Origin of the sequence: Pseudomonas fluorescens (assembly GCF_000802965.1) — a bacterium.
Taxonomy (GTDB): Bacteria; Pseudomonadota; Gammaproteobacteria; order Pseudomonadales; family Pseudomonadaceae; genus Aquipseudomonas; species Aquipseudomonas fluorescens_A.
The window spans coordinates 1,631-101,153 of record NZ_JSAK01000036.1; the positions used below are offsets into that span (position 1 = coordinate 1,631).

Annotated in this window: 86 protein-coding genes and 1 pseudogene; 24 read left to right on the forward strand and 63 right to left on the reverse strand. The window is 57.3% G+C overall.

Features of this window, described 5'->3' with window-relative positions:
- The 4 genes from NL64_RS30735 to NL64_RS31020 form a co-directional block, all read right to left on the reverse strand.
- Positions 1-537 (reverse strand): IS66 family transposase zinc-finger binding domain-containing protein (locus NL64_RS30735; protein ID WP_034151002.1); only part of this gene is annotated, 537 nt, incomplete at its 3' end.
- Positions 538-618: 81 nt separating this feature from the next.
- The gene (tnpB, locus tag NL64_RS30740; RefSeq protein WP_034149241.1) at positions 619-954 is read right to left on the reverse strand and encodes an IS66 family insertion sequence element accessory protein TnpB; all 336 of its coding nucleotides are present in this window, start codon (positions 952-954) and stop codon (positions 619-621) included.
- On the reverse strand, positions 951-1,280 hold the full coding sequence (tnpA, locus tag NL64_RS29870; protein WP_080758141.1) for an IS66-like element accessory protein TnpA: 330 nt from the start codon (positions 1,278-1,280) through the stop codon (positions 951-953). The genes tnpB and tnpA overlap by 4 nt, the downstream gene beginning before the upstream one ends.
- A gap of 338 nt (positions 1,281-1,618) precedes the next feature.
- Positions 1,619-1,735: an adenylyl-sulfate kinase gene (locus tag NL64_RS31020; protein ID WP_155292793.1), complete on the reverse strand. Its 117-nt coding sequence runs from the start codon at positions 1,733-1,735 to the stop codon at positions 1,619-1,621.
- Positions 1,736-1,802: 67 nt separating this feature from the next.
- Between NL64_RS31020 and NL64_RS31025 the strand changes: the two genes are divergently transcribed.
- Both NL64_RS31025 and NL64_RS31030 read left to right on the forward strand, forming a co-directional pair.
- Entirely contained in the window at positions 1,803-2,207 is a 405-nt protein-coding gene (locus NL64_RS31025; RefSeq protein WP_367379626.1) for an SGNH hydrolase domain-containing protein, read from the forward strand.
- Entirely contained in the window at positions 2,207-2,440 is a 234-nt protein-coding gene (locus NL64_RS31030) for an SGNH hydrolase domain-containing protein (protein ID WP_367379627.1), read from the forward strand. The genes NL64_RS31025 and NL64_RS31030 overlap by 1 nt, the downstream gene beginning before the upstream one ends.
- Positions 2,441-3,356: 916 nt before the next feature.
- Here the strand turns inward: NL64_RS31030 and NL64_RS26380 are convergent.
- The gene (locus NL64_RS26380) at positions 3,357-5,663 is read right to left on the reverse strand and encodes a DUF7024 domain-containing protein (RefSeq protein WP_253277114.1); all 2,307 of its coding nucleotides are present in this window, start codon (positions 5,661-5,663) and stop codon (positions 3,357-3,359) included.
- 690 nt (positions 5,664-6,353) lie between these two features.
- Here NL64_RS26380 and gmd point away from each other — a divergent pair.
- The 4 genes from gmd to NL64_RS26400 are packed head-to-tail and all read left to right on the forward strand — an operon-like array spanning position 6,354 to position 10,537.
- Positions 6,354-7,385, forward strand: a complete 1,032-nt coding sequence (gmd, locus tag NL64_RS26385; protein WP_034151005.1) for a GDP-mannose 4,6-dehydratase — start codon at positions 6,354-6,356, stop codon at positions 7,383-7,385.
- Positions 7,385-8,281 (forward strand): GDP-mannose 4,6-dehydratase, encoded by an 897-nt coding sequence (locus NL64_RS26390; protein ID WP_034151006.1) that lies wholly within the window; start codon positions 7,385-7,387, stop codon positions 8,279-8,281. Before gmd ends, NL64_RS26390 begins: the two co-directional genes overlap by 1 nt.
- 1 nt (position 8,282) lies before the next feature.
- On the forward strand, positions 8,283-9,428 hold the full coding sequence (locus NL64_RS26395; protein WP_034151007.1) for a glycosyltransferase family 4 protein: 1,146 nt from the start codon (positions 8,283-8,285) through the stop codon (positions 9,426-9,428).
- Positions 9,425-10,537 carry a glycosyltransferase family 4 protein gene (locus NL64_RS26400; RefSeq protein WP_034151008.1) on the forward strand — a complete coding sequence of 371 codons (1,113 nt, stop codon included), beginning with the start codon at positions 9,425-9,427 and terminating at the stop codon, positions 10,535-10,537. Before NL64_RS26395 ends, NL64_RS26400 begins: the two co-directional genes overlap by 4 nt.
- A gap of 336 nt (positions 10,538-10,873) precedes the next feature.
- Here NL64_RS26400 and NL64_RS26405 read toward each other — a convergent pair whose 3' ends face one another.
- The 20 genes from NL64_RS26405 to mtnA form a co-directional block, all read right to left on the reverse strand.
- Complete coding sequence (locus NL64_RS26405; RefSeq protein ID WP_034151009.1) at positions 10,874-13,357, reverse strand: glycosyltransferase family 4 protein; 2,484 nt, start codon at positions 13,355-13,357, stop codon at positions 10,874-10,876.
- On the reverse strand, positions 13,357-14,820 hold the full coding sequence (locus tag NL64_RS26410) for a class I SAM-dependent methyltransferase (protein WP_034151010.1): 1,464 nt from the start codon (positions 14,818-14,820) through the stop codon (positions 13,357-13,359). Before NL64_RS26410 ends, NL64_RS26405 begins: the two co-directional genes overlap by 1 nt.
- Positions 14,817-16,034 carry an ABC transporter ATP-binding protein gene (locus tag NL64_RS26415; RefSeq protein ID WP_034151011.1) on the reverse strand — a complete coding sequence of 406 codons (1,218 nt, stop codon included), beginning with the start codon at positions 16,032-16,034 and terminating at the stop codon, positions 14,817-14,819. Before NL64_RS26415 ends, NL64_RS26410 begins: the two co-directional genes overlap by 4 nt.
- Entirely contained in the window at positions 16,031-16,825 is a 795-nt protein-coding gene (locus tag NL64_RS26420) for an ABC transporter permease (RefSeq protein WP_034151012.1), read from the reverse strand. Before NL64_RS26420 ends, NL64_RS26415 begins: the two co-directional genes overlap by 4 nt.
- 258 nt (positions 16,826-17,083) lie before the next feature.
- The gene (locus NL64_RS26425; RefSeq protein WP_034151013.1) at positions 17,084-18,445 is read right to left on the reverse strand and encodes a phosphomannomutase/phosphoglucomutase; all 1,362 of its coding nucleotides are present in this window, start codon (positions 18,443-18,445) and stop codon (positions 17,084-17,086) included.
- Positions 18,446-18,571: 126 nt separating this feature from the next.
- A complete protein-coding gene (locus NL64_RS26430; protein ID WP_034151014.1) occupies positions 18,572-20,014 on the reverse strand; it encodes a mannose-1-phosphate guanylyltransferase/mannose-6-phosphate isomerase in 1,443 nt (480 codons plus the stop codon).
- A 441-nt stretch (positions 20,015-20,455) separates the two neighbouring features.
- Positions 20,456-21,346 carry a glucose-1-phosphate thymidylyltransferase RfbA gene (gene rfbA, locus NL64_RS26435; RefSeq protein ID WP_034151015.1) on the reverse strand — a complete coding sequence of 297 codons (891 nt, stop codon included), beginning with the start codon at positions 21,344-21,346 and terminating at the stop codon, positions 20,456-20,458.
- Positions 21,343-22,236, reverse strand: coding sequence for a dTDP-4-dehydrorhamnose reductase (gene rfbD / locus NL64_RS26440; protein ID WP_034151016.1), 894 nt, complete (start codon positions 22,234-22,236; stop codon positions 21,343-21,345). Before rfbD ends, rfbA begins: the two co-directional genes overlap by 4 nt.
- Positions 22,233-23,309 (reverse strand): dTDP-glucose 4,6-dehydratase, encoded by a 1,077-nt coding sequence (gene rfbB / locus NL64_RS26445; RefSeq protein WP_034151017.1) that lies wholly within the window; start codon positions 23,307-23,309, stop codon positions 22,233-22,235. Before rfbB ends, rfbD begins: the two co-directional genes overlap by 4 nt.
- Positions 23,310-23,536: 227 nt before the next feature.
- A complete protein-coding gene (locus NL64_RS26450) occupies positions 23,537-23,776 on the reverse strand; it encodes a LapA family protein (protein ID WP_034151018.1) in 240 nt (79 codons plus the stop codon).
- Between the two features lie 27 nt (positions 23,777-23,803).
- Positions 23,804-24,100 (reverse strand): integration host factor subunit beta, encoded by a 297-nt coding sequence (ihfB, locus tag NL64_RS26455; RefSeq protein ID WP_003369729.1) that lies wholly within the window; start codon positions 24,098-24,100, stop codon positions 23,804-23,806.
- 152 nt (positions 24,101-24,252) lie between these two features.
- Positions 24,253-24,531, reverse strand: coding sequence for a hypothetical protein (locus NL64_RS26460; protein WP_034151019.1), 279 nt, complete (start codon positions 24,529-24,531; stop codon positions 24,253-24,255).
- A 219-nt stretch (positions 24,532-24,750) separates the two neighbouring features.
- Positions 24,751-26,442 (reverse strand): 30S ribosomal protein S1, encoded by a 1,692-nt coding sequence (gene rpsA / locus NL64_RS26465; protein ID WP_034151020.1) that lies wholly within the window; start codon positions 26,440-26,442, stop codon positions 24,751-24,753.
- Between the two features lie 119 nt (positions 26,443-26,561).
- Positions 26,562-27,251 (reverse strand): (d)CMP kinase, encoded by a 690-nt coding sequence (cmk, locus tag NL64_RS26470; RefSeq protein WP_034151021.1) that lies wholly within the window; start codon positions 27,249-27,251, stop codon positions 26,562-26,564.
- Positions 27,248-29,455, reverse strand: a complete 2,208-nt coding sequence (locus tag NL64_RS26475; protein WP_034151074.1) for a bifunctional prephenate dehydrogenase/3-phosphoshikimate 1-carboxyvinyltransferase — start codon at positions 29,453-29,455, stop codon at positions 27,248-27,250. The genes cmk and NL64_RS26475 overlap by 4 nt, the downstream gene beginning before the upstream one ends.
- 28 nt (positions 29,456-29,483) lie before the next feature.
- A complete protein-coding gene (gene hisC / locus NL64_RS26480; protein WP_034151022.1) occupies positions 29,484-30,596 on the reverse strand; it encodes a histidinol-phosphate transaminase in 1,113 nt (370 codons plus the stop codon).
- 13 nt (positions 30,597-30,609) lie between these two features.
- On the reverse strand, positions 30,610-31,704 hold the full coding sequence (pheA, locus tag NL64_RS26485; RefSeq protein WP_027620100.1) for a prephenate dehydratase: 1,095 nt from the start codon (positions 31,702-31,704) through the stop codon (positions 30,610-30,612).
- Positions 31,704-32,789 (reverse strand): 3-phosphoserine/phosphohydroxythreonine transaminase, encoded by a 1,086-nt coding sequence (gene serC / locus NL64_RS26490; protein WP_034151023.1) that lies wholly within the window; start codon positions 32,787-32,789, stop codon positions 31,704-31,706. Before serC ends, pheA begins: the two co-directional genes overlap by 1 nt.
- Before the next feature lie 235 nt (positions 32,790-33,024).
- Positions 33,025-35,679 carry a DNA gyrase subunit A gene (gene gyrA, locus NL64_RS26495; protein WP_034151024.1) on the reverse strand — a complete coding sequence of 885 codons (2,655 nt, stop codon included), beginning with the start codon at positions 35,677-35,679 and terminating at the stop codon, positions 33,025-33,027.
- A 423-nt stretch (positions 35,680-36,102) separates the two neighbouring features.
- Complete coding sequence (gene mtnA, locus NL64_RS26500) at positions 36,103-37,179, reverse strand: S-methyl-5-thioribose-1-phosphate isomerase (protein ID WP_034151025.1); 1,077 nt, start codon at positions 37,177-37,179, stop codon at positions 36,103-36,105.
- A 108-nt stretch (positions 37,180-37,287) separates the two neighbouring features.
- Here mtnA and NL64_RS26505 point away from each other — a divergent pair, with 108 nt between their 5' ends.
- The 5 genes from NL64_RS26505 (at position 37,288) to NL64_RS26525 (ending at position 42,251) form a co-directional block, all read left to right on the forward strand.
- Positions 37,288-38,619, forward strand: coding sequence for a TRZ/ATZ family hydrolase (locus tag NL64_RS26505; RefSeq protein WP_034151026.1), 1,332 nt, complete (start codon positions 37,288-37,290; stop codon positions 38,617-38,619).
- 59 nt (positions 38,620-38,678) lie between these two features.
- Positions 38,679-39,377, forward strand: a complete 699-nt coding sequence (ubiG, locus tag NL64_RS26510; RefSeq protein WP_034151027.1) for a bifunctional 2-polyprenyl-6-hydroxyphenol methylase/3-demethylubiquinol 3-O-methyltransferase UbiG — start codon at positions 38,679-38,681, stop codon at positions 39,375-39,377.
- Between the two features lie 4 nt (positions 39,378-39,381).
- Complete coding sequence (gene mupP, locus NL64_RS26515) at positions 39,382-40,053, forward strand: N-acetylmuramic acid 6-phosphate phosphatase MupP (RefSeq protein ID WP_034151028.1); 672 nt, start codon at positions 39,382-39,384, stop codon at positions 40,051-40,053.
- Between the two features lie 171 nt (positions 40,054-40,224).
- Positions 40,225-40,965 carry a YciK family oxidoreductase gene (locus tag NL64_RS26520; RefSeq protein WP_034151029.1) on the forward strand — a complete coding sequence of 247 codons (741 nt, stop codon included), beginning with the start codon at positions 40,225-40,227 and terminating at the stop codon, positions 40,963-40,965.
- Positions 40,966-41,324: 359 nt separating this feature from the next.
- Entirely contained in the window at positions 41,325-42,251 is a 927-nt protein-coding gene (locus NL64_RS26525) for a GGDEF domain-containing protein (RefSeq protein WP_034151030.1), read from the forward strand.
- 137 nt (positions 42,252-42,388) lie between these two features.
- Here the strand turns inward: NL64_RS26525 and NL64_RS26530 are convergent, their stop codons facing one another.
- The 7 genes from NL64_RS26530 to NL64_RS26560 all read right to left on the reverse strand — a co-directional run bounded on the left by NL64_RS26530 (position 42,389) and on the right by NL64_RS26560 (position 50,214).
- The gene (locus tag NL64_RS26530) at positions 42,389-43,150 is read right to left on the reverse strand and encodes a TenA family transcriptional regulator (RefSeq protein ID WP_263386221.1); all 762 of its coding nucleotides are present in this window, start codon (positions 43,148-43,150) and stop codon (positions 42,389-42,391) included.
- Between the two features lie 79 nt (positions 43,151-43,229).
- A complete protein-coding gene (locus NL64_RS26535) occupies positions 43,230-45,689 on the reverse strand; it encodes an EAL domain-containing protein (RefSeq protein WP_034151032.1) in 2,460 nt (819 codons plus the stop codon).
- Positions 45,690-45,839: 150 nt separating this feature from the next.
- Positions 45,840-47,657: an ABC transporter ATP-binding protein gene (locus NL64_RS26540; RefSeq protein ID WP_034151033.1), complete on the reverse strand. Its 1,818-nt coding sequence runs from the start codon at positions 47,655-47,657 to the stop codon at positions 45,840-45,842.
- Positions 47,650-48,252, reverse strand: coding sequence for a DsbA family protein (locus NL64_RS26545; RefSeq protein WP_172668711.1), 603 nt, complete (start codon positions 48,250-48,252; stop codon positions 47,650-47,652). The genes NL64_RS26540 and NL64_RS26545 overlap by 8 nt, the downstream gene beginning before the upstream one ends.
- A gap of 39 nt (positions 48,253-48,291) precedes the next feature.
- The gene (gene trhO, locus NL64_RS26550; protein WP_034151035.1) at positions 48,292-49,233 is read right to left on the reverse strand and encodes an oxygen-dependent tRNA uridine(34) hydroxylase TrhO; all 942 of its coding nucleotides are present in this window, start codon (positions 49,231-49,233) and stop codon (positions 48,292-48,294) included.
- A gap of 144 nt (positions 49,234-49,377) precedes the next feature.
- On the reverse strand, positions 49,378-49,677 hold the full coding sequence (locus NL64_RS26555; RefSeq protein WP_034151036.1) for a BolA family protein: 300 nt from the start codon (positions 49,675-49,677) through the stop codon (positions 49,378-49,380).
- Positions 49,678-49,689: 12 nt separating this feature from the next.
- Positions 49,690-50,214, reverse strand: coding sequence for a DUF2059 domain-containing protein (locus NL64_RS26560; RefSeq protein WP_034151037.1), 525 nt, complete (start codon positions 50,212-50,214; stop codon positions 49,690-49,692).
- 192 nt (positions 50,215-50,406) lie between these two features.
- On the opposite strand from NL64_RS26560, the gene NL64_RS26565 reads away from it, so the two are divergent.
- Positions 50,407-51,801, forward strand: coding sequence for a class II fumarate hydratase (locus NL64_RS26565; protein ID WP_034151038.1), 1,395 nt, complete (start codon positions 50,407-50,409; stop codon positions 51,799-51,801).
- A gap of 97 nt (positions 51,802-51,898) precedes the next feature.
- Here the strand turns inward: NL64_RS26565 and NL64_RS26570 are convergent, their stop codons facing one another.
- Complete coding sequence (locus NL64_RS26570; RefSeq protein WP_034151039.1) at positions 51,899-52,852, reverse strand: DMT family transporter; 954 nt, start codon at positions 52,850-52,852, stop codon at positions 51,899-51,901.
- A 210-nt stretch (positions 52,853-53,062) separates the two neighbouring features.
- Here NL64_RS26570 and NL64_RS26575 point away from each other — a divergent pair, with 210 nt between their 5' ends.
- On the forward strand, positions 53,063-53,257 hold the full coding sequence (locus NL64_RS26575) for a DUF6316 family protein (protein WP_034151075.1): 195 nt from the start codon (positions 53,063-53,065) through the stop codon (positions 53,255-53,257).
- Positions 53,258-53,396: 139 nt separating this feature from the next.
- Here NL64_RS26575 and NL64_RS26580 read toward each other — a convergent pair whose 3' ends face one another.
- Positions 53,397-54,581 (reverse strand): thiolase family protein, encoded by a 1,185-nt coding sequence (locus NL64_RS26580; RefSeq protein ID WP_034151040.1) that lies wholly within the window; start codon positions 54,579-54,581, stop codon positions 53,397-53,399.
- Positions 54,582-54,683: 102 nt separating this feature from the next.
- On the reverse strand, positions 54,684-56,198 hold the full coding sequence (gene pap, locus NL64_RS26585; RefSeq protein WP_034151041.1) for a polyphosphate:AMP phosphotransferase: 1,515 nt from the start codon (positions 56,196-56,198) through the stop codon (positions 54,684-54,686).
- 250 nt (positions 56,199-56,448) lie between these two features.
- Between pap and mnmC the strand changes: the two genes are divergently transcribed.
- The gene (gene mnmC, locus NL64_RS26590; RefSeq protein ID WP_034151042.1) at positions 56,449-58,428 is read left to right on the forward strand and encodes a bifunctional tRNA (5-methylaminomethyl-2-thiouridine)(34)-methyltransferase MnmD/FAD-dependent 5-carboxymethylaminomethyl-2-thiouridine(34) oxidoreductase MnmC; all 1,980 of its coding nucleotides are present in this window, start codon (positions 56,449-56,451) and stop codon (positions 58,426-58,428) included.
- Positions 58,429-58,438: 10 nt separating this feature from the next.
- Here mnmC and NL64_RS29875 read toward each other — a convergent pair whose 3' ends face one another.
- A complete protein-coding gene (locus tag NL64_RS29875; protein WP_253277115.1) occupies positions 58,439-60,946 on the reverse strand; it encodes an NEL-type E3 ubiquitin ligase domain-containing protein in 2,508 nt (835 codons plus the stop codon).
- A 200-nt stretch (positions 60,947-61,146) separates the two neighbouring features.
- Complete coding sequence (locus NL64_RS30750; protein WP_052321315.1) at positions 61,147-62,121, reverse strand: dermonecrotic toxin domain-containing protein; 975 nt, start codon at positions 62,119-62,121, stop codon at positions 61,147-61,149.
- A gap of 294 nt (positions 62,122-62,415) precedes the next feature.
- On the opposite strand from NL64_RS30750, the gene NL64_RS26600 reads away from it, so the two are divergent.
- The 4 genes from NL64_RS26600 (at position 62,416) to NL64_RS26615 (ending at position 67,725) form a co-directional block, all read left to right on the forward strand.
- Complete coding sequence (locus NL64_RS26600) at positions 62,416-64,188, forward strand: N-acetylglutaminylglutamine amidotransferase (protein ID WP_034151043.1); 1,773 nt, start codon at positions 62,416-62,418, stop codon at positions 64,186-64,188.
- Between the two features lie 3 nt (positions 64,189-64,191).
- Positions 64,192-65,940 carry an N-acetylglutaminylglutamine synthetase gene (ngg, locus tag NL64_RS26605; protein ID WP_034151044.1) on the forward strand — a complete coding sequence of 583 codons (1,749 nt, stop codon included), beginning with the start codon at positions 64,192-64,194 and terminating at the stop codon, positions 65,938-65,940.
- A gap of 159 nt (positions 65,941-66,099) precedes the next feature.
- Complete coding sequence (locus NL64_RS26610) at positions 66,100-67,290, forward strand: osmoprotectant NAGGN system M42 family peptidase (RefSeq protein WP_034151045.1); 1,191 nt, start codon at positions 66,100-66,102, stop codon at positions 67,288-67,290.
- Positions 67,291-67,497: 207 nt separating this feature from the next.
- Positions 67,498-67,725 (forward strand): YheU family protein, encoded by a 228-nt coding sequence (locus NL64_RS26615; RefSeq protein ID WP_003199186.1) that lies wholly within the window; start codon positions 67,498-67,500, stop codon positions 67,723-67,725.
- Here NL64_RS26615 and csrA read toward each other — a convergent pair.
- The 3 genes from csrA to NL64_RS26630 all read right to left on the reverse strand — a co-directional run bounded on the left by csrA (position 67,714) and on the right by NL64_RS26630 (position 69,271).
- On the reverse strand, positions 67,714-67,905 hold the full coding sequence (gene csrA / locus NL64_RS26620; RefSeq protein WP_034151046.1) for a carbon storage regulator CsrA: 192 nt from the start codon (positions 67,903-67,905) through the stop codon (positions 67,714-67,716). The two genes, NL64_RS26615 and csrA, sit on opposite strands and share 12 nt — an antisense overlap.
- 153 nt (positions 67,906-68,058) lie before the next feature.
- A complete protein-coding gene (locus NL64_RS26625) occupies positions 68,059-68,391 on the reverse strand; it encodes a YnfA family protein (protein WP_034151047.1) in 333 nt (110 codons plus the stop codon).
- A 64-nt stretch (positions 68,392-68,455) separates the two neighbouring features.
- Positions 68,456-69,271, reverse strand: coding sequence for an SDR family oxidoreductase (locus tag NL64_RS26630; protein WP_034151048.1), 816 nt, complete (start codon positions 69,269-69,271; stop codon positions 68,456-68,458).
- 280 nt (positions 69,272-69,551) lie between these two features.
- On the opposite strand from NL64_RS26630, the gene NL64_RS29880 reads away from it, so the two are divergent.
- Positions 69,552-69,710, forward strand: a complete 159-nt coding sequence (locus NL64_RS29880; RefSeq protein ID WP_170948722.1) for a DUF3309 family protein — start codon at positions 69,552-69,554, stop codon at positions 69,708-69,710.
- Positions 69,711-69,786: 76 nt separating this feature from the next.
- Here NL64_RS29880 and NL64_RS26640 read toward each other — a convergent pair whose 3' ends face one another.
- The 10 genes from NL64_RS26640 to NL64_RS26685 all read right to left on the reverse strand — a co-directional run bounded on the left by NL64_RS26640 (position 69,787) and on the right by NL64_RS26685 (position 79,299).
- Entirely contained in the window at positions 69,787-71,886 is a 2,100-nt protein-coding gene (locus NL64_RS26640; RefSeq protein ID WP_034151049.1) for an LTA synthase family protein, read from the reverse strand.
- Between the two features lie 275 nt (positions 71,887-72,161).
- Positions 72,162-72,767 carry an START domain-containing protein gene (locus tag NL64_RS26645; protein WP_034151050.1) on the reverse strand — a complete coding sequence of 202 codons (606 nt, stop codon included), beginning with the start codon at positions 72,765-72,767 and terminating at the stop codon, positions 72,162-72,164.
- Positions 72,768-72,808: 41 nt separating this feature from the next.
- Positions 72,809-73,063, reverse strand: a complete 255-nt coding sequence (locus tag NL64_RS26650; RefSeq protein WP_034151051.1) for a YkgJ family cysteine cluster protein — start codon at positions 73,061-73,063, stop codon at positions 72,809-72,811.
- 157 nt (positions 73,064-73,220) lie between these two features.
- Positions 73,221-73,688 carry a hypothetical protein gene (locus NL64_RS26655; protein WP_034151052.1) on the reverse strand — a complete coding sequence of 156 codons (468 nt, stop codon included), beginning with the start codon at positions 73,686-73,688 and terminating at the stop codon, positions 73,221-73,223.
- Positions 73,689-73,787: 99 nt separating this feature from the next.
- Entirely contained in the window at positions 73,788-75,227 is a 1,440-nt protein-coding gene (locus tag NL64_RS26660; protein WP_034151053.1) for a PLP-dependent aminotransferase family protein, read from the reverse strand.
- 294 nt (positions 75,228-75,521) lie between these two features.
- Positions 75,522-76,334, reverse strand: a complete 813-nt coding sequence (locus tag NL64_RS26665) for an OmpA family protein (protein ID WP_034151054.1) — start codon at positions 76,332-76,334, stop codon at positions 75,522-75,524.
- Positions 76,331-76,687, reverse strand: a complete 357-nt coding sequence (locus NL64_RS26670; RefSeq protein WP_034151055.1) for a DUF4398 domain-containing protein — start codon at positions 76,685-76,687, stop codon at positions 76,331-76,333. Before NL64_RS26670 ends, NL64_RS26665 begins: the two co-directional genes overlap by 4 nt.
- Positions 76,688-76,696: 9 nt before the next feature.
- Positions 76,697-77,521 carry a substrate-binding periplasmic protein gene (locus NL64_RS26675; protein WP_034151056.1) on the reverse strand — a complete coding sequence of 275 codons (825 nt, stop codon included), beginning with the start codon at positions 77,519-77,521 and terminating at the stop codon, positions 76,697-76,699.
- A 98-nt stretch (positions 77,522-77,619) separates the two neighbouring features.
- Entirely contained in the window at positions 77,620-78,549 is a 930-nt protein-coding gene (locus tag NL64_RS26680; RefSeq protein ID WP_034151057.1) for an electron transfer flavoprotein subunit alpha/FixB family protein, read from the reverse strand.
- Positions 78,550-79,299, reverse strand: coding sequence for an electron transfer flavoprotein subunit beta/FixA family protein (locus NL64_RS26685; protein ID WP_034151058.1), 750 nt, complete (start codon positions 79,297-79,299; stop codon positions 78,550-78,552).
- Between the two features lie 548 nt (positions 79,300-79,847).
- Here NL64_RS26685 and NL64_RS26690 point away from each other — a divergent pair.
- Positions 79,848-81,512 (forward strand): electron transfer flavoprotein-ubiquinone oxidoreductase, encoded by a 1,665-nt coding sequence (locus tag NL64_RS26690; protein ID WP_034151059.1) that lies wholly within the window; start codon positions 79,848-79,850, stop codon positions 81,510-81,512.
- A 192-nt stretch (positions 81,513-81,704) separates the two neighbouring features.
- Here NL64_RS26690 and NL64_RS26695 read toward each other — a convergent pair whose 3' ends face one another.
- Positions 81,705-82,595: an AraC family transcriptional regulator gene (locus tag NL64_RS26695; RefSeq protein WP_034151060.1), complete on the reverse strand. Its 891-nt coding sequence runs from the start codon at positions 82,593-82,595 to the stop codon at positions 81,705-81,707.
- A 191-nt stretch (positions 82,596-82,786) separates the two neighbouring features.
- Here NL64_RS26695 and NL64_RS26700 point away from each other — a divergent pair, with 191 nt between their 5' ends.
- A complete protein-coding gene (locus tag NL64_RS26700; protein WP_034151061.1) occupies positions 82,787-83,839 on the forward strand; it encodes an NAD(P)-dependent alcohol dehydrogenase in 1,053 nt (350 codons plus the stop codon).
- Here the strand turns inward: NL64_RS26700 and NL64_RS26705 are convergent.
- The 6 genes and pseudogenes from NL64_RS26705 to NL64_RS26730 all read right to left on the reverse strand — a co-directional run bounded on the left by NL64_RS26705 (position 83,836) and on the right by NL64_RS26730 (position 89,691).
- Positions 83,836-84,639: an IclR family transcriptional regulator gene (locus tag NL64_RS26705; RefSeq protein ID WP_034151062.1), complete on the reverse strand. Its 804-nt coding sequence runs from the start codon at positions 84,637-84,639 to the stop codon at positions 83,836-83,838. The genes NL64_RS26700 and NL64_RS26705 overlap by 4 nt on opposite strands.
- Positions 84,640-84,699: 60 nt before the next feature.
- Positions 84,700-86,008: pseudogene (locus NL64_RS26710) on the reverse strand (MFS transporter).
- Positions 86,009-86,179: 171 nt separating this feature from the next.
- Entirely contained in the window at positions 86,180-87,328 is a 1,149-nt protein-coding gene (gene dgoD, locus NL64_RS26715; RefSeq protein WP_034151063.1) for a galactonate dehydratase, read from the reverse strand.
- Between the two features lie 48 nt (positions 87,329-87,376).
- A complete protein-coding gene (locus NL64_RS26720; RefSeq protein WP_034151064.1) occupies positions 87,377-87,997 on the reverse strand; it encodes a 2-dehydro-3-deoxy-6-phosphogalactonate aldolase in 621 nt (206 codons plus the stop codon).
- Positions 87,998-88,016: 19 nt separating this feature from the next.
- Complete coding sequence (locus NL64_RS26725) at positions 88,017-89,009, reverse strand: 2-dehydro-3-deoxygalactonokinase (RefSeq protein ID WP_034151065.1); 993 nt, start codon at positions 89,007-89,009, stop codon at positions 88,017-88,019.
- Positions 89,010-89,208: 199 nt separating this feature from the next.
- Entirely contained in the window at positions 89,209-89,691 is a 483-nt protein-coding gene (locus NL64_RS26730) for a GNAT family N-acetyltransferase (protein WP_034151066.1), read from the reverse strand.
- 321 nt (positions 89,692-90,012) lie between these two features.
- Here NL64_RS26730 and NL64_RS26735 point away from each other — a divergent pair, with 321 nt between their 5' ends.
- The 3 genes from NL64_RS26735 to NL64_RS26745 all read left to right on the forward strand — a co-directional run bounded on the left by NL64_RS26735 (position 90,013) and on the right by NL64_RS26745 (position 91,935).
- Positions 90,013-91,218, forward strand: coding sequence for an MFS transporter (locus tag NL64_RS26735; RefSeq protein ID WP_034151067.1), 1,206 nt, complete (start codon positions 90,013-90,015; stop codon positions 91,216-91,218).
- Between the two features lie 84 nt (positions 91,219-91,302).
- Positions 91,303-91,641, forward strand: a complete 339-nt coding sequence (locus NL64_RS26740) for a hypothetical protein (protein ID WP_034151068.1) — start codon at positions 91,303-91,305, stop codon at positions 91,639-91,641.
- A 39-nt stretch (positions 91,642-91,680) separates the two neighbouring features.
- On the forward strand, positions 91,681-91,935 hold the full coding sequence (locus NL64_RS26745; protein WP_034151069.1) for a hypothetical protein: 255 nt from the start codon (positions 91,681-91,683) through the stop codon (positions 91,933-91,935).
- A 140-nt stretch (positions 91,936-92,075) separates the two neighbouring features.
- On the opposite strand, the gene NL64_RS26750 is transcribed toward NL64_RS26745, so the two are convergent.
- From NL64_RS26750 to NL64_RS26775, 6 genes are all read right to left on the reverse strand, one after another.
- Positions 92,076-93,005, reverse strand: a complete 930-nt coding sequence (locus tag NL64_RS26750; RefSeq protein ID WP_034151076.1) for a PfkB family carbohydrate kinase — start codon at positions 93,003-93,005, stop codon at positions 92,076-92,078.
- On the reverse strand, positions 92,998-94,464 hold the full coding sequence (locus NL64_RS26755) for a purine-cytosine permease family protein (RefSeq protein WP_034151070.1): 1,467 nt from the start codon (positions 94,462-94,464) through the stop codon (positions 92,998-93,000). Before NL64_RS26755 ends, NL64_RS26750 begins: the two co-directional genes overlap by 8 nt.
- Positions 94,465-94,679: 215 nt before the next feature.
- On the reverse strand, positions 94,680-95,678 hold the full coding sequence (locus tag NL64_RS26760) for an ADP-ribosylglycohydrolase family protein (protein ID WP_034151071.1): 999 nt from the start codon (positions 95,676-95,678) through the stop codon (positions 94,680-94,682).
- Positions 95,675-96,388: a GntR family transcriptional regulator gene (locus NL64_RS26765; protein WP_034151072.1), complete on the reverse strand. Its 714-nt coding sequence runs from the start codon at positions 96,386-96,388 to the stop codon at positions 95,675-95,677. The genes NL64_RS26760 and NL64_RS26765 overlap by 4 nt, the downstream gene beginning before the upstream one ends.
- A gap of 189 nt (positions 96,389-96,577) precedes the next feature.
- Positions 96,578-98,263 (reverse strand): type VI lipase adapter Tla3 domain-containing protein, encoded by a 1,686-nt coding sequence (locus NL64_RS26770; protein ID WP_301281650.1) that lies wholly within the window; start codon positions 98,261-98,263, stop codon positions 96,578-96,580.
- On the reverse strand, positions 98,260-99,523 hold a 1,264-nt coding region (locus tag NL64_RS26775), incomplete at its 5' end, for an effector protein Tle3 domain-containing protein (protein WP_034151073.1). The genes NL64_RS26775 and NL64_RS26770, both read right to left, overlap by 4 nt.

Sequence of the window (99,523 nt, forward strand, 5' to 3'; positions counted from 1 at the left end):
GCCTTTGTCGATGACATGCGCCGGTACCGGTGCCTGGATCAACGTCTCGCACTGCTCACAGGCCCATTTCCCACGGATATGACGTTCGACGGTAAACACGCCGGGGGTGTAGTCGAGCTTTTCGCTGGCATCTTCACCGATGCGCTTGAGGGCGCAGCCGCATTGGCAATGGCTGTTGTCCGGTTCGTGGTGGATCAGCGTACGAGGAAACTGCGCTGGCAGCGGCGCACGCTTGGGTTGCTGACGCACTTTGGCCGCAGTCGGCGTTGATTGCAGTGCCTCAAGTTCAGCTTCGATAGCCGCGATGTCGGTGTCGATCAGGTCATCGAGCAAGCTAGCTTGAGCAGGGCTTAGTTGTTCGCTGCGCTTGGCAAACTTGAAGCGCTTGAGCAGCGCGATCTCATGGGTCAGTTTCTCGTTGACTGTTTTGTGATGGTGGATTTGTTTGTCCATCGTCTCGACGCGCTGCATCAACTGCGCGGCCAGAGCACGCAGTTGTTCAGGGTTCAGTTGGTCGAGATTCGGGGCGGAAGTCATGCCGCTGATTTTGCCAGAGCAGGCATTAGGCGACGATAGGTTGATCGGACAATTGTGCTGGCGAGCTGGCCATGACAGAACTTAAAGCACAGTGATGACGCCGCCGGCACCGACTCTTTGCCACGGTAATCCGAGTATCAGGGCCTGAAGTTGCTCGGCGTCTAATTCAAGCTCTGAACCGTGTCGGACACCCGGCCAGAAAAAGCGCCCCTGGTGCAATCGACGTGCTGCCAGCCAGATGCCGACGCCGTCATGCACCAGCACTTTCATCCGATTGGCGCGGCGGTTGGCGAAGAGATAAGCACAATGCGGCTTCGCCGCACCGAACACCGCCACCACCCGCGCCAGCGCGGTGTCAGTGCCCGCACGCATGTCCATCGGTTCAGTGGCGAGCCAGATCGAATCGATGCGAATCATCGCAGTAAGTCGCGGAGAAAAGCAGTACACGCCGCAGCATTTTCCGCCGGCCAACTCACAACTACCGCCCCCCTCAAGTGAGGGACTTCGATGCGGATTGTGGCAGCAAGAGCTTGAGGCGATGTCGACGGCGATACCTTGACCGGAATAAAGGAAGTTTGCAGTGCCAGGTTTTTCTGCTCATGCACTCGAATCCACTTATGAACTAGATTGGCGTTGAGGTTGTGGGTCAGAGCAACACTGGCAATCGAAGTGTCAGGCTGCGCACATTCGGCGATGACCTGGGCCTTGAAGGATTTGGAATAGGAACGACGTTCTTGTGGCATGGGGCGTCCGCTTAAAAAGGCTGGAAATTGGTGTCCACTTAAAATGAGGTGGACACCTTCGCCCTAAGCGTTGCAATCAGGAAGGTGTGTTGGCCGGACGGTTACTGTGGATCGCCTTATCAGACAGGTGCGCCAGAACAAGGCCAGCCCCACCATTGCCTGGAGTGATCGGGCTAAGTTGGCGAAGAACAGGTCGGCTTGAAAAATATTGAGTAGGTCTTGCAAGCACCTTGCAATCTTTGCTCACCTGTCCGAAAGACCGGTCAGGTGAGCGATTCCATTAGACGTTTAAATATTCAATGATACTTGTTACATTGTCTTCCACAGCTTGTCTGGAGTTATCTATAGTTAAAGCGGATGCCGGCGGTATACCGAGATGAAATCCCGGTAAAATTCGTCAGCGAAACGCTACGCGCCTTTCGATAAAGTCCTTTCGCTTCAATACAACCATGCAAAAGATTATCTTAATGGTTCGTACTTTCTGCGCCCTGAACAAACTTTAACTGATGCACTTCGTAGCGGTTGCCTTCCAAAAGCCAGTCAAAAAGTGCCCTACTATGGGGGGATAACTATGCTATTCATATATACCCTGGATTAAAACCATTTTTTGAAGATCGAGGGTATTCCCCAGGCACACTAACCTCCTCAGGCTGCCCACCGATATTAGATTTCGACGAATATCTTCGACCAAACTGTCGAGCCTCTAACGATCACGATTTTGAAACAATCAAACAACTTCACCCATCGCTGGTCATTATGAGTACCATTTGGCCACTAACCCCTGACACTAAAGAAAACCTCAAAAAAACAATCGACGAACTTTCTAATTTAGATATCAAAACAGTTGCCCTCGGCACATCACCGATATACAAACAAAGTGTTCCTTTGCTGCTGATTAAAAAGTCGAAGCTGGAGAAACTGACATGATGCCATCCGATGAACTAGAGCTCTCGTCGATTATAAACAGTAAAGATGCCGTTTCTGCAGTAACAATACCCACAACCGCCAAATTCGTAGATGTATTCAAGATCATTTGTCCAAATGACAAATGCCCTATGGCCGACACTGACGAAACGCCCTATTACTACGACATCCACCATTTTAGTCCAGCGGGATCAATGTATTTCACAAAAGTGATTATGCCTCACATTATCAACTAGGATATCTGCTTACTTAGCCCTTGGCAGTGATTGCCAAGACGACTTTAGCTTTATTTTTTCGATATCGAAATCTTTTACATATGCTTGGCACGCCGCCAGTGCGATCAGTCCCTGAGTGTCGTCGTCAGTGATGGCAACAATTCTTTGAGCATGCACTCGGTCAAGTCGTATGCACACTCCTTGACGCTGCAGGCCACCAAATACGTGGAGGGCTTACCGCCTCATCGTTTTACTGGGCCGCCATGGTATCGATGTCCCGCGTCAGGCCTTGGCCCGCTAGGTTATCCTGTGTGACGAACACTTGCAGCCACCGTTGAATTTAAACTCGTCCAACGGAGCGACGGCCACCGCTCAACTTTACAGCGAGGTCGAAACTGCCTCAACTAACAGCTAATAGCTCCAGTGCGTGGCTGCGCCACGCACTGGAGCACCTGCCGACAAAATTTTCGGTTGATTATTACGAAACTGTACTGCCCTGGAGCTGCTCACCATTATCGCGTAGTTAAACGCGCTATCCATCTTGAGGCTGCCGGAGTTTACGGTGAGATTAAAGAATAGGAGCGGAGCAACGATCATGGGATACGACGAAAAACTGATTGAATGAGTTGTGCTCATTGATCGCATGCGACAGATCCAGCTCAAATTCTATCCGCTCAATGAAAATATTTTTGGGCGAGAGTGTTCAAGTCGCAGAATTTGAAAAAGTGGCCGAGGTCGAGCAGGTCCTATTGAACAGACATAAAAATCCGATGCCGGAGGTCTGGCATCGGATTTTCGTTGCCGACCTTAACTTAAATGCTTAGGTGAACAGCATTAAGCCATAATGGCGAGGCTTATTAGCTCAGTAAAGATCAGGCTTTGTACGCTGACAAAAGAAATCAGCTATGAAATACTCAACAAACAAAGCCTGTCCCTATCATTCAATTCGCAGGGAAACGAACCCTATTCCCAGCTTGCGCTCATCACCATTTACACCTACTTGCTTGGGAGAAACAGGAAAAGGCGGGAAGAATGAAATGCTATCAGCCGAGTCACCTCGGAGATCTACATCAAGCCGCACCTCTGAAACTCCAGCACCCAGCGTGATCTCATACTCATGATTACCGATTAGAACTTTAATGGGCTCATTTACATTAGAAGCAAACGCCTGCGCAACCAAAACCAATGTGAATTTCTGCTGAAGTGGTGAATTCAATTCGATGCGGGCACTATGAGCAAGATTCCTGTCAGACCAGCGCCCGAACGATTCCACGCCTGAAAAGCCCTTGGCATTTCGAACAAATATCGGCCATCCAGGTAGAGTAAAATCAATTCCATCGCGCAAGCTGGCTGAATAACGCACACCTAAGTGATCGGCAAAATACCCCGACCGTTCCATTATCTGCTCGGCATTCAACCCAGCTAGATTAGTACTTGCAGACGGACTCAGCCTAAAAAACACAAGTTCTCCATTCGCGCTAATGAGCGCTGGCCCCCCCCCGAGTATTGCTGACAAACTATCGACCAACGACTTTGCATTATCCTTGTAGCCGCGTCGGTCTATATAAATGCCAGAGAACCCCAGTCGCTTTATGACATCCAACTGTTTTCCAATAGTTTCTTGAGAAAGCGAACGATAAAACATATCGCCGTCTCGCCCCCTCATCCCCCCAAAACTCCAATGGAGAGACTTCGAATGTAATACACCCGTAGCCAACTGGTACGCAGACAACTGATACAGCGGTGGGCTCTCAGGAAATGCTACGTACGGGAGCTGGTAGATTGCAGCCCCTTCAGGCAACGACTTCTCGATTGAGGCGATAAAATCTCGATCGCTTTCATACACAGCCTTTGTGTTCAAGTTACATCCCACACAAGCAGGGACTGTTTGATCATACAAGCCCACGCACAGCACAAGCGATGCTACCACCAATGAAACAAGCCTGACCTTTGATGAGTATTTTTCCAAGAGAATCTGTATTGCCACAAAAAAAATTAAAATAGTCCCAAATCCGACAAAAACGCTAATTCTATTCCAAGCCCTAATAGAGGAAGAAACAAAGGAAGAAAAGACCGCACCCAGCCCCCCAACAGTACCAAACATAAATAGAACGAAAAGGACTGCAACCAAAAAGGTCAATTTACTGTTAATTTTCAACCCAGCGAGAGAAGACATCAACAGCACAAAACTCACTAGCAGCCCTAATGAGCCAACAACGCCAAGTACCGATGTTGCATTTTCATTAATTAATGGATAATTTGAATTATAGTAGTTAGTAAATTTTCCAACCCAGGAGATTCTATGATCAGCCCGAGGAAGAATAAGCTGCATCAACTTAAAACCATATACCTCCGACTCCATGGGCATGCGTTGAGCGACTTCTGGATTAGCTCCATTTTGATACTTCCCAATAATATTTGGAACGATGTTGAGCGCCACCCCTGCCACCAGTATAGAAACAACAAGTAGTGCACGCACTGGTGCGTTTAGTTGGCGTGTTTTAAACCATCCAAGCACCCCCCCCAAAGAAACAATGATCACGCCGAATAGCGTGTAATACACACCAAACGATGAAATTGCCAGCAATCCTAAAACCAAAGCCACCCGTTTCAACCAAGTGGATAAACCTTTCTTTCGCCAGTCGCCATCACCGGAAAATTGAAAGACAAAAAACGACAGGTAAAAGAAAAAAGGCGCCACGAAATACCATGCGTAGAATAAGTGTCCAAGCCTCATAAAATGAAATGGTAAAAACGCAAATAGCAACGCACCCACAAACGCAAAAGAACGAAACAGACCAAACGCCCTGCCTACAATATACGAAGAGACAAACACGGCAGGAAAGCTTGATAAAATATACAAATTCAACGCCGTAAAGGTACTACCCGACAGCAGCGCGAATAACTTAATTACAAAAAGACTGCCAGCGTCCGCGCCTGGGTAATCCAAAAAGCTTGATCCAAACGGATATCCACTTCTAGGGTTATCAAAAATCCACCCTTCTGAGACCCGTTGCGCCAACCAAGTGTATGAGAGTGAGTCACCGGCATAAACGTATGGAACATTGATATTTGGCCATAAACCCGCCGGCCAGCCCCCCATCAAAATGTTCGCCAAAAATAATGAAAAAAGAGAACCAAGAAGGATTAATTTCCAATCATCCCTGAAAACCGCTGATAAAGGCGCTACCCCCGCATATTCATTTAATTTTGGCGCCCGACAGAGCTCGCTGCTTGAAGTCACAGTTGTCAATCCCTATATAAAAATCACTATTAATACGCACTAACTGAATACCATCTGACTGAACTACCAGCAGCACGCTTCGCACTTGTGTATGCACAGCCCAATATAATCTCTCAGCATACCCAAAAATAATTAGATAGCCAAGCATGCCAGGTGTTCGCGAAAACGCCACCGCAAAGGGGTAAGAACGGCGTACACGCGGTGCGTAGCGCTCAACAACTCAGTTAATTTCGCAAGACGTTGGAGCTAGCGCTCATGGGAGTTTTTTTTTCGCGCAGAAGCACAATTGCAGGATTGCCAAAGCACTTGCGGATCTGATCGGGGCCAAGGGATCGGGGGGGAATTAACCAACTCGGTCCTGACTCACTAAGCCCGTCGCGGCGGCGTAGTTCTGGTCCTTGCCAGATTTTTCCGCGAATGGTGACGCATCCCTGCACCGGGCATTATGGCTGGAATATGAAAAAAAATAATAAACAACGTTGCGGAGAAAGCCGCCGGTGCCTATTTTGCAGCCTCTACACCCATAAGGAGGATAATGCGTGCAAAATCCTTCTTAGTACGGCGCCTTCATCTGTGGGAGCACATTCTGTATGATCTGCACGATTATGAGGCTCAGTTGGTCGGAGCCTTTGTCGCATAATGCACAAATAAGCCTTTATTAGGCACTCGAATGGAGTTTAGAGGATTCGCATGAAAGCTATCGTAACTGGCATCACTGGGCAAGACGGCGCCTACCTGACAGAACTGTTGCTGGGCAAAGGCTATACGGTATATGGCACCTACCGTCGGACCAGTTCGGTCAATTTCTGGCGTTTAGAAGAGCTCGGCGTGAGCCAGCACCCCAACCTGCATCTGGTCGAGTACGACCTAACCGACCTGTCAGCCAGCATTCGTCTGCTTCAGACCACTGAAGCCACTGAGGTATACAACCTTGCTGCTCAGAGCTTCGTGGGTGTATCGTTCGATCAGCCATTGACCACTGCGGAAATCACCGGTTTGGGTTGTGTCAATCTTCTGGAAGCGATCCGTATAGTCAACCCGAAAGTGCGCTTCTACCAAGCTTCGACTTCCGAAATGTTCGGCATGGTACAGGCCATTCCTCAAGTCGAAACTACGCCATTCTACCCGCGCAGCCCATATGGCGTTGCCAAGCTGTACGCTCACTGGATGACAATCAACTACCGTGAGTCCTACGGCATCTTCGCCACCAGCGGCATCCTTTTTAACCACGAATCGCCACTGCGCGGTCGTGAGTTCGTGACTCGCAAGATCACCGACTCGGTAGCCAAGATCAAACTCGGCCTGCTCGACAAGATCGAACTGGGCAATTTGGATGCCAAGCGCGACTGGGGTTTTGCCAAGGAATACGTGGAAGGTATGTGGCGCATGCTGCAGGCTGATGAGCCGGACACGTTTGTATTGGCGACTAACCGTACCGAAACTGTACGTGATTTTGTCTCGATGGCATTCAAGGCAGTCGGCATCACTATTTCCTGGAGCGGTGCTGCTGAAGACGAACTGGGCACAGATGCAGCTACCGGCAACGTGCTGGTGACCATCAATCCAAAGTTTTACCGTCCGACCGAAGTTGAATTGTTGATCGGTGATCCTGCCAAGGCCAAGACTGTGCTGGGTTGGGAACCAAAAACCACACTGGAAGAGCTGTGCCGGATGATGGTCGAAGCTGACGTTCGCCGTAATGAAAAAGGATTCTCGTTCTGATGAGTATTGCCAGTAAGCGCGCGTTGATTACGGGTATTCAAGGTTTCACGGGTCGCTACATGGCTGCCGAACTTAAGGCTAACGGCTATGAAGTGATCGGGTTAGGTTCCCAACCCTCCGACGAACCTGGTTATCACCAGATTGATCTGGCGGATGGCGCTGCTCTTCGTGATTTACTGGCAACCATTCAACCTAACGTTGTAGTGCATCTGGCGGCATTAGCATTCGTGGGCCACGGCGCTGCCGACGCGTTTTATCAGGTCAACCTGATTGGAACGCGTCACTTGCTGGAGGCAATTGATTCCTGTGGAAAGGAGCCAGATTGTGTGCTGCTCGCTAGTAGTGCGAACGTCTATGGCAATGCCTCTGCGGGCCTGCTGAGCGAGTCGACGATGCCGGCACCCGCCAACGATTATGCAGTCAGTAAGCTGGCCATGGAGTTCATGGCCAGTCTTTGGCATAACCGCTTGCCCCTTGTTATCACTCGCCCGTTCAATTACACCGGTGTCGGGCAGAGTGACAATTTTCTGCTGCCGAAGATCGTCTCGCATTTTCGTCAACGCGCAGCCAAAATTCAGCTTGGCAATCTGGATGTCTCCCGAGACTTCAGCGATGTTCGAACCGTGGTCAAGGCGTACCGAGGCCTGATTGAGGCCCGCCCCCTTGGGCAAACAATCAATGTCAGCTCGGGTAACAGCCATTCTCTTCGAGAAGTCATCGATATGTGCGCCACTATCACCGGACATCAAATCGAAGTTGAAGTGAATCCAGCATTTGTCCGTGCCAATGAAGTGAAAATCTTGTGCGGTGATAACACCCGTCTGATCGAGTTGGTCAATGGATGGCAAACACCCCAACTCGAAGAAACTTTGAGCTGGATGCTAACGGCGAAATGAAATGAAGGTAGTTTTATCTGTTGAGCCGATCCGTTTTCCGTTGACTGGTATTGGTCGCTACACCTATGAACTCGCGCTACGACTTCAACAAAGCCCTGAAGTTACAGATCTTCAGTTTTTTGCAGGGCGACGCTTTTTGCCTGAGTTGCCGACGGCTGCAAATGAATCCGGTAGCGGCTATCGTCTGAAACGTTTAGTTCAGAAAAACTTTCTAGCGGTAGAAGCTTACAGGCTAATCATGCCAGCGCTTCGCAAAGCTGCTTTGAAAGGGCATGAAGAATTTCTATACCACAGCCCCAATTATTATTTGCCTCCATTTGCCGGTCGTACCGTGTCGACTTTTCACGATCTGTCGCCATTCACTTGGGCGCATTGCCACTCGCCACAACTGGTTCGATACCTGCAAAAAGAGTTGAAGACAACGATGGTCAGGGCTGACGCCCTGATTACGGATTCGGAGTTTACTCGCCAGGAATTGGCGAATTATTTTTCGTGGCCTATTGAGCGGATACATACCGTCCCCCTCGCCAGCTCCCCCGAGTTTTATCCAAGGCCAGCCGAGGCAATTAACGGTACCTTGGGCAAGCACGGATTGCAGGCAAATGGTTACACCTTATTTGTCGGGACCATCGAGCCACGCAAGAATATAGAAACCTTGCTGACGGCTTATAGCCGACTCCCTTTAGCGCTAAGAATACGCTGGCCGTTGATCTTGACTGGTTATCACGGCTGGCGCAGTGATGCCATCCATCAGAAACTCGAAAGTGCGAGGCGCGAAGGTTGGGCCCACTACCTCGGTTTTGTCCCGAGCGAGGATTTGCCTTTGCTCTTCTCCGGCGCACGACTGTTCGCCTTTCCATCGCTGTATGAGGGATTTGGCTTGCCAGTCCTTGAGGCCATGAGCTCGGGTGTGCCGGTCGTCTGTTCGAACAGTTCTTCGCTGCCTGAAGTGGCCGGGGATGCCGCATTGATGTGCGCCCCGATGGATGACATCGAATTGAGCAGACTCCTCCAGATTGGGCTGACCGATGACGCGTGGCGCCAGTCTGCCATTACCAAAGGATTGAGACATGCCGAAAGTTTTTCGTGGGAGCGATGCGCCCGAGAAACTATGCAAGTCTATCGAAGAGTAATCGACGGAAAATGATCAAGGTTCTTCACTTTTTTAAAACCTACTACCCCGAAACGATGGGAGGGATAGAACAGGTCATTTTCCAGATTGCGCAGGGTGGTGAAAAACATGGATTTTCATCCGAGGTGCTTTACCTCAGTGAGCGGGGCGCCGCTCGAAATGAAACCGTGGGCAATCATTTAACGCACCGATCGAAACTGGACTTGCATGTTGCCTCCACCGGATTTTCACTATCGGCATTCAGGGATTTCTCTGAGTTGGCGAAAGAGGCTGATGTGGTTAACTACCACTTCCCTTGGCCATACATGGATATCGCGCACTTTGCTTCGTGCCACGGAAAACCCTCTGTTGTCAGCTATCACTCAGATATCGTCAAACAAAAAACACTGCTCAAGCTTTACAAGCCTCTAATGAATCGCTTTCTATCCAGCGTGGATTGCATCGTTGCGTCTTCGCCCAATTATGCGCATAGCAGCTCTGTCCTCACACAATTCAAGGATAAGGTCGAGATCATTCCGTATGGCCTGGACCGGGCAACCTATCCTGCCGTGGACGTACAGAAGCTCGCTTACTGGCGCAATAAAGTCGGTGAAAAATTTTTTCTATTCGTCGGCGCGCTGCGCTACTACAAGGGCTTGGATTACCTGCTGCAGGCAGCAAGCACTACACAGTTGCCTGTTGTAATTCTGGGAACGGGGCATCTTGAGAGGGAACTCAAGGAACAAGCATTACGGCTCAGACTGTCCAACGTATATTTTTTGGGCGGATTGGAAGACGCAGACAAAGCTGCGTTGATCACGCTATGCCACGCCTTTGTATTTCCGTCGCATCTTCGATCCGAATCGTTTGGGATCTCGTTGTTAGAAGCCTCGATGTATGGAAAACCAATGATCTCTTGCGAAATCGGATCAGGCACAACATATATCAACATTGCTAATGAGACCGGCCTTGTCATACCTCCACGAGACTCGGCTGCATTAGCCCACGCTATGACCGTCCTTTGGCAAAACGACGAGATGGCTGCAGCGATGGGGCAGAGCGCAATGCATCGTTATGAAAACGTATTCTCGGCCGAAACCATGGTCAAGGCCTACGCTGCAATTTACCAAAATCTGTGCAACTGATAACTACAAGTCCAAGCATCATGTTTGCTCCGATGTTTGATTTACTTGCAGTGGTTTTCAGCGTAACCGTCCAGGCAACTGTGTTTCTCTTTTCTGCGCTTTCGAAGGTCTACTAAAAAATGGCTGACTTAGAAACCTAAAAAATATTGATACTCTTCAGCCATCGAAGAAATGTGCTAATGCCAAAGCACCACAGTAAGCGCTGCCCCACGCCGCCTGCAATACATCAAGTGAATAGAGCACGCAGGGCAATATGCCACCCTAACACCAACCTCACTGGAATCTCCAAGGAGATTCCAGTGAATACGTCAGGTTTTTAGCAGGGGGGCAGCTGCTTTATATCAGCACAGCTTGTAATTGCTTGGCACTTTCTTCCCACGTCAGCCAAGGCATTGTCAGCGACTCCGGATGCTCACCGCGTTCGAATAACTGCAGCCAGGTCCTAATGAATCGCGCTAGATCTACCCCGGACATCCCTTCGAAATAAAACGCATGTTCGCCTGCAATTTCCCGGAAAACCGGAAGGTCGCGAACGATCATCGGCAGATGATGTTGAGCCGCTTCGATCAACGGAAGACCAAAGCCTTCACCTTCTGACGCTGCGATCAGGCAGGTCGCTGCTGAATAGATTTTTTCCAAATACTCGTCACTGATGCCCTCCAGCCAAAAAAGTGTCTTTCCTTTTGCTGGATGGGTGTTCAGACGCGCCACTAGGTCGTCAACCAGCCAGCCCCTCTTGCCGACGATGACCAGATTGATTTGATGACCTTCTTCCCACAGCGTTTCGAATGCAGCTAGTGTTTGAGCATGACCCTTACGAGGCTCAATGGTGCTGACCATCAAAAAACTTGGCCTGTCAGACAAATGACTCAACAGCGCCTGTGCATCCTCGGGCAGCCCCAGGGATGGCAGACTGTTATTGATATCAGCCCCCAAATGGAAACTTTTAACCGCTGGTTTGTTGCCCCCACACCTGTCCGCGTTGAACGACAGCCACGCCTCCATTTCCCCAGCCACTGCGCCTGAAATGCAGATCAGGTTACTTGCAACCATACTGATCTTATGCAGCCAGTCGTTAAAGAACTCGGCATTTGGCTCAGGCCACCAGTCAGGGCGATGGAAGAGTAACAGGTCATATACGATGTAATTAACCTGCACACCCATAAGCCGCATTTGGCAGTGCAGCGGATAAAGCTGACTGGTCAAATGCATATTCAAATCCAGGGATAAATAAATATCGTGCTGCGCGTAGTCAATCTCGGCATCTATCGTTTCAGGGAACTGAGCATGGATGCGTGAGGCGAAGTTATTGGCGTAATAATATTTACCATCAGCATAATAAACCGGACGCACGCTCAGACCCGCTGGCGGTGCGCTCAAAAACTCATGTAGGAGACTTCGCACAACTCGCTGAATGCCTGACTTTGCATCACTGTGAACAATGCACGAGACATCAAGCAGAAGTTGCTTTTCTTCATCAAGGTTTGCAAAGTTAAAGGCAATACTTTTCGCCACCTTGAATAACTCGTTATCGTCAGGCTGATTCTCTGAGAGCGAAACTAGGCGTTGTTGCAATGTAGCGCTTGAATAACCAGGTGCATCTACAGCGGAAGGACATGCCCCTCGTTCTAACGCCGCAATGGCCTTTTTGGCAGACTCGTCCCAGGAAAACTTCGTGAGTTGCTCGGCGGCATTTGCAATCAACTGAGCACGAAATACTTGATTTTCCAGCGCTTCGAATATCTTCTCTGTGATGGACTGAGCCGAAAGTGGATCAAATAAGGCGTCCGCAAATCCAATAACTTCCGGAATGCTGCTGCAGTTCGAACCAATTACCGCCGCACCACACGCCATCGCTTCGAGCACTGGAAGGCCGAAACCTTCGTGAGTAGACGGGAAGACAAATAGCTTGGTCAGCGAGTACAAAGTGACTAGATCACCGTCATTCACATAACCGGTCAGGACCAGCTCAGTGGGTTTCACCGAATATTTTTTCGCAAGAGCGAGTAGCTCCATTCTTTGCTGAGGCTGCAGCTTGCTTACGATGACCAGTTGATGCTTATCTTTTAGGGAGTCAGGGAGCTTGCTGTACGCCTCGAGAAGCCGACCGAAATTTTTCCGAGGATCAAAACCTCCCGGTGCGTACAAGATGAACCCGCTTTTTATCCCAAAGCGGTCCATTACTATCTGATTCTTGTCCAAGTCCAGCTTTTCGCAAACAAACTGGTCGCCAATGGCAGCCGATATGTTCGCTATTTTGGCCCGGTCTATATCTAGATAGGTGACGGCTTCCTGACGTGATGAATCAGAAATTGCCAACAGCGTATCCGCGTTTTTCAACCAGTCAATTTTGCGGTAGTAGTAATCCTGAAGCTCGAGTGTTGGGAGGTAAACCTCCTTGTTCATAAACGGAATCAGGTCGTACAGGACCACCGCAGTCTGGTATTTTACAGGGATTGCTCCAATCGAAGTAACGGCGTTAGCCCTATAGCCTTCGAACAAACTACTAACCACAACTGCGTCCGGCTCAAGACTACTTAGAAAAGTTTCGCGGACAACCTCAGAAGCGCGGGCCAACCATGGGCTCAGGCTTGCATCATCAGGTACATCATAGATACGGATTCGGCTCTCGGGTATCAGACCTGAAAAAGCGGCCATGATATCGGGAATACTTTCTGGCATGCGGCTGTTCAACGCCAACCATATTTCATGGCCGCCAGGGTTGCGCGCCATTGCCAGCGCCAGCGAAAGAGAATAACGACCGATGCCTCGATAGCGACTTTCAGACTGGGCGCCTTGCAGGTCAATAACAATACGCATCAGCGGTTTTCCTTTTGCTCAAATGCCAGCTTCAGTTCGCGATAAATACGGGCCACCCGGGGGCTTGCAGTCAGGATACTATCCTCGGACGTCTCTACCGGGGCGCTCTGTATGCATCCATGGCGCATGGCGAATTGCCTCATAAACCCAAACAGCCTCGGGTATGACTTGATCTTATTATTGATGCGCAGCTGCAGACCGGGCCGATTCAAGACAAAGCGTATCGAGCGGAACAACAACGAACGTATGACGCGTTTGGCCAAGCGCAAGGGAAGTCTTATGGCCCAACTGAACAGAGACTTTGAAGTACGTAAAGGCGAGGTGATCCGCCAGGATGTGCTGTTCATGAGAGCCGCTATCTGAGCTTCATTGGCTATGGCCTGACTCCGCCAATGGTGCTCATTTTTTAACGATTCACTCAGACCAGCGGTGAGTTCCTGTACCCCCCCCTGAAGATTATTCAGTTGCGCACGCAGCTCAGCGGTAGTTGCGCCACTCTGCTCTATCCAACTCGCAAACTGCGCGTAATAACGCCAGGACGTGCTGTCCACGAGAGCCGCTATCTGCACTTCATTGGCATTGGCCTGACTCTGCCAATGGAGCTCATTTTTTACCGATTTTTTCAGATAAGCCTTGAGCTCCTGTAGTTCACCCTGAATCTGATTCAGTTGTTCACGCAGTTCTACGGTAACGGCGTCACTCCGCTCCATTTGATGCGAAAGCTGAGCGTCATAACGACGAGCCAGCGTCTCAAGCGACAATCCGTAATCTTGAGCAAAGACAGCGTCGAACTTTTCCATCTGTTCAGGGGCTCCTTGTTTTTGCGCGATAATTGCGTAGTCCGGACTGACGCCATGCAAGACACTCATAAGGTCAACGGGCCCACCTTCAGCAAGCGCAGCTGACTCTTGTAGTCGCAGCAGCTTGGAGCGGTTAAATCCGGAATACTCAGTCAAGAAGCTCAAGAGTAGATGCGGGATTGGGCGCTCATGAGTGGGGTCTAGATAGAAAGTCTGAGTGCCTACCACCAGATTTTCCGCATTCGGGGTTTCCAGGATGAGCAATCCGGCAGGCTTGAGTACGCGCAGCGTTTCAGCAACCAGTACTTTCAAATCATCAAAGGGAATGTGTTCGGCGATATGGAAACCTGAGACTAGGGCCAGGCTTTCATCCGGCAAGCTTTTCAGCATTTCCAGCGCATCACCCTTCTCAGCCGGTAATCCCAACGCATGGCAAGCCTCAAGCATGCCGGTGTCTAGATCAACACCGAGTGGTTTGAAGCCAGTCTCAACCAATATCCCCAGCCATTCCCCGCGACCGCACCCCAAATCAAGTGCTCCGCACTTCGGATAAAGCTGCATGATAGGTTCAAGAAAAGGCACATAGATTTGCTGCCGCTCATGGATCAACTCACGCGAACCGCGATAACGGTCTTCAAAAGCTCGGTAGAACGGAATGCTCATCGGCTGCACTCCACACTCGGCGGCATCCAGGCCAGCCCGACAAACACACTTTGAGAAATATTGACTACGTTGAACACGAGCGTTAAATCCACCCATTCATAATTACGTGATAAATGACTGTCCGCTGTGTGCAATGCGACGGCGACGGAGTAGGACCCTACGCCGAGATTCGCTGCAAAAGTGAACGAATAACTCACCGTTTCACCCGCTTCCAGACTGTCGATTTTACATCCCAAATGATGACTATTGGTGCCAAAGACTGGCTGCCCCAGCCGGTCCTTGATGAGATAACCAACGACCAATTCTGGAATTGCACTGTTGATCCTTGTGCTGATACGCAAGGAAACGTTTTCTCCGACTGACACATACTCGATAGGGTCGCCTGCAGCGTTGTGCAAAGTGACAGATTCCACATTCGCTTCTCCAGTTCCGGATCGGGTCTGTATAGAGCCGTCTTCCAGTTCACGGAGTTGCACCGTTGAGTTCTCTTTTTCGGCGATCAAAGCGTTGTAGTAGTCCATGACTTCTTCGGGCTTACCGTCTTTTAAGACAGTGCCTTTTTCAAGCAGAATCGCGCGATTGCACAGCGCCTGGATCGAGCCACGGTCATGGGAAACGATAAGTAGCGTGGTGCCCTTCGCTTGAAATTCGCGAATACGATCAAAGCTTTTGTGCTGGAAGTAACTGTCACCTACCGAAAGCGCTTCATCCACGATCAGAATTTCAGGACGAATTGCAGTGGCGACGGAAAAGGCCACACGCATTTGCATGCCACTTGAATAGGTGCGCACGGGTTCGTCGAAATATGAGCCGATTTCGGCGAAAGCCTCGATATCATCAATGACATCACGGATTTTCTCAGCGCTGAAACCCATCAAGCCAGCAGCGTGGAAAACGTTCTGGCGACCGGTCAAATCAGGAGTAAAACCCATGCCCAACTCAAGAATGGCAGCGATACGACCGTTAACCTGAACGCTGCCCTCCGTGGGTTGCAAGGTTCCGGTAATCATCTTCAGCAGCGTAGATTTTCCCGCACCGTTTTGGCCAACGATACCGATGGCTTCTCCCGGGGTAATGGAAAAGTTTATGTGCTTGAGCACCCAATGCTCTTCACTAGGCTTGGTAGGCAGCCCAAACCAACGGCCAATGCGCTGAAGTTCAGAGGCGTAGACCCGATAAGCCTTGCCTAGGTTATTTACAGTCAGCAGGCTCATAACACGTCCACCATTTCCGGCGCGGCGCGGCGGAACATAAAAAGCCCTAACAGCATCAAGCCCAAGGCAATTACAGTGGTCACAACAATTTGCTGGATATCGGGGGTTTTAGCGTATACCAAAATGTTATGGTAAGCGCTGACGATCGGGAACATGGGGTTCATATCCATGTAGCTTCTGAAATTTTCAGGAATAATATTGATCGGGTAAACCACAGGGGTGAACCAGAACCAGACTTGCAGCAAGATGGGTACCACTTGGCCTACGTCCCGAATGAAGACGTTCAGTACGCCGAGAATTAAGCCAATGCCAACAGCCAGAGCAGTGACTGCAACCGTCAACGGAATGAGCCATAGCATTTGAAGGCTCGGCCATTGACCCAGCAGAGCAAAAACCGCCAACAGCGCGACAAACAGCAACACATAATTGAGCAGGCTCGATCCCACGACAATTACCGGCAAGGTAATACGCGGAAAGCGCATTTTTTTCATGAGGTTGCCTTGGTCGATGAACAAGGTCAAGCAGCGCCCGATGATCTCCGAAAACAGGCTCCATGCCAGCATGCCCGCCATCAAGTAGAGGGCGTACGCGTACTTGTTATCGATCCCGGGCAGCTTTGCTGCCAGCACATTGGAGAGCACCAGAGCATAAATAGCGACCTGGGCCAGAGGATTGATGATCATCCACAGGCCGCCTAAACGGCTACGAGCAAAACGGGCAGAAAATTCATTATGGACGGACGAAAAAACGAATCCCCGGTAATCCCAAAGGCTTTTGAACAGCTCCAACATTCCTGACTCCTGGTAAAAGTGAAGCCAGGTTGCTTCACTCTTGGCGATTCTGAATCGTGCGATTTACAGCTAAGTCTCAAGGTCTCCGGTAAACGATACGGTTGCGCTACCAGAGATGAGAATCCAGACCAAACCCTCGGTGGATTTCTTTGAGATGCACTATATAGTTTCCGCTTAGACGAGCGGACATTTCACCAGGGATAGAAGTCTTTTTCAGAGATTCCATCGCTCCATACCCCTTCATCATACTGAACGTACTTATCCCCGGATCAAACCGGCAATTTCCCCCACATAGCGCACAACAAGTTCTTCATTCGCGCGACTCTCTACATTCAGCCGTAGCAATGGTTCCGTATTGGATCCTCGCAGGCTGAAGCGCCAATCGCCAAACTCAAGGCTGATCCCGTCTGTTTCATCGATAAGCGGGTTGCTCGGCAGGAAGTGTCCCAGCACCTTTCTTAAGGTCTCGTTCACATCCGTCACACGATAGTTAATCTCCCCACTGCAAGGAAAGGCCTCTATTCGTTCGTCGACCAACTGTGCAAGGGTTTTACCGGTTTCGGACAACAACGCAGCCACCAACAACCACGGAATCATCCCACTGTCGCAATACGCGAAATCCCGGAAGTAGTGGTGAGCGCTCATTTCGCCGCCATACACCGCATCTTCCTCGCGCATGCGTTCCTTGATAAACGCATGCCCGGTTTTGCTTTGAACGGCGATACCGCCCGCCTGCTCTACCTGCTCGATGGTGTTCCAGGTCAACCGTGGGTCATGGATGATCTTGCTGCCAGGATGTTGCTTGAGCAGCACCTCGGCCAGTAGACCGACAAGGTAGTAACCCTCGATGAACCGACCGTCTGCATCGAAGAAGAAACAACGATCGAAGTCACCATCCCAGGCTAGGCCCATGTCGCACTGGTTCGCCAACAACGCCTGACGAGTCAGTTCACGGTTTTCCGGCAGCAGCGGGTTAGGTACACCGTTCGGGAAATGCCCATCAGGTAGTTCATTAATGAACACCCACTGCAACGGCAAGCACGCAGCCAATGCGTGCAGCACGGGGCCCGCAGCGCCATTACCCGGGTCGGCAAGGATTTTTAGGGGGTTCAAGGCGTTAACGTCGACGTACGTGAGCAAATGATCGATGTAGGCGGCCTTGTCGAAGGCTTGACGAATCTCACCTTTCACCACTGCGGCAGATCCCAGATCGCCTTGGTCGACGCGTAAACGGATGGCATCCAGACCGGTATCCCCGCTGATAGGGCGGGACTCGGCCTTGACCAGCTTCATGCCGTTGTAGCCTTTGGGGTTGTGGCTGGCGGTGATCATCACGCCGCCATCGACTTTGTAGTGACTGGTGGCGAAGTAGACTTCCTCAGTGCCGCAAAGTCCGATGTCGATCACATTGGCACCCGCCTCAGTGATGCCGCGCATCAGCGCTACCGCCAAGGGAGGGCTTTCGAGTCTCATGTCCTGGCCGACCACGAAGGTTTTCCCTTGCAACTCGGTAACGAGTGAACGGCCTATGCGGTAGGCGATGTCTTCGTTGAGTTGAGCGGGAACTTGGCCACGAATGTCATAGGCCTTGAAGCATTGCGTCACGATAGGAGGATACATTCTGCTCACTAACTGAAATGTCCGATGCTGCCCTGAGGCGGCAACGGCAAGAATGGATCGCCAGGGCCTGATGCCACTGGCGCGCTGCCCCCGCAAGGCGCGGGGCTCGCATCGGGTTCAGTGTCGTTACTTGTCGACGCGACCGTAGTTGTCTTCGAAACGCACGATGTCATCTTCACCTAGGTAATCACCGCTCTGCACTTCGATCAGCACCAGATCGATTACACCCGGGTTCATCAAACGGTGTTGATGGCCGGCCCGAATAAAGGTGGACTCGTTGGTGTTCAACATCAGTTCTTGCTGATCGTTGACCACCACTGCCATGCCGCTGACGACGATCCAGTGTTCGCTTCGGTGGTGGTGCATTTGCAGGGACAGGGACGCCTTAGGCTTGACCACAATCCGTTTGATCTTGAAACGCTCGCCGTTTTCCAGCGTGGTGTAAGTGCCCCACGGGCGATGCACTGTGCGGTGCAGCAAATGAACAGTGTGGCTGCAGGCCTTGAGCTGATTGACGATATGTTTTACGTCTTGGGCGTGGTCCTTGTGAGCGATCATCACCGCGTCCGGAGTGTCGATGACCAGAAGGTTCTCGACCCCCACCAGCGCAGTGAGTCGACCTTCGCTGTTGACGTAGTTATTACGCGAGCCATGGGATAGCACTTCGCCTTCAAAGCGGTTGCCGTTCTCATCAGGCTCCGTCAGCTCACTAACAGCGTTCCAGGAACCGATGTCACTCCAGCCGATGTCGCATGGGACGGTCGCTACTTTGGAGGATCGCTCCATCAACGCGTAGTCGATCGAGATGTCCGGCACCTCTGCGAAGGCATCGGCATCAAGCGCGAGGCAGCGGTATTTGGCGGATGAAGAAAGGCGCGATGCTTCAATTGTATTGCTGACCGCTTCTACTACGTCCGGAGCGTGCTGGCGAAGTTCTTCTAGAACAGTCCCCACGCGGAAGCAGAACATCCCGGAGTTCCAATAGTAGTTGCCTGCACTGACATAGTTTTGAGCGGTTTCAAGATTAGGTTTCTCGACAAAGCGCGCCACTTTCAAGCCGCCTTTCAACGGGGCATCTTTTTGCGCTTCGATGTAACCAAACCCTGTTTCAGGGTACGTCGGCTGGATACCGAAGGTGACCAGCCAGCCTTCTGAGGCTAGCGTCATGGCGCTAGCTACGGCTGCGGCAAACGCTTTTTCGTCTTTGATCAGATGGTCAGCCGCCAGCACCAGCATTTGGGCGTCGGGACCGTGCGTGGTTTCCAGCTGAAGCGCAGCGGCAGCAACGGCTGCAGCCGTATTGCGTCCGAAAGGTTCCAGGATGAAGCTTTGAGCGTGCTTGGTTGTATTGACTGCGCCGTACTCGTCTTCAGTCTTGAACAGGAGTTCCCGGTTGGTCACCGTTAGAACTTCCACAACACCTTCCAGACGCGAAGCACGAAGGAAGGTTTTCTGGATCAGATTCTGGCCATCTGGCAGTTCCATAAACGGCTTTGGATGGGCTTCACGAGAAACAGGCCACAACCGGCTGCCCACTCCGCCAGACAAAATTACGGGAATCAGTTCCATGCTCTAAATCCTTAATCCCCCTCTGGCAGATACGTCCAGAAAGTGGGGCTCAGTTATGTTTCCGGTCATTGTCGCATCGTTATCAATGCAAATACTTTGCTTGAAGCGATTGCAACGGTGACAGCTAGACTTCGATCCGAACCCATCGGCTATTGTGCCTGGAGCCTTCCCGAATTGACGCCTCTACCACTTATCGGATCTTCCTCCCTCCTAACGCTTTTTCTGGGCGGTAATCTCAACAATGGCGCCCTTCCTTTAAAAGGAAAAGCGGGTCAATTTAGATTGAGATGCAATGCGTAACGGGATCAGATAATTCTGTCGGTCATTCTACAAGGTAGTACCGCGAATTAATAACTCATGCGTCGACCGACGATAAAAAATCTTTTGATAACAAACAAGTGCGCGCCATCAAAATAACATCATTCTCCAGCATCGATCAAATCAATGGCCAAGGGCATCCAAAAGCTTTCCCAAGTATTGACCATAACCAGTTTTTCCTAGGCGTCGAGCCTGTGCGGACAGTTCAGCTGCGGAGATCCAACCGCTGTTGTACGCAATCTCTTCCAGGCAAGCTACCTTCAAGCCTTGGCGCTTCTCGATGGTATGCACGAAATGACTAGCCTCAAGCAGCGAGTCGTGAGTCCCTGTATCCAGCCAAGCAAATCCGCGTCGAAGCATTTCGACTTTAAGGGCCTTCTGCTCAAGATAAACACGGTTTACGTCGGTGATTTCCAGCTCACCGCGCTCGGAAGGCTTGATGCTCTTGGCGATCTCGACAACCTGGTTGTCATAAAAGTACAAACCGGTCACCGCATAATTGGACTTGGGCTTCAGCGGCTTTTCTTCGATGCTCAGAGCCCGACCGGTTTCGTCAAATTCAATAACACCAAAACGCTCTGGATCTGAAACGTGATAGCCAAATACGGTTGCACCTTGTGTTTGACTATTGGCGGAACGCAAGTGGTCCGTGAAGTATTGACCATAGAAGATGTTGTCGCCCAGAATCAGACAGCACGGATCGTCACCAATGAACTCCTCACCGATTATGAAAGCCTGTGCCAGGCCATCCGGGCTTGGCTGTTCAGCGTAGGACAGCTTGATGCCATACAGACTGCCATCCCCCAGCAGTTTACGAAAGTTTGGCAAGTCGTCAGGCGTGGAGATGATCAGAATCTCCCGCATTCCCGCCAGCATCAGCACTGACAACGGATAAAAGATCATCGGCTTGTCGTAAATCGGCAGCATCTGTTTAGACACGCCAAGAGTCAACGGATGCAAACGAGTGCCTGAGCCGCCAGCGAGGATGATGCCTTTGCGATTTATCGTCGTCATTTATTCAAAACTTCCCTAAGCATTCGGGTTACACCACTTTGCCAACCCGGCAAGTGTAGACAAAAATTGTCACGCAGTTTCTGAGTACACAGTCGCGAATTCAGAGGACGACGTGCCGCTGATGGATAAGCGCTGGTTTCTATAGGATTGATCGCCGTAACCGCGAGCTGCACGCCATTCGCTTGAGCGAAATCGACTACATAGCTGGCATAACCGTGCCACGACACTTCGCCGCTCGCCGTCAAATGATAAAGACCCGCCAGTTCCGGCCGCTGCAAAACCTGCTGGATCGCCAACGCAGTGACATCAGCAATGAGGTCAGCGCCGGTTGGAGCCCCTATCTGGTCGGCGACTACGTCCAAGGTTTGTCGCCCCTGGGCCAGGCGCAGCATGGTCTTGGCGAAGTTATGGCCACGAGTGCCATAAGCCCAACTTGTGCGAAAGATTAGGTGCTTGCAACCGGACGAGAGAATCGCGCGTTCGCCAGCCACTTTACTGATGCCATATTGGCTCAAGGGCGCAACCGCATCGGTCTCCTTCCAGGGTGCCGAACCATGGCCACTGAAGACGTAGTCGGTCGAGTAATGAATCAGCCAGGCATCTATAGACGCGGCCTCCTCAGCCATCACATGGCAGGCATGACCGTTCACACATTCAGCCAGCTCAGCTTCAGACTCAGCCTTGTCAACTGCGGTATAGGCAGCAGCGTTGACGATAATGTCGGGCATGACCCTTCGAATGGTCGCGCGCAACGAGTCGAGATTAGACAGGTCACCGCACAAGCAATCGACCGCATGGCGATCAAGGGCGATTAACTCGCCAAGCGGCGCGAGGGAACGCTGCAGCTCCCAGCCTACCTGGCCGTTCTTTCCGAGCAGAAGTATTTTCATTCCTTGCTCGAGCGATCTGTGTAGTTCTGATCGATCCACTGCTGGTAGCTACCGCTCTTCACGTGAGCGACCCATTCAGTGTTGTTGAGGTACCACTCGACCGTTTTGCGGATACCGGTTTCAAACGTTTCTTCCGGCGTCCAACCCAGTTCACGCTGGATTTTGCTTGCGTCAATCGCGTAACGCTGGTCGTGCCCTGGGCGATCCTGAACGTAGGTGATCAGGCTGGCATGTGGGCGGTGAGCAGAATCGGGACGAAGTTCGTCGAGCAGTGCACACAGGGTATGCACTACTTCGATGTTTTGCTTTTCGTTATGGCCACCGATGTTATACGTCTCGCCGATCACACCTTCGGTCACGACTTTGTACAGTGCGCGGGCGTGGTCTTCGACGTAGAGCCAGTCGCGGACCTGGTTGCCTTTGCCGTAGACCGGCAGTGGATTGCCTTCCAGTGCATTGAGAATGATCAGCGGGATCAACTTCTCAGGGAAGTGGCATGGGCCGTAGTTGTTCGAGCAGTTGGTAACCAACATCGGCAGGCCGTAAGTACGGCTCCATGCGCGAACCAGGTGATCGGAACTGGCCTTGCTGGCGGAGTATGGTGAACTTGGCTGATACGGCGTGGTTTCGGTGAAGAGGTCTTCCGGACCTTCAAGGTCTCCGTAAACTTCGTCAGTCGAAATATGGTGAAAGCGGAAGTTGGCTTTACGCGCATCGTCCAGCGCAGCCCAATAGTGTCGCGCAGCTTCGAGCAAGGTATAAGTGCCGATGATGTTGGTCTGGATGAATTCAGACGGACCAGAAATTGAGCGGTCGACATGGGACTCTGCGGCTAGGTGCATGATCGCATCCGGCTGGTGCTCACGCAGGACGCGGTCGACTTGACTGCGGTCGCAGATATCGACGCGTTCGAATATGTAACGCGAGTTCTGACTAACTTCGGCCAATGACTCAAGGTTACCGGCGTAAGTCAGCTTATCGACGTTAACGACAGCATCGGTAGTGTCGGAGATGATATGACGGATGACTGCCGAGCCGATAAACCCGGCGCCGCCGGTTACTAGAATTTTCACGCTAAACCATACCCTTTAGTTACTGACAGGACCGCCAACCGAGCACTGTCCAATCCGTGAATGCAAACGCCATAAAGTCAGCTGTGACTTCTGACAGTCATTCGGAACCGATGCAGGAATATGCCGTTATCGGATAAGCGCAGCATTTTACAGCTTAATGACAGTTTTACTAATGGATGCGGACGAGCCTAGGTGCAAATTCAATTTGCGCCCCGCTTTAATCACAATCAAACAAGACGCTTGCGTGAAACCCTGGACGAGCGCCCCAGAAACCAGCCAAGTATCGGCCCGATCACCATACCGATCAATAGCGCGAGAACCATCACCAGAGAAACTGGCAATTGCGGCCCGGCCCAACCGAGAAACGACAGAGAAACCGATTGTTGATTTTCGAGAACGAACGCGAGAATCGCCAGTACCAGTACAAGCACGAAGACCCCAAGAAGCACTCGCTTGAGATTACGCATGAGCTACACCTTGATGATCGGCGATAGTCAAAGCCCTTCCTCCTCATCCTCGTTCACACGATCACGCAATTCTTTACCCGGCTTAAAGTGCGGTACGAACTTACCGTCGAGGCTGACGGACTGGCCGGTTTTTGGATTGCGACCAACACGCGGTGCGCGGTAGTGCAAGGAGAAGCTGCCGAACCCACGAATCTCGATGCGATCACCGGTGGCCAGGCATTGGGACATTTGTTCGAGCATGGTCTTGATGGCCAGCTCCACATCCTTGGATGAGAGCAGCCCTTGATGGGTGACAATTCGTTCGATCAACTCCGACTTCGTCATATTTTTCCCTTCTTTTTCAAGCAGCTAGATCAGCGCTTCAAAGGTTTTAGCACGCCCGGATGATTTTGAACAGTCCGAGTTTTGACATCCTTCCACCCTTTAGGAAATGCCCTGCTCCAGGGCGCAGGAGGACATTCGCCAACACTCATCTCTTACCTACAAATAACCAGCATCGTGCGCGTCAGATAGCCTGCCGGGTTGAAACCAAAGGGAAATTCATCCTCATCTTTAGCATCATCAGACCTTGCTACAACCTTGTACTCGGACGCCTTACATTCCTTGGCTGCTCGCTTCTGGCACTTCTCCCACCCAGAGCCAATTCCTGAACAATCGATTTCAATACCACTGACACCACGCACCGCATGGGTCCTGGCATTAGTGCCACAACCCGCCAATGTCAGTCTTGCTAAAGCGACAATGAGCTTGTTCATTCACCTCCTTATGCCAGGCACCCTGCCCAACCACCACTCACTTTAGATCTAAGACTAGCTACAAATAAACGATTGATCCGATTAAAGAAAGAGACAGCCTGGCGAAGCCTTTGGTTTCATCGGACAAGCACTGACGCTCGAACCACGCCTCCATCCCACTAAATTCCAGGCACAAAAAAGGGCGACCGAAGTCGCCCTTTTTCTATGGTCGGACAGAACTTAGTTCTGCTTTTCCATTTGTGCACGCAACAGGTCGCCCAGAGTGGTAGGACCAGCAGCGATGTCAGCAGCAGGCTTGTCTTTCAAGCTCTGGATTGCTTCTTTCTCTTCAGCATCGTCTTTCGACTTGATGGAGAGCTGGATTACACGGCTCTTGCGGTCAACGCTGATGATCTTGGCTTCTACTTCCTGGCCTTCTTTCAGAACGTTGCGCGCGTCTTCAACGCGGTCACGGCTGATTTCGGAGGCTTTCAGAGTCGCTTCGATATCGTCGGCCAGAGTGATGATGGCGCCTTTAGCGTCAACTTCTTTCACGATGCCTTTAACGATTGCGCCTTTGTCGTTCTCTTGAACGTACTCGGAGAACGGATCGCTTTCCAGTTGCTTGATACCCAGGGAGATGCGCTCGCGCTCTGGGTCAACCGACAGGATAACGGTGTCCAGCTCGTCGCCTTTCTTGAAGCGGCGTACGGCCTCTTCGCCCACTTCGTTCCAGGAGATGTCGGACAGGTGAACCAGACCGTCGATGCCGCCGTCCAGACCAATGAAGATACCGAAATCGGTGATCGACTTGATGGTGCCGGAGATTTTATCGCCCTTGTTGAACTGGCCAGAGAAATCTTCCCATGGGTTAGATTTGCACTGCTTGATGCCGAGGGAGATACGACGACGCTCTTCGTCGATGTCCAGAACCATAACTTCCACTTCGTCGCCGACTTGTACGACTTTCGAAGGGTGGATGTTCTTGTTGGTCCAGTCCATTTCGGAAACGTGTACCAGGCCTTCAACGCCTTCTTCCAGCTCAGCGAAGCAGCCGTAGTCGGTCAGGTTGGTTACACGTGCGGTAACGCGAGTGCTTTCTGGGTAACGGGCTTTGATAGCAACCCATGGATCTTCGCCCAGTTGCTTCAGGCCCAGGGAAACACGATTGCGCTCGCGATCGTACTTCAGAACCTTGACATCGATCTCGTCGCCAACGTTGACGATTTCGGAAGGATGCTTGATACGCTTCCAAGCCATGTCGGTAATGTGCAGCAGGCCATCGACGCCACCCAGATCGACGAATGCGCCGTAATCGGTGAGGTTCTTGACGATACCTTTGACTTGTTGGCCTTCCTGCAGGGATTCCAGCAGAGCTTCGCGCTCGGCGGAGTTCTCGGCTTCCAGGACGCTACGACGGGAAACGACAACGTTGTTGCGCTTCTGGTCCAGCTTGATGACCTTGAATTCCAGCTCTTTGCCTTCCAGGTGCGTGGTGTCGCGCACTGGACGGACGTCAACCAGAGAACCTGGCAGGAACGCACGGATGCCGTTAACGTCGACAGTGAAGCCGCCTTTAACCTTACCGTTGATAACGCCCTTGACCACTTCTTCGGCTGCGAAGGCAGCTTCCAGAACAATCCAGCATTCAGCGCGCTTGGCTTTTTCACGGGACAGCTTGGTTTCGCCAAAGCCGTCTTCTACCGAGTCCAGAGCAACGTGAACTTCGTCACCGACATTGATAGTCAGATCGCCAGCGTCGTTGTAGAACTGCTCAAGCGGGATGAGTGCTTCAGACTTCAGGCCAGCGTGAACGGTTACCCAGCGAGCCTGGTAATCGATATCAACGATAACACCGGTGATGATGGAGCCTGCCTGAAGATTCAGGGTTTTTAGGCTTTCTTCAAAGAGTTCCGCAAAGCTTTCGCTCATTTTAATTCCTGTTGATGAGGGCGAAGAATACGCCCATCTCCACACCCCAGACGGTGTGGGTTAGTTTCATTTAGAAGAAGCACCCCAGGACTATGACTGGTCCCCTGCGGCCTTCTTGGTCACCCGGCGATATCGCGAATGGCGATCTCGCTCATGATGCGTTCCAGCACCTGGTCGATGGACAATTCCGTGGAATCCAGCTGAATGGCGTCAGCCGCCGGCTTGAGCGGGGCTACCGCTCGCTGGGTGTCACGCTCATCGCGTGCACGTATCTCATCTAGCAGACTCGACAGACTAACACCATCGACTTTGCCCTTCAACTGCAAGTAGCGACGGCGCGCACGCTCCTCGGCACTGGCAGTGAGGAAAATCTTCAGCGGCGCATCCGGAAAAACCACCGTACCCATGTCACGACCATCGGCCACCAGGCCTGGCGCCTCCTGGAATGCACGCTGGCGTTGCAGCAGCGCCTCGCGCACCGCGGGCAATGCAGCCACTTGGGACGCACCCGAGCCAACGCTTTCGGTACGGATGACATCGCTGACTTCGTCACCTTCCAGAATGATGCGTTGCAACTGACCTTCGGTCGCCGCAATGAATTGCACATCCAGATGAGCGGCAAGTTTTTTCAGCAGCTCTTCATTGGTCAGGTCGACGCCATGGTTATGCGCGGCGAAAGCCAGCAAACGGTACAGCGCACCGGAATCCAGCAGATTCCAGCCAAGGCGCTTGGCCAGAATTCCGGCGACGGTGCCCTTACCGGAGCCGCTTGGCCCATCAATGGTGATGACCGGTGCAATGTTTTTCACGACTGAGCCTCTTGGGCGACGCGGATGCCGACCTGCGCGCACAGCGCGAGGAAGTTGGGGAACGACGTCGCGACGTTGGCGCAATCATGGATGCGGATCGGCGCAGTGGCGCACAGCGAAGCAACGCTGAAGGCCATGGAGATCCGGTGATCGCCGTGGCCGTGCACTTCGCCGCCGCCGATCTGGCCGCCATCAATAATGATGCCGTCCGGAGTCGGTTCGCATTTGACGCCCAGCGCCAGCAAGCCATCAGCCATGACCTGAATACGGTCCGACTCTTTGACCCGCAACTCTTCGGCACCGCGCAGCACGGTACGCCCTTCAGCGCAGGCGGCGGCGACGAACAGTACCGGGAATTCGTCGATGGCCAGCGGAACCAGCTCCTCGGGAATCTCGATACCTTTGAGTTTAGCTGCACGTACGCGCAAGTCAGCTACCGGCTCGCCACCCACTTCACGCTGGTTTTCCAGGGTGATGTCGGCGCCCATCAGGCGCAGGATGTCGATCACGCCGGTACGGGTCGGGTTGATGCCGACGTGTTCAAGCACCAGCTCGGAGCCTTCAGCGATCGAAGCCGCCACCAGGAAGAACGCCGACGACGAGATATCGCCCGGTACTTCAATGTGGGTCGCGGTCAGCTTGCTGCCGGACTCGACGGATGCGGTTGCACCGTTGACGGTAACCGGGTAGCCGAAGCCGCGCAGCATGCGTTCGGTGTGGTCACGGGTCGGCGCAGGTTCGGTGACGGTGGTCTTGCCTTCGGCATACAGACCCGCCAGCAACAGGCAGGACTTAACCTGGGCACTGGCCATCGGCATGGTGTACGTCAGGCCTTTGAGCTTGTTGCCGCCGCGGATGACCATCGGTGGACGGCCTTCGGCGGAGGTTTCGATCACGGCGCCCATTTCACGCAGTGGATTGGCCACGCGATTCATCGGGCGCTTGGACAGCGAAGCGTCACCGGTCAGGGTGCTGTCGAAGTTCTGCGCAGCCAGCAGGCCGGACAGCAGACGCATCGAAGTACCGGAGTTGCCCAGATAGATCGGACCCGGCGCAGGCTTCAGACCATGCAGGCCGACGCCGTGAATGGTCACGCGACCATGGTGCGGACCTTCGATCACAACACCCATGTCACGAAAGGCCTGCAAGGTTGCCAGGGCATCTTCGCCCTCGAGGAAACCTTCCACTTCGGTAACGCCTTCAGCCAGGGAGCCGAGCATGATCGAACGGTGGGAAATCGATTTGTCACCTGGTACGCGAATCCGACCGGACAGGCGGCCACCAGGTTGAGCCAGGAAAATCAGATCGTTGGAATTCATAGCGTCCACATAGGCCCGACGGGCCAGGATTTTACTGAAATGCTCGCGGGCAACCCGGGCGCGAGTGAAAACGCCCAACAATTGGTGCCCATCCCCTGCATCGACCGCGTCGCGCAAGGCGTCGAGGTCGCTGCGAAATGTATCGAGTGTGCGCAGGACAGCTTCGCGGTTGGCGAGGAAGATGTCGTGCCACATGACCGGGTCGCTTCCGGCGATTCTTGTGAAATCGCGGAAACCGCCCGCAGCGTAACGGAAGATCTCAAGATTTTCATTGCGCTTGGCCAACGAGTCGACCAAACCGAATGCCAGCAAGTGCGGCAGATGGCTCGTCGCCGCCAGCACTTCGTCGTGACGTTCGACCTGCATGTGCTCGACATCGGCGCCCAATTCACGCCACAACCGGTCGACCACTGCCAAGGCTGCCGGATCGGTTTGATCCAGTGGCGTCAAAATCACTTTATGGCGACGGAACAGTTCGGCATTGGAGGCTTCCACCCCGCTCTGCTCGGAACCGGCAATCGGGTGACCCGGCACGAAACGTGGCGGCATGCCGCCAAACGCTTCGGTGGCCGCGCGCACCACGTTGCCCTTGGCGCTGCCGACGTCGGTCAAAATCGCCTGCCCAAGATCCATGCCGGCCAATCGACCCAGCATTTTTTCCATGGCAAGGATCGGGATAGCGAGCTGAATCACGTCGGCACCCTGGCAAGCTGCCGCCAGGTCTTCTTCGCAGCGATCCACTACACCCAATTCAACTGCCAGTTTGCGCGACTGCGGATCGAGATCAACGCCGACCACTTCGCGGCACAAGCCACTTTCACGCAAACCCTTGGCGAACGAACCACCGATCAACCCCAGACCAACCACCACCAGGCGCCCGATCATAGGTTCAGCAGATTGCAGTGCAGTGACATCAACCACGAGCCAGAACCTTGGTCAGCGCCTCAAGGAAGCGACTGTTTTCCGCGGGCAAACCGATGGTGATACGCAGATGGTTCGGCATGCCGTAGTTGGCCACCGGACGCACGATCACGCCTTCGCGCAGCAAGCCCTGGAACACCGGAGCCGCAACCTGACCGAGATCGACGCAGATAAAGTTGCCTTTGGAAGGAATCCAGGTCAGCCCCAGCTCGCGGAAACCCGCTTCCAGTTGCTGCATGCCCGCCTCGTTCAGGCTACGGCTTTCCGCCAGGTAATCGGCGTCTTGCAACGCAGCGCAAGCAGCGGCCAAGGCCAGGCTGTTGACGTTGAACGGTTGACGCACGCGGTTCAGCACATCGGCGACCACTGCGGTGGACAAGCCGTAACCGACCCGCAACGCCGCCAAGCCATAGGCCTTGGAGAACGTACGCGATACCAGCAAGTTCGGATAAGCCGCGAGGAAGTCCAGACCATCCGGCAGATCGCTGCCTTCGGCGTACTCGATGTAGGCCTCGTCCAGCACGACCAGCACGTGCTCCGGCACGTCCTGGAGGAATTCGTCCAGCGCCTCGGTATCGAACCAGGTCCCGGTCGGGTTGTTCGGGTTGGCGATGAACACCACGCGGGTGTCGGCATCGATCGCCGCCAGCATGGCTGGCAGGTCATGACCCCAGTTCTTCGCCGGAATCACTTTTGCCGTGGCGCCAACGGCCTGGGTCACGATCGGATAGACCGCAAACGCATGCTCACTGAACACCGCATTCAAGCCTGGAGCCAGGTACGCGCGGGCAACCAGTTCCAGAATGTCGTTGGAGCCATTGCCCAGCGTCACCTGATTCAGCTCGACGCGGCATTGCTCAGCCAACAGGGACTTGAGCGCAAAGCCGTTGCCGTCCGGATAACGGGTCAGCTCGGCCAATGCATCGCGGATGGCTGCCAGCGCCTTGGGGCTGGCGCCCAGCGGGTTTTCGTTGCTCGCCAGCTTGACGATGCTGGCCGGATCGAGATTCAGCTCACGCGCCAGTTCGTCCACGGGTTTGCCCGGAACATAAGGCGAAAGTTGTTGCACGCCTGGCTGTGCCAGGGCGAGGAAATTGCCACTCATTTGCTACCGCCCCTTAGAGAACTGCTTTCGGGTAGGAACCCAGCACTTTGAGTGCTACTGCTTCCTGACTGATCTTTTCCAGCACACCTTTTACCAGCGGATCGCGGTGGTGGCCGACAAAGTCGATGAAGAACACGTAGGTCCATTTGCCGCTGCGCGACGGACGGGTCTCGATGCGCGTCAGATCGATGCCGTTATCATGGAACGGCACCAGCAACTCGTGAAGTGCACCGGGCTTGTTGCTCATGGAGACAATGATCGAAGTCTTGTCGTCGCCGGTCGGCGGTACTTCCTGGTTGCCGATCATGAGGAAGCGCGTGGAGTTGTCCGGGCGATCCTCGATCTTCTCGGCCAGTCGGGTCAGGCCATACAGGCCGGCCGCCATGTCGCCGGCAATCGCCGCCGAGTTCCACTCGCCTTTTACCCGCTTGGCCGCTTCGGCATTGCTGGAAACCGCCACGCGCTCGACATTCGGGTAGTGGGCGTCCAGCCACTTGCGGCACTGGGCCAGGGACTGGGCGTGGGAATAGATGCGGCTGATGCTGTCGGTCTTGGTGTTTTCACCGACCAACAGGTGATGGTGGATACGCAGCTCGACTTCACCGCAGATCACCATGTCGTGTTCGAGGAAGCTGTCGAGGGTGTGGTTGACCGCGCCTTCGGTGGAGTTCTCCACCGGAACCACGCCAAAGTTCACTGCACCCGCCGCCACTTCACGGAACACTTCATCGATCGCCGCCATCGGCTTGCTGATCACGGCGTGGCCGAAGTGCTTCATGGCCGCCGCTTGCGTGAACGTACCCTCAGGACCGAGGTACGCCACTTTCAGCGGCTGCTCAAGGGCGAGGCACGAGGACATGATTTCACGAAACAGCCGCGCCATCTCTTCGTTGCCCAGCGGCCCCTGATTGCGCTCCATGACACGCTTGAGCACCTGAGCTTCACGCTCAGGACGATAGAACACCGGCACTTCGCCTTCGGCCAGCGAGGCCATCTTTACTCGCGCGACTTCCTGGGCGCAACGCGCACGCTCACTGATCAGCTCCAGGACTTTAGTGTCCAGAGCATCAATGCGAACGCGCAGTGCCTTGAGTTCTTGCTCAGACATTAGCCGTGTTCCTTCTCGAACTCTGCCATGTACGAGATCAGTGCGTTGACCGCAACGATGTCGACGGCGTTATAGATGGAGGCGCGCATGCCGCCCACGGAACGGTGACCCTTGAGGTTCAGCAGGCCGCGCTCGTCGGCGCCCGCCAGGAACGGCTTGTCCAGACGATCGTCAGCGAGACGGAACGGCACGTTCATCCACGAGCGGTCCGACTTGTTGATCGGGTTGCTGTAGAGGCCGCTGGCGTCGATGAAATCGTACAGTGTGCGCTGCTTCACTTCATTGAGCTTGCCAATGGCTTCGACACCGCCCTGCTCTTTCAGCCACTCGAACACCAGGCCGGACAGGTACCAGGCCAGGGTTGGCGGCGTGTTGTACATCGAGCCGTTATCGGCCGCGACTTTGTAGTTGAGCATGGTCGGGCACAGGGAACGGGCGTGACCCAGCAGGTCTTCGCGGACGATGTTGACCACGATGCCGCTCGGGCCGATGTTTTTCTGGGCGCCGGCGTAGATCATGCCGAAACGGGAAACGTCCACCGGACGCGACAGGATGTCCGAAGACATGTCGGCTACCAACGGCACATCACCGGTTTCCGGGATCCACTGGAATTCCAGGCCACCGATGGTTTCGTTCGGCGCGTAGTGAACGTAGGCCGCGTCTTTCGACAGCTTCCATTCGTTCTGGCCGGGAATGGCGAAATAGTCGTAAGGCTTGGCGGTGGCGGCAACGTTGACGTGGCCGTAGCGCGAAGCTTCTTCGATGGCTTTCTGCGACCAGATACCGGTGTCGATATAGTCGGCCGAGCCGTTTTCCGGCAACAGGTTCAGAGGAATCTGAGCAAATTGCTGGCTGGCGCCGCCTTGCAGAAACAGCACTTTATAGTTCGAGGGGATATTCAGCAGATCACGCAGATCCTGCTCTGCCTTGGTGGCGATGGACACGAACTCATCACTGCGATGGCTCATTTCCATGACCGAAAGGCCCTTGCCGTGCCAATCAAGCAGTTCGCCCTGGGCGCGTTTCAGGACAGCTTCAGGAAGCGCCGCAGGACCGGCACAGAAGTTATAGGCTCTCTTGCTCACATCCAATCTCGCTCTGATTTGGTGGTATCACAATAAATCTTTGAATCCGTGAAACTGAAACTCATGAATCGCTCGACCTGTAGGAGCTGTCGAGCTCCAGCGAGGCTGCGATCTTTTGATCTTCACCCGAAGAAGCAAGATCAAAAGATCGCAGCCTTCGGCAGCTCCTACACAAACAATTCATGCGGGACAAACAACAAGGGGGCGAATTTTCATCCGCCCCCTGTTTGTCCGCTTACTCTTGTGGCTCTTCGTCAGCGGCGGCGTCGAGTTGCTGATAGTCAACGACGTCGTCGATCACGACCTCACCGTCGAACTCTACACTCTCTTCACCTTCAAGCTCTTCGCCCTCGACTTCCGAAGGCTCCTGAACCCGCTCAAGGCCGACCAGGGTTTCATCCTTGGCCAGTTTGATCAGGGTCACGCCCTGGGTGTTACGACCCAGGCTGGAGACTTCGTCGACACGAGTACGCACCAGGGTGCCCTGGTCGGAAATCAACATGATTTCCTCACCATCAAGCACCTGGACCGCGCCGACCAGACGGCCGTTACGCTCGTTGCTGACCATGGCGATAACGCCCTGACCGCCCCGCTTGTACTCAGGGAACTCGGTGATCGCCGTACGCTTGCCGTAGCCACGCTCGGAAGCAGTGAGGATCTCGCTGCCTTCTTCCGGGATCAGCATGGAAATCAGCTTCTGGCCTTCCGGCAGACGCATGCCGCGCACACCGCGAGCGGTACGGCCCATGGCGCGAACGTCGGATTCCTTGAAGCGCGTCACTTTGCCGCCGTCGGAGAACAGCATGACTTCACGCTCGCCATCGGTGATGGCCGCGCTGATCAATACGTCGCCTTCGTCCAGCTCCAGCGCGATCAAACCGACGCTGCGCTGACGGCTGAAGGATTCCAGCGGGGTCTTCTTCACGGTGCCTTTGGCAGTCGCCATGAAGATGAAGTGACCTTCGGTGTATTCCTCGACCGGCAGCATGGTGGTGATGTATTCATCACTGTCCAGCGGCAGCAGGTTGACCAGCGGACGACCACGGGCAGCGCGGGACGCTTCCGGGATTTCGTAGGTTTTCAGCCAGTACACCTTGCCCTTGCTGGAGAACAGCAGCAGCGTGGTGTGACTGTTGGCAACCAGCAGGTGAGCGATGTAGTCCTCATCCTTGACGCCGGTCGCCGACTTGCCTTTACCGCCACGACGCTGGGCCTGGTACGCAGCCAGAGGCTGGGTCTTGGCGTAGCCACCGTGGGAAATGGTCACGACGCGCTCTTCTTCCGGGATCATGTCACCCAGGGTCAGGTCGAGACGGGCATCGAGAATCTCGGTGCGACGCACATCGCCGTATTCGGCGCGGATCACTTCCAGCTCTTCGCGGATCACTTCCATCAGGCGCGTGGCGCTGTTGAGGATGCGGATCAGCTCGCCGATCTGGTTGAGGATCTCTTGATACTCGGCCAGCAGTTTTTCGTGTTCCAGACCGGTCAGGCGGTGCAGACGCAGCTCCAGAATGGCTTGCGCCTGCTCTGGCGACAGGAAGTACTTGCCTTCGCGCAGACCGTATTGCGGATCGAGGTTTTCCGGACGGCACGAATCGGCGCCGGCACGCTCGACCATTGCCACCACGGCGGAGGATTCCCAAGGCGTGCTGACCAGCGCTTCCTTGGCTTCCGACGGGGTTGGCGAGGCCTTGATCAGGGCGATGACCGGGTCGATGTTCGACAGGGCTACCGCTTGACCTTCAAGGATGTGACCACGCTCGCGCGCCTTGCGCAGTTCGAACACGGTACGGCGGGTAACGACTTCGCGGCGGTGACGGACGAAGGCTTCCAGCAGGTCCTTGAGGTTCAGGATCCGTGGACGGCCGTCGATCAGCGCGACGATGTTGATACCGAACACCGCTTGCAGCTGGGTCTGGGCGTAGAGGTTGTTGAGGATCACCTCAGGCACTTCGCCACGACGCAGCTCGATCACGACGCGCATACCGTCCTTGTCGGACTCATCGCGCAGTTCGGTGATGCCTTCGAGCTTCTTCTCTTTAACCAGCTCGGCGATCTTCTCGATCAGACGCGCCTTGTTCAGCTGGTAAGGGAGTTCGGTGATGACGATCTGCTGACGGCCACCGACCTTGTCGATGTCTTCGATCATCGAGCGGGCGCGCATGTAAATGCGGCCGCGACCGGTGCGGTAGGCTTCGATGATGCCGGCGCGACCGTTGATGATCGCAGCGGTCGGGAAGTCCGGACCCGGGATGTATTGCATCAGCTCGTCGACAGTCAGCTCGGGGTTGTCGATGAGTGCCAGGCAACCGTCGATGACTTCACCGAGGTTGTGCGGCGGAATGTTGGTTGCCATGCCCACGGCGATACCGCTGGAGCCGTTGACCAACAGGTTGGGAATACGGGTCGGCATGACCGCCGGGATCATTTCGGTGCCGTCGTAGTTCGGCACCCAGTCCACGGTTTCTTTATGCAGGTCAGCCAGCAGCTCGTGCGCCAGCTTGGTCATGCGCACTTCGGTGTATCGCATGGCCGCGGCGTTGTCGCCGTCCACCGAACCGAAGTTGCCCTGGCCATCTACCAGCAGGTAGCGCAGGGAGAATGGCTGCGCCATCCGAACGATGGTGTCGTACACCGCGGTATCACCGTGCGGGTGATACTTACCGATCACGTCACCGACAACACGGGCAGATTTCTTGTACGGCTTGTTGAAGTCGTTGCCCAGCTCGCTCATCGCGAACAGCACGCGCCGGTGCACGGGCTTCAAGCCATCGCGCGCATCCGGCAGTGCCCGCCCGACAATTACGCTCATCGCGTAGTCGAGGTAGGACTGCTTCAGCTCGTCTTCGATATTGACCGGGAGGATTTCTTTGGCCAGTTCGCCCATGAGAAGCCTGATTCCTTTTTCTGGTGAAACTTCGTCACATCCATATGGGACGAACGAAGCTCGCCGCTGCAGGCTGAGTGCCATGCACCGACTTACGACAAATCAACGAGTTATGCCATGGATCTGCGCAGTAAAGGTCGCCCCTTGGGGCAACCTTGGAAACCGCCGGATGTTATCACAAGAGCCGCCACGCACCTATCCCCCAGATGCGCATGGAGCATAGTTAGTTGACCGGTGACAGGCTTGACGGGGATCTGAGAGGCTCAGAGCCTGATTGATTGAAGAATTTCAGACTGAATTGGGCTTATTCATTGCTTTGTAGGACCTCATCGCGGGCAAGCCCGCTCCCACAGGGTCCTGTTGCGCTAACAAAACTTGTGGGAGCGGGCTTGCCCGCGATGGCAATTCGGCAGAAACCGAAAATCAATGCAGGCGCTTGCGGCACATCAACTGCGCCATTTTCGCGGTATCCGGGCGCTCGACGATGCCTTTTTCTGTAACGATCGCATCGATCAAGTCGGCCGGGGTCACGTCGAACACCGGGTTGAACGCTTCGACATCAGCCCCGACCCGCTTGCCACCCACTTCCAGCAATTCGCGACCATCACGCTCTTCAATCGGGATGTCGTCGCCACTGGCCAGGTTCATGTCGATGGTCGAACTCGGCGCCACCACCATGAAACGCACGCCGTGATGCATGGCGTTGACCGCCAGTTGATAGGTGCCGATTTTGTTCGCCACGTCACCATTGGCGGTGATCCGGTCTGCGCCAACGATGACCCAGGTAGGGCCTTTGGTCTTCATGATATGCGCTGCCGCGGAATCGACATTGAGGGTCACAGGAATGCCTTCGTTGGCCAGCTCCCACGCGGTCAGTCGCGAGCCCTGCAACCATGGACGGGTTTCGTCGACATAGACGCGCTCGACCATGCCTTCAATGAAAGCACCACGAATCACCCCCAGCGCCGTGCCGAAACCACCGGTGGCCAGCGCGCCAGTGTTGCAGTGGGTCAGGATCGCCTGGGCGTTGCCCTGATGCTTGCGGATCAGATCCACACCCAGTTGCGCCATGGTCAGGTTGGCCTCCCGATCACTTTCATGAATGGCGATCGCCTCCGCCTCCAGCGCCACCAGCGGATCGGCATTTTCTTTCAGTCGATCGAGCCGGTCGTGCATGCGACCCAGCGCCCAGAACAGGTTGACTGCAGTGGGGCGGGAATCGGCGAGCAGCATGAAGTCCTCTTCCAGCGCCGCGTACCAGTCGCCACCTTCGGCCAGACGGGCACGGGCTGCCAAGACGATGCCATAGGCCGCACTGATACCAATCGCCGGAGCACCGCGCACCACCATCGAACGAATGGCCTCGGCCACGCCAGCCGCGCTGGTGTAGGCAATCCAGGTTTCTTCGAACGGCAAAATACGCTGATCCAGCAGGTACAGGGCGCCATCACGCCAATCGATGGCCTTCACTTTCTCCGCAGCCAACAGTCGATCGCGCATCCCACACCCCGCACTCATGAACAAAAGCCGCCGATTATAGCGATCCCCCCGCGAAGACGCTCGGGTATACTTCGCCATCCTTTACAAAAGCACTGGAACCAATCCTCGATGCCGAACACTGCCGCTGCGCTCGACCTGTTATTGCTGCCAACCTGGCTGGTACCCGTCGAACCCGCTGGCGTTGTCCTCAAGGATCATGCCTTGGGCATCCGCGACGGGCGCATCGCATTCATCGGGCCACGCTCCGCCGCCCTGAAGCTTAACGCAACCGAAGTCCGCGAACTGCCGGACATGTTGCTCAGCCCGGGCCTGATCAACGCCCATGGGCATGCGGCGATGACGCTGTTTCGTGGCCTTGCCGATGACTTGCCACTAATGACCTGGCTGGAAAATCACATCTGGCCAGCCGAAGCCAAGTGGGTCGACGAAGCCTTTGTGCGCGACGGCACCGACCTGGCGATCGCCGAACAGCTCAAAGGTGGCATCACCTGCTTCTCTGACATGTATTTCTTCCCGAAGGTTGCCAGCGAACGCGTGCACAACAGCGGCATTCGCGCGCAGATTGCAATCCCGATCCTCGATTTCCCGATTCCGGGTGCCGCCACCGCGGACGAAGCCATTCGTCAGGGCGTGGAATTGTTTGGCGATCTCAAGCACCACGAACGCATCAAAGTCACCTTCGGCCCCCACGCACCCTATACCGTGCGCGATGAAAACCTGGAAAAAATCCGGGTGATCGCCGAAGAACTGGACGCGTCGATCCACATGCACGTGCACGAAACCGCCTTTGAAGTGCAGCAGTCGGTCGAACAACGCGGCGAGCGCCCGTTGGCCCGACTCGCGCGTCTCGGCATGCTGGGGCCGCGTTTCCAGGCCGTTCATATGACCCAGATCAGCGAGGAAGACCTGGCGCTGCTGGTAGAAAGCAACACCAATGTGATTCATTGCCCGGAGTCGAACCTGAAGCTGGCCAGTGGTTTCTGCCCGGTGGAGCGCCTGTGGCAGGCTGGCGTGAATGTCGCCGTCGGCACTGATGGCGCCGCCAGCAATAATGACCTGGACCTGCTCGGCGAAACTCGCACCGCCGCCCTGCTAGCCAAAGCGGTTGCGGGCTCGGCCACCGCGCTGGATGCCCATCGCGCCCTGCGCATGGCCACCCTCAATGGCGCCCGTGCGTTCGGAATCGAAGCAGAGGTTGGCTCGCTGGAAGTCGGCAAAGCGGCCGACATCGTGGCATTCGATCTCTCCGGCCTGGCTCAGCAACCGGTCTACGACCCGGTTTCGCAGCTTATCTACGCCACCGGTCGAGACTGCGTAAAACACCTCTGGGTCGCCGGTAAACAATTGCTCGACGATCGGCGCCTGACGCGCCTGGATGAAGAACAACTGGTCACCACCGCCAAGGCCTGGGGCCAACGCATAAGCGGCCGCACCGAATAGTGAGTCCCCCGGACTCACCGCCGGGGCAACAGGATTTTTCAAGTTTTAGAGGACTGAACATGAGCAACGTCGACTACGCCGAAATCGCCAAATTCGAAGCCCTGGCCCACCGCTGGTGGGACCGCGAAAGCGAGTTCAAACCACTGCACGACATCAACCCGCTGCGGGTCAACTGGATTGACGAACGGGTCAACCTGGCCGGCAAGAAAGTCCTCGACGTCGGTTGCGGCGGCGGCATTCTCAGCGAAGCCATGGCCCAACGCGGCGCGACCGTAACCGGCATCGACATGGGCGAAGCGCCGCTGGCGGTCGCGCAGTTGCATCAGCTGGAATCCGGAGTCAACGTCGAATACCGGCAGATCACCGCCGAAGCCCTGGCCGAAGAAATGCCCGAGCAGTTCGACGTGGTCACCTGCCTTGAAATGCTCGAACACGTACCGGACCCGTCCTCGGTAATCCGCGCCTGCTTCAAAATGGTCAAGCCGGGCGGCCAGGTGTTCTTCTCCACCATCAACCGCAACCCGAAGGCGTACCTGTTCGCCATCGTCGGCGCCGAATACATCATGAAGTTGTTGCCGCGCGGCACTCACGACTTCAAGAAATTCATCCGTCCTTCCGAACTCGGTGCCTGGAGCCGCATGGCCGGCCTGACCGTCAAGGACATCATCGGCCTGACCTACAACCCGCTGACCAAGCACTACAAACTGGCGTCCGATGTGGACGTCAACTACATGATCCAGACCCTGCGCGAGGAGTAAGCCGATGCGTATCAGAGCAGTTCTTTTCGACATGGACGGCACCCTGCTCGACACCGCGCCGGACTTCATTGCGATCTGTCAGGCGATGCGTGCCGAGCGCGGCTTGCCGCCGATCAACGACAAACACATTCGCGACGAGATCTCCGGCGGCGCCAAGGCGATGGTCGCGGCGACCTTCTCCATGGACCCGGAATCGCCGGGGTTCGAGGAACTGCGCCTGGAGTTCCTGGAGCGCTACCTCGTCGGCTGTGCGGTGCACAGCAAGCTGTTCGACGGCATGGCTGAGTTGCTCGCCGACATCGAGAAGGCCAACCTGATCTGGGGCGTGGTCACCAACAAACCGCTGCGCTTCGCCGAGCCGATCATGCAGCAGCTGGGACTGGCCGAGCGTTCGGCGCTGCTGATCTGCCCGGATCACGTGAAGAACAGCAAACCGGACCCGGAGCCTTTGATTCTCGCCTGCAAGATGCTCGACCTCGACCCGGCCAGCGTGCTGTTCGTGGGCGATGACTTGCGCGATATCGAATCGGGTCGCGATGCCGGGACCAAGACTGCGGCGGTGACTTTCGGCTACATCCACCCGGATGACAACCCGCGGCACTGGGGTGCGGATGTGGTGGTCGATCATCCGCTGGAGTTGCGCAAGGTGCTCGATAGCGCGCTCTGCAGCTGCTGATCACGACGGCGCTTTTGTGGCGAGGGAGCTTGCTCCCGCTGGGCTGCGAAGCGGCCCCTCTCTGACAGGCATACCGCATTTGCAGGTTTCACGATTGCTTCGCAATCGAGCGGGAGCAAGCTCCCTCGCCACAAGTGCGATGCCTGACTACTGAATTGTTGTGAGGTTTTTATGTTTGATTATTCCGCACGCCCCGATCTGCTCAAGGACCGGGTCATCCTGGTCACCGGTGCCGGCCGTGGCATCGGTGCTGCCGCCGCAAAAACCTACGCCGCCCACGGTGCCACCGTGCTGTTACTGGGTAAGACCGAAGCCAACCTGACCCAGGTCTACGACGAAATCGAAGCCGCCGGCCACCCGCAACCGGCCGTGATCCCGTTCAACCTCGAAACCGCCCTGCCCCATCAATATGATGAGCTGGCGGCGATGATCGAAACCGAATTCGGCCATCTCGACGGCTTGCTGCACAACGCCTCGATCATCGGTCCGCGCACACCGATCGAGCAGTTGTCTGGCGAAAACTTCATGCGCGTGATGCAAGTCAACGTCAACGCCATGTTCATGCTCACCAGCACCCTGTTGCCACTGCTCAAGTTGTCCCAGGACGCCTCGGTTGTATTCACGTCGAGTAGCGTGGGCCGCAAGGGTCGTGCGTATTGGGGCGCGTATGGCGTCTCCAAATTCGCCACCGAAGGCCTGATGCAAACCCTGGCCGACGAAGTCGAGACCGTGGCACCGGTGCGCTCCAACAGCATCAACCCGGGGGCGACTCGCACCAGCATGCGCGCCCAGGCGTATCCGGGTGAAAACCCGCTGAACAACCCGACGCCAGAGGAAATCATGCCGGTCTACCTGTATCTGATGGGCCCGGACAGCACCGGTATTAACGGGCAGGCGTTCAACGCGCAATAATACCGTGCGTCGCTTATGTGCCGCGCCGACGTCCCGTCGCGGCGCATAAGGCGCCCAAGGTTCTCAGCCAAATAACGTCGCAAGAATTCGCCCGCCACTTCCAGAAGTCGCCAACCTACTGATTTAAAACCATTTTATTTAAATTGAATCGTTTGGCATGACTTTCGCTCTACATGCATTCAGAACATGCAGGGCGAAAGCAGCGGCGACAGGAATGAACTGGGCAGTTACAAAACTTGTACAAAGCAGATTAAACTTGTACGAAATGTCCTAGGGACTGACGGATCAGTACGACGCGCTGCCCAAAGCCGCTCTCACCCAGCTTGTAAGACAGCTTACTGCTCAAGGGCGCACGCCATATGAAATCACCTCCCCAGACCAACGCAATTGATTTCGATAGCGCCAAATTGCAACGCCTGGGCTTTGGTCAGCAGCAACCCACTCTGGAAAGGCCGATCAGTCTCGCGCAATTGCGCCAGCAACTCAGCATGCAACTGCAAACCAGCCTCGAGCCACAACGCATACTCGGTTTGTTCTACCGCGAAGTTCAACGACTTGTTCCCCTCGACGCCTTGAGTTACCAGCACAAGAGCAGCGACTTACGCCTGGAATTCGGCCACCGCGGTCACCACTCGATCAGCTACAGCCTCAGCCATGAAGGCGAACATCTGGGCGAATTGGTGTTCCGCCGCAACCAACCTTTCAGCGAGCAAGAACAGGGCTACCTCGAATCACTGCTGGCCTCGCTGCTGTACCCGATGCGCAACACCCTGCTCTACCGCGTCGCCACCCAAAGCGCATTGCGCGACCCGCTGACCGACACCGGCAACCGCATCGCCATGGACCAGACGCTGACGCGGGAAATCGAACTGTCACGGCGTCATCTGCAACCCTTGTCGCTGCTGATGCTGGACATCGATCATTTCAAGCAGATCAACGACACCCACGGACACAGTGCCGGCGACGACGTTCTCAAGGCTGTTGCCGCCTCGATCAAAAACCAGTTGCGTAATGTGGATATGGTGTTTCGCTTTGGTGGCGAAGAGTTTTTGATCCTGCTGTCCAACACCAGCCGGGAAGCAGCGGCCCTCGTCGGTGAGCGACTGCGGAATGCGGCGCAAACCGAGGAATATGTTGCGGATGGTCGCTCGATCGAGCTGACCGTGAGCCTGGGCTGTTCAACGCTTCTGCCAGGCGAGTCTGCCGAGAGTTTGTTGCGACGGGCCGACAATGCGTTGTATGTCGCCAAGCGCGAGGGGCGAAACCGGTTGGCGATGGCCGGCTGAATATCTGGCGATGCCGCATAACCAATGTGGGAGCGAGCCTGCTCGCGATAGCGATTCATCATTCAACGTTGATGTTGTCTGACGCTCCGCTTTCGCGAGCAAGCTCGCTCCCACAGTTTTATTGCGTGTAACTCAGATTAACCTTCAGCCAGTGCCAACCGCTCGCGGGCTACCGGCGTTCTGTCCGCGTGTTCCAGCTGCATGCAGCGCTCCAGGAACAGGAACATGTAGTCATAGCTTTTGCACACCGCCGAACGCAACTCGTCCTGCAAAGACTTGCTCGGATTCATCCCCGCCAGGGTGCAGATGATTTCCAGCGCTTCCCATGGATGGGCGTCGTCGTACTGGGCGTGCATCTTCAGCCACTTCATCGCGCGTTTGCGATCCTCTTCCGGGAACGCTGCGGCATATACGCCACTGGAGCAAACCAGCGCCGACCATTCTCCGGTCGCACCTTCGATGGCGTAGTTGGTGGCAGCAATGGCCACGATCAGCGAATCCGCCGAACTGGTGTGCCAGCACCAATGGCTCAAGGCGTGAAGCTCAGGGGCTACCTGTTGCGCTTGCAGATCTTCCAGGGTGACGCCATGAGCTCGGCTCCAGTTCACCCAGTAATCGGCGTGGTTCAATTCGACACGAATGTTGCGCATCAGCCAGCGACGCGCCATGTCTTCGCCAGGGTGCCGGGCAAAACGGGTCTTGGTCAGGTTTTGTGCCATGTATAACGCGAACTGTTCGACTACCGGCCAGCCACCGATGAGGTAGTGGCGCATAGTCTTTGCACTGAGCTTGTTGTCACGCATGCGCTGATACAGTTCGTGTTCGACAACCCGGCGCTTACTCTCGCTGCAATCCTGGATCAGGCGCTGGGCCCATGCGGGATAACTTGCGGCTTCCATGAGTGGTCCGGTTCGGTTGAATGTGTCGATCACTGTCGGGCTCCTTTTGATTGTGATTGTTTTGGATCAGCGAGAGATTTCAACGGAAAGTGCCAGGCGCCTTCAACAACAAAGGTTGAGGCCTGGCAGGACGACTTTGCAAACTATCGCAGGTAAACAGTTGCGGGCGTTCAATAACATACCCTTGAGCGTAATCCACCCCGATCTCCAGCAATGCCTGCTCGATCTGGGGCGTCTCGACAAACTCGGCAATCGTACGCTTACCCATGACATGACCGATGTGATTAATCACCTCGACCATGGCGCGGTTAATCGGGTCGTCCAGCATATCCTTTACGAAACTCCCGTCGATCTTCAGGAAGTCTACAGGCAAATGTTTCAGGTAAGCGAATGAGGACATACCGGCGCAAAAGTCGTCCAGTGAAAAGTGACAACCTAAGCCTTTGAGCTCATTGATAAATCTAATTGCGCTGCCCAGATTGGAAATTGCACTGGTTTCAGTGATTTCAAAACAAATCATTTCAGCCGGGATTGAATTAGTAACGAATTGTTCACGCAAGAAGTCAAGAAACGCCTCATCGCCAATGGTCGTGCCTGACAGATTAATCGCACACATGGCCAGCGGGCCCTTGTGCCTCTCTGCGCGGCATTGGGCAATGATCTTGAAAACATTCTGCACGACCCAACGATCAAGCGAGGTCATCAGGCCATAACGTTCGGCGGCCGGAATAAAGCTGTCGGGCAAGATCATTCGGCCGGCTTCGTCATGCAGGCGCAACAGGATTTCGATATGCCCGCTGCCCGGATCGGTATGACCCAGCGGCGCGATCTCCTGGGCGTACAGACAGAAGCGGTCCTCTTCCAGCGCCATGTGCAAGCGTTGCACCCAGGCCATTTCACCGAAGCGCAGGGACAGTTCCGAATCGTCAGGGTGGTAGACCTGCACCCGGTTGCGACCTTTTTCCTTGGCCATGTAGCAGGCCATGTCAGCAGCGCGCAACGAGGCTTCGAGGGTGGTCGGATTATGGGCGACATGCACCAGCCCGATGCTGACGGTGGTCACGAAAGGACGCCCTTTCCAGACAAAATGCAGGTTCTGCACGGTTTGGCGCAGGCTCTCGGCAATTTTCTCCGCGGAATCAACGGTGCAGTTTTCCAGCAGGATGCCGAATTCGTCGCCACCGAGCCGGGCCAGCGTATCGCTCTCACGCAAACCGGATTGCAACAGCGCGCAAATATGCCGCAGCAACTCGTCACCCGCCGCATGGCCGCAGGTATCGTTGACCAGTTTGAACTGATCAAGATCGAGGAACATCAAGGCATGACGCCCCGACTGCCGCGTCAGGGTATGCAGCGCCTGCTCCAGGCGATATTCGAACTCGCGGCGATTGGCGAGCCCGGTCAAGGCGTCGTGAGTTGCTTGCCAGGACAGATTGGCAATGTATTGCCGCTCCTGAGTCATGTCGTGCAACACCAGCACGGTGCCGCTGACTTTGCCGGCATTGCGGATCGGCGCGCCGACCAGCGTCACCGATACGGTGCTGCCGTCCAGACGCTGAATCAGTTTCGAATGTTCGCTGCCACCGCTGAGCTGGCCACTCAGAATGCGCTCGATCAAGGTAAAACCGTCGGACTGCGCGTTCTCATCCAGCAGATTGAACAACGCTGCCAGCGGCAATCCCGTCGCCTGCTCGGCCTTCCAGTGGGTCAATGCTTCAGCGGCCGGATTCATGTAGGCGATGGCGCCTTCGACATCCGTGGTGATTACCCCATCGCCAATCGATTGCAAAGTGATCTGTGCCCGGTCTTTCTCCAACTGCAAGGCGTCAGCAAAGGCATGGCGTTGTTTGAGCAGTTTATGGGTGCGCATCAGGGCTAATGCGATCAAGCCCAAGGCGGTGGCGATGTTCGTCACCAGCAGCAGGCGAAGAATGACCCGCGAGCCTTCGCCCAAGGCATCACTAAAGGCTTTCGCCGCCGGTGTCACCTCATCGTTGATCGCAAAGATCTGCGACTTCCAGCGCCGGATATCCAAGTCGGAAGCCGGGGTGGCGGTGATGTGCTGATGCATGTCCTGCGCAACGTCATCAAGCTTGACCAGATACGCGTCACCCACTGTCCAGAGATCGATGGCCTTTTCGAGGTAACTGAAATGGCGGAAATTGAGGTACAGCCAGATCAGGCTGGAAACGTCATCCGGGTGGTTGCCGCCCTTGAGAATCGCCAGTCGTGCCGCCTCGATGTTCGGCGGCTGATGATCCAGCGCCACGCGCAACTCGTGACCGCCCTGAGGCACGGCGATGGCCGTCTGGTACTTCTGAAAAATGGCTTCATCGCGGTTATCCGCGTAGAGATTGAGGTAATAGATGGCGTCTTTCTGGCCCTTGGACCAGAGGCTTTCGCCGGCGACATAGCCGCGAACCGCCGACAGTACGTAGAGGCTGACTCCGCCCAACAGGGCCTGAAACACCACAACGGCAATGAATGGCCAGACGATGCCCAATAGCCGAGGCGTTCCGAGTGTCCGCGTTTGATTCATGAGGTCCCTTGCATTAGCACTACTTGATCGTCTTCCGGACGAAATCGCTACAGCTAGACTAGGAGGCGTTCGCATTCCCGGCAAGTGTCAAGCCGGCGCTATTCAGGCACAGCATACTGGAGGTGAACGAGAAACAAACGCTTACAGAGATCAGTGCTGTTGTAAATGCCCATACAACTTGGCGTACAAACCACCCTCGGCAATCAACTGCTGATGGTCGCCATCCTCGGCAATTTGCCCACCATCGAACACCAGCACCCGATCGGCCTGCTTCACGGCAGAAAGTCGGTGGGCAATGATCAACGTGGTGCGGTTGCTCAGGAACCGCGCCATTGCCTGATGCAGGTTGTATTCGGTGGCGGCGTCGAGCGCTGAAGTGGCCTCATCGAGAATCACCACCTTCGGTTCGGCCAAAACCATCCGTGCAATCGCCAGGCGTTGCCGCTGCCCGCCGGACAAGCGCACGCCGGAACGTCCGACGACACTGTCCAGGCCGTTGGGCAACTCGCGAATGGTGGCGTGCAGCTGGGCGATTTCCAGTGCTTGCCAGCAAGCCTCGTCGCTGCGTTCGCGGCCCATGGTCAGGTTGGCACGCACGGTGTCGTTGAACAGCGCCGGATGCTGCAGGACCACGGCGACGTTTTCCCGCACGGTCTCCAGACCGATCTCTTGTTGGGTAGAACCACCAAAGCGAATGGTCCCGGCCAGTGGCGTGTACAGGCCCAGTAGCAATTGCACCAGCGTGCTCTTGCCGCCACCGCTGGCACCGACGATCGCAACTTTTTCACCGGGGGCGATGGACAGATCCATCTGGTTCAACACCAGTTCATCGCCGTAGCCGAAACTCAGGCCCTGAACCTCGATACCCACGGTCTCGCGGCCAGTGAACGGGTCGACACCCTTCGGATACTCCGGCTCATCGGCGCGGGACAACAACTCGTTGATTCGCGACAGCGCACCGCCGGCGGCGTAGTAGGCGTACTGCAAGTTCAGCAGTTGCTCCACCGGACCGATCATGAACCACAGGTAGCTGAACACCGCGAGCATCTGGCCGATGGACAGGTCGGAAAACAGCACGGTGAGCATGGCGGCGGCTCGGAAAATATCGATGCCGAACTGGAACAGTAAACCACTGGCCCGGTTCGAGGCGTCGGTTTTCCACTGCGAACTTACTGCGTAATCGCGTACTTCCCTGGCGCGCAGACCCAAACGGCCGAGGAAAAAGCCCTGGCGGTTACCGGCGCGAACTTCCTGGATGGCATCGAGGGTTTCGGTCAACGCCTGGGTGAAGCGCGAGGTGCTGTCGTTCTCGAGTTTCTTCAGGTGTTTGACCCGCTTGCCCAACTGCACCGTGGCGTAGATCACCAGTGGGTTGAACAGCAGAATCAGCAGCGCCAGCTTCCAGTGCATCCACATCAGAATGCCCGCCGTGCCGACCAGCGTCAGCATGGCCACGAGGAAACGGCTGAGGGTTTCGCCGACGAATTTGTCCAGGGTGTCGAGGTCGGTTACCAGGTGAGTGGTTACCGTGCCGCTGCCCAGACTTTCGTACTCCCCCAGCGAAATGCGCTTGAGCCGTTCGATCAGGCGCATGCGAATGCGGTATACGATGTCCTTGGCCAGCGCCGCAAACAATCGCGCCTGCACCACGTTGAACAGTAAGGCAGCACAGCGCAGGGCCAGGGTCACCAGCAGCATCAGGCCGATGTATCCCGCTGCTTTCTGCCAGACATCCGGCAGTGCGTGGTTCATGATTTTCAGGGCGGCGTCGCCATGGCCCAGCAGCACTTCGTCCACCAGCAACGGCAACAGCAAAGGAATCGGGACGCTGCACAGGGTGGCCAGCACGGCCACGCCGTTGGCGATCCACAGGGATTTCTTGTGATGAAGGGCCAGACGACGGATTTCTGCCCAGCTTAATCGGTCGACACGCTTGGCAACGGGGGTGTCGTCAGGCAGATCATGCACAGGCAGCGCGCTCCAGCCAGCGGCCGAGCAGCGGTGACAGCACACTGAGCGGTTGATAGCCATTGGTCAGCAGCGCCAATTGACCATTTCGCTCAGCCAGCAAGGTAGGGAAACCGGCAATACCCAGGTCCTGAACCCAAGTGAAATCGGCAGCTGTCGCCGCGTGAGTATCGGCGCGGTCAAACGCGGCGGCGAACTCGATGCGCGGCAGGCCTGCGCGCTCCGCCAACTCCACCAACACGCTGGCATGGGTCACGTCGCGCCCTTCGGCATAAAACGCATGCTGGATCAGCCCGAGCAGTTTCCACGCACAATCCGGCGCCAGGCCGCGTGCCGTCACCAGCGCGCGGCAGGCGGGTTCGGTGTCGTAGACAAATCCATCAGGCAAGGCACCTTCGCGTTTGAACGGTTGGCTCGTGGCCTCGTTGACCGCTTGCCAGTGCTCAAGGATGTAGCGCCGGGTGGTCGGTTCAAGCGCCGAGCCACTGCCGGTGCGCAAACCGCCCACCACCAGATGTACGTCCACGCCCGCGGCCGCTGCCTGCTCGACCAATGCGTTTGCAACCGGGGCAAAGCCCCAGCACCAGGAGCACATCGGATCCATCACATAGAGCAGGCGGCGCGCAGACATGGTTCAGGCCTCGGAGGATGCTTGCTTGTAGTTGTAGCCGATCGGGTGCGGCATGTTGCGAGCCTTGGCCAGTTCGATCTGCTTTTGCCGATCGATGGCACTGCGACGGGTTTTCTCGCTCAGTTTGTCCCAGCAATGCGGGCAACTGATACCGGCCACGTAATGTTCGGATGCACGGTCTTCGATGCTGACCGGCGTACGGCAGGCATGACATTGATCGTAGTCACCTTCGCTCAGGTCATGGCGCACCGTCACGCGGTTATCGAACACGAAGCAGTCGCCCTGCCACTTGGTTTCTTCCTGCGGCACCTCTTCGAGGTACTTCAGAATGCCGCCCTTGAGGTGGTAGACCTCACCGTAGCCTTCGCTGAGCATGTAGCTCGAAGCCTTTTCGCAACGAATGCCGCCGGTGCAGAACATCGCGACCTTTTTGTGCACGGTCGGGTCGAAGTTGGCTTTGATGTAGTCGGGAAATTCGCGAAAACTGGTGGTTTTCGGATCGATCGCGCCTTCGAAGGTACCGATCGACACTTCGTAGTCGTTGCGGGTGTCGATCAACAGCACTTCCGGATCGCTGATCAGTGCGTTCCAGTCCTGCGGATCCACGTAGGTGCCGACCTTTTTGTTCGGGTCCACGCCTTCAACGCCAAGGGTGACGATTTCTTTCTTGAGTTTGACTTTGGTGCGGTAGAACGGCTGCTCGTCGCAGTACGACTCTTTGTGATCGATGTCGTCCATGCGTGGGTCGTTCTTCAGCCAGGCCATCAGCCCGTCGATGCCTTCGCGGCTGCCGGACACGGTGCCGTTGATGCCTTCTTCGGCGATCAGCAGGGTGCCTTTGATGCCGTTGTCGACCATGGCCTTGAGCAGTGGCTCACGCAGGTCAACGTAATCTTCCAGGGTGACGAACTTATACAGTGCCGCCACGACAATCTGTTGTGTCATGGGTAAATCTCCAGGTGGCTACCCTCGTAAGGGGTGAACCGGATGCGAAAAAAAACGCGCCGGGTGAGCGGCGCGTTGCGTAGTCTAACAAAAATAAAGCCAACCCTGTAGGAGCCGGCTTGCCGGCTCCTACAGGTGGTGATCTTAGTGCTTGCTGCCACCGGCACAAGTCGGCGAAGCCGGAGCCGCGTCGATCTGTGCCCATTCCTCTGGCGTGTAGGTGTGCAGCGCCAACGCATGGAACTCGCCCATCAGCTCGCCGAGTGTGCCGTAGACTTTCTGGTGGCGCTTGACCCGGTTCAGGCCTTCGAACTGCTCACTGACAACCACAGCCTTGTAGTGGGTCTGCAACCCGCGACTGTGCATGTGGCTTTCATCCAGCACCTGAAGATGCTGGGGCTGAAGCAGGCCCAGGGTCGATTCGATGCGTTGTTGCATGGTCATACTGAACTCCGCTTAAGGCTTTTTCTTGGCTGGAGCGGCGGCGCCTTTCGGGTCCAGCTCAGCGGTCATGTCAGCCAGCAGTTTGTTGACCACAGGTACCGCGCTTTCCAGTTTGGCTTGAGTCATCTGGGCCGATTGCTGGGTCAGCTGTGGCATTTTTTCCAGGACTTTCTTGCCCAGTGGCGACTGGTAGAAAGCAACCAGGTCCTTGAGCTCGGACTCGGTGAAATTGGTGGTGTAGAGCTTGACCATGTCCGGTTTCAGCTTGTTCCAGCCAATGGCCTGGTCCAGGGCGGCGTTAGCCTTGGCCTGGTAGGTTTCCAGTACGGCTTTTTTCGATTCCGGGGCTTTGGTTTGCTGGAAGCGCTGAGCGAACATCTGCTGCACTTGCATGTACACCGGAGTGCCCAATTTGTCAGCATGCGCCAGGGTCAGGAAAGCCTCGGCACTGGCGTTGTGGCTGGCGGTATCGGCAAAAACCTGGCCGCTGGCGCAAACCAGTGCAACCGCGGTACAGATGGCGCGAAGACGAGTCATCGAGTTTCCTTTTCTAGCAGGCGAGGTAAAACCCCAAGGACGTCCATTCTGCGCCTAAAAAAGTGTGTCACTCAACCCCAAGCCTTGTCGCGCCTGATTTAGAGGGGTTGAATGAGCAGAATCGAGACTGATGGAACCACGGCCGGCGATCACGGCCTAAACTGCGCAATCAGACCAACAGGAGTGTGCACGATGAGCCGTATCGAAACCGACAGCCTTGGCCAGGTTGAAGTCCCGGATGAAGCCTACTGGGGCGCTCAGACGCAACGCTCGCTGATTAATTTCGCCATCGGCAACGAACGCATGCCACTGGCAGTGCTGCACAGCCTCGCGCTGATCAAGAAAGCCGCGGCACGGGTCAACGATCGTAACGGCGACCTGCCCGCCGACATTGCCCGGTTGATCGAGCAAGCGGCTGACGAAGTCCTCGACGGCCAGCATGACGATCAGTTTCCACTGGTGGTCTGGCAAACCGGCAGCGGCACCCAGAGCAACATGAACGTCAACGAAGTGATCGCCGGGCGCGCCAACGAACTGGCCGGCAACCCGCGCGGCGGCAAGTCCCCGGTGCATCCCAACGATCACGTCAATCGCTCCCAGAGTTCCAACGACTGCTTCCCCACCGCCATGCACATCGCCACCGTGCAGGCCGTACAGCAGCATTTGCTGCCGGCGATCAGCGAATTGTCTGGCGGATTGGCCGAGCTTGCGGCGCGGCACATGAAACTGGTCAAGACCGGGCGCACGCACATGATGGACGCGACGCCGATTACTTTCGGCCAGGAAGTTTCGGCGTTTATAGCGCAACTGGATTACGCCGAACGGGCGATCCGCAGCGCATTGCCGGCGGTCTGTGAACTGGCCCAGGGTGGCACGGCGGTCGGGACAGGGCTCAATTCGCCCCACGGTTTCGGTGAGGCCATCGCCGCCGAGCTGGCCGCTCTTTCCGGTTTGCCGTTCATCACCGCCCCCAACAAATTCGCTGCCCTCGCCGGCCATGAGCCGCTGACCACGCTATCTGGTGCGCTGAAAACCCTGGCGGTGACGCTGATGAAAATCGCCAACGACTTGCGCCTGTTGGGTTCCGGCCCCCGTGCCGGTTTCGCCGAGGTCAAACTGCCAGCCAACGAACCGGGCAGTTCGATCATGCCGGGCAAGGTCAATCCGACCCAGTGTGAAGCACTGTCGATGCTGGCCTGTCAGGTGTTGGGCAACGACGTCGCCATCGGTTTCGCCGCGAGCCAGGGTCACCTGCAACTGAACGTGTTCAAACCGGTGATCATCCATAACCTGCTGCAATCGATCCGCCTGCTGGCCGATGGCTGCAGCAACTTCCAGCAGCATTGCATCGCTGGCCTGGAGCCGGATGCAGGAAAAATGGCTGAGCACCTGGAACAAGGCTTGATGCTGGTAACGGCACTGAACCCGCACATTGGCTATGACAAATCGGCGGAAATTGCCAAGAAAGCCTATGCCGAAGGGCTGACCTTGCGCGAAGCGGCACTGCAATTGGGGTATCTGACCGATGCAGAGTTTGATGAGTGGGTAAGGCCGGAGAATATGCTGGAGGCTGGGGCCAAGGGCTGATTTTTGCAGTAAAGCGAAAAGATCGCAGCCTGCGGCAGCTCCTATAGAGGGTACGCATTCCCTGTAGGAGCCGCCGCAGGCTGCGATCTTTTGATCTTCAGGCCATGCGCATCCGCCGAGCCCTGAGCCCGGCTATCAACGAAGGCCCCAACGCCACCAATGCCGATCCCAACACCACTAGCACCGCCCCGCCATACCCCAGACCATTGATCGTCTCGGCCTGCACATACTCCGGCCACCACCAGGCCGCCAGTGCCACCGCACCAAAAGTCACCAACGGCGTGATCGCCAATGTCGCACTCACCCGCGACGCTTCCCAATGGGCCAACGCCTCGGCAAACGCGCCATACGCGATCAGGGTGTTCATGCAGCACGCCAGCAGCAGCCAGCCTTGCAGCGGATTCAATTGCAGCGCTTCCAGCGGATGCACCCATGGCGTCAGCAACAAACCGCAGGACAGGTAGATCACCATCATCACCTGCAACGAATTCCACACCGTCAGCAACTGTTTTTGCCCCAGCGCATAAAAGGTCCACACCGTGGATGCCAACAACACCAACAGCACGCCAGCGGTGTAATCGCTGAGCGAGGTCAGCAGTTCACTCAAACGCTGATTGAAAAACAGCGCGAAACCGACCAGCAGCACCAACAGACCAATGCCCTGCCCCAGGCTGAAGCGTTCCTTGAACACAAAGACACTGGCGATCAGCAACATGATCGGCCCCATCTGCACCACCAGTTGTGCGGTGCCAGGGCTGAGCAGGTTCAGGCCCATCAGATACAGCACGTAATTGCCCACCAGTCCGAGCACCGCCATCAGCACCAGCCAGCCTCCGCGCGGGCCGAGCACTTTGCGACTGGGCAGGCGTTTGGTCGCCGCCAGGTAAATGAACAGACAGCCACCGGAGACCATCAGGCGAAACCAGGTCACCGTGACCGGGTCCATCACCAGCAACACTTGTTTGAGTTTGATCGGCAGGATTCCCCACAACAACGCGGTCAACAAGGCCAGCAACAGACCGTAAACCCAGCGACCCGACGAAACGTGCATGTGAACCCCAAAGCCAACTTTCAAGAACCGTCATTCTAGGCGCACCCCCTTGAAGCACACAGGGACAGTTGGCGGCAGGACGCGAATGAAACTGTGCAGGTCGCACCATTAATTTGGCGAGTTGCCGTCGATCGGATGGCCAGGCACGGCAAGTGGTTCATGCTTAAGCTGATTGGATCCATAAACATGAACATCCATCAGGAGATCGCCATGTACGGCATGCGCGCCCAGGACAGCGGCCCCGCCACCCATTTTCGCAGTGACCGGTTATGCCGTGTGAATGGAATGCTGTATTTCATCACTCGGGAAAACACCCATGAGGGGCCGTTTGAGAGTCGGGAAGAGGCGTTGCGGGAGATTCAGGCGTATATCGAGCGGGTGCAGGTTTTGCAGATGAGCCGGTAAACCGGGGCGCCTGCATCGCGGGCAAGCCCGCTCCTACAGGTTTTGTGGCGTTCGCAATCATTGTGATCACCACCAATCACTGTGGGAGCGGGCTTGCCCGCGATAGCAATCTAACAGTCACTAAAAATACTCAAAGTATTTAGCGAACCGCCTCAAACAACCCAGTAGCCCCCATCCCGCCACCCACGCACATGGTCACGATGCCGTAACGCAAATTGCGTCGCTGCAACTCACGCACGAGATGCCCGACCTGACGCGAACCGGTCATGCCGAACGGGTGGCCGATGGAAATCGAACCGCCATTGACGTTGTACTTGTCGTTATCGATTTGCAGACGATTACGCGCATACAGGCACTGCGAGGCGAAGGCTTCGTTGAGTTCCCACAAATCGATATCGGCAATCTGCAAGCCCTTGGCCTTGAGTAACTTAGGCACCGAGAACACCGGGCCGATGCCCATTTCGTCCGGCTCACAACCGGCCACGGTGAAACCACGGAAAAAGGCTATCGGCTTGAGCCCCAGTTCCAGCGCTTTTTCCAGGCTCATCACCAGCGTCATCGAGGCGCCGTCAGACAGCTGCGAAGAATTGCCCGCCGTCACCGAGCCGTCTTCAGCAAACACCGGTTTCAACCCGGCAAGACTTTCCAGCGTAGTGTCCGGGCGGTTGCAGTCGTCACGATCGACCACGCCGTCGAGAATCTGCACCTGGCCGGTGGCCTTGTCTTCAACGCGATACTTCACCGCCATCGGCACGATTTCATCGTCGAACAGCCCGGCGGTCTGCGCCTGGGCAGTGCGCTGCTGACTTTGCAGGGCGTACAGATCCTGTTCTTCGCGGCTGACGTTGTAACGGCGAGCGACGATTTCGGCGGTCTGGCCCATCGGGAAGTAGATGCCCGGCACCTGCTCCTTGAGCAGCGGGTTGATCAGGTTGTCGGTGTTGACGCTCTTCATGGTCAGGCTGATCGACTCGACGCCACCGGCGACGATGATGTCGCTGCAGCCCGAGGCGATCTGGTTGGCGGCGATGGCAATCGCCTGCAAGCCCGACGAGCAGAACCGGTTGAGGGTCATGCCCGCGGTGCCGGTGCCCAGTCGAGAGAGCACCGCGACGTTGCGCCCGATGTTGTAGCCCTGCGCGCCTTCGTTGGAGCCGGCACCGACGATGCAATCCTCGACGCTGGCCGGGTCAATGCCCGAGCGCTCCAGCAAGGCGTTGACGCAGTGAGCCGCCATGTCGTCCGGACGGGTCATGTTGAATTTGCCGCGAAAGGATTTGGCCAAGCCGGTCCGTACGCTGTCGACGATCACCACTTCACGCATGGCATACCTCATTGTTGTTGTCGGTTGAGAGTGGATCGAGCATATGCCCACCCCGACACCGACCGCGACAATCATTCATCCCGCGTATGCGCAGCCATCGGCTCACTTCTTGTGTTTGCGCGCCTGTTTGTCGGACTTTTCGAACGCCTCTTCAATGGCCAGATTGATGGTGCGCAACACTTTCACCCGCGCCCAGCGTTTGTCATTGGCTTCCACCAGCGTCCACGGCGAAATCTCGGTGCTGGTGCGGTCAACCATGTCGCCGACGGCGGCGCGATAGGCATCCCATTTATCGCGATTGCGCCAGTCGTCTTCGGTGATTTTGAAGCGCTTGAACGGAATGTTTTCGCGCTCCTGGAATCGCTCCAGTTGCGTCTGCTTGTCGATGGACAGCCAGAACTTGACCACGATCACCCCGGCGTCGGCGACCTGTTCTTCGAAGTCGTTGATTTCACTGTAGGCCCGCAACCAATCCGCCGGGCTGCAAAAGCCCTCGATTCGCTCCACCAGCACCCGACCGTACCAGGATCGGTCGAACACGGTGAATTTGCCGCGCGCCGGAAGATGCCGCCAGAAACGCCAGAGATACGGCTGCGCACGCTCCTCTTCTGTCGGCGCGGCAATCGGCACGATGTTGTATTGCCGTGGGTCCAGTGCCGCTGCGACCCGGCGGATCGCCCCACCCTTGCCCGCCGCGTCGTTGCCTTCGAACACCGCCACCAGCGCGTGGCGGCGCATGCGTTTGTCGCGCAGCAGCCCGGAAAGCCGTGCCTGTTCGGTGATCAGTTGTTCTTCGTAATCGTCCTTGGTCAGACGCAATTTCAGGTCGAGGCTGTCGAGCAGGTTGACCTGATCGACACTGGGAAAAACCGGCGCAGCGCTGACTTTTTCCGGATGAATTTGCGGTCGTTTCAGTGCGGCCTGCAGGCCTTCAAGCAAAATCTTGCCCACCACCAGGCTGCGATAACGCGGGTCCATCCCGGCGATCACGTGCCACGGTGCGTAGTCGCGGCTGGTGCGACGCAAAACCCGTTCGCCAAACTTTACAAAACGGTCGTAAGTTTCAGACTGCTGCCAGTCCAGAGGGCTGATGCGCCAGCTGTGCAACGGGTCGTCAGCCAACGCCTTGAGGCGCGCCTTCATTTGTTTCTTGGACAGGTGAAACCAGAATTTGAAGATCAGCGCGCCTTCATCGCAGAGCATCTTTTCCAGGCGCTCGGCCGAATTGATGCTTTGATCCAGACGCGGGTCCTTGATCACGCCATGAACCCGCGCCTGGAGCATCTGGCTGTACCAGTTGCCGAAGAAAACGCCCATGCGCCCCTTGGCCGGGAGCATCCGCCAATAGCGCCAGGCCGGTGGTCGCGCCAGTTCTTCGTCGGTTTGCTGATCGAAGGTGCGGACCTCGATCAAGCGCGGGTCCATCCATTCGTTGAGCAACTTGACCGTCTCGCCCTTGCCGGCGCCTTCGATGCCGTTGATCAAAATGATCACCGGAAAACGCTTTTGCTGCTGAAGTTCGAACTGCGCTTCGAGCAAGGCTTCACGCAGGGCCGGCACTTCGGCGTCGTAGGTTTCTTTGTCGATGGTGTGATCGATTTCGGCAGATTCGAACATGAATGACTCCCTTCCAGATGTGAGCAAGACTAGCGGATTGACCTCTGCATCGTTGGAGAAATCCAATTTTTAAAGCCGCCGAGAAACTCGTGGCGAGGGAGCTTGCTCCCGCAGGACAGCGCAGCCGTCCCCAAAAAACGTTGCGGCTGCTTCGCACCCGAGCGGGAGCAAGCACCCTCGCCACAAAGGCGGATCAGGCACCGCCCCCGTGATCGGCTAGAATGGCCGCCTTGCCGTTGCCGAGCCTGCCATGAAACCTGTAATGCCCCACGCCCAGCTCGACTGGGACGACCAGGGTCGACCGCATTCGCGCGTGTTCGACGATGTGTATTTCTCCGATAAATCGGGGCTGGACGAAACCCGCTACGTATTCATTGAGCAGAACCGTTTGGCCGAACGCTTCGCCGCACTGCCACAGGGCGGACGTCTGGTCATCGGCGAAACAGGCTTCGGCACGGGGCTGAACTTTCTGTGCGCCTGGCAGGTGTTCGAGCAACATGCAGCAGCCGGCGCGCGGATGCATTTTGTCAGTGTCGAAAAATACCCATTGAGCCCCGCCGACCTGCAGCGTGCCCTGGCGCTGTGGCCGGAACTCAAAGCGTTTGCCGATCAGTTACTGGCGCAATACGTGGCCATTCACCAAGGTTTCCAACGCCTGACACTGGCCGACGGCCGGGTCACCCTGACGCTGCTGATCGGTGATGCACTGGAGCAGTTGCCGCAACTCGATGCACAAATCGATGCCTGGTTACTCGACGGATTTGCCCCGGCGAAAAATCCGGACATGTGGACGGCTGAACTGTTTGCCGAGTTGGCGCGATTGGCCGCACCCGGCTCGACCATCAGCACCTTTACCAGCACCGGTTGGGTTCGGCGCCTGCTGAACGCCGCCGGTTTCAAGATGAAACGCACGCCGGGCATCGGCCATAAATGGGAAATCCTGCGCGGCGAATTCCTAGGCTGGCCGTCAGACGTTCCGGTCCCCGCTCCCGACAAACCCTGGTTCGCCCGACCTGCGCCGCTGACCGGTGAACGCCGCGCCCTGGTGATCGGTGCCGGTCTCGCCGGTTGCGCCAGCGCCGCCAGCCTCGCTGCGCGGGGCTGGCAGGTGAGCGTGCTGGAGCGACACTCGGCCATCGCCCAGGAAGCCTCGGGCAATCCTCAGGGCGTGCTTTATCTCAAATTATCAGCCCACGGCACGGCGCTATCGCAAATGATCGTCAGCGGCTTCGGCTACACCCGACGCCAACTCGAACACTTGCAACGGGGCATCGACTGGGACGATTGCGGCGTGCTGCAATTGGCGTTCAATGCCAAGGAAGCCGAACGTCAGATGCAATTGGCGGCGGCGTTTCCCGAGGACTTGCTGCACCTGCTGGATCAACCCCAGGCACAAGCCCGGGCCGGAATCGGACTGACCCACGGCGGCCTGTATTTCCCGGAAGGTGGCTGGGTCCATCCACCGGCGTTGTGCCAATGGCAGGCTGCGCACCCACAGATCCAAGTGCTCGCGCACCACGATGTGCTCGAACTGCGCAAGGCCGATGGCCAGTGGCAAGCCTGGGACGGCGAACGCTTGCTCGCCAGCGCACCGGTGGTGGTGCTGGCCGGCGCCGCCGAGATCCAGCGCTTTTCCGAAAGTGCCGAGCTACCGCTCAAGCGCATACGCGGGCAAATCACTCGTCTGACACAAACAGCGCAAAGCCAGGCGCTGAACACGGTGGTTTGCGCCGAAGGTTATGTCGCCCCCGCGCGCCTGGGCGAACACACCTTGGGGGCCAGCTTCGATTTCAAGAGCGACGACCTGACCCCGACCACGGCCGAACACTTGGGCAATCTGGCCATGCTTGAGGAGATTTCCCACGACCTGGTCATACGCCTGCAGGCGAATGAACTTGAACCGGAACACCTTGAAGGACGCGCAGCCTTTCGTTGCACCAGCCCCGACTACCTGCCCATCGTCGGGCCCTTGGCTGACCATCAAGCCTTCGCCCAGGCCTATGCCGCACTGAGCAAGGACGCCCGACAGGTGCCGGACGTCGAATGCCCCTGGCTTGACGGTTTGTACGTCAACAGTGGCCACGGCTCACGCGGCCTGATCACGGCGCCGCTGTCCGGAGAACTGCTGGCGGCCTGGCTGGATAACGAGCCCCTGCCCCTGCCCAGAAGCGTCGCCGAAGCCTGTCATCCCAACCGGTTTGCCTTGCGGCGCTTGATCCGGGGCAAGTAGCCCCGGTCACTCAATCGCCCGGAACAGCACAGAGCCCCAAATCAACCAGTCTCAAGGCATCGTTGGTCAAGCGTTCCAGAACCGCATTTTCGGCGTCCTCTTTGGCAACCTTGATCACGTTGAGTTGAGTGAGGTAGCTACCGGTGGTGAGTCTGTCGGCCTTATCGAATACCGCCTCGATCTTTGCCGAGAATGTTTCGTCGACTGAAACGAATTGACGTGGGTGATTGCGCTTCAGGTAATCGGTCCAAAAAGGCTGCTTTACCAAGAACTTCAGGAGTTCGGGTGACAGTTCTGCGGATGTCACTCGAGTTTGCGCCGTGTCCAGAGCTGTTCGAGTGACACCACTGAGAGACGCATAGCGCATGTGCCGTGGCTGACCGGGCAACTCGAAATGCTTCGCCAGCCCCGTTCGATAGGCCAGGCTTACTTCCAGGGGGTCGACTTTCGGGTTGTCCTTGATATGTTCCTGGGCGATGCGGTCCAGTTGATCCAGGCGAAACAGGCCACGGGCCAATTTCAGCAGCGGCGCCGCCGTCGATTGCTTGCCGCCAGCAGGATTGATCACCCTGTCGATCTCCACCGCCACTTCCAGATGGCTGAAATTCAATGCCGCCGAATCCGTGCAGTTGATCGGGTTGGCCGCCAGTTCCAGTACGTGTTCTCGCAGCGCTGAATTGCCCTCGGCCGCTTCCAATACCCGCCAGACACGAAGGGTCATGTCCTCCTGCACGTGTTCGGAATCGGCGGTATGAATCAGTTCCGACAGCAACCGAAACAGCCCATCGGTCTGCGGATCGTCCTTGAGTGCGGTCCAGATCGCGTTTCGCTTGTTAAATGTCTCGCCAGCACTTTCCGGCAACCAAAGCGACCGTGCAGCCTGTTCGTTCAGGCGTGTGATGTCGTCCTCAAGGTAGCCCATGCCGGTACCCACGCTGTCGCGATACTCCTTGAGCCGGGTGAGGCTCGTATCCGACAGAGAGTTGTGTCGCAAATTGATCGTCTCGCTGAAACGGCGCGGACTGCTGAACAGCCAGTCTGGCAAGTCCTTGATGTCATTGTCGCGCAGGTCCACACGATCCAGATTGGGCAGACGCGACAGCCCTTTGGGCAACTCCGTGGCGCGGGTTTCGCGCACAGAGAGGAAACGCAGATCGAACATTTTGCTCACGTCCGGTGTAGCACCGAGCGGGTTATAGCCCAGGTTCAAGGTTTCGAGTGTGCGCAGGTTGGAGAGCTTTAGCAGTGTCTGTTCCGTCAGTTTTATCTGGTTTTTCTCCAGACTGAGTTGCTTGAGACCGGGCATCAACGACAAAACCTCCGGCAGCAATGTGAGCTTGTTGTTGTCGAGCTGAATGGACTCAACCTTCTTGAACGCTTTAATGAAATAGGCGACGTCGTTACCCAACGCCATGTTCTTCAGCGATAGACGGCTTACATGGTCGAAGGAGATTTCGGCTGGCAGGATCGGCAGTTTTCCAATCCGCATGCCGTCCAGCTTCAGGCTCGAAGTCCCATCGTTGAGCACGCTGTACAAACGTCGCCAGCTGTCCTCGATGATCTCCGCCACTTGGCTGCGGCTACGCAGGTATTCGCCGCGCTCGCCGCCCACATCCTTCCAGTCAGCTTCATCGATACTCCACGTCTCAAGCAGCGTGCGTAACTGCGTCAGCTGCTGCTGAAGCTGTTTGACCGCATTCGCCCGGGCCAAATGATCACTGCCCAATTCATCGAGAAATGTGCCGGCAGTAATCTCGGAGAACAGCGGATAGAGTTTCCTGACCTTGCGCACCAATCGCTTCGAGTGATTGGTGGCAGCGACAGGGGAATCGCCTAGAGTACAACCCGTCTCTGTGGGTGCAGGTTCTATCGTACCGGTGGACAGGAATTGCCTAGCCTCCGTCCGCTCCTCGATGACTTTGCCCAGCAAACGAGCACGCAGACGCCCACCATCGCCGGTTTCCGTGAAGCCGAAAGCAAGACGCTGCGGTGACGGTATCGCCGTGATGATTGCATCAAAGAGACCGTTCGGCCCCGTTGAAGCGGACCCTAGAGATTTGCCGTCGCTGCCGAATGGCCTGTAGCTTTTCCCCGACTTGACGACAATGCACTTGAGCGCCGTATCGCTGGTGTCCTTGCCAACGCTCTCAAGAAGCTTGCCTTTGGGTGCGTTCTCCCGCAGTTCCAGTCGGATGTTGTGGTTCCAGCCAGTCAAGCGACTGAGAAACTGAATGCCAAGTTTTTCACTGTCGGCCCCGGCAATCGCCGGCAAGTAAAACCCGGCGAGCGCCCGGTCCAGACGTACCTCAGCCGATGCCGCGCGAATGTTCTGCGCCAATTCCATGGGTACTCGCCCGGTCGCTCTCAGGTGCAAGCGTTCGACACTCGACGCCCCATCAATCAACTCTCGGGCCACCGGAACGAAAAGCCCCGCAACCGTACCAAGGGTCAAACCGAGGTCGAGATACTTGAGCAAGCGCTTTTGACGGGCGTCTTCATCGACATCGGCAGTGGGCACGGCCAGTTTCCTGGCGTCGACCTGCAACTTGCCCACTTGGCTCTGAAGCATGAAATCGAAAAGTGATGTGGTGATTGGCAGTTGCTTGATAAACCCCAGGCTGCGGGTCTCATCGAACGTGGCAAAAAAATCCGCTTTGTCGTCTTCATCGATGCTGTGGGCGAAGTAGTCCTTGTATCTGCCGACGCTGAGCTTGAGGGTCAGGTATTGCTTGAAGTCAGCAACTTCGAGTATTCGTAAAGAGGCCGATGGGGTTCACCCGGCATGTAAACCAGACACCACTCGTCGGGGTATTCCTCGACAGAGCGCACGGAAAACACCACCACGCCCCACACGCAGCAGTTGTGTATTTCAATGCCCTGCATGATCAGCGTTTTGGCGCCGTGAACCAGAGTTGACGCCTGTAGAGTGTGGCCGGTCTCGGGCCCGAACATGGTCAGCAGGGCCTTGTAGATCGCCTCGTCGATATGACCTTTCATCAACGCCATGTGGGTGTCCATCAACATCAACAGGCGTTTGAGCTGCTTGATGTCAGGCACTTGGGCACCGGTGGCGACCACTTTGCCATCCCGGCTGGTCAGGCCGAAAACGTCCTGGAAATGCTCCTGATAGCGTTTCTCCAGATCCAGCTCGCGGCAAAACGTGGCAAAGGCTTGCGGCGTTAGCTCGGCGACGCCGGCCGGTGCACTGGTCATCCGCACAACGCTGCCCGCGGGAAAACCATCGGTCGCCGCTTCATCCTCGGTTAAGTTCTGCATGGCCGCTTCCAGCAAGCTGTGAGTAGCCGCAGGCACTGCCTGGGTCGCACCCGATGACGGCGGCGTATCGCTGCAGCCGCAATCAGCGCCGGGCAACTCCAGGTGGTCGTTTTCGACATCGAAACGGGCTGGCCATTTGGCACCGAGGGCCAAGGTCAGCGCCTCGATGCAAAACACTTTCAGCGGCTGCAACTTGCGCAGGTTCGTATCGACTTTCGCCTGACAGAGTTGAAATTCACGAAGGGTTTTATCCAGCGCCCCGATCATTTCGGGTTTGGCTTGGGCCAGCCATGTTGGCAAGGTTTTTTCAAGCACCTGGGCGGTGTCCAGATCGCCCGTGGCGTCGAGCAACGCGGCCAGCTTCTTTTCCTGAGTCAACGGCACAACGGTCTCGGGTGTGGTCTCGGTGGTAGCCATCAGCAATCTCCTTATTGCAGATTCGAGCAGTCACCTTAACCAGTTGGCGCTTGGGAAAATAACGCGAATTCCTGCACGGATTCATGGGCAACACAGCAGAAATCTACATGTTTGAGATAACTATCTACCGCACTCAATTGAGCACGTTCTGCTATTGGCCTGCGCCATAGCCGTTCGCGCTTATAACTGATCGTTCTAAAACTCCCACTACCGAGGCGGGTCAGTTTCTGAGTACCCGCCATTTTGGCGCGGAATCGATTGACCCTCCCCAACGGAAAAACCGGTAAGGAATTTATGTGCGGATTAGCTGGCGAGTTACGTTTTGACAATCAACCTGCAGACCTTGCAGCCATTGAACGAATCACCCATCACCTGGCGCCCCGTGGCCCTGATGCATGGGGTTTCCATAGCCAGGGTCCGATTGCCCTGGGCCATCGACGCCTGAAAATCATGGACCTGTCGGACGGCTCGGCGCAGCCGATGATCGACCAGCAATTGGGCTTGTCCCTGGCCTTCAACGGCGCGATCTACAACTTCCCGGAATTGCGCACTGAGCTGGAAAGCCTGGGTTACGCCTTCTATTCCGGTGGTGACACCGAAGTGCTGCTCAAAGGCTTTCACGCCTGGGGTGAAGCGCTGCTGCCAAAACTCAACGGCATGTTCGCCTTCGCCATCTGGCAGCGCGACACGCAAAGCCTGTTCATCGCCCGTGACCGTCTCGGCGTGAAGCCGCTGTACCTGTCGCGCACCGGTGAGCGCCTGCGCTTTGCCTCAGCGCTGCCAGCATTGCTGAAGGGCGGCGACATCAACCCGATCCTCGACCCGGTGGCGCTCAATCACTATCTGAATTTTCACGCGGTCGTCCCTGCACCACGCACCTTGCTGGCAGGCATCGAAAAACTGCCGCCGGCCACCTGGATGCGCATCGACGCGGATGGCCGCACCGAGCAGAAAACCTGGTGGACCCTGCCCTACGGCCCACACGCTGACGAGAAAAATCTGACACTCGAAGACTGGCGTGATCGCGTACTCGACAGCACCCGCGACGCGGTGGCGATTCGTCAGCGTGCGGCGGTCGATGTGGGTGTATTGCTTTCCGGTGGTGTCGATTCAAGCATGTTGGTCGGTCTGTTGCGTGAGGTCGGCGTGGAAAACCTCTCGACCTTCTCCATCGGTTTCCAGGATGCCGGCGGCGAGCGCGGTGACGAGTTCCAGTATTCGGACCTGATCGCCAAACACTACGGCACCCATCACCATCAATTGCGCATCGACGAAAAAGAGATCATCGAGCAACTGCCCGCCGCGTTCCGCGCCATGAGCGAGCCGATGGTCAGTCATGACTGCATCGCCTTTTATCTGCTGTCCCGTGAAGTGGCCAAGCACTGCAAAGTGGTGCAAAGCGGCCAAGGGGCAGACGAACTGTTCGCCGGCTATCACTGGTATCCGCAAGTGGACGGTGCGAGCGATCCGTACGCGGCTTATCGCGAGGCGTTTTTCGACCGCTCCTACGACGATTACGCGGCCACCGTGCAACCGAAATGGCTGACCGCCAATGACGCTGCCGGTGACTTCGTCAAAGAGCATTTCGCACAACCCGGCGCCGACGCAGCGGTAGACAAAGCCCTGCGCCTGGACAGCACGGTGATGCTGGTGGATGACCCGGTCAAACGCGTCGACAACATGACTATGGCTTGGGGTCTGGAAGCGCGTACGCCGTTTCTCGACTATCGACTGGTGGAATTGTCGGCCCGCATTCCGGGCAAATTCAAACTGCCCGACGGCGGCAAACAAGTGTTGAAAGAAGCGGCGCGCCTGGTCATTCCAAGCGAAGTGATCGACCGCAAGAAAGGTTATTTCCCGGTGCCGGGCCTCAAGCACTTGCAAGGCGAAACGCTGAACTGGGTGCGTGAACTGTTGCTCGATCCGAGTCAGGATCGCGGCCTCTTCAACCCGGCGATGCTCGACCGCCTGCTGACCGACCCGCAAGGTCAGTTGACCCCGCTGCGCGGCTCCAAGCTGTGGCAATTGGCGGCCATGAACCTGTGGCTCAGTGAACAAGGAATCTGATCGATGAAACCTCACGCCACGGCGATCAACCAACGCTTGTTGCGCGGTCAGACGCCCTCTTATGAACGATTGCAGGCGCGCCTGGCCGAAGACGGCAGCACGCTGGGCGCGGCGCCGATTGCGGTGCATTGCGGCTGGGGCCGGTTGCTGATCGGCCACACTTTTGCTGATGCGGCCAGCCTCGCCCAGGAGTTGCTCAACGAACAACCCGGTGAGCGCGACATTGCCCTGTATGTCGCCGCGCCCCAGCAAGTGCTGGGGCTGGAGCCGACCCAATTGTTCCTCGATCCGTCGGACACCTTGCGCCTGTGGTTCAGCGATTACCGTCAGGCCACCCGGGTGTTTCGCGGCTTTCGCATCCGTCGTGCCCAGAGTGACGCCGACTGGAACGCGATCAACCAGCTGTACCAGGCTCGCGGCATGCTGCCGATCGATGCCACGTTGCTGACTCCGCGACACTCCGGCGGCCCGGTGTACTGGCTGGCCGAGGACGAGGACAGCGGCGCGGTCATCGGCAGTGTCATGGGACTCAACCATCACAAGGCTTTTAATGATCCGGAGAACGGCAGCAGCCTGTGGTGCCTGGCGGTCGATCCGCATTGTTCTCGACCGGGCGTCGGTGAAGTGCTGGTGCGGCATTTGATCGAACACTTCATGAGTCGCGGGCTGAGTTACCTCGATCTGTCGGTGTTGCATGACAACCGCCAGGCAAAAAATCTTTACGCCAAGCTCGGTTTTCGCAACCTCTCGACGTTCGCCATCAAGCGCAAGAACGGCATCAATCAGCCGCTGTTTCTCGGGCCAGGCCCAGAAGCCGAGTTCAATCCCTATGCGCGGATCATCGTCGAGGAAGCGTTGCGCCGGGGCATCGATGTACAGGTCGACGACGCCGACGCCGGGATGTTTACCCTGAGTCATGGCGGGCGCCGGGTGCGTTGTCGCGAGTCCCTCAGTGACCTGACCAGTGCTATCAGCATGAGCCTGTGCCAGGACAAAAGCCTGACCCACAAAGTACTCAAGGCCGCGGGGCTGAACCTGCCGTCGCAGCAACTGGCGGGCAATGCCGATGACAATCTGGCGTTTCTCGACGAGCACCAACGCGTCGTGGTCAAACCGCTGGACGGCGAGCAAGGGCAAGGCGTGGCGGTGGATTTGCAAACCATCGAAGACGTCCAGCACGCCATCGAAGCTGCGCGCCAGTTCGACGGCCGGGTGTTGCTGGAAAGCTTCCACGAAGGCCTCGACCTGCGAATTCTGGTGATTGGTTTTGAAGTGGTCGCGGCTGCGATCCGTCGCCCTGCGGAAGTAGTCGGCGATGGTCAGCACTCGATTGGCGCATTGATCGAAGCCCAGAGCCGTCGTCGGCAGGCAGCCACCGGTGGCGAAAGCAAAATCCCGCTGGACCACGAAACCGAACGCACCTTGCAATCCGCCAATTACGACTACAGCAGCATTCTGCCGGCCGGCGAGCATCTGTTCGTACGGCGGACGGCGAATCTGCACACCGGCGGGATTCTCGAAGACGTCACCGCGATTCTCCATCCGACGCTGGTGGATGCCGCCGTGCGCGCGGCGCGGGCACTGGATATTCCCGTGGTGGGACTCGACCTGATGGTGTCTGCCGCCGATCAACCGGAGTACGTTTTTATCGAAGCCAATGAACGCGCCGGACTGGCCAACCATGAGCCACAGCCGACGGCTGAGCGGTTTGTGGATTTGTTGTTTCCGCATAGCCAGCCGGTTGTTTCCTAGTGATGTAGCGCCTGGATGACCGCCATCGCTGGCAAGCCAGCTCCTACGGAGGATCAGCGGTCCAATGTAGGAGCGAGCCTGCTCGCGATGGCGGCTGAACAGACGACAACGATCTCACTCATCGAAACCATCGATGCTCTTCACTCATCAGGAGTTTCCATGACCCGCCAATACCCAGAACCGGACCTGACTTACCTGCAAAAAGTCCTACTGGAAATGCTCGCCATTCCCAGCCCTACCGGGTTCACCGACACCATCGTGCGTTACGTTGCCGAACGCCTCGAAGAATTGGGCATCCCCTTCGAAATGACCCGGCGCGGGACCATTCGCGCCACCCTCAAGGGCAAGAAGAACAGCCCGGACCGCGCCGTCTCCGCGCACCTCGACACCATCGGCGCCGCCGTGCGCGCGGTGAAAGATAACGGCCGACTGACCCTGGCGCCGGTGGGATGCTGGTCCAGCCGTTTTGCCGAGGGCAGCCGCGTCAGCCTGTTCACCGACAACGGCGTGATCCGTGGCAGCGTGTTGCCATTGATGGCCTCCGGGCACGCGTTCAATACCGCCGTGGATGAAATGCCGATCAGTTGGGATCACGTTGAATTGCGTCTGGATGCCTACTGCGCAACTCGCGCCGATTGCGATTCCCTGGGAATCAGCGTCGGCGATTTCGTCGCCTTCGACCCGCTGCCGGAGTTCACCGAAAGCGGCCACATCAGCGCCCGTCACCTCGACGACAAGGCCGGTGTCGCGGCGCTGCTGGCAGCGTTGAAAGCCATCGTCGACAGCGGTGAAGAATTGCTGATCGACTGCCATCCGCTGTTCACCATCACCGAGGAAACCGGTAGCGGCGCGGCAGCGGCACTGCCTTGGGATGTCAGCGAATTCGTCGGCATCGACATCGCACCGGTCGCCCCCGGCCAACACTCCAGCGAGCACGCCGTCAGCATTGCCATGCAAGACTCAGGCGGGCCGTATGACTATCACTTGTCGCGACATCTGTTGCGTCTGGCCAGTGATAACGAGTTGCCGGTACGTCGCGACCTGTTCCGTTATTACTTCAGCGACGCGCACTCGGCGGTCACCGCAGGTCATGACATCCGCACCGCCCTGCTCGCCTTCGGCTGCGACGCCACCCACGGCTACGAGCGTACCCACATCGACAGCCTCGCGGCCCTCAGTCGCCTGCTCGGCGCCTACATTCTCAGCCCTCCGGTATTCGCCAGCGATGCGCAACCGGCCAAAGGATCGCTGGACCGGTTCAGTCACCAGATCGAACACGAAACCCAGATGGAAAGCGATACGCGGGTGCCTTCGGTGGACAGCCTTGTAGGTCAGCGCAACGACAGCTGATCCTGAATTTTCATCGGCTGGTCTGACGCCATCGCGGGCAAGCCCGCTCCACAGGTTACCCGTCGATCAGGGATTTTGTGATCGGCGCAAAATCTGTGGGAGCGGGCTTGCCCGCGATGGCGTCAGATCAAACGACATAGAACCCAAAGGCTAGCCGCAACCAACCATTCGCCGTAGCATCGCGCCATTGATTGATTCGAGGTGCCTATGCTCATCCCCCACGACCAACTTGAAGTCGACACCCTGACCCGCCTGATCGAAGATTTCGTCACCCGTGACGGCACCGACAACGGTGATGACACGCCGCTGGAAACCCGTGTCCTGCGCGTGCGCCAGGCATTGACCAAGGGCCAGGCATTGATTGTCTTCGACCCGGAAAGCGAGCAATGCCAATTGATGCTCAAGCATGATGTGCCCAAGCATCTATTCGACTGATTTTTTCTGCCGGGCCAGTTTGCGCTGGATTCGCTCGTAGATCTCGGAGCGGTGCACATAGACGTTCTTCGGCGCTTCGACGCCAAAGCGCACGTTTCCTCCGTTGACGCCAACAACGCGGATTGAAATGTCGTCACCGATGGAGATCAATTCGCCCACAACGCGGCTGAGTACAAGCATGGCTTCTGTCCTTCAGGGATACCGGACCTTGAAGATGCCCGGCACACAACCGCCCTTCAAGACAGCAGCAACAATCCAGACCAGTCTGACAACCCAGAGGCATCACTGCTGACGGAAACGTCTGACAAGTCGGTCAAATGAAGGACCGATCCTTCAGGATGCGGAAAACCTCGGGCCGAACAGGATGACGCTCGCACCGATCACGCACAGGGCCACACCGATCCAGTCCGAACCCAGCGGTCGAATCCGCTCGACCACCGCCAGCCAGCCAATCGAGGCAATGATGTAGATGCCACCGTAGGCGGCATAGGCGCGACCGGCGTAGCTCGCTTCGACGCGGGTGAGCAACAGCGCAAACAGGGTCAGGCTGAGCAGTGCCGGCGCCACCCAGCAGACGCTTTTGCCCTGGCGCAGCCACATCCAGAAGGCGAAGCAACCGGCGATTTCAAACAGCGCGGCGAGGAAAAACCACAAGTAGTTGAGCATGCAAACGTCTCGCGAGGATGGCCAGTTGCGGCCACCCTAACGACGGTGTTGCGTGCGGGCAAGGTCAGCCTGCGGTTTGTTTGGCCTTGGCGCGCATTTTGTCGGCCATCAAGGTCATTTCGTTGTAGAGCAGTTGCGGGTTTTTCTGTTTCAGCGCCCAAGCCATGCGGCCCTGTTCGTGGGGCAGAATCATGAACTCGCCGGCAGCGACCTGCTGATAGATGTAGTCGGCGATGTCCGCTGCGCTGATTGGCGAACTCTCCAGCAACTTGCCGACCTGGGCTTTCATGGCCGGGGTCGGGCCGCGGAACGAGTCGAGCAGATTGGTCTGGAAGAACGACGGGCAAACCACGTGCACGCCCACTTCCTGTTGCGCCAGTTCGATCAGCAAGCTTTCGGACAACGCGACCACACCGGCCTTGGCCACGTTGTAGTTGCTCATGGCCGGGCCTTGCATCAGCGCGGCCATCGACGCGATGTTGATGATCTTGCCTTTGCTCTTTTCCAGCAACGGCAGGAAGGCCTTGCAGCCCTTGACCACGCCCATCAGGTTGATTGCGATCTGCCAGTCCCAGTCTTCCAGGGACAGTTCGCTGAAGAAACCGCCCGACGCCACGCCCGCGTTATTGACGATGACATCAATACCGCCAAGTTTCACTTCGCACGCCTGGGCGAACGCCGTCAGTTGGCTGTAGTCGCGCACATCGCAGCGCTGGATAAAACCGTCGCCGCCGGCTTCGCGTACCAGTTTCAGGGTTTCCTGCAGGCCGGGCTCGCTGACGTCCGACAAAGCCAGTTGCCAGCCTTCACGCGCCCAGCGCAGCGCGATTTCGCGACCCAGGCCAGAGCCCGCACCAGTGATCATCATGCGATTTTGCATAGCAAACAGCCTTGTTGTTCCGGGGAAGATGCGTCGAGTGTAGCGAAGGATATTGCCCGACCCACGCTCCATCAGATTGCTGAATGGGACGAGCAAACCCTGGAAGCGTCGCCCATAACTAATGCCAGTCGAAACGAAATAACGCTTTGTTCGAAAAACATTAAAAAAACTTGGAATTTTCTTCCTTGCGCGGCAGTCGGAAGTTTTAAGCAGCTCGAATTAATTGCATTCCCGCTGACCGATAAAGACTGGGTCATTCCTGAATTCTTACAGCAAGGAAATAGACATGGGCACAATTCTTCTCATCATTTTGATCCTGTTACTGATCGGTGGTTTACCGGTCTTCCCGCACTCCAGAAGTTGGGGTTATGGCCCGTCCGGTATTATCGGCGTGGTGTTGGTGGTGATACTGATTTTGTTGTTACTCGGCAAAATATGAAGACCCGAGCGTAAAAAAAGAGGCCCTTCGAGGGCCTCTTTTTTATTGCGTTGCTATTGGCTCGGTCTTGCCAGTTTTAGTCCGGCTTGCCATCGACCACACCGGCGGTGTTGTCGATCAGGCTCTTGGTCGCCGTTTGCAGGAACGATTCGAGCTTGGTTTTCAACTCGGCGGTGCGCGGTGCATCCGGAACGACCACGGCGCGAGGCGTAGCACCCAGTTCGTACTGGTACATCTTCGGCGCCATGTCCTTGTCCTTCGGCAATACCAGAATCTGGTCAGCCGTGATGATCGCCGTTGTCTGCTCGCTACCCGATGGCTTGATCACACCGAAACCGGTGTCACCTTCAGGCAAGTTGAGCAGATCGCGACCCCAGCACTGGTGGCGTACTTCACCACCGATCCGGCCCATGATGGTCGGAACGATGTCGACTTGAGTGCCGACGGTGTGGTCAAGCGTACCGAACTTCTCCTGAATGCCTGGAGCAATCATCAGCATCGGAACGTTGAAACGACCAAGGTCCATTTCGGTGATTTGACGCTCGTTGCCGAAGCCATGGTCGCCGACGATGACAAACAGGGTTTCCTTGAAGTACGGCTCCTTGCGCGCCTGTTCGAAGAACTGGCCCAGCGCCCAGTCCGAGTAACGCATGGCGGTCAAGTGCTCGTTCAAGCTGCCGCGATCGGTCACGCGCTCGACCGGCAATGGGCTCGGCAAGGCGTACGGTGTGTGGTTGGACAGGGTTTGCAGCAAGGCATAGAACGGTTTCTTGTCCTTGCCGTCGCGGGCTTTCAACTCTTCCAGACCACGGTTGAACATGTCCTGGTCGGACACGCCCCACGTGGGGTCGGAGAACACCGGATTAACGAAGTCGTTACGGCCGATGAAGTTGGTCATGCCCTGGTTGCTGAAGAAACCCGACTGGTTGTCCCAGGCGAAATCGCCGTTGTAGACGTACACGTCGTCGTAATCACGGGCGCTGAGCAACTGCGGCAGGCCAGACAGTTTGTGGCTGCCTTCCGGCGTCTGCATCAGGTATTCGAAACCCGGCAGGTTGGGGAAGCAGGCCATGGTCGCGAACATGCCCTGGTGGGTGTGGGTCCCGTTGGAGAAGAAGCGATCGAACAGCAGGCCTTCCTTCGACAGTTTGTCGAGGTACGGCGTGATGTTGCCCGGTGCGCCCAGAGCGCCCACCGAGTGACCGGCCATGCTTTCCATGAGGATCACAACGACATTCTTGATCGGCAGGGTCTTGTCCGCCGGCGGCATGTAGTCACGACGCACCGCGGCCGTTTCGCCATCGACCAGTTTGTCGTCCTTCATCACCAGCATGTCGCGCACGGTCTGTTGCGCCATCGGTTGTGGCAACGTGGCTTTCCAGATGTTGTCGCGGTCTTCGGACATCCGGCTCTTCGCCGCCGCCACCAGGGAAAGTGTGCCATTCAGGCCCAACTGGTTGGCGAAGTTGGAATCGGTGGTATAGACATCACCCCAACGCATTGGCGGGCCTTGACGCAAGGTGCCACGGGCGGCAACCACACAGATCAGCAGGCAGACCACGAACACCGCGGCGCGCGTGTACCACGGGGCCACTTGGCGGGTGCTGATGCTGCCACCGCTGAACGGACCGCGAGGACGGGTAGCCCGGTCGGCGCCCTTGAATGCCAGGCTCAGGAGCCAGGTGCCCACCGCCCATGCCAGCAGGTAGCGAACCACCGGGAAACCGTACCAGAGCATGCTCATCACGGTTTTCGGATCTTCCTTCACATACTGGAACACCAGGCCGTTGAGGCGCTGGTGGAACTCGCGATAGAAGTCCATCTCCATGAGGCCGAGGAACAGCGCAATGCTCGAGGCAATGGTCAGCCAGAAACGGAAGAACCCGCGCGCCGCCATGGCCCGGACACTGAACAGCGCCAGAATCAGCGGGACGCTCAGGTAAACCACCAGGCGCAGGTCGAAACGCAGACCGTTGGCGAATGCCTCGATGAACGTCGAAGCTGGTGTATCGAGGATCATTTCGCGGTTGTAGACCAGCAGCGCGACGCGCAGCACGGAAAACATCACCATCATGACCAGCGCACACAGCAGCGTGTAGGCCAGGTGCGATTTGACGGTCGGTTGCAGCAGGCGACTCGAAGGTCGCTGCTGAGTCAGGGCGTCCGGGATTGCCATGTCGTTTTAGGACCCATTGGAAGTTGAAGTTTCAAAAGTACAGCTGCGCCCTGCCCTCTGTTGGCCAGTACTTGGCCCCGGGGTTCGCGCGGTGCGCAAATGTTGCACGATCAACCGCAGCATTGCCATTGATAACTGTTCGTTGATGCAAGCGCGGGCGAATTGTCTTGGAGGCTTCGTGAAAATTTCGTGCAACGCATATCCGGAAACAAAATAAAGGCAAAAGATCGCAGCCTTCGGCAACTCCTACAGGGGCTGCGATCTTTTGATCTGCATTACTTCTCAGCGCGTTCTTTCAGGGCTTTCAACGTATTAAACGGGGCATCGACCACAAACTTGTTGGCAACCATCGATGGCACGCTGCCACCCGGCTCGGTATGTACCTGATAGGTCACTTCAACCTGATCGCCCTTGGGTACGAACTTCCAGAAACCGTCGACCTTGGCGACCCGGACAAAGCCTTTTTCTTCAGGAAGGTAATTCGGCACACCCTCGAGCTTGCGGGTCAGGCTGCCATCGGCGCCAACAGTCGTGGTGATGTGCACCACCGAGTCACGCGGCGTGACCGGCCATGGCGTATTGAACTGGGTGTAGGTCCAGCTCTGGTCGCCTTCGCGCTTGAGCAACTTCTGGGACTTGCACTCGTGAATCCAGGCGCAGGTGCCGACCACGTCTTCCTGTAATGCGCGCAGCTTGGCCACGGTGGTCTTCATCAGGGTGACGCCCTGATAGGCCTTGTAGTCGGAGCCGGGCACTTCACTCAGGGAAATCTTGATGCCGTCTTCATTTTTGGCGACTTTCCAGTCTTCGGCCTGGGCGACCGATGTAACCAATACAGCCGTCAAACCACACAGCACAGCAATACGATGCAGCGGACCCATAATGTTATTCCTTATTGTTGAAGTTCCGTTCGTTGAAAACATCACGCGGCCGTCATTTGCTCCCACCAGCCAATCAACCTGATGGCCTCTTCACTGCTGGTGCCGCACACCTCGACGTCAGCCTCGAACGCCGAGCAAACTGCCGGGCGTTCCGGTTTGCCGAAAATCGAGCACAGGTTTTCGGCAGACAATTGCAGGCAACGTTCGCCGGCGGCTTTGCCGTTGGGCATGCCGGGAATCGGTGAACTGATGGAAGGGGCTATGCAACAGGCGCCACAGCCTTCACGGCACTTCATGACGACGAGCTCCTCGCGACGGGCGATGTATTAAAGGACGGGGCACAGAGTAACCGCTAAAACAGTTGTTTTAAATTACCGGACCTCGGGTTTTTACCTGCAAGCGTGCGTGACCGGGCAGTCTCCGACAAAGCGTCTGGCTCGCGGCTGTCGGGATTTACCGCTTGAACTCGAATTCCAGCTCCGCACCTTCAACTTCTCGGCGCTCTTCGTTGCGCAGTTGCAACTGCATTTCGTTGTTGATCAGCCTTCCGTTGAGCTGGAACTGGCTGCTTTTGTCACCGAACATCTGCGGCAACACCGGTTCGCGCTTGGGCAATGGCACTGTGCCGACCGGTTTCAGTTCTTCGACCATGTCTTTGGGCAGACTCAAATCCAGGTTGGCTGAAGGTATTGGGGTTTTCACCACCTCACTGGCCGGTTTTGACTTGGAGGCAGTCGACGGACGCTTCTTCGCCACAGGGGCTTTCTGTTTTGCAGGTGCGGCGTTTTTGGCGGGAGCCGGTTTTTTCGAAGTTGCGTTTGCTGGCGGGTTTTCCTGAGCGGAAGCGGCCATCACGGATACCGGCTGAGCACTCAATAACAGGCAAATCATCAGCGAGGCGGCGGGAAAAATCGGTTTCATGGACCCAACGGCGCAAACAGCGCGAACGACAGAGGGGACATATGCTCGCCTGTTGTTGTCATCATGACAAGCACGGGCAGGAATAACCTGCCCGACCTGCTACAGACCGCCCGCCATTTCCTGGCAGAGCTGGGTGGCCAGCATGCCCAGGGTCATCAACGCACGCTCGGCTTCACGGTTCCACGGGATCCCGCAGTTCAGCCGGATACAGTGGTTGAATTGCTCGGTGTTACTGAAAATCAGCCCCGGCGCAATACTGATGCCTTGCTGCAATGCACGCACATGCAGCTCCTGGGTGTTGACCCGTCCAGGCAAACTCACCCACAAAATGAAACCGCCGGTAGGCCGAGTCATCTGGGTGCCTTCGGGGAAATACTGCTGCACCGCCAACTGGAAGGCGCTGAGGTTCTTGCGGTACTCCTGACGGATGTAGCGCAAATGTCGGTCGTAACCGCCGTTTTCCAGATAGGCGGCAATGCCCATTTGCGTAACGCTGCAGGCTGAATGGGTACTGAAGGTCTGCAAGCGCTGGATTTCCTGCTGATACTTGCCGGCAATCATCCAGCCGATCCGCACGCCCGGCGATAGAGTTTTGGAGAAACTCGAGCAATAGATCACCCGATCTAGCCGGTCATAAGCCTTGAGCGACTTGGTACGCCCCTGCTCGAACATCAGCTCACCGTAGATATCGTCCTCGACAATCTGGATATCGAAGTCCGACGCCAGGCGCAGCAATTGTTTCTGCCGCTCTTCGGGCATGGTGCCGCCCAATGGGTTGCTCAGACGAGTGGTCAGTACCAGTGCCTTGATCGACCACTGGTTGGCGGCCAGTTGCAGGGCTTCGAGGCTCATGCCGGTGGACGGATCGCTGGGGATTTCAATGACCTTCAGACCCAAGAGATCGGCCAATTGCAGAAGGCCGTAGTAGGTCGGCGACTCGGCAGCGATCAGATCGCCCGGCCGGGTCAGAACCCGCAAGGACATCTGCAAGGCATCGACGCAGCCATGGGTAATCACCACTTCCGAAGGATCGACCACCACGCCGGCATCGCGCATGCGGATCGCCACTTGCCGACGCAACGGTTCAAAACCGGGGCTGAACATGTAGCTGAATGCACGCGGGCTATGGAAACGGGTGACTTTGGCCAACTGCTGATGAAGCGCCCGCACCGGCAGATAATCGACACTCGGCACCGCCGCGCCTAACGGGAACACGCCTTCGCGGCGGGACTCGACCAATACCTGCTGGATGATGCTGCTGCGAGTGACCAGGCCCGGGCGCTCGACCCGGGCGATGTCCGGTGTTGGCGCGGTCAGGGCCGGTGTCTGGTGCACGTAGTAACCCGACTGCGGCCGGGCACGGATCAGCCCCTGATCCTCGAGGTTGGCGTACGCCTGCAATACCGTCGCATGGCTGACATTGAGCTGCGAGCTCATCTTGCGCACCGAAGGCACGCGCTCCCCTGGTTGATAGACACCACGGCGGATGTCTTCGGCCAGTTGTTGAGCAATACGTTGGTAGAGCAAGAGATTGGTCATGACGCAGCACTCGATTTCACGGGCATTTTATTCTTGTGTGAAACAATACCGGAACAGTTTAGAAGTGTACTGGGACAGTTGCCACAATAGTCGACAGTACAGTGCAGTGTCAGCAAGAACTGTACTGTTTTGAGAGATATTTGGCAGGCGTAAAAAAACCCGGCGCTGCATCGCAGGCCGGGTTTGTAGGACCGGCTTGCTGGCGATGCCATCGCTGCGGTTCATTTGAGAATCCACGTTGATGCCATCGCCAGCAAGCCGGCTCCTACGGAGTGCGTGGTTAGGTAGCGCCCACTATCGGGCGGCGCCCAACTGGCCTTTTTCGTCGGAGAACACAATTTCCACTCGACGGTTCTGGGCGCGGCCACGCTCGGAGGCGTTCGCGTCCACAGGGTATTCATCGCCGTAGCCTTCAACCTGGATGCGTTTGTCGTCGATGCCCAGGTCCATCAAGACGTCAGCCACCGATTGCGCACGGTCGCGCGACAGCTTGAGGTTGTCCTGCTTGCCGCCGGTGCTGTCGGTGTAGCCTTCGATCCGCACCACGCGCTTGGGGTTGAGCTGGAGGAATTGCACGATTTTCAGCACCACGCGATTGGCCGAGTTTTTCAACTCCGCTTCACCGGTATCGAACAGCACATCGCCGAGGGTCATGACCAAACCACGGTCAGTCTGGGTGGTGGCCAGCGCAACAATCTGCTCTTCGAGCAACTTGCCTTGCTGTTGCACGCTGAACAGTTTGGATTCACGCAAAGCTAGTTGCAGGCGTTGACGCTCCAGTTCGAGCTTCGCGGCGCGCTCTTCGTTGAGCGCCAGATTGGTGTGCTCGCGGGCGATTTCGCTGTAGCGCTGGCTCAAATAGGCGTATTGCACCACGTCCGAGCCACTGCCCCAATAGCTGGACAACCGATCGGCCCGGGCCAGGGACTCACCGGCTCGAATCACGTCCTTGGGCGCGATCCGCAATACGTTGGAGTCTTCCTTGACCTTCTGGAAGTCAGCACTCGCCTGTTGCAGAGCCGCTTCACTGTGCTGACCAGCGCAGCCATAGAGGCTCGCGCAACCGACCAGGATCAAACCGCCGAGGGCTTTGGTCTTGCGGCTCATTGGGCATCTCCCAGTTGCTTGCGCAGGCGGGTGATGCGGGTATTGAGCATGTCCAACTGCTCTTCGCTCTTGAGGGTCAGAACCTTGGCCTCAGCCAGACGCGCATCCAGTTCGGCCTGTTCAGCCCGCATGCGCGCATTCCTGAAAGATTGGTCGGCCATGCTGCCCTTGGCGCGGTTGAACTTGTCTTCGGCCAGTTTCATTTCCGGCACTTCGTCAGCGGTGGCGCCAACGGCCTTGGCTTGTTCGAGTGCCTGTTCGGTCAGGCGCATTTGTTCATTCGGCGCCGGATCGGCTGCACAACCCGCCAGAGCCAGAACGGCCAGGGCAGCGAAAAGAGGTCGAATACTCACTAAAAATCCCTACTGTTTTGGGGTACTGACAGGTTGCTTCTGCTGCGCGTTCCAACGCTCGATATTGCGTTGCAGTACAGCCTCCGTCAGTCCGGACGCGGGCAATTCTGTCATCTTTTTGGCCAACTGTCCGCGCAACCACGGATCGTTGCAGGCGGAGTTGTGGGAAACCGCCAGAAACAGTCCCGGTTGGTCGACCGGTTGAGCGCGGGCGATCAGATCCTTGGTCATGCCCAGAGTCTGCGCCATCGCCATGCCGGAGTAACGACCGGCCAGGACAAATTCCACCTCGCCCAAGAGCAATTTCTGAAAGGCCTGGGTAAGGTTTGGCGTGCGTGTGAGGGTCAATTGCTGTTCAGCGAAAGTGCCGAATTCCGGAGTCAATCGAGACTTTTCCGACAAAGCGCCGGAGTGACCGTGCAGGTCCTGTAGCTGGTTGTAGACCAGTGAAGAATCCTTGCGGGTCCAGACCAGGTAATCATTTTCCAGCAGTGGCGGATGAATGTAGTCCAGGGATTCGAGCTCAGCGACCGTCAGTGGCGCATCGGCCAACATGTCCATGCGTCCGCTACGCACTTCGTCCAGCGCCTGGGAGCGTTTGCCGGCGTAGAGCATTTCCACCTTGATGCCCAACTGCCCCGCTACCTGCTGCAACAAATCGGCACTGGCGCCAATCAGGTGCTTGGGGTCTTGCGGGTCTTGCCACAGGTACGGTGGCGCATCCGGGCTGCCGGTTACCACCAGGCGTTCGCACTTGCCCGCGGCGATCGACAGTGTCGAAAACACCGTCAGGCCCAGCAGCATTGACCAACCGAACACTCGCTGCACATCCATAGCAATACACTCCACTCAAGCCCCGTTATATCCCCTGTAGGAAAGGCAAAAAAAAACCCGACCATACGGTCGGGCTCTTTATAAGTGAAGCAGCAGGTTTAGACCAGCTTCTCCAGCTCAGGGATGGCTTCGAACAGGTCCGCCACCAGGCCGTAATCGGCCACCTGGAAGATCGGCGCTTCTTCGTCCTTGTTGATCGCAACGATCACTTTGGAGTCTTTCATGCCGGCCAGGTGCTGGATCGCGCCGGAGATACCGACGGCGATGTACAGCTGTGGAGCAACGATCTTGCCGGTCTGACCGACCTGCATGTCGTTCGGAACGAAACCTGCGTCGACCGCGGCGCGGGAAGCACCGACGGCAGCGCCCAGCTTGTCGGCCAGCGCGTACAGGTGTTTGAAGTTGTCGCCGTTCTGCATGCCGCGGCCGCCGGAAACGACGATCTTGGCAGCGGTCAGTTCCGGACGATCGGACTTGGCCAGTTCTTCGCCGACGAAGCTGGAGATGCCAGCGTCGTGAGCAGCGGCAACGGCTTCAACAGCGGCCGAACCACCGGTAGCGGCAACCGGGTCGAAACCGGTGGCACGCACGGTGATCACTTTCACTGCGGCGTTCGATTGCACGGTAGCGATGGCGTTACCGGCGTAGATCGGACGCTTGAAGGTGTCAGCGCTTTCTACCGAGATGATCTCGGAGATCTGGTCAACGTCCAGTGCAGCGGCAACGCGCGGCAGGATGTTTTTGCCGTTGGAAGTGGCGGCAGCCAGGATGTGGCTGTAGCCCTTGCCCAATTCAGCGACCAGAGGAGCAACGTTTTCCGGCAGCTGGTGCGCGTAAGCGGCATTGTCAGCGTTCAGGACTTTGCTCACGCCAGCAATTTTCGCAGCGGCTTCAGCCACGGCGCCAGCGCCATGGCCGGCAACCAGAACGTGGATGTCACCACCGATTTTAGCGGCGGCAGCGACGGTGTTCAGCGTGGCCGGGGCCAGCACTTTGTTGTCGTGTTCAGCAATAACCAAGATAGTCATTTAGATTACCTTCGCTTCGTTTTTCAGTTTCTCGACCAGTTCAGCCACCGACTTGACCTTGATACCCGCGCTGCGTGCAGCAGGCGCTTCGACTTTCACGGTTTTGTTGGTGGAGGCGGTGGAAACGCCCAAAGCGTCCGGAGTCAGCACTTCGAGAGGCTTCTTCTTAGCTTTCATGATGTTTGGCAGAGACGCGTAGCGCGGCTCGTTCAAACGCAGGTCGGTGGTGACGATGGCCGGCAGCTTCAGGGAAACTGTCTGCGCGCCGCCGTCGATTTCGCGAGTCACAGCAACGCTGTCGCCGCTGATTTCGACTTTCGAAGCGAACGTGCCCTGACCATAACCGCTCAATGCAGCGAGCATCTGGCCAGTCTGGTTGTTGTCGCTGTCGATGGCTTGTTTGCCAAGGATCACCAGCTGAGGCTGTTCCTTGTCGACAACAGCTTTCAACAGTTTGGCCACGGCCAGGGAAGTCAGATCTTCGGCGGATTCGACGAGGATGGCGCGGTCGGCACCCAGAGCCAGCGCGGTGCGCAGTTGCTCTTGAGCGGTAGTCGGGCCCACGGAGACGACGACGATTTCAGTCGCAACGCCTTTCTCTTTCAGGCGTACGGCTTCTTCCACTGCGATCTCGCAGAACGGGTTCATCGACATCTTGACGTTGGCAAGATCGACGCCGGAATTGTCCGCCTTGACGCGGACCTTGACGTTGTAATCCACAACGCGTTTGACAGCTACAAGAACCTTCATGGATTCCTCGTTACTCTCCGGTGAAAAGAAAGTCGCCTAGGCGAACCTGGCGGTTGATGCTCATCGGGCGCAAGGGCACCTCTAAAAACGCCGGCATTCGTGTCAAGTGACCATCGCTCACGATGCTGATGACCGTTCGTCAGTGGTGACTGACGAGTCATTCAACATCGCGGCGTGTAAACTGCGCATCAAACCCGCGCAGCGCATCACTCTCTACTGCCATCGCCCTGTCTTTAGAGGTGCTCTTGAAACCAACAGTCAGCCTACGGCGAGCGCAAAACCGCCCGTATCTTGACCGGAACGCCTATTCCGGTCAATACGCCAAAATGGCCGTTCATAAGGCGCGTGACTTTGATTTCTCTGGCCTTGAGCCAATTCAAACAAACGTTTGTATTGGACGCTGAGAGTGGTGTAGATATAATGCGCCACCCAAAGAGAAAGGTGGTCACTCGATTGTCCTCTCCCGACCTTACGCCGGGATTCAAGGATGCGACACCTAACCTCCAAAATTAGAAAAAAACTGTTGAGCCTTGAGTAGGAGATAGCCTGTGGAACGCGAATACATGGAATTCGACGTGGTCATCGTCGGTGCCGGCCCCGCTGGTCTTTCCGCTGCCTGCCGCTTGAAGCAGAAGGCTGCTGAAGCCGGTAAGGAAATCAGCGTCTGCGTGGTCGAAAAAGGCTCCGAAGTCGGTGCTCACATTCTGTCCGGTGCCGTGTTCGAACCACGCGCGCTGAACGAACTGTTCCCGGACTGGAAGGAACTCGGCGCACCGCTGAACACGCCAGTCACGCGCGATGACATCTTCGTGCTGAAAAACGCCGAAAGCGCGCAAAAAATTCCTGACTTCTTTGTGCCCAAGACCATGCACAACGAAGGCAACTACATCATCTCCCTGGGCAACCTGTGCCGCTGGCTGGCCCAGCGGGCCGAGAACCTGGGCGTGGAAATCTACCCGGGCTTCGCCGCTCAGGAAGCGCTGTTCGACGAAAACGGCATCGTTCGCGGGATCATCACCGGCGATCTGGGCGTTGACCGCGAAGGTCACCCGAAAGAAGGCCTGTACACCCCAGGCATGGAACTGCGCGGCAAATACACGCTGTTCGCCGAAGGTTGCCGTGGCCACATCGGCAAGCAACTGATCAAGCGTTTCAACCTGGACACTGAAGCTGATGCCCAGCACTACGGCATCGGCCTGAAAGAAATCTGGGAAGTCGACCCGGCCAAGCACCAGCCAGGCCTGGTAGTCCACACCGCCGGTTGGCCGATGGACATCATGGGCACCGAGAACACCGGTGGCTCGTTCCTCTATCACCTGGAAAACAATCAGGTTGTAGTGGGCCTGATCGTCGATCTGTCCTACAGCAACACTTACCTGTCGCCGTTCGACGAGTTCCAGCGCCTCAAGCATCACCCGGTGCTCAAGCAGTACCTGGAAGGCGGCAAGCGCATCAGCTACGGCGCCCGCGCCATCTGCAAGGGCGGCCTGAACTCGCTGCCGAAAATGGTCTTCAAGGGCGGCGCGCTGATCGGTTGCGACCTCGGCACCCTGAACTTCGCCAAGATCAAGGGCAGCCATACCGCGATGAAATCCGGCATGCTGGCCGCTGAGTCCGTGGCTGACGCGCTGTTCGCCGACAAGGATGGCACGGAAGAGCTGACCTCTTATGTCGACGCCTTCAAGAACAGCTGGCTCCACGAAGAACTGTTCGCCAGCCGCAACTTCGGCCCGGCGATCCACAAGTTCGGCGCGATCGTTGGTGGTGGTTTCAACTGGCTCGACCAGAACATCTTCGGCGGCAAACTGCCGTTCACTCTGCACGACACCAAGCCGGATTACGCTTGCCTGAAACTGGCGGCCGACTGCAAGAAGATCGACTACCCGAAACCGGACGGCAAGATCAGCTTCGACAAACTCAGCTCAGTGTTCATCTCTGGTACTAACCATGAAGAAGAGCAGCCGTGCCACCTGAAGCTGACCGACCCGAGCATCCCGATCAGCAAGAACTTGCCGCTGTACGATGAGCCTGCCCAGCGTTACTGCCCGGCAGGCGTATATGAAGTGATCACCAAGGAAGACGGCGAGAAGCGCTTCCAGATCAACGCGCAGAACTGCGTTCACTGCAAGACCTGCGACATCAAGGATCCTGCACAGAACATCACCTGGGTGACGCCGGAAGGCGCTGGCGGCCCGACTTACCCGAACATGTAAGCCGAACCGCACACATCAAGGCTCCCGAATGGGGGCCTTTTTGTTGCCCGGGATTCAGAGCATCACACACCACCCCTGTAGGAGCGAGCCTGCTCGCGATGGACGTTAACGATGGCGCGGGGATCCTGGATTCAAGCGGTGCATTTGAGACCATCGCGAGCAGGCTCGCTCCTACAGGGGGTTATCAATAACTCAAGCCGCGCGTTCTTCTCCGGGATTACGCTCGAAGTAGCGCTTGTACTCGCGACTGAATTGCGACGTGCTTTGATACCCCACCCGATGCGCCACCTGCGCCACGCCCATGCCCTCCCCCACCAACAACTGCTGCGCCCTGAGCAAACGCAAACGCTTCAGATACTGCACCGGCGACAGCAACGTACTGCGCTTGAAATGCTCGTGGAAGGTCGACGCACTCATGTTCGCGCAACCGGCCAGGGTCTCGACATTCAAGGGTTCGGTGTAATGCGCATGCAGATGGCTAAGCGATGCCGCGATCCGGGCGAATTGACCCTGCTGCTCAACCAGTGCCCGCAACACATCGGCCTGGGGCCCGCGCAAGGCGACGAACAACAATTCACGCAATCGCGCTTGCCCCATGATCTGGCATTCCAGCGGATCGTGCAGGCAACGCAGCAGCCGTTCGACACAACCACGCATGGCATCGTCGAGCACAGCCGAGGTCATGGACTCCGGCGTTTGTGCCGGAATATGCCGTCCCGGCGCCAACCCCATCGCCATCACCAACTCGCCCAGCATCACCCGGTCGATAGCCACGGAAACACCCAACATCGGCCCGTCCGGTGCGGCAAAAGTTTCACACTCGAACGGCACAGGCAGTGCCTGAATCAGATAGTGCCCGGCGCCATATTCGAGGGTGCGTGGCCCGAGATACGCCAGTTTGCTGCCTTGGGCGATGATCACCAGGCTCGGCTCATAAATCTGTGGTCCACGGGCCACATCACAACTGGCACGTAAAACCTGTACGCCCGGCAATGCAGTCGGGACGAAACCGTCGCGGGTCGACAAAGGCTCGATCAGCGATACCAGCATGGCATTGGCATCAAGGTGACGGGTCAACAGCATCGGCGTTCTTCACAAAAAAAGTTACGGAAAAAGGGACGAAAGCATCATCGCAGATCCGCCGGCCAATACGACGACTGACACCTGCATGCCGGAGGATTAGGCATGACACCCGGAGGAATCGCCATGGCCGGTACAGGGTCCGACGCCCAGAATGCGCCGCCTCACCTGTTAACGCTTTTGCGAGGTTCACCATGTACACCGCCATCGGATACGCCACCCAGTCGGCCACCACTCCCCTCGCCCCCGTGAAATTCGAACGTCGCAGCCCACGGCCCGACGACGTGGCCATCGATATTCTCTACTGCGGCGTCTGCCATTCCGACATCCATCAGGCCCGTAACGAGTGGGGCATCGCCGTCTATCCGCTGATGCCCGGCCACGAAATCGTCGGAAAAGTTACCGCCGTGGGTGCGAATGTCACCCAGCACAAAGTCGGCGATCTGGTTGGCGTCGGCTGCATGGTCGATTCCTGCCGTAGCTGCGAAGCGTGCCAGGCCAACCTCGAGCAATACTGCCTCGAAGGCCCGACCATGACTTACGCCACCCCGAACCGCGTGGATGGCAGCAACACCATGGGCGGCTACTCCGACAGCATCGTGGTCAGCGAACACTTTGTGGTGCGCATCCCGGAAAAACTCGACCTGGCCAGCGCCGCACCGATCCTGTGTGCCGGCATCACCACCTACTCGCCGCTCAAGCACTACGGCGTCAAGGCGGGCGACAAGGTCGGGATTCTCGGCATGGGTGGCCTCGGCCATATGGGCATCAAGTTCGCCAAGGCGATGGGCGCTGAAGTGACGCTGTTCACCCGATCGGCAAGCAAGGCTGAAGAAGCTCGCCGCCAAGGTGCGGACCACGTCATCGTCTCCACCGATGCCGAACAGATGAAGGCAGCCGCGGGCCATTTCGACTTCCTGCTCGACACCATTCCGGTGCAGCACGACCTCAATCCGTACCTCGATACGCTGCGCTTCGACGGCGTGCACATTCTGGTGGGTTTGATCGAGCCGGTGGACCCGCCGGTACACGCTGGCAAACTGGTGATGAGCCGCCGCGTACTCGCCGGTTCGTTGATCGGTGGCATCGCCGAAACCCAGGAAGTGCTGGATTTCTGCGCCGAGCACAACATCACCTGCGACATCGAAATGCTCGACATCCGACAGATCAACGAAGCTTACGCGCGCATGATTGCCGGTGACGTGAAGTACCGCTTCGTCATCGACATGGCCACGCTCAAGCGCTAAACCTTAGCGCCGAGTTCTGCCGAGAGCCGGGCTGTGACCCCTTTGATCAGGGGGATCAGCTCGGCCATTTTTTCCAGCGGCATGTACGGCACGGTGCTGGCGATGCTGATGCCAGCGACGATGCGTTTGCTGGCATCGCGAATCGGCGCTGCCACGCAGCGGATCGACGGTTCGTTGTCCTCCAGATCGAAAGCGTAACCGCCAGCGACGTACTCGATCATGCGCTGTTGGAATTGCTCCCAGGATTGTTCCGGGTGCTGCGGCCAAAACAGGTTTTTCCCACCCGCTGGCAGGCTGACTTCGTACAGCCGTTGCCATTCTTGCGGCGTGTCATCGAGCATCAGCGCCTTGCCGATCCCGGTACGCGCCAACGGCATGCGATGGCCGACCCGCGAACGCATTTCCGGGCCATTGCGCCCCGGATTCTTGTGCAGGTACAGCACCTCGTCGCCTTCACGGATCGCCAGATGAATGGTGTCGCCGGTCAACGCCGACAACTCATCCAGGTACGGCCCGGCCAGGGTCACCAACGGCAATTCCTCGCGCGCCTGAAATCCCAACTCGATCAGCTTCGGCCCCAACAGATAACCGACTTGCGGCACCACCCGCAGATAACGCTCGTCCACCAGGCAACTGGCCAGGCGATGGGTGGTGCTGCGCGTGGTGCCGATCAACCGGGCGATTTCCTTGAGATCGCGGGCACCGCTGGCCACAGCCTGAACCACACCCAAACCGCGAAGCAGAGTCTGAGTACCGGTCGGTGCGGCGTCCTTGGCGTTTTTTGGGGCATCTTCCTGCATATCCAGCCTTTACCGTTGAGCGAGTGAACGGGCGGCATTATGGTCGCCCGCGTGCCACGACTACAACTTGATACGCTCGACCTTGCCGACCAGCAAGATGTAGGAAAGAGCACCAATCAACGCCAGAACCGAGATGTAGGTAATTGCCGGGGCAAACGAATCACCGCTGGCGAGGAAACCGATGACGATGGGCGTGGCGATGGCCGACAGGTTGCCGATGAATGAACACGCCACCGGTCAATCCCAGCAACCGCGCCGGTGCGAGGGTGGAAACCAGCGACCAGGTGATCGAAGCCAGGCCGTTACCGAAGAACGCCAACGCGAGGAAGGCAATCACCAGCGGCGTTGACTCGACGAAGTTGGCGCCGATGATCGAAGTGGAAATCAGCAAGCCGCTGATGATTGGCAACTTGCGGGCGAACCCTACGCTGTAGCCGCGACGGATCAGGAAGTCCGAGAAGAACCCGGAACACAGCACACCGACGAACGCCGCGAGAAATGGCAGCGACGCCAGCAGGCCGGACTTGATGAAGTCCATGCCGCGATATTTCACCAGATAGGTCGGGAACCACGTCAGGAAAAACCACAGCGTCGAGTTGAGGCAGAACTGGCCGAGGTAGATGCCCCAGAGTTTGCGCTTGGTCAGGACAATCCCCAGATCGGTCCAGCTGAATTTAGCTTTGACCTTGGCTTGTTCGGCCTGGATATCCACCAGCCCGCCGCCCTCGCGGATCAAATCAATTTCTGCGTCATTGGCGCCTTTGAAATCACGCGGTTCGCGATACACCGCGTACCAGATCACCGCCCAGAGAATACCCACCGCGCCGGTTGCGACGAACACCATGTGCCAGCCGAATTCGTGCTGAAGCCAGGCCAACACCGGCGTCAGGAACGCCAGGCCGACGAATTGCCCCGATGTGTAGAAACCGATGGCCGTGGCGCGCTCGCGTTCCGGGAACCAGGTGGTGACCACGCGGCTGTTGATCGGATACGCCGGTGCTTCCAGGGCACCAACCGCCATACGCAGGACGAACAGCGCAATGAAGCTGCCGGCGAAGCCAAGCATCACCGTGGCAATCGACCACAGCAGCAGCGCAACGGTGTAGAGGATACGCGGTGGCACCCGGTCCACCAGCCAGCCGCCGGGGATCTGCATGGCGGCATAGGTCCAGCCGAACGCGGAGAAAATCAGGCCGACGTGGATCGGGTCGATGCCCAGGTCGCTGGTCAGTGCCGGCGCGGCAATCGACAGGTTGCTGCGGTCCAGGTAGTTGATCACCACGGTGATGAACAGCAGCACCATGATGAAAAAACGCTTGCGGCTGGGCGCCGCCAACGACGCCTGCCCGGTGAGGGTTTGCGGTTGCATGGGGAGTGCCTCTTTTTATGTTTATTGAGGTCGTTCTTAGACTGGCGCTATCCCTGTAGGAGCCGGCTTGCTGGCGATGGCGGAGTGTCAGGCAACATCAATGCTGGATGATGCGCCGCTATCGCCAGCAAGCCGGCTCCTACAAGGATATTGCGGTGTGTCAGGTGGCACTCACCACTCGGCAAAGCTGCCATCGGCATGACGCCAGATCGGGTTGCGCCAGCGGTGGCCGACGGCGGCGCGTTCGATCACGTATTCCTCGTTGATCTCGATCCCTAGGCCCGGGCCGTTCGGGATTTTCACGAAGCCTTTGTCGTAGTCGAACACCCGTGGATCCTTGACGTAATCCAGCAGGTCGTTGCTCTCGTTGTAATGGATACCCAGGCTCTGCTCCTGGATGAACGCGTTGTAGCAAACCGCGTCCAGTTGCAGGCACGCCGCCAGCGCGATCGGGCCCAGCGGGCAATGCAGCGCCAGCGCCACGTCGTAGGCTTCGGCCATGTTGGCGATCTTGCGGGTTTCGGTGATGCCGCCAGCGTGGGACGCATCTGGCTGGATGATGTCGACGTAGCCTTCGCTGAGCACACGCTTGAAATCCCAGCGCGAGAACAGCCGCTCACCAAGGGCGATCGGCGTGCTGGTCAGCGGTGCCAGTTCTTTCAGCGCTTCGTAGTTTTCGCTGAGCACCGGCTCTTCGATGAACATCAGTTTGTACGGGTCGAGTTCCTTCATCAGCACCTTGGCCATTGGCTTGTGCACTCGGCCATGGAAGTCGACACCGATGCCAACGTTCGGGCCGACCGCGTCCCGCACGGCGGCGACGTTGGCCAGGGCCAGGTCGACTTTTTCAAAGCTGTCGAGGAATTGCAGCTCTTCGGTGCCGTTCATTTTCACTGCAGTGAAACCACGGCTGACCGCTTCTTTCGCTGCCCGCGCGGTGTCCGCCGGACGGTCGCCGCCAATCCACGAATACACGCGAATCTTGTCGCGCACCTGACCACCGAGCAAGTCGCTGACCGACACACCGAGCGCCTTGCCCTTGATGTCCCACAACGCCTGGTCGATACCGGCCAGGGCGCTCATGTGGATTGCGCCGCCACGGTAGAAGCCGCCGCGGTACAACACGGTCCAGATGTCTTCGATGTTGCGTGGGTCTTTGCCGATCAGGTAGTCGGACAATTCCTCAACGGCAGCAGCAACGGTGTGGGCACGACCTTCGACCACGGGCTCGCCCCAACCGGTGACGCCATCGTCGGTTTCGACCTTGAGGAAGCACCAGCGCGGCGGAACGATGAAGGTGGTCAGTTTGGTGATTTTCATCTGATTGTCTCTCTTGTTAGATGCAGCGCTCGCAGCGCCAAAAAAGTCTTAGCGAAGGGATTTCCAGGCAGCGACATAGGCCTTGGCATTGGCCGCCACTTGCTCCGGGGTCATGCCCGGTTTGAACAGACCGGAACCAAGGCCGAAACCTTTGACGCCGGCGTCGATAAACACCTGCATGTTGTCCGGAGTGATCCCGCCGACCGGCGCCAGAATCGTTCCCGCCGGCAGCACCGCGAGCCAGGCTTTGACGACCGCCGGCCCCATCTGCTCCGCCGGGAACATCTTCAGCACATCCGCGCCTTCGGCCAGTGCCGCGAAGGCCTCGGTCGGCGTAGCGACACCCGGCGACAGGAACAGGCCGGCAGCCTTCGCCGCTCGTAGCACCTTGGGATCGCTGTGGGGCATGACGATCACCTGACCACCCGCGGCTTTCACCTGTTCCACCTGCTCCGGCGTCAGCACCGTGCCCGCGCCGATCAGGCAATCGGCGGGCAAGCTACTGCGCAGGATGCGGATACTTTCGTACGGCTCAGGGGAATTGAGCGGCACTTCGATGACGCGAAATCCGGCGGCGTACAGGACTTCTCCGATAGCCGCTGCTTCTTGTGGACGCAGGCCGCGCAGGATCGCGATCAGACCGTTTTGCGCCAGTGCTTGTTTAAGCATGTCAGGACTCCAGTCAGGTTTAACGGGATGGATTGGGCGTGACCAGGCCGGCGGCTTGCGCCAGTTGCCACAACCCGCGTTCGGTGGCTTGCTCGGCCAGGGTCACCCGGGCAAATCCGCAGGCATCGAGGGCGCGGCTATAACGCGTACAGAGTTGGGTGTTGCCGATCAGGATGATTGACGGCAGATGCACGCTGTTGCGTCGACGGCGCTGGACGCTGGCCAATGCCGACAATTCGTGGCCGATCATCAGCCCGGATAGATAATCCGGTTGCGCGGTGGCGCTCAGTTCACCGGTAAGCCCCAGGCTGCGGGCGCTGAATAAGGTCGACAGCACGCCGATTTCACCGTCCGCCGACAAGGCCACTTGCACGCCGCGATCGAAGGCTTCGCTATCGAACGATCCGCCGCGCTGCTGGGTACGCCCCAGAATGCTGTGTTCGCTGAGCACCGCAAAGACTTCGCCGGTCATGAAGGTGTCGAAATGGACGATGCAGCCATCGGTGACTTCCACCCATTTCGAATGGCTGCCCGGCAGGCCAATCAGCACGTCAGCGCCCGCCTCGCTCGACAGGTTTTGCAGCACGCCGAGTACCTGGGTTTCTTCGCCGCGCATCACGTTCGGCAGGCGCGAGCGTTGAATCACGCCCGGCACGATGTGCACATCAACACCACGAAGACTGCGTACGGTTTGTAGGGATTTTCCGAGATTGGCGACATTCGCCGGCGTATCGCAGTAGGCCGCTTCGCGCCAGCCCTGGGCGCTGCCAACCATGCCGCAGGCAATCACCGGCAAGTTTGGTTGTTCGTCGAGCCAGTCACCGCAAGCCTCGTCGAAGGCCAGTTCAAAACCGTCGGCGCATTCCCGCCCGGCGATGATTCGCGGCGCCTTGGGCAGCTGCATGATCCCCGACGACAGCGAACGCTGTTCGAGCACCTGGCCACCCGCGGCAAGTTTGTAAGCACGTAGTGAGGTTGTCCCCCAATCCAGCGCGATCAATTGCGCCCGCATCGCTTCACCTGTTCTGTTTTTTGGCAGTGAGTGAGCGGGACTATAAACCCAGATACTGGAAAATCTCAATATATAAATATCACTCCCATATATTGGGATTTGTTTGTGAGCATAAAAAAAGATCGCAGCCTTCGGCAGCTCCTACATTGGAATGCGTTTCCTGTAGGAGCTGCCGAAGGCTGCGATCTTTTAAGGGCGATCAATTACCCGAAGCAAAATCCCGCAGCACGGCCCCATCCATGCGGTACCGAACCCACTCTTCCTGCGGCTGCGCGCCCAGAGATTTGTAGAAATCAATGGCCGGCGTGTTCCACTCCAGCACGCTCCACTCAAACCGCCCGCAATCATTGGCGCAGGCGATTTTCGCCAGGTGCCGCAGCAGGGTTTTACCCGCACCGCCGCCGCGTTGTTCCGGGGTGATGTAGAGGTCTTCGAGGTACAGGCAGTTGCTGCCCAGCCACGTCGAATAGCTGAAGAAGAAAACCGCAAATCCGATCGGCAAGCCATCGCGCAGGCAGATCAGGCCGTGGGCGGTCGCGCCTTCGCTGAACAGGCTGCGCTCGATGTCGGCGACGCTGGCGATGACTTCATGGCGAGCACGTTCGTAGTCGGCCAGCTCCGTGATGAACGCGAGAATTTGCGGGGCATCACTGGGGGTCGCCGGGCGGATTTCGATCGTCATGGACATGCCTTGTCAAAAGTTGAAAACGCCATACTAAGTCGCCACGAGAATTGTGGCGAGGGAGCTTGCTCCCGCTGGGTTGCGCAGCAGCCCCAAAAACAGGCGGCGCGATTTTCCACGTAATGGGTCGGTCATGACTGGGACTGCTGCGCAGTCCAGCGGGAGCAGCTCCCTCGCCACAGAAAAACCTTTCAACTGCGGGAATTATTGCGCCTTACTCCGGCCGGCGCTAACCCTGGCATCGCGAACCTCGGACCTAACATAGTCGCCTTGCGTGATAGATAGATGACTTGGGTATCTATCGGGTCAAGGAACCGCGTCATGTCCACTGCAACACCACCAGTCTCCGGCAAACTGTTCGGCTTGTTTTGCCTGGCCAGTTATCTGCTGTCGTTGTCCTACGGCTCGACCTTTTTGCTGTCGCTGTTGATCGGCTCGCGCGGAGGCAATGAGCACGATGCCGGCAGTGTCATTTCGACGGCGATGCTCAGCACTTTTGCGGCTGTGATTGTGTCCGGTCACTTGTCCGACGTGCTCGGTGCCGCGCGTTCAGTGGCGTTGTTCGGCATCTTGCTGGTGGCCGCCAGTCTGGGCTTCGCCTTGTCGCCAGGTTTCGGCCATCTGCTGCTGTTTTTCGGACTGTTGCTGGGATTGGGTTGGGGGGTGTTCTACACGCTTGGGCCGATCATCGTCGCGAGCCTGGTGACGCCCGCGCAACGGGCCAAATACTTCGCGCTGCTGTCGGGCAGCATGATGACCGGGATCGGCAGCGGCCCGTTGCTAGGGCGCGCCGCAAGCTCTCTCGGCTATCCGCTGACGGCGGCATTTTATCTCGCTGCGCTGTCAAGCCTGGTTGGGGTGCTGCTGTTCTGGCGCCTTGATCGACAACTGAAAAACGCGACGCTGCAGTCAACCGCAGTGTCGCGGATTTCCTGGCGTGCAACGGCTCAGGTGCTGTCGTCCAGGGCGGTGTTTGCGATCATCATGGTCGGCCTCGGCGGTTGCGTTTTCGGTGGCTTGTCGTGTTTCCAGACCAGTTACGCAGCGGCGCGCTCGCTCGACTATTCGCTGTTCTTCCTGGGCTTCATGAGCGCGGCGATCAGCAGTCGCCTGTTGATTGCCGGTTTCGTGGTCAAGCGCGATCCGTTGCGCGCATCCTGCCTGCTGTCGGGGTTGATGCTGGGTTCGATCCTGATGTTCGGTTTCGTGGTCAACGACGGTTTTAGCTACGTGCTCGCGGCGGCGATGCTTGGGGTTGGCTACGGCCTGACGTACTCCGTGATCAACGGCCTCGCTGCCAATGACGCACCGAACGGCACCACCGCGCAATCCTTGCTGCTGTTCAGCCTGTCGTATTTTATCGGCGTGTTTGGCTTTCCATTACTCGCCGGGAAAATCATCGTCGAACAGGGCATGGCGACATTGCTGCTCACCGTCATGGCGGTAGCCCTGTTCAACTGGCTGATCACCGTGGGCCGGTTGATCTGGCGTCGAGTCTGCACAACCAGGGCGTTGCAACGGGCCTGAACCGTTCGTCGTCGGTCAGGCACCAATTCGAAACGGGGGCGGACCAACATCAGGTAAGGACTTTAAATCAATGGAGACACCACCATGATCTCGTCCCGGTTGACCGCCCTCGCCCTCGCCGCCCTGCTGTCCCCGTTCGCCATCGCTGCAACCACCGCCGCTGGCACGGGACCGACCAACCCGGTCGAAAGCCCCAAAGCCCCTGCCATCCAAAGCGCCCCCGGCATAAACACCGACGGCACGGGCGTCGACAACAGCCTGCCACCCTCCACCGGCACCGACCCACGGACCCAGGGCAACGACACCGGCCGACAAGGTGGTTTGAACCTTCCAGACACCAAGACACCCGATAACGCCGGCCCTGGCGTGGGATCGAAAACCACAACGGGTGGTTCGGGCTCGGAAGGTGGGGCCAGCCAGTAATTCGCCGCAATACCTACCCATCGCCATGAAGAGGTAACCATGAACGTCGATAAAAACCTGGAAAAAGAAGTCCTGACCCGCCTGCTGCACGCCCACCCAAGTGGCCTGGGCAAGGAGGTCCTGGACAATTACCGGGGGGAGAAAGTCGTGGCCAGCACCCTCGCCACCTTGCAGGAACGCGGGCTGATCCAACATGGGCACGTGGTATGCAACGAAGCGGGCGAGCATACGCTGAACCTGCCGATCAAACTCAGCGCTGCCGGGGTTGAGGCGGCGCGCAAGCTGGATGCCTGACGGCGCTTCACATTGCCGGGCATTTAGCCGGGTTTTGTATTGAAGCTGGTGGACCTATCGCGAGCAGGCTCGCGCCTACAGGGGATTTGTGTCGGACACAGAAAATCTGTAGGAGCTGGCTTGCTAGCGATAACGATGGTTCAGGCGCCGAATATATTTCGGATCAACTCATCAACCTCAGCAGCCCCCGGCGAAGTTGCCGGCCCCCACCGTGTCACCGCCAACGCCGCAGCCGCATTGGCCCGGCGCGCCGCGTCAAACGCCGACAAGCCCTGCGCCAATCCTGCAACAAACACCCCAGCATGGGCATCACCGGCACCATTACTGTCCACGGCCTCGACCTTGAATCCCGGCACATGCCTGCGCTCTGAACCCTGGCTGATCCAGCAACCCTGCGGCCCGTCACGCACCACCATGAGCACCTCGCGCGGCAGGTACGCGACCAGTCGATCCAATGCCTGGGCGATGTCTGTCGCGCCGGTAATCTTCAGCGCTTCGACGCTATTGCTGGTCCACACATCGATGCGCGGCAGCAACGCCTGCATCAGTGGCGCATCCGGCGAATCCACCAGCGGCCCCGGATCAAACACCACGTTGACGCCTTCCGGCAGCATCAGCACCCAGTCCACCAACGGTTGTGCTTTACCCGCATGCAACAGGCTGTAGCCGCTGACGTAGACATAATCCCCCGCCTCGGCCGGCACACTGGCCAGGTCTTCAGCAGACAGCTCACCTTCGGCACCGATATAGGACACAAAACTGCGTTCGGCGGAGGCATCAGTGATGGCGACGCACAGCCCGGTATCGCGTTCGGCACGATCAGCAATGCCGATCTGGATGCCTTCCACGTTCATCGCCTCACGGGCCAAGTCACCGAAACGCCCAGTGCCGTGGCGACCAAGGTAAACCACCGGCAGACCGTTACGCTGCGCAGCGGCCATCACATTGAAGCCGCCGCCGACTTCGAAACTGGCGGACTGCGCCAGCACGTCGCCACCCGCTTGCGGCAATTTATCCACGGCCATGACCAGGTCGATGATGACCTGGCCGGTGTGCAACATCTTAGGCATGAGCATTCTCGGTCAGCGCAGCACGACGATCCTTCGCCCCGCCGAGTACACAATAAATGCCACCGGCGACCACAAAGGTCACGATCCAGCCGAGGCCGTTATGGCCCAGCCATGAGTCGGACAGGAAGCCTTTGAACCAGACATTTTCTGCCGTGGTGCCGATGGTGGTGAAGCTGAAGCCAAGCACGATCGCCACCGCCCAGGCACCGAACGCGCGCCACTCGACGCCGCCGCGATACCAATAGGCGCTGCTCGGGCTGACGTCCAGCAGATCCTTGGGGCTGTAGTAATGACGGTGAATCAGGTCGACCACGAAGATCCCGACCCACGCGGTGATCGGCACCGCCAGCAGGGAAATGAAGGTGATGAACGGGCCGTAGAAACTGTCGGCGATCAACATGAAGTAGATCGAGCCGGCGAAGATCGCCACGATGTCGACCAACACAGCATAGACGCGCTTGACCTTCAAACCGAGCGTCAGCGTGGTCAGGCCGGCGGAGTACACCGACAGGTTGTTCGACAGCAGCAAGCCACCGAACGCGGTGATCAGGTAAGGCACGGCCATCCACGTCGGCAACATGTCGCGGATCGCGATGATCGGATCAGTGGCTTGGGCCAGGTCGTTGTTGCCCACCGACAGCAAACCGCCGAGGGTGATCAACAGCACCAGTGGAATTCCCGCACCGAAGGCCGCCGACGCCACCAGGCGCACGGCTTTGACGCTGCGATGCTGGTAGCGCGACATGTCCGCGCCGGCGTTGGCCCAACCGATCCCGGTGCCCGCCGCCATGGTGCCGACGCCGATGATCATGGCGCTCATTGGCGCAGGCGTAGCGTTGAACACCGCGCTCCAGTCGATGGTGGCGCAGAGGAAACCACCGACCAGAATGTTCAGCGCGCCGAACACGTAGGTCGCCCACTTCTGGATCACCAGCAGAGTGGCGTGACCGAGGCCAGACACCGACAAAGTCAGCAGTACGAAAATTGCGATGAACAGCAAGGTCAGCAGCGGCGCGCTTTTCGCTTCAACCGGCGAGCCGAACAGGATCGAACACAGCGACAGCAACACGAACGCGGCGGTGGTGGTGTTGACGGTTTCCCAGCCCAGGCGCGACATCAGCGAGACTAGGGTCGGGCCGATATTGCCGCGTACACCAAAGATCGCCCGCGACAGGGTCAGGCTCGGCGCACGGCCACGGCGACCGGCGATGGAGATGATCCCGACCACCGCGAAGGAACCGGCGGCACCTAGGATCGCAACAATGATTGCCTGCCAGATCGCCAAGCCGCGAAAAGCCACGAGCGTCGCGCCCAGCGGCAGGCCGAGAATGGAAATGTTGGCGGCGAACCAGACCCAGAACAGCTGCAAGGGGTGACCATTGCACTCGGCTTCCGGCACCGGTTCGATGCCACGGGTTTCCAGTTGCCCGGCACTCTGCCCGGCGTTTGATGTACTCATGAAAAATGCTCCTGTTGCCATTTTTGTGGTTGTGGCAATGACGCAAAACGATAAGACATTTGTGGCGAGGGAGCTTGCTCCCGCTGGGCCGCGAAGTAGCCCCAAAACCTGCGACAGTAGTGAGGCAGGCACACCGAGTCGTCAGAGTTTACGACTGCTGCGCAGCCGAGCGGGAGCAAGCTCCCTCGCCACGGGAAATCGGGTCGACCCTAAAATCAGCGCAGAGTCAGCAGTTGCTGTACCAAGGGCTCCAACTCAAGATCGTTCACCGCCTTAACAGTGTCGATCATCTCCACAGGCCAACTCTCAAGACCCAGGCAGGCCCCGAGCATCGCGCCAAGTATCGCCGCGATGGTGTCGGTGTCGCCGCCAAGGCTCGCAGCCATGCACAGCGCTTCGAAGGCGTTCATTTCGCCGATGGCCACTTGCTGGGCCAGGGCAAACGACACCACCACCGATTCCTGTGATGCCACCGACGTGCCGATCACGTCGTACAGCAAATCGGCGAGCAATGCCTTGTCGCTGTCGACGCTGATGCTGCGCGCCCAACTGATGCGCGAAGCAATGCGCCCGCCAGCGACCCAGTGGCCATGGCTTTCGGCTTGCTGGGCGATTTGCTGGCCGAGGTTCAACGCCTCGCCCAGGTCCATGCCATTGATCCCGGCTGAAACCACCGCCGCCACTGCCGCTGCGCTGGAAATCCCCAGCGTGGTGTTGTGGGTGACCTGACAGGCCTGCACCACGGCCCTGATGAAACGCTCGGGATGGGCGACATCCGCGGCGATCCCTACCGGAGTGATGCGCATCGCCGCACCATTGGTGGTGCCGTAGCGCCCTGCTTCCTCCGGCGAATGACCAGCGAGGATCATTTCGATGGCCCGTTTGGTCGAGGGGCCGAGCAAATCTTGCGAGCCCTTGGCCTGCATCTCGGCTTCCCATTCGATCAGGCGTTGAGCGAGCAGCGCCGGTTCGATCCAGCCCTTGCCATCGATCAGCAACTGTCCGACCAGGATCGCCTGTTCGGTGTCATCGGTGATCGAGCCTTTGGGCATGTTGGCAGCGATCGGTTGATCCGGGCCGGCGTCTTGCAGGTCGGTGATTTCGCCGAAGCGCGCCTTGATCTCGGCGCGGCTCAGGGATTGGGTCGGCATGCCCAGCGCATCGCCGAGCGCCAGGCCGTAGAACGCGCCCAAGGCACGATTGAGCGCGGTCATTTCGAGTTTCCAAATTGCAGGTGCAGACGGAAGTGCACGGGATCGAGCAGGCTTTCCACCTGTTCCATGAAACGGTTTTGCCGGTCGTAGGTGGTGCGCAATGCTTTGAGGAACACCGTTCCGACCGGGCGACCCAACAGTTCAGCGTCTTCGGCGTTCAGCGGTTCGGCGCCAATCCATTGATCGCCGCGCTCACCGATATAGCCGTAGGCCGCCAAGGTGATGGTCAGAGAATTGTCGATCAGGCCGACACGCGGCAGGCTTTCCAGGCCTCCGCTGGCGGGCATCAATGAACGTTCGAGGGACACCAGCGTGCCGTCATTGGAGCGGCGACGACGGTCGAGGGTGATGAATTGGTCGATGCCGAAACGTGACAGCAAATCCGGGCGGGTCACCGCCTCCAGCCGCAGCACTTCGGTATTAACCAGCGCGCCGCTGTCGGCCAGGGCCTGGGCCCAGCCGCTGCGCTGGTCGAGCGCCACACCGTCGAAGGTGACGATGGAACCGACCCCGCTTTGCGTCGCGATGTAGTTGCGCCGTTTCAACTCGGCCAGGGCTTCACGCAAAGTACCTCGGCTGACTTTGAATTCTTCAGCCAACTGATGCTCGCCCGGCAGATGAAAGCCGTCCTCCATAAGGCCGCTTTCAATGCGCCGGATGAGCTCGTCGACCACCCGTTGTTTCTTGTCAAATCGTACCTGTCTAATCATGTACAAATTGATAACCGAAACGGGTTGGGATTGGCAAGGACTATTTACGGCATATGGCCAAAGGGCTTGCTTGTGTCGAGCGCGATGTACAGGGCTCAGCGAGTTCGCGTTCAGGATCTATGCTTTCAAGCTGGCAGGAAACCACGGTGCCGCTGCTGCTGGTGGCATCCCCTAGGCAGACAGGATGATTCATGGTCTGGCTACGCCACCGCTAGGGGAACCGAACTTGAACGGGTCGGCGCCACGGTTCTCGCGGTTTTTCTCTTTGCGCGCCGCGTCCGGTGGGTGGATCATTTGTACCGTCAGGCTACCGTCTGCACCGGCGTAAACCACGGCACTGGCTCCACCGTCGAGGTAGCTGGCGATGGTGGCCAGGTTGATTTCCACCAGTGCGCTGCTGACCCCGGTATTGCCCAAGCGTCGTCCGATGTTGTAACCCTCGTCGACATTGCCCGGGTCGATACCGTGGCCGTCGGTATTCAGGCTGTGCAAGGCGTTGGTCAGGGCGAACTCTGCTTCCTGGTTGTCGGTGGTGTCGTAGAACACCCGCACTGGTTTCTGCCCTTCGGGCAAGGTATCCAGAGCCTGTAACCAGCCTGCCTGCAAGGCCCTGGCCTGCAACGCCGGTTTTAGCCGTTTGCCGTTTTCATCCTGCATCGAGACCTTGATCGGACGGTGCAAGTAACCCAGCACCGGCGCGGCGTCGAACTCTTTGACCTGGTGCTGGGCCCAGCGGATGGGCAGCCAGGGCGAGGGTTGGAATTCTCCTGGGCCGCGGTTGCTGATGGTTTTCCAGAGGGCGGGGAGTTGGGATTGCCAGTAGGCGGTGGACATGGTGGTGGGTGCATAGGGCGCTTCAAAGGCATTGGCACGCGCTGCGGCTTCGAACCAATCGGTAAATGATTTATCGCGATCCCAATAAAAGGCCCATAACTTGCCCAGATCAGCATTTTTGTTCTGATTGTCCTCAGCCTCATGGGTGGCATAACGGCGAATGTACCGATCCACCCGATCCGAACGGCTGACTAGCACCCCGGCCATGCTTTCGAATATCGTCGGGACGACATGGCCGTTCTGCAACCCCGGGGTTCCTATAACCCGCAATCCGTCTCGCGTGACGTCTCCATCCTCGCTCACAATCAAGGCCTGAGGCACTTGGGGGTTGTCATCAAAGAACTGGAACAAACGATCGATCATGCCCTGTGCATGGGTCGTGTTTTCGGCGTCCTGCCACAAAAAGAGTGTGACCCCGAGAGTGGCGGCGTTGCGCCCGTTATGAATGTTATTCGCAGCCCCTGTATCTGACGGTTGCTTGGGTGGCGCGATGGAAAACACCGGGATTGGCCAATACGCTACTGATTCGCCTGCCGAATGTTTGAAGGCAACTCGGATTTTGATATCTCTGGAGTTTTGTCTGGACGTTAGTGACGCCTTATAATCCTTGGGATCTCGTGAATAAATCGAAGCAAAGTTGTTGTTTTTCTTCTTGATGAATTGCCAGATCTCAGATTGGTGGTCCTGGTAAATACCAAGACCCACTCCCCGGATCTCCAACGCGTACGTCCGCGTTTGTGTGGCCTGTTGTTCGGCGACTTGCGCCATGACATTGGCTTTGTAAGCGGCAAGCCCTGCCTTTTCACTGGCCACGGCGTTGCCCCACCAGTGAACGCTGAAAATCATCAGCAACGGGCCTAAGATCGCGGCGATCCCCCAGCGCAGTATCGGGTTCATGTCACGCAGTACCATGTTAAGTTCCTGTGCCTTGATTTGGACAAGCCAGACGAAGCCGAGCCAAAGCATCAGCAGGATTCCTGCGATCCAAAGGTAGGGTTTGAGTTTCGGTAAAGTCCGTATTCGGTGTTGAGGATTGTTCACAAAGCACCTCCATGTTTAGCGGTGCCGGCAAGCAGGGAGGGTTGTGTCATCGAGACCAAATCAGAGGGCGGGAAAGTGCCTTTGTCGTAATACTGATAACTGGCCCTCACTAACAACTGAGCCTCAGCACTAAGTCGTGTCCAGCCTGGTAGTCGTCCGACTTGGTCGAATTGTTTTTCATCCATCTTCCAATCCGCAATCGCCACCAACACTTCACGCATGGCTGGATCATCGAGGCAGTGGGCCTGGCCGATGGCAATGTCCATCGCCGTCACCCAACGCTGGTTTTCCGGGCTGCGCAGGATCGCCGAGTGGTAGGAGTTGGCCCCCCACGTCTTCTGGTCATGCTCCATGCGTGCCCGGGCCTCGCGCGGGGTTTCCTCGCGCTCGTGAGAAGAACTGCCGCTAACGCGGGCCGGGCCTTTTCGTACGGCGCGCGTGTGGTCCTCCGGGTCCTCGGTTAATCCGTTAAAACGCGCCAGCGCCTCCCGCTGCGTGGTGTACGGGGCGTCATACTCGGCAGGCATCCTGATCCACAAAAAGGTTGCGGCGTCTTTGCCTAGCGCGATGCTTTTGCCAACCTCATCGGGTTTGTCCAGACCGGCGCGGGTCGGGCTGCCCTGTATGGCTTCGCCACCAAACATCTGCGGCGCATGGGGCGGGGTCAGGGCCTCGGCATTGATCAGGCGTTCCTGCCCCTTGGCGATCGGCGCTTGCGAAGCCACGCCGGTGAGCAAGGACGCGCCCGGGTAACGGTGCTCGCCCGGGGCGCGGATGAACTCGGGTTGCGGCGACTTGCCCACCAGCACCGGTTCGCCGTCACGATGGCGCTTGGTCCACAGGCGCTGATAAAAACCGAGGGATTGCAGGGCCGTCATCGCCGGGCGCCCATCGGGCGTGGCATCGGGCACGCCATAGGTGCCGATGCCTTGCACATCATCCAGCGCCACAGTGGTGTCGTCGGGGCAAAAATACACGTACACCTTGCCGCGATTGTCGCGCTCGGGAAAAACCGTAAAGTTGCCGATTTTGTCCGGCCGCGTCCCTTGCGTGGGTGACCATCGCGGACCGCTGCGACCGCCGTAGGTTTTGCTGTCCCGGAGCGCGGATAGCGGAGGTTGCGGATGCGGGGTTTGTGTCACCGCGCTGACGATCCGGATCAGCGTGGCGAGGGTGTCATGGTCTTTGGGGGTGACCTTGGGCAGCACGCTGTAGGGCGAGTCCACGAGAACGAGGGTGTCGGCGCAACGCTGGCCCTTG

Bases quoted from the DNA above. Each gene is read 5' to 3' on its own strand.
- NL64_RS26410 (WP_034151010.1), bottom strand. From the start codon at position 14,820: ATGAGCATTCCGTTCTACCGAGCTTTTGAAGACCGTTATCGCGGTTCG.
- NL64_RS26395 (WP_034151007.1), top strand. From the start codon at position 8,283: ATGAAGGTAGTTTTATCTGTTGAGCCGATCCGTTTTCCGTTGACTGGT.
- NL64_RS26580 (WP_034151040.1), bottom strand. From the start codon at position 54,581: ATGCGTGAAGTGGTGATCGTCGACAGCGTACGGACCGGCTTGGCCAAA.
- NL64_RS30750 (WP_052321315.1), bottom strand. From the start codon at position 62,121: ATGGCTACCACCGAGACCACACCCGAGACCGTTGTGCCGTTGACTCAG.
- NL64_RS26390 (WP_034151006.1), top strand. From the start codon at position 7,385: ATGAGTATTGCCAGTAAGCGCGCGTTGATTACGGGTATTCAAGGTTTC.
- NL64_RS26700 (WP_034151061.1), top strand. From the start codon at position 82,787: ATGTACACCGCCATCGGATACGCCACCCAGTCGGCCACCACTCCCCTC.
- NL64_RS26640 (WP_034151049.1), bottom strand. From the start codon at position 71,886: ATGGCAATCCCGGACGCCCTGACTCAGCAGCGACCTTCGAGTCGCCTG.
- NL64_RS26420 (WP_034151012.1), bottom strand. From the start codon at position 16,825: ATGTTGGAGCTGTTCAAAAGCCTTTGGGATTACCGGGGATTCGTTTTT.
- NL64_RS26745 (WP_034151069.1), top strand. From the start codon at position 91,681: ATGAACGTCGATAAAAACCTGGAAAAAGAAGTCCTGACCCGCCTGCTG.
- NL64_RS26405 (WP_034151009.1), bottom strand. From the start codon at position 13,357: ATGCGTATTGTTATTGACCTGCAAGGCGCCCAGTCTGAAAGTCGCTAT.
- NL64_RS26450 (WP_034151018.1), bottom strand. From the start codon at position 23,776: ATGCGTAATCTCAAGCGAGTGCTTCTTGGGGTCTTCGTGCTTGTACTG.
- ubiG (WP_034151027.1), top strand. From the start codon at position 38,679: ATGAGCAACGTCGACTACGCCGAAATCGCCAAATTCGAAGCCCTGGCC.
- NL64_RS26565 (WP_034151038.1), top strand. From the start codon at position 50,407: ATGAGCCGTATCGAAACCGACAGCCTTGGCCAGGTTGAAGTCCCGGAT.
- NL64_RS26505 (WP_034151026.1), top strand. From the start codon at position 37,288: ATGCCGAACACTGCCGCTGCGCTCGACCTGTTATTGCTGCCAACCTGG.
- NL64_RS26730 (WP_034151066.1), bottom strand. From the start codon at position 89,691: ATGACGATCGAAATCCGCCCGGCGACCCCCAGTGATGCCCCGCAAATT.
- NL64_RS26615 (WP_003199186.1), top strand. From the start codon at position 67,498: ATGCTCATCCCCCACGACCAACTTGAAGTCGACACCCTGACCCGCCTG.
- pap (WP_034151041.1), bottom strand. From the start codon at position 56,198: ATGTTCGAATCTGCCGAAATCGATCACACCATCGACAAAGAAACCTAC.
- NL64_RS26705 (WP_034151062.1), bottom strand. From the start codon at position 84,639: ATGCAGGAAGATGCCCCAAAAAACGCCAAGGACGCCGCACCGACCGGT.
- NL64_RS26570 (WP_034151039.1), bottom strand. From the start codon at position 52,852: ATGCACGTTTCGTCGGGTCGCTGGGTTTACGGTCTGTTGCTGGCCTTG.
- NL64_RS26400 (WP_034151008.1), top strand. From the start codon at position 9,425: ATGATCAAGGTTCTTCACTTTTTTAAAACCTACTACCCCGAAACGATG.
- NL64_RS26460 (WP_034151019.1), bottom strand. From the start codon at position 24,531: ATGAACAAGCTCATTGTCGCTTTAGCAAGACTGACATTGGCGGGTTGT.
- gmd (WP_034151005.1), top strand. From the start codon at position 6,354: ATGAAAGCTATCGTAACTGGCATCACTGGGCAAGACGGCGCCTACCTG.
- gyrA (WP_034151024.1), bottom strand. From the start codon at position 35,679: ATGGGCGAACTGGCCAAAGAAATCCTCCCGGTCAATATCGAAGACGAG.
- NL64_RS26430 (WP_034151014.1), bottom strand. From the start codon at position 20,014: ATGGAACTGATTCCCGTAATTTTGTCTGGCGGAGTGGGCAGCCGGTTG.
- ihfB (WP_003369729.1), bottom strand. From the start codon at position 24,100: ATGACGAAGTCGGAGTTGATCGAACGAATTGTCACCCATCAAGGGCTG.
- rfbA (WP_034151015.1), bottom strand. From the start codon at position 21,346: ATGACGACGATAAATCGCAAAGGCATCATCCTCGCTGGCGGCTCAGGC.
- csrA (WP_034151046.1), bottom strand. From the start codon at position 67,905: ATGCTTGTACTCAGCCGCGTTGTGGGCGAATTGATCTCCATCGGTGAC.
- NL64_RS26535 (WP_034151032.1), bottom strand. From the start codon at position 45,689: ATGAATCAAACGCGGACACTCGGAACGCCTCGGCTATTGGGCATCGTC.
- NL64_RS26695 (WP_034151060.1), bottom strand. From the start codon at position 82,595: ATGCTGTTGACCCGTCACCTTGATGCCAATGCCATGCTGGTATCGCTG.
- NL64_RS26735 (WP_034151067.1), top strand. From the start codon at position 90,013: ATGTCCACTGCAACACCACCAGTCTCCGGCAAACTGTTCGGCTTGTTT.
- mtnA (WP_034151025.1), bottom strand. From the start codon at position 37,179: ATGCGCGATCGACTGTTGGCTGCGGAGAAAGTGAAGGCCATCGATTGG.
- NL64_RS26475 (WP_034151074.1), bottom strand. From the start codon at position 29,455: ATGATCGGGCGCCTGGTGGTGGTTGGTCTGGGGTTGATCGGTGGTTCG.
- pheA (WP_027620100.1), bottom strand. From the start codon at position 31,704: ATGTCTGAGCAAGAACTCAAGGCACTGCGCGTTCGCATTGATGCTCTG.
- mupP (WP_034151028.1), top strand. From the start codon at position 39,382: ATGCGTATCAGAGCAGTTCTTTTCGACATGGACGGCACCCTGCTCGAC.
- NL64_RS26650 (WP_034151051.1), bottom strand. From the start codon at position 73,063: ATGAAGTGCCGTGAAGGCTGTGGCGCCTGTTGCATAGCCCCTTCCATC.
- NL64_RS26655 (WP_034151052.1), bottom strand. From the start codon at position 73,688: ATGAAACCGATTTTTCCCGCCGCCTCGCTGATGATTTGCCTGTTATTG.
- NL64_RS26545 (WP_172668711.1), bottom strand. From the start codon at position 48,252: ATGTGCTCCTGGTGCTGGGGCTTTGCCCCGGTTGCAAACGCATTGGTC.
- NL64_RS26415 (WP_034151011.1), bottom strand. From the start codon at position 16,034: ATGAGCCTGCTGACTGTAAATAACCTAGGCAAGGCTTATCGGGTCTAC.
- rfbD (WP_034151016.1), bottom strand. From the start codon at position 22,236: ATGAAAATACTTCTGCTCGGAAAGAACGGCCAGGTAGGCTGGGAGCTG.
- NL64_RS26755 (WP_034151070.1), bottom strand. From the start codon at position 94,464: ATGAGTACATCAAACGCCGGGCAGAGTGCCGGGCAACTGGAAACCCGT.
- NL64_RS26740 (WP_034151068.1), top strand. From the start codon at position 91,303: ATGATCTCGTCCCGGTTGACCGCCCTCGCCCTCGCCGCCCTGCTGTCC.
- NL64_RS26425 (WP_034151013.1), bottom strand. From the start codon at position 18,445: ATGTATCCTCCTATCGTGACGCAATGCTTCAAGGCCTATGACATTCGT.
- mnmC (WP_034151042.1), top strand. From the start codon at position 56,449: ATGAAACCTGTAATGCCCCACGCCCAGCTCGACTGGGACGACCAGGGT.
- NL64_RS26685 (WP_034151058.1), bottom strand. From the start codon at position 79,299: ATGAAGGTTCTTGTAGCTGTCAAACGCGTTGTGGATTACAACGTCAAG.
- ngg (WP_034151044.1), top strand. From the start codon at position 64,192: ATGAAACCTCACGCCACGGCGATCAACCAACGCTTGTTGCGCGGTCAG.
- NL64_RS26760 (WP_034151071.1), bottom strand. From the start codon at position 95,678: ATGACCGCGCTCAATCGTGCCTTGGGCGCGTTCTACGGCCTGGCGCTC.
- NL64_RS26600 (WP_034151043.1), top strand. From the start codon at position 62,416: ATGTGCGGATTAGCTGGCGAGTTACGTTTTGACAATCAACCTGCAGAC.
- NL64_RS26560 (WP_034151037.1), bottom strand. From the start codon at position 50,214: ATGACTCGTCTTCGCGCCATCTGTACCGCGGTTGCACTGGTTTGCGCC.
- NL64_RS26645 (WP_034151050.1), bottom strand. From the start codon at position 72,767: ATGGGTCCGCTGCATCGTATTGCTGTGCTGTGTGGTTTGACGGCTGTA.
- rpsA (WP_034151020.1), bottom strand. From the start codon at position 26,442: ATGAGCGAAAGCTTTGCGGAACTCTTTGAAGAAAGCCTAAAAACCCTG.
- NL64_RS26530 (WP_263386221.1), bottom strand. From the start codon at position 43,150: ATGGAAGCCGCAAGTTATCCCGCATGGGCCCAGCGCCTGATCCAGGAT.
- NL64_RS26625 (WP_034151047.1), bottom strand. From the start codon at position 68,391: ATGCTCAACTACTTGTGGTTTTTCCTCGCCGCGCTGTTTGAAATCGCC.
- NL64_RS31030 (WP_367379627.1), top strand. From the start codon at position 2,207: ATGCCATCCGATGAACTAGAGCTCTCGTCGATTATAAACAGTAAAGAT.
- tnpA (WP_080758141.1), bottom strand. From the start codon at position 1,280: ATGCCACAAGAACGTCGTTCCTATTCCAAATCCTTCAAGGCCCAGGTC.
- NL64_RS26675 (WP_034151056.1), bottom strand. From the start codon at position 77,521: ATGGATGTGCAGCGAGTGTTCGGTTGGTCAATGCTGCTGGGCCTGACG.
- NL64_RS26725 (WP_034151065.1), bottom strand. From the start codon at position 89,009: ATGCGGGCGCAATTGATCGCGCTGGATTGGGGGACAACCTCACTACGT.
- NL64_RS26555 (WP_034151036.1), bottom strand. From the start codon at position 49,677: ATGACCATGCAACAACGCATCGAATCGACCCTGGGCCTGCTTCAGCCC.
- NL64_RS26750 (WP_034151076.1), bottom strand. From the start codon at position 93,005: ATGCCTAAGATGTTGCACACCGGCCAGGTCATCATCGACCTGGTCATG.
- NL64_RS26680 (WP_034151057.1), bottom strand. From the start codon at position 78,549: ATGACTATCTTGGTTATTGCTGAACACGACAACAAAGTGCTGGCCCCG.
- tnpB (WP_034149241.1), bottom strand. From the start codon at position 954: ATGATTCGCATCGATTCGATCTGGCTCGCCACTGAACCGATGGACATG.
- NL64_RS26525 (WP_034151030.1), top strand. From the start codon at position 41,325: ATGAAATCACCTCCCCAGACCAACGCAATTGATTTCGATAGCGCCAAA.
- NL64_RS26765 (WP_034151072.1), bottom strand. From the start codon at position 96,388: ATGATTAGACAGGTACGATTTGACAAGAAACAACGGGTGGTCGACGAG.
- dgoD (WP_034151063.1), bottom strand. From the start codon at position 87,328: ATGAAAATCACCAAACTGACCACCTTCATCGTTCCGCCGCGCTGGTGC.
- NL64_RS26610 (WP_034151045.1), top strand. From the start codon at position 66,100: ATGACCCGCCAATACCCAGAACCGGACCTGACTTACCTGCAAAAAGTC.
- NL64_RS26660 (WP_034151053.1), bottom strand. From the start codon at position 75,227: ATGACCAATCTCTTGCTCTACCAACGTATTGCTCAACAACTGGCCGAA.
- NL64_RS26575 (WP_034151075.1), top strand. From the start codon at position 53,063: ATGTACGGCATGCGCGCCCAGGACAGCGGCCCCGCCACCCATTTTCGC.
- trhO (WP_034151035.1), bottom strand. From the start codon at position 49,233: ATGACACAACAGATTGTCGTGGCGGCACTGTATAAGTTCGTCACCCTG.
- NL64_RS26630 (WP_034151048.1), bottom strand. From the start codon at position 69,271: ATGCAAAATCGCATGATGATCACTGGTGCGGGCTCTGGCCTGGGTCGC.
- NL64_RS26520 (WP_034151029.1), top strand. From the start codon at position 40,225: ATGTTTGATTATTCCGCACGCCCCGATCTGCTCAAGGACCGGGTCATC.
- hisC (WP_034151022.1), bottom strand. From the start codon at position 30,596: ATGAGTGGCAATTTCCTCGCCCTGGCACAGCCAGGCGTGCAACAACTT.
- NL64_RS26720 (WP_034151064.1), bottom strand. From the start codon at position 87,997: ATGCTTAAACAAGCACTGGCGCAAAACGGTCTGATCGCGATCCTGCGC.
- NL64_RS26665 (WP_034151054.1), bottom strand. From the start codon at position 76,334: ATGAGCCGCAAGACCAAAGCCCTCGGCGGTTTGATCCTGGTCGGTTGC.